The sequence below is a fragment of the Streptantibioticus parmotrematis genome, from assembly GCF_019890615.1.
Classification (GTDB): Bacteria; Actinomycetota; Actinomycetes; order Streptomycetales; family Streptomycetaceae; genus Streptantibioticus_D; species Streptantibioticus_D parmotrematis.
The window spans coordinates 1-85,140 of record NZ_JAINVZ010000026.1; the positions used below are offsets into that span (position 1 = coordinate 1).

74 protein-coding genes and 2 pseudogenes are annotated in these 85,140 nt (G+C 72.2%); 26 read left to right on the forward strand and 50 right to left on the reverse strand.

The annotated features are described in order from the left end of the window. Window positions 1-187: 187 nt before the first annotated feature. Window positions 188-2,167: an APC family permease gene (locus tag K7472_RS27425; protein WP_222981266.1), complete on the forward strand. Its 1,980-nt coding sequence runs from the start codon at window positions 188-190 to the stop codon at window positions 2,165-2,167. Between the two features lie 12 nt (window positions 2,168-2,179). Here K7472_RS27425 and K7472_RS27430 read toward each other — a convergent pair whose 3' ends face one another. Genes K7472_RS27430 through K7472_RS27440 form a run of 3 tightly spaced genes read right to left on the reverse strand, consistent with a single transcriptional unit; the run spans window position 2,180 to window position 5,543 of the window. Next, entirely contained in the window at window positions 2,180-3,145 is a 966-nt protein-coding gene (locus K7472_RS27430) for an ABC transporter permease (RefSeq protein ID WP_222981267.1), read from the reverse strand. Beyond that, window positions 3,132-4,082, reverse strand: a complete 951-nt coding sequence (locus K7472_RS27435; protein WP_222981268.1) for an ABC transporter ATP-binding protein — start codon at window positions 4,080-4,082, stop codon at window positions 3,132-3,134. The genes K7472_RS27430 and K7472_RS27435 overlap by 14 nt, the downstream gene beginning before the upstream one ends. Window positions 4,083-4,139: 57 nt before the next feature. Continuing rightward, the gene (locus tag K7472_RS27440) at window positions 4,140-5,543 is read right to left on the reverse strand and encodes a LolA family protein (RefSeq protein WP_222981269.1); all 1,404 of its coding nucleotides are present in this window, start codon (window positions 5,541-5,543) and stop codon (window positions 4,140-4,142) included. Window positions 5,544-5,830: 287 nt separating this feature from the next. Here K7472_RS27440 and K7472_RS27445 point away from each other — a divergent pair, with 287 nt between their 5' ends. Next, window positions 5,831-6,364: a sigma factor-like helix-turn-helix DNA-binding protein gene (locus K7472_RS27445; RefSeq protein ID WP_308014115.1), complete on the forward strand. Its 534-nt coding sequence runs from the start codon at window positions 5,831-5,833 to the stop codon at window positions 6,362-6,364. A gap of 182 nt (window positions 6,365-6,546) precedes the next feature. Here K7472_RS27445 and K7472_RS27450 read toward each other — a convergent pair whose 3' ends face one another. The 18 genes from K7472_RS27450 to K7472_RS27535 all read right to left on the reverse strand — a co-directional run bounded on the left by K7472_RS27450 (window position 6,547) and on the right by K7472_RS27535 (window position 27,312). Next, entirely contained in the window at window positions 6,547-7,551 is a 1,005-nt protein-coding gene (locus tag K7472_RS27450) for a polyprenyl synthetase family protein (protein WP_222981271.1), read from the reverse strand. 173 nt (window positions 7,552-7,724) lie between these two features. Next, complete coding sequence (locus K7472_RS27455; protein WP_222981272.1) at window positions 7,725-8,960, reverse strand: FAD-dependent oxidoreductase; 1,236 nt, start codon at window positions 8,958-8,960, stop codon at window positions 7,725-7,727. Next, window positions 8,957-10,231: a carboxylate--amine ligase gene (locus K7472_RS27460; RefSeq protein WP_252396345.1), complete on the reverse strand. Its 1,275-nt coding sequence runs from the start codon at window positions 10,229-10,231 to the stop codon at window positions 8,957-8,959. The genes K7472_RS27455 and K7472_RS27460 overlap by 4 nt, the downstream gene beginning before the upstream one ends. A gap of 267 nt (window positions 10,232-10,498) precedes the next feature. Next, window positions 10,499-10,954 (reverse strand): hypothetical protein, encoded by a 456-nt coding sequence (locus K7472_RS27465; RefSeq protein ID WP_222981273.1) that lies wholly within the window; start codon window positions 10,952-10,954, stop codon window positions 10,499-10,501. Window positions 10,955-11,117: 163 nt separating this feature from the next. Next, window positions 11,118-12,782 (reverse strand): NADH-quinone oxidoreductase subunit NuoN, encoded by a 1,665-nt coding sequence (gene nuoN, locus K7472_RS27470; protein ID WP_222981274.1) that lies wholly within the window; start codon window positions 12,780-12,782, stop codon window positions 11,118-11,120. Then, window positions 12,779-14,395, reverse strand: a complete 1,617-nt coding sequence (locus K7472_RS27475) for an NADH-quinone oxidoreductase subunit M (RefSeq protein WP_222981275.1) — start codon at window positions 14,393-14,395, stop codon at window positions 12,779-12,781. The genes nuoN and K7472_RS27475 overlap by 4 nt, the downstream gene beginning before the upstream one ends. A 1-nt stretch (window position 14,396) precedes the next feature. Next, window positions 14,397-16,292 carry an NADH-quinone oxidoreductase subunit L gene (nuoL, locus tag K7472_RS27480; RefSeq protein WP_222981276.1) on the reverse strand — a complete coding sequence of 632 codons (1,896 nt, stop codon included), beginning with the start codon at window positions 16,290-16,292 and terminating at the stop codon, window positions 14,397-14,399. 15 nt (window positions 16,293-16,307) lie between these two features. Beyond that, window positions 16,308-16,607, reverse strand: coding sequence for an NADH-quinone oxidoreductase subunit NuoK (gene nuoK / locus K7472_RS27485; protein WP_222981277.1), 300 nt, complete (start codon window positions 16,605-16,607; stop codon window positions 16,308-16,310). Beyond that, window positions 16,604-17,464: an NADH-quinone oxidoreductase subunit J gene (locus K7472_RS27490; RefSeq protein WP_222981278.1), complete on the reverse strand. Its 861-nt coding sequence runs from the start codon at window positions 17,462-17,464 to the stop codon at window positions 16,604-16,606. Before K7472_RS27490 ends, nuoK begins: the two co-directional genes overlap by 4 nt. Further along, the gene (nuoI, locus tag K7472_RS27495) at window positions 17,461-18,093 is read right to left on the reverse strand and encodes an NADH-quinone oxidoreductase subunit NuoI (protein ID WP_222981279.1); all 633 of its coding nucleotides are present in this window, start codon (window positions 18,091-18,093) and stop codon (window positions 17,461-17,463) included. Before nuoI ends, K7472_RS27490 begins: the two co-directional genes overlap by 4 nt. Next, window positions 18,086-19,435, reverse strand: coding sequence for an NADH-quinone oxidoreductase subunit NuoH (nuoH, locus tag K7472_RS27500; RefSeq protein ID WP_222981280.1), 1,350 nt, complete (start codon window positions 19,433-19,435; stop codon window positions 18,086-18,088). Before nuoH ends, nuoI begins: the two co-directional genes overlap by 8 nt. Next, the gene (locus K7472_RS27505; protein WP_222981281.1) at window positions 19,432-21,921 is read right to left on the reverse strand and encodes an NADH-quinone oxidoreductase subunit G; all 2,490 of its coding nucleotides are present in this window, start codon (window positions 21,919-21,921) and stop codon (window positions 19,432-19,434) included. The genes nuoH and K7472_RS27505 overlap by 4 nt, the downstream gene beginning before the upstream one ends. Further along, window positions 21,918-23,270, reverse strand: coding sequence for an NADH-quinone oxidoreductase subunit NuoF (gene nuoF / locus K7472_RS27510; protein WP_222981282.1), 1,353 nt, complete (start codon window positions 23,268-23,270; stop codon window positions 21,918-21,920). Before nuoF ends, K7472_RS27505 begins: the two co-directional genes overlap by 4 nt. Further along, the gene (nuoE, locus tag K7472_RS27515) at window positions 23,270-24,136 is read right to left on the reverse strand and encodes an NADH-quinone oxidoreductase subunit NuoE (RefSeq protein ID WP_372458099.1); all 867 of its coding nucleotides are present in this window, start codon (window positions 24,134-24,136) and stop codon (window positions 23,270-23,272) included. Before nuoE ends, nuoF begins: the two co-directional genes overlap by 1 nt. An 88-nt stretch (window positions 24,137-24,224) precedes the next feature. Next, entirely contained in the window at window positions 24,225-25,556 is a 1,332-nt protein-coding gene (locus tag K7472_RS27520; RefSeq protein ID WP_222981283.1) for an NADH-quinone oxidoreductase subunit D, read from the reverse strand. Beyond that, the gene (locus K7472_RS27525; RefSeq protein ID WP_222981284.1) at window positions 25,553-26,332 is read right to left on the reverse strand and encodes an NADH-quinone oxidoreductase subunit C; all 780 of its coding nucleotides are present in this window, start codon (window positions 26,330-26,332) and stop codon (window positions 25,553-25,555) included. The genes K7472_RS27520 and K7472_RS27525 overlap by 4 nt, the downstream gene beginning before the upstream one ends. Beyond that, window positions 26,329-26,883, reverse strand: a complete 555-nt coding sequence (locus tag K7472_RS27530; protein WP_109447383.1) for a NuoB/complex I 20 kDa subunit family protein — start codon at window positions 26,881-26,883, stop codon at window positions 26,329-26,331. The genes K7472_RS27525 and K7472_RS27530 overlap by 4 nt, the downstream gene beginning before the upstream one ends. Before the next feature lie 69 nt (window positions 26,884-26,952). Next, the gene (locus tag K7472_RS27535; RefSeq protein ID WP_222981285.1) at window positions 26,953-27,312 is read right to left on the reverse strand and encodes an NADH-quinone oxidoreductase subunit A; all 360 of its coding nucleotides are present in this window, start codon (window positions 27,310-27,312) and stop codon (window positions 26,953-26,955) included. An 814-nt stretch (window positions 27,313-28,126) separates the two neighbouring features. Between K7472_RS27535 and K7472_RS27540 the strand changes: the two genes are divergently transcribed. Then, window positions 28,127-28,957: a C40 family peptidase gene (locus K7472_RS27540; protein ID WP_222981286.1), complete on the forward strand. Its 831-nt coding sequence runs from the start codon at window positions 28,127-28,129 to the stop codon at window positions 28,955-28,957. 135 nt (window positions 28,958-29,092) lie between these two features. On the opposite strand, the gene K7472_RS27545 is transcribed toward K7472_RS27540, so the two are convergent. From K7472_RS27545 to K7472_RS33875, 4 genes and pseudogenes are all read right to left on the reverse strand, one after another. Next, complete coding sequence (locus K7472_RS27545) at window positions 29,093-29,917, reverse strand: heavy metal-binding domain-containing protein (protein WP_222981287.1); 825 nt, start codon at window positions 29,915-29,917, stop codon at window positions 29,093-29,095. Window positions 29,918-30,044: 127 nt separating this feature from the next. After that, window positions 30,045-30,734: a DUF4232 domain-containing protein gene (locus K7472_RS27550; RefSeq protein ID WP_222981288.1), complete on the reverse strand. Its 690-nt coding sequence runs from the start codon at window positions 30,732-30,734 to the stop codon at window positions 30,045-30,047. Window positions 30,735-31,038: 304 nt separating this feature from the next. Continuing rightward, entirely contained in the window at window positions 31,039-32,292 is a 1,254-nt protein-coding gene (locus K7472_RS27555; protein WP_504740139.1) for an NsdA family TPR-like regulatory protein, read from the reverse strand. Beyond that, window positions 32,202-32,387 (reverse strand): annotated as a pseudogene (locus tag K7472_RS33875) (transcriptional regulator); the annotation flags it as partial. The pseudogene K7472_RS33875 and the gene K7472_RS27555, both read right to left, overlap by 91 nt. 154 nt (window positions 32,388-32,541) lie before the next feature. Between K7472_RS33875 and K7472_RS27560 the strand changes: the two are divergent. The 3 genes from K7472_RS27560 (at window position 32,542) to K7472_RS27570 (ending at window position 34,561) form a co-directional block, all read left to right on the forward strand. Continuing rightward, a complete protein-coding gene (locus tag K7472_RS27560) occupies window positions 32,542-32,982 on the forward strand; it encodes an ATP-binding protein (protein WP_222981289.1) in 441 nt (146 codons plus the stop codon). A 107-nt stretch (window positions 32,983-33,089) separates the two neighbouring features. Next, the gene (locus K7472_RS27565; protein WP_222981290.1) at window positions 33,090-34,205 is read left to right on the forward strand and encodes a hypothetical protein; all 1,116 of its coding nucleotides are present in this window, start codon (window positions 33,090-33,092) and stop codon (window positions 34,203-34,205) included. Next, on the forward strand, window positions 34,202-34,561 hold the full coding sequence (locus K7472_RS27570) for an ASCH domain-containing protein (protein ID WP_222981291.1): 360 nt from the start codon (window positions 34,202-34,204) through the stop codon (window positions 34,559-34,561). Before K7472_RS27565 ends, K7472_RS27570 begins: the two co-directional genes overlap by 4 nt. 28 nt (window positions 34,562-34,589) lie before the next feature. Here the strand turns inward: K7472_RS27570 and K7472_RS27575 are convergent, their stop codons facing one another. The 4 genes from K7472_RS27575 to mqnC all read right to left on the reverse strand — a co-directional run bounded on the left by K7472_RS27575 (window position 34,590) and on the right by mqnC (window position 38,473). Continuing rightward, window positions 34,590-35,879 (reverse strand): geranylgeranyl reductase family protein, encoded by a 1,290-nt coding sequence (locus K7472_RS27575; RefSeq protein WP_222981292.1) that lies wholly within the window; start codon window positions 35,877-35,879, stop codon window positions 34,590-34,592. A 158-nt stretch (window positions 35,880-36,037) separates the two neighbouring features. Further along, window positions 36,038-36,730 carry a demethylmenaquinone methyltransferase gene (locus tag K7472_RS27580; RefSeq protein ID WP_222981293.1) on the reverse strand — a complete coding sequence of 231 codons (693 nt, stop codon included), beginning with the start codon at window positions 36,728-36,730 and terminating at the stop codon, window positions 36,038-36,040. A gap of 90 nt (window positions 36,731-36,820) precedes the next feature. Further along, window positions 36,821-37,267: an imidazolonepropionase-like domain-containing protein gene (locus K7472_RS27585; protein ID WP_222981294.1), complete on the reverse strand. Its 447-nt coding sequence runs from the start codon at window positions 37,265-37,267 to the stop codon at window positions 36,821-36,823. Window positions 37,268-37,273: 6 nt separating this feature from the next. Beyond that, window positions 37,274-38,473, reverse strand: a complete 1,200-nt coding sequence (mqnC, locus tag K7472_RS27590; RefSeq protein ID WP_222981327.1) for a cyclic dehypoxanthinyl futalosine synthase — start codon at window positions 38,471-38,473, stop codon at window positions 37,274-37,276. Between the two features lie 223 nt (window positions 38,474-38,696). Between mqnC and K7472_RS27595 the strand changes: the two genes are divergently transcribed. The 5 genes from K7472_RS27595 (at window position 38,697) to K7472_RS27615 (ending at window position 47,382) form a co-directional block, all read left to right on the forward strand. Next, on the forward strand, window positions 38,697-40,961 hold the full coding sequence (locus K7472_RS27595; protein WP_222981295.1) for an NHL repeat-containing protein: 2,265 nt from the start codon (window positions 38,697-38,699) through the stop codon (window positions 40,959-40,961). A gap of 46 nt (window positions 40,962-41,007) precedes the next feature. Then, complete coding sequence (locus K7472_RS27600; RefSeq protein ID WP_222981296.1) at window positions 41,008-42,006, forward strand: AAA family ATPase; 999 nt, start codon at window positions 41,008-41,010, stop codon at window positions 42,004-42,006. After that, window positions 42,006-43,160, forward strand: a complete 1,155-nt coding sequence (locus K7472_RS27605) for a DUF58 domain-containing protein (protein ID WP_222981297.1) — start codon at window positions 42,006-42,008, stop codon at window positions 43,158-43,160. Before K7472_RS27600 ends, K7472_RS27605 begins: the two co-directional genes overlap by 1 nt. Beyond that, on the forward strand, window positions 43,157-45,574 hold the full coding sequence (locus tag K7472_RS27610) for a transglutaminase TgpA family protein (protein WP_222981298.1): 2,418 nt from the start codon (window positions 43,157-43,159) through the stop codon (window positions 45,572-45,574). The genes K7472_RS27605 and K7472_RS27610 overlap by 4 nt, the downstream gene beginning before the upstream one ends. 203 nt (window positions 45,575-45,777) lie before the next feature. Beyond that, on the forward strand, window positions 45,778-47,382 hold the full coding sequence (locus tag K7472_RS27615) for a serine/threonine-protein kinase (RefSeq protein WP_308014117.1): 1,605 nt from the start codon (window positions 45,778-45,780) through the stop codon (window positions 47,380-47,382). A gap of 75 nt (window positions 47,383-47,457) precedes the next feature. On the opposite strand, the gene K7472_RS27620 is transcribed toward K7472_RS27615, so the two are convergent. After that, window positions 47,458-47,757 carry a WXG100 family type VII secretion target gene (locus tag K7472_RS27620; RefSeq protein ID WP_222981300.1) on the reverse strand — a complete coding sequence of 100 codons (300 nt, stop codon included), beginning with the start codon at window positions 47,755-47,757 and terminating at the stop codon, window positions 47,458-47,460. A 296-nt stretch (window positions 47,758-48,053) separates the two neighbouring features. On the opposite strand from K7472_RS27620, the gene K7472_RS27625 reads away from it, so the two are divergent. Then, window positions 48,054-52,454: a type VII secretion EssC family protein gene (locus K7472_RS27625; RefSeq protein ID WP_222981301.1), complete on the forward strand. Its 4,401-nt coding sequence runs from the start codon at window positions 48,054-48,056 to the stop codon at window positions 52,452-52,454. A gap of 52 nt (window positions 52,455-52,506) precedes the next feature. On the opposite strand, the gene K7472_RS27630 is transcribed toward K7472_RS27625, so the two are convergent. Beyond that, on the reverse strand, window positions 52,507-53,412 hold the full coding sequence (locus K7472_RS27630) for a menaquinone biosynthetic enzyme MqnA/MqnD family protein (RefSeq protein ID WP_222981302.1): 906 nt from the start codon (window positions 53,410-53,412) through the stop codon (window positions 52,507-52,509). 313 nt (window positions 53,413-53,725) lie between these two features. Between K7472_RS27630 and K7472_RS27635 the strand changes: the two genes are divergently transcribed. Then, entirely contained in the window at window positions 53,726-53,929 is a 204-nt protein-coding gene (locus K7472_RS27635; protein WP_030067036.1) for a cold-shock protein, read from the forward strand. A gap of 390 nt (window positions 53,930-54,319) precedes the next feature. On the opposite strand, the gene K7472_RS27640 is transcribed toward K7472_RS27635, so the two are convergent. From K7472_RS27640 to K7472_RS27675, 8 genes and pseudogenes are all read right to left on the reverse strand, one after another. Further along, window positions 54,320-56,209, reverse strand: a complete 1,890-nt coding sequence (locus tag K7472_RS27640) for an AMP-dependent synthetase/ligase (RefSeq protein WP_222981303.1) — start codon at window positions 56,207-56,209, stop codon at window positions 54,320-54,322. A gap of 212 nt (window positions 56,210-56,421) precedes the next feature. Next, complete coding sequence (locus K7472_RS27645; protein ID WP_372458102.1) at window positions 56,422-56,736, reverse strand: DUF4229 domain-containing protein; 315 nt, start codon at window positions 56,734-56,736, stop codon at window positions 56,422-56,424. Window positions 56,737-56,811: 75 nt separating this feature from the next. Continuing rightward, window positions 56,812-57,348: pseudogene (locus K7472_RS27650) on the reverse strand (GNAT family N-acetyltransferase); the annotation flags it as partial. Window positions 57,349-57,450: 102 nt separating this feature from the next. After that, window positions 57,451-58,614, reverse strand: a complete 1,164-nt coding sequence (gene mqnE / locus K7472_RS27655; protein ID WP_222981304.1) for an aminofutalosine synthase MqnE — start codon at window positions 58,612-58,614, stop codon at window positions 57,451-57,453. Between the two features lie 56 nt (window positions 58,615-58,670). Continuing rightward, entirely contained in the window at window positions 58,671-59,132 is a 462-nt protein-coding gene (locus tag K7472_RS27660; protein ID WP_222981305.1) for an Lrp/AsnC family transcriptional regulator, read from the reverse strand. A 66-nt stretch (window positions 59,133-59,198) separates the two neighbouring features. Next, window positions 59,199-59,966, reverse strand: a complete 768-nt coding sequence (locus K7472_RS27665) for a UbiX family flavin prenyltransferase (RefSeq protein WP_308014118.1) — start codon at window positions 59,964-59,966, stop codon at window positions 59,199-59,201. Between the two features lie 22 nt (window positions 59,967-59,988). Beyond that, window positions 59,989-60,912, reverse strand: coding sequence for a menaquinone biosynthesis prenyltransferase MqnP (gene mqnP, locus K7472_RS27670; RefSeq protein WP_222981306.1), 924 nt, complete (start codon window positions 60,910-60,912; stop codon window positions 59,989-59,991). A gap of 70 nt (window positions 60,913-60,982) precedes the next feature. Further along, a complete protein-coding gene (locus K7472_RS27675) occupies window positions 60,983-62,434 on the reverse strand; it encodes a menaquinone biosynthesis decarboxylase (protein ID WP_222981307.1) in 1,452 nt (483 codons plus the stop codon). Between the two features lie 160 nt (window positions 62,435-62,594). Between K7472_RS27675 and K7472_RS27680 the strand changes: the two genes are divergently transcribed. Then, on the forward strand, window positions 62,595-62,954 hold the full coding sequence (locus K7472_RS27680; protein ID WP_252396342.1) for a PLDc N-terminal domain-containing protein: 360 nt from the start codon (window positions 62,595-62,597) through the stop codon (window positions 62,952-62,954). A 214-nt stretch (window positions 62,955-63,168) separates the two neighbouring features. Beyond that, complete coding sequence (locus K7472_RS27685) at window positions 63,169-64,599, forward strand: alkaline phosphatase family protein (RefSeq protein WP_222981308.1); 1,431 nt, start codon at window positions 63,169-63,171, stop codon at window positions 64,597-64,599. 77 nt (window positions 64,600-64,676) lie between these two features. Here K7472_RS27685 and ccsB read toward each other — a convergent pair whose 3' ends face one another. The 7 genes from ccsB to hemL form a co-directional block, all read right to left on the reverse strand. Further along, window positions 64,677-65,750, reverse strand: coding sequence for a c-type cytochrome biogenesis protein CcsB (gene ccsB / locus K7472_RS27690; RefSeq protein WP_222981332.1), 1,074 nt, complete (start codon window positions 65,748-65,750; stop codon window positions 64,677-64,679). Beyond that, the gene (gene resB / locus K7472_RS27695) at window positions 65,750-67,483 is read right to left on the reverse strand and encodes a cytochrome c biogenesis protein ResB (RefSeq protein ID WP_222981309.1); all 1,734 of its coding nucleotides are present in this window, start codon (window positions 67,481-67,483) and stop codon (window positions 65,750-65,752) included. Before resB ends, ccsB begins: the two co-directional genes overlap by 1 nt. Before the next feature lie 3 nt (window positions 67,484-67,486). Further along, a complete protein-coding gene (locus tag K7472_RS27700; protein ID WP_308014119.1) occupies window positions 67,487-68,251 on the reverse strand; it encodes a cytochrome c biogenesis CcdA family protein in 765 nt (254 codons plus the stop codon). A 1-nt stretch (window position 68,252) separates the two neighbouring features. Next, the gene (locus tag K7472_RS27705; protein WP_222981310.1) at window positions 68,253-68,873 is read right to left on the reverse strand and encodes a TlpA family protein disulfide reductase; all 621 of its coding nucleotides are present in this window, start codon (window positions 68,871-68,873) and stop codon (window positions 68,253-68,255) included. Window positions 68,874-69,061: 188 nt separating this feature from the next. Then, complete coding sequence (locus tag K7472_RS27710; RefSeq protein ID WP_222981334.1) at window positions 69,062-70,291, reverse strand: polysaccharide deacetylase family protein; 1,230 nt, start codon at window positions 70,289-70,291, stop codon at window positions 69,062-69,064. A 236-nt stretch (window positions 70,292-70,527) separates the two neighbouring features. Continuing rightward, window positions 70,528-71,220 (reverse strand): histidine phosphatase family protein, encoded by a 693-nt coding sequence (locus K7472_RS27715; RefSeq protein ID WP_222981311.1) that lies wholly within the window; start codon window positions 71,218-71,220, stop codon window positions 70,528-70,530. Next, on the reverse strand, window positions 71,217-72,581 hold the full coding sequence (gene hemL / locus K7472_RS27720; protein WP_222981312.1) for a glutamate-1-semialdehyde 2,1-aminomutase: 1,365 nt from the start codon (window positions 72,579-72,581) through the stop codon (window positions 71,217-71,219). The genes K7472_RS27715 and hemL overlap by 4 nt, the downstream gene beginning before the upstream one ends. Before the next feature lie 149 nt (window positions 72,582-72,730). On the opposite strand from hemL, the gene K7472_RS27725 reads away from it, so the two are divergent. After that, window positions 72,731-73,300 (forward strand): hypothetical protein, encoded by a 570-nt coding sequence (locus tag K7472_RS27725; protein ID WP_222981313.1) that lies wholly within the window; start codon window positions 72,731-72,733, stop codon window positions 73,298-73,300. A gap of 177 nt (window positions 73,301-73,477) precedes the next feature. Here K7472_RS27725 and K7472_RS27730 read toward each other — a convergent pair whose 3' ends face one another. Next, the gene (locus tag K7472_RS27730) at window positions 73,478-73,903 is read right to left on the reverse strand and encodes a hypothetical protein (RefSeq protein ID WP_222981314.1); all 426 of its coding nucleotides are present in this window, start codon (window positions 73,901-73,903) and stop codon (window positions 73,478-73,480) included. A 215-nt stretch (window positions 73,904-74,118) separates the two neighbouring features. Beyond that, entirely contained in the window at window positions 74,119-75,816 is a 1,698-nt protein-coding gene (locus K7472_RS27735) for an enoyl-CoA hydratase-related protein (protein WP_222981315.1), read from the reverse strand. A 311-nt stretch (window positions 75,817-76,127) separates the two neighbouring features. Here K7472_RS27735 and K7472_RS27740 point away from each other — a divergent pair, with 311 nt between their 5' ends. From K7472_RS27740 to K7472_RS27750, 3 genes are all read left to right on the forward strand, one after another. Further along, on the forward strand, window positions 76,128-77,261 hold the full coding sequence (locus K7472_RS27740; RefSeq protein WP_222981316.1) for a lipid II:glycine glycyltransferase FemX: 1,134 nt from the start codon (window positions 76,128-76,130) through the stop codon (window positions 77,259-77,261). Window positions 77,262-77,465: 204 nt separating this feature from the next. Next, on the forward strand, window positions 77,466-78,218 hold the full coding sequence (locus K7472_RS27745; protein WP_222981317.1) for an SDR family NAD(P)-dependent oxidoreductase: 753 nt from the start codon (window positions 77,466-77,468) through the stop codon (window positions 78,216-78,218). Next, window positions 78,215-78,598, forward strand: coding sequence for a thiol-disulfide oxidoreductase DCC family protein (locus K7472_RS27750; RefSeq protein ID WP_222981318.1), 384 nt, complete (start codon window positions 78,215-78,217; stop codon window positions 78,596-78,598). Before K7472_RS27745 ends, K7472_RS27750 begins: the two co-directional genes overlap by 4 nt. 7 nt (window positions 78,599-78,605) lie before the next feature. Here the strand turns inward: K7472_RS27750 and K7472_RS27755 are convergent, their stop codons facing one another. After that, window positions 78,606-79,283 (reverse strand): Crp/Fnr family transcriptional regulator, encoded by a 678-nt coding sequence (locus K7472_RS27755; protein WP_222981319.1) that lies wholly within the window; start codon window positions 79,281-79,283, stop codon window positions 78,606-78,608. A 151-nt stretch (window positions 79,284-79,434) separates the two neighbouring features. On the opposite strand from K7472_RS27755, the gene K7472_RS27760 reads away from it, so the two are divergent. The 4 genes from K7472_RS27760 to K7472_RS27775 all read left to right on the forward strand — a co-directional run bounded on the left by K7472_RS27760 (window position 79,435) and on the right by K7472_RS27775 (window position 81,590). Further along, entirely contained in the window at window positions 79,435-80,139 is a 705-nt protein-coding gene (locus K7472_RS27760; protein WP_222981320.1) for a hypothetical protein, read from the forward strand. Further along, complete coding sequence (locus K7472_RS27765) at window positions 80,136-80,915, forward strand: adenylate/guanylate cyclase (RefSeq protein ID WP_308014120.1); 780 nt, start codon at window positions 80,136-80,138, stop codon at window positions 80,913-80,915. The genes K7472_RS27760 and K7472_RS27765 overlap by 4 nt, the downstream gene beginning before the upstream one ends. Further along, window positions 80,912-81,265, forward strand: coding sequence for a molybdenum ABC transporter substrate-binding protein (locus K7472_RS27770; protein ID WP_222981321.1), 354 nt, complete (start codon window positions 80,912-80,914; stop codon window positions 81,263-81,265). Before K7472_RS27765 ends, K7472_RS27770 begins: the two co-directional genes overlap by 4 nt. A 79-nt stretch (window positions 81,266-81,344) precedes the next feature. Then, window positions 81,345-81,590, forward strand: a complete 246-nt coding sequence (locus K7472_RS27775; protein WP_222981322.1) for a hypothetical protein — start codon at window positions 81,345-81,347, stop codon at window positions 81,588-81,590. Window positions 81,591-81,638: 48 nt separating this feature from the next. Here K7472_RS27775 and K7472_RS27780 read toward each other — a convergent pair whose 3' ends face one another. Next, window positions 81,639-82,832 carry an RtcB family protein gene (locus K7472_RS27780; protein WP_222981323.1) on the reverse strand — a complete coding sequence of 398 codons (1,194 nt, stop codon included), beginning with the start codon at window positions 82,830-82,832 and terminating at the stop codon, window positions 81,639-81,641. A 212-nt stretch (window positions 82,833-83,044) separates the two neighbouring features. Between K7472_RS27780 and K7472_RS27785 the strand changes: the two genes are divergently transcribed. The 3 genes from K7472_RS27785 to K7472_RS27795 form a co-directional block, all read left to right on the forward strand. Further along, window positions 83,045-83,974, forward strand: a complete 930-nt coding sequence (locus K7472_RS27785; RefSeq protein ID WP_252396343.1) for a hypothetical protein — start codon at window positions 83,045-83,047, stop codon at window positions 83,972-83,974. Between the two features lie 184 nt (window positions 83,975-84,158). Beyond that, window positions 84,159-84,827: a DUF3558 family protein gene (locus K7472_RS27790; protein ID WP_222981324.1), complete on the forward strand. Its 669-nt coding sequence runs from the start codon at window positions 84,159-84,161 to the stop codon at window positions 84,825-84,827. Window positions 84,828-84,936: 109 nt separating this feature from the next. Continuing rightward, window positions 84,937-85,140: DUF2637 domain-containing protein (locus K7472_RS27795; RefSeq protein ID WP_222981325.1), on the forward strand; the 204-nt coding region annotated here is incomplete at its 3' end.

Sequence of the window (85,140 nt, forward strand, 5' to 3'; positions counted from 1 at the left end):
AATCGAACACCACGGCAAAGGCGACCTGAGCGCACTGCTGGCGGGCAAGGACACCTGGACGGTCGTGGGCTGACCGTCCCGCCGGCCGCCGTGGGATCCGGCCATCGGCGGCGCGGGGACCACCGTCCCGGTGCCCGGCCGTCGCGTCCTCGTGACTCGGCGGCCGGGCGGCCGTATTCCTGGACGCATGGCCGCCACCGAGTCCGTGTCCCCGCCGCACGACCGACCGCTGTACCGCGTCAAACGGCTGCTGCTCGGCCCGCCGCTGATCACGGAGGAGTTGCGCACCGAGAAGCTGTCGAATCCGATGGCGCTCGGGGTGCTCGCCTCCGACTGCATGTCGTCGACCGCGTACGGGCCGGAGGAGATCCTGCGGGCGCTCGTCCCGGTGATCGGGGCGGCCGCGTTCTCGTTGCTGCTGCCGATCACCGGTGTGGTGATCCTGGTGCTGCTCCTGCTGACGCTCTGTTACCGGGACGTGGTCACCGTCTACACCCGGGCGGGCGGCAGTTACGTGGTGGCGCGGGAGAACTTCGGGCCCAACGTGGCGCAGATCGCGGCGGTGGCGCTGCTCATCGACTACATCGTGACGGTCGCGGTGCAGACGGCGGCCGGGACGGACGCGCTGGTCTCGCTGGCGCATCTGGCGGGCGGCGGGTTCACCAGGCTGGACCGTTTCAAGACGCCGTTGAGCGTCCTGGTGGTGCTGGTGCTGATGTACGGCAACCTGCGCGGGCTCCGGGAGGCGGGGCGGACGTTCGCGCTGCCCGCGTACCTGTTCATGGTGGCGGTCGGCGCGATGCTGGTGACCGGCGCGGTGCGGCTCGCCGTCGACGGACGGCTGCCGCACGCCGACCTGCACGCCTCGGGCGCGGTGCCGCTGGGCAGTCCGGGCAGCGGGGTGCTGTACGGGGCGTCGCTGTTCATCGTGCTGCGCGCGTTCGCCAACGGCGGGTCCTCGCTGACGGGCCTGGAGGCGATCTCCAACGGCGTGTCCGCGTTCCGTGAGCCGCAGGGCGTCAACGCGCGGCGCACGCTGGTGGCGATGAGCTGCACGCTGGGCGTGATGGTGCTGGGCGTGTCGCTGCTGGCCCGTGCCACGCACGCGATTCCCTACGCGGACGGCAATCCGACGGTGATCGCACAGGAGGCGCACCTGCTGTTCGGGTCGGGGTGGTTCGGCACCGCGGGGCTGGTCTACGTGCAGCTGGCCACCGCGTTGATCCTCTACACGGGGGCCAACACGCCGTTCACCGGCTTCCCGTTCCTGGCCAGCTTCGTGGCGGAGGACTCCTTCCTGCCCCGGCAGCTGACCCGGCGCGGGCACCGGCTGGCGTTCTCCAACGGGATCGTCGTGCTGACCGCGCTGGCGCTGGCCCTGCTGCTGGTGACCGGCGGCAGCGTGGACCGGCTGGTGGCGCTGTACGCGATCGGGGTGTTCACCGGGTTCACCATGGCGGCGGCCGGGCTGACGGCGTACCACTTCAGGCGGCGCGAGCCGGGGCGCCGGTTCAAGCTGGTGGTCAACGTGGCGGCGGGGATCGCGTCGGCGCTGGTCGTGCTGATCTTCGCGGTCACCAAGTTCGCGGAGGGCGCCTGGCTGGTGGTGATCCTCTTCCCGCTGGGGGTGGGCGCGCTCATCCGGATCAACCGTCAGTACCGCGCGGAGGCCGCCGCGATGGACGAGCTGCCCGCGCCCGGCGCCGACCGCGCGCCCTGGCGGCGGCACGTGGTCCACGTGCTGGTGGACAGCCTGGACCTGGCCACGTTCAAGGCGCTGCGGTACGCGCACGGGCTGGCGCCGGACGACATCCGGGCCGTCCACTTCATGATCGACGAGCGGCACGCGCGGGCGCTGATGGAGCGCTGGACGGACTCGATGGGCACCACGGTGCCGCTGGAGGTCGTCGCCTGCCCGGACCGGCGGCTGCACCGGGCGGTGCGCACCCTGGCCCGCGAGACCACGCGCGGTGGCGGGACCGCGCTGACGCTGCTGGTGCCGCGCCGGACGTACGGCTCGGTGCTCGGCCACATCCTGCACCGCGACACCGGCGACGCGATCGGCAAGGCGGTCGACCTGCCGGACGTGGCGGTGACGATCCTGCCGTTCGACGTGGACGCGGCGGTCCGGCGGCTGGAGGCGAGGCGCCGGGCGCGTTCGGCGTGAGCGGGCGGGGCGTTACGCGGTCACGTCGCGGGTGGTCAGCCGGGCCCAGGCCGCCGAGACGAAGACGGCCGCGTACAGGGCCTGGAGTCCCGCGTTCCTGGCGATCGCACTGCCGATGGCCGGGGCGCGCAGCAGGTCGGCGAAGCTCATCCAGTAGTGCGGGAACAGGTAGGGCTGGACGGCGTGCAGTTGCGGGACCGCGCCGAGGATCTGCACGGTGAGCAGGACGCCGACGGTGGTGGCCATGGCCGCGATGGCGCTGTCGGTGAGCGTGGAGACGAACAGGCCGAGCGCCGCGATGCCGACCAGCGAGACGGCCACCACGCCCGCGATGGCCAGCGCCCGCAGCAGCCCGTCGCCCAGCGACACGGTCTGCCCGGAGATCAGCGTGACGTCGCCGAACGGAAAGAGCGCGGCGCCGGTCGCCAGCGCGGCCAGGGCCACCACCAGCGTCGCGACCCCGCAGAACACCAGCACGGTGGCGTACTTGGTCAGCAGCAGCCGGGTCCGCCCCGCGGGGGCGACCAGCAGGTAGCGCAGCGTCCCGGCGTTGGCCTCGCCGGCGACGGAGTCGCCCGCCACCACGCCGACGGCCATCGGCAGGAAGAACGGCAGGGTGACGGCGAGTGAGGTGAAGACCAGGAACAGGCCGTTGTTGGTGACGTCGGCGATGAAGGCGGGGCCGTCGCCCGCGCCCTGCCGGTCGCCGCGGGTCTGGAACTTCACCGCGATGCCGACCAGCACCGGGATCGCGGCCAGCACGCCCAGCAGCGCGGCGGTGCGCCAACGGCGAAAGACGATGCGCAGCTCGCCGCGGAACAGTCCCAGCGACCACAGCGCCCGCGCCGTCCTGGAAGCGGTCGGCGTCCCTGAGCCCTCCGGCGTGCCCGGCGTCTCGGCCGCGGGTCCGGCCCCCGCTGCCGGCGCGCCGGCCCCCGCGTCGGTCCCGGTCGCCACGTCCGCCTCAGCCCGCGACATCGAAGCCCTCCCCGGTCAGCGCCACGAAGGCGTCCTCCAGCGACGCGCGTTCGGTGCCGAAGGCGCGCACCCGTACCCCGGCGGCGACCAGGGCGGCGTTCAGCTCGGCCACGTCCGCGGCGGGCTGCGGCAGTTCGCCGGTGACCCGGTCGGCGTCGGCGCCGACGTCGGTCAGGCCGTGCTCCTTCAGGACGCGGACCGCGTCGGCCACGTCGGGCGTGGTGACGGCGAGCCGCCCGCGCGCGCCCGCGGACAGCTCGGCGACCTCGCCCTGGACGACCAGCTCGCCCCGGGACATCACCGCGGCGTGCGTGCAGACCTGCTCGATCTCGTCCAGCAGGTGGGAGGAGAGGAAGACGGTGGTGCCCTCGGCGGCGACCTCGCGCACCAGCGTGCGGATCTCCCGCATCCCCTGCGGGTCGAGGCCGTTGGTCGGCTCGTCCAGCACCAGCAGCTCGCGCGGTCGCAGCAACGCGCGGGCCAGGCCCAGGCGCTGCTTCATGCCCAGCGAGTAGACCCGCGCCTTCTTGGCCGACGCCGCGCCGAGCCCGACGCGTTCCAGCGCGGCGCCGACCCGGGCCGTGCGGGTGGCCGGGTCGGCGGTGGGGTCGGCGGCGTCGTAGCGCAGCAGGTTCTCCCGGCCGGTGAGGAACCCGTACAGCGCCGGACCCTCGATGAGCGCGCCGACCCTGGGCAGCACCTGGCGGGCGGCGCGCGGCATGGGTTCGCCCAGGACGCGCGCGCCGCCCGAGGTCGGCTCGATCAGGCCGAGCAGCATGCGGATGGTGGTGGTCTTGCCCGAGCCGTTGGGCCCGAGGAAGCCGAAGACGCTGCCGCGCGGCACGGTCAGGTCGAGCCCGCGTACCGCGAACTGCCCGCCCCGGAAGCGCTTGGTCAGCCCTCGCGTGTCGATCGCGGGGGCGGGCGGCCCGTCCATCCGGTTCCTCCTAGCTGGTCGGCTCCGGCCCGCGGGGGGCCTCAGCCGCGCCGACGGTCACCCTGCGGCCGCGTTCGCCGCCTCGACCAGGGCCTCCTGGGTGACGGCGCCCGCGTAGACGGCGCCCTTGTCGGTCACCAGGACGTTGACCAGGCGGGTGCTGATCACCGTACCGGAGCCGAAGCGGCCGGAGACGTGGTGGCCGAGCGTGCCGAGCAGTCCTTCGACGCCGGCCGGGCCCTGGGCGCTGCCGCCCTGGGAACCCTGTCCGCTCTGCCCGCCCTGGCCGCTCTTGAGGCCCGCGCCCGACGGTGCCTTCAGCTCGGCGATCGTGGTCCAGCCGGTGCCGGTCAGCTCGGGGCCCGAGGCTCCGCCCGGCAGCTTCGCCGCGCCGGAGCCGACCGCGCCGGAGCCCGCCGCGCCGCCCGGCCCGCCGGGGTGCTCACCGTGCTGGTCCTGCTTGCCCTGCGTCACCTTGGCGCCCTTGGGCACGGTGAAGGTGAAGTCGCTCGCCGACGGCTTGCCGAAGTTCACGCGGGTGTAGGCGATGTCCACCGCCGCCTTGCCACCGCCCTTCGGGGTGAGGGTGAAGGCGAGCGGCGTGCCGGTGGCGGAGTCCACCGCGACGCGCACCGAGTCGATGGTGCTGTCGGCCTGCTTGGGCCGCACCAGCAGCTCGTACGCGCTGCGCCCGGCGACCCGCGCGGTGCCGTCCACCGTCATCGAGGTGGTCGGACCGGCGGCCTTCAGCAGCTGGTCCACCGCGGCCTGCGGGGTCGTCGGCACCCCGGCCGGGGGCTTGTCGGCGTGCGCGGTCCCGGCGGGGTGCGCGGGCTCGGTGGCGTGGTAGACGGAGTTGGCGCCGCTGTCGTACGCCCACATCTGGGTGCCGTCGTGGATGACGGTGTACTGCGAGGTGTCGTCGACGATCGACAGCCGCTGGCGGTCCGGGCCGTCGGCGGCCACCTGAAGGGTGTGGGTGCCCGACAGCAGCTCGGTCAGCTTGGCCGCCGGGTCGGCGGCGGAGGACGAACCGGACGAGGCCGAGGGGCTCGACCCGGACGCGCCGGAGCCCGAGGAGCCGCCGAACGGGTCGGAGGAACCGGCCGCCGAGCCGCTCGCGCCGCCCGCGACGCCGCCGAGCAGACCGCCGGACAGGCCCGAGGGCAGGCCGAGGTCCGTGCTGACGCGGACCGAGCCGGACAGGGTGCTGGTGTCGGAGGCCGCCATCTTGTCCAGCAGCTGGCGCGCCGTCAGGTGGGGCAGGGACGGGCCGCTGCCGGTGCTGGCCAGCGCGGTGCCCAGGCCGATGGTGGTCGCGGCCACCGCGGCGACCGCGACCGGCACCGCGTAACGCGTCAGCGCGCGCCGCCGCCGGGCCCTGGCCTCGCCGTCGACGTCGCCGAAGTCCGCGTAGCCCCCGAAGTCCCCCTCGGGTCGCGGCGATTCGTTCCGTGCCATTGCCTACCTCCGTCGTTGGCGGCGGTACCGGACCATTGTCACCCCGGTCCCCCTTCGTCCGCTGTGCTCCATCCCACCAAACGGGTCCGCCGGCCACATCCCCCCACGGGATCAACCCCGGGTACGCCCCGGGGATGACGGGCCGGGGTCGCCTTCCCCTAGGGGCGGCGGCCGCTCCCCCGCCCGCCGGGGAGAGCGGGCCGGGGTGCCGCGGCGCTCCGGCTTGAACTCTCGGATCTCCAACTACCCCTCTCGACCTGGGGGTTCGAGTGCGACAGGATGCGGGCGTGAGCGAGCACCGACCCTCCAGGGGCCAGCACAGACGGTCCACCGGCCCGGAGCCGGACGAGGAGTTGATACGCGCCCTGCACGCCGCGCACGCGGCACCGCTGTACGCGTTCGCGCTGCGGCTGGTGGAGGGCGACCGGGACCGCGCGCAGGACGTGGTGCGCGAGACGCTGCTGACCGCCTGGCGGGAGACCGAACGGCTGGAGCGCGGGGCGGCGGCGCTGCGGCCGTGGCTGGTGAGCGTGGCCCGGCGGATCGCGCTGGGCCCCGCGGGCGGCGGGGCGCCGGCGCCCGTGCCGGAGTCCGGGGAGGTCGACGCCGCGCTGCGGATGATGGCGGTGTGCGACGCGCTGGCGGACCTGACGGAGGGGCACCGCGAGGCGCTGACCGCGACGTACTTCGCGGGGCGGACGGCCGCTCAGGCCGCGCAGGTGCTGGGGGTGCCGGCGCAGGAGGTGCGGACCCGGGCGTTCTACGCGCTGCGCAGGCTGAAGATCGCGCTGGAGGAACGAGGGGGACTTCGTCGGACGTGAACCCCTTGGTGGCGGCGTACGCGAAGCGGCAAGGCGCGGTGGGCGCCGCGCTACGGGGGCCGGGAAGGCAGTGACAGCTTGCGGCGGTGCGTCCGCCGGTCCGGTGGGCTCGGCACCGCCGGACAGCGACGTACCTCTTGCCAGCCGTCGCGGCGGAAAGAACGTGCTCCGGCCCGAAAGACTCAGCCCGCCCGGTGGACCACCGCGTCACACAGGGCCTCCAGCGCGTTCTTCGCGGCGCACTCCGGCAGGGGGGACAGGGCCGCGCGGGCCAGGTCGGCGTAGCGGATCGCGTCGCGGCGGGCCATCTCCAGCGCGGGGTGCGCCCGCAGCAGGGCGAGCGCCTGCGCGTGGCGGGCGTCGTCCGTGAGGTCGCCCTCCAGCAGCGCGATCAGCCGGCGGTCCTCGGGGCTGTCGAAGGCGCCGGAGCGCAGGTGCAGCACGGGCAGCGTGGCGATGCCCTCGCGCAGGTCGGTGCCCGGGGTCTTGCCGGACTCGTGGCCGTCGCTGGCGATGTCCAGCACGTCGTCGACGAGCTGGAAGGCGATGCCGATGCGCTCGCCGTACTGGGTGAGGGTGTCCACCACCGCGTCGTCCGCGCCGGACATCATCGCGCCGAACCGCCCGGAGACCGCCATCAGCGAGCCGGTCTTGCCGGCCAGCACCTCCAGGTAGTGGTCGATGGCGTCGCGACCGTCCTGCGGGCCCGCGGTCTCCAGGATCTGGCCGGTGACCAGCCGCTCGAACGCCTCGGCCTGGATGCGCACCGCCTCCGGGCCCAGGTCGGCCAGTATGTGCGAGGCGCGGGCGAAGACGAAGTCGCCGGTCAGGACGGCGACCGAGTTGTCCCAGCGGGCGTTGGCGGTGGGCACGCCGCGCCGCACGTCGGCCTCGTCCATGACGTCGTCGTGGTAGAGCGTGGCGAGGTGGGTCAGCTCCACGACGACCGCGGAGGGCACCACGCCGGGCGCGTACGGGTCGCCGAAGTGCGCGGCCAGCAGCACGACCAGCGGCCGGAAACGCTTTCCCCCGGCCCGCACCAGGTGCTGCGCGGCGTTCGTGATGAACGGCACGTCGCTCTTGGTGGCCTCCAGCAGGCCCTCTTCGACCTCCGCGAGACCGACACGGATGTCGGTGTCGAGGACCTGGTCGCGCACGCTCAGCCCGAAGGGCCCGACGACGGTCACGAGGGGAGCTCCTGTCGCTGATTCGGTCGTGGCCTGAAGTGCCATTGGTTGCAGCGTATCCGGTCCCCTGTGGATCACTGGTGGCCGGTGCGCCGGACACCGTGGTGAGCTGCCAGGTGAAACGGCCGTTCCGGGTCCCCCCGACGGCGCCCGCCACCCTCGTCCCGGGTCCCTCAGACGGCGCTCGCCGCCCCCGTTCCGCGCACCCTGGCCGTCACCGCCGCCGCGAGCCGGGGCGAGGCGTAGCGGGTCCCGCACACGAAGCGCATCAGCGGGCCGAAGGTCGCGGCGGACGGCAGGCCCGTGAAGTACAGCCCCGGCACCGATCCCCCGTAGCCGCGGTCCAGCAGCGGGGAGCCTCCGGTGCGGGTCAGCCGGGCGCGCAGTCCCGGCCCGAGGAAGTCCAGCGCGTCGACGTCCACCCGGTAGCCGGTGGCGGCGAGCACGTGGTCGGCGGAGAAGTCGCGCAGGCCGCCCTCGGCGCCGCCCCGTGTCGTCAAGATCACGCGGTTGGTGGCGGTGTCGAGGCGGGCGGCGACCGGTTCGCGGCCCTGGACGACGGGCGCGCGGCCCTCGAAGCGGTCGTGCAGCCACCAGGCGCCGCGCGGTCCGAGGACCTTGCGCACCAGCCACAGCCGGGTGGGCTCGGGCAGGTAGCGGAAGGCGGAGGGTCCTGGCACGTTGCTGAACGCGTACAGCGACCAGGCGCGGCCGACCGGCGAGTCGGGCTTCCACTGGATGCCGTCGCGCGGCGGCGCGCCGAAGCCGACGCTGCCGCGCCGCCGGGCCAGCACGGTGACCGAGGCGCCGCCCTCGGCGAGCAGCGCGGCGCTCTCCAGCGCGGACTGCCCGGCGCCGACGACCAGCACGTCGCGTCCGGCGAACCGGCCGAGGTCGGTGTGCTGGGCGCTGTGCGAGACCGGGCCGGTGGCGGACGGGCCGTCGGGGGCGGCGTCGAGCAGCACCTCGGGCACGTGGGCGAAGCCGCTCAGGCCGCTGGCGACGACGACCGCGGGGGCGGTCAGCTCCTCGCCGGACTCCAGCTTGACCCGGAACTCCCGCGCGTCGCGGTCCACCGAGGCGACCCGGACCCGTTCGACCTCGGGGACGAGGCGTTCGGTGAACCACTCGCCGTAGCGGACGAAGAACTCCAGGGTCACCAGGTCCCGCTCGGTGACGAGGCGGGGCTCCCCCACCGCGTCGCAGAAGTCCTGGAGGGTGTGGCCGCGGCCGGGCGCGGAGATGGTGGAGGCGTCCGGGGTGGACTTCAGCACCATCTTCGTGGGCATCGTCTCCGTCCAGCTGGACATCGGCGTGCCGAAGACGCGGACGGGGACGCCGCGTGCCTTCAGGTGCGCCGCGGTGGACAGGCCGTACGGCCCGGCGCCGATCACCACCACTGGGTTCATGCCTGATCCCCTCCCGGAGCGGATGTCGTGTGGGCCGATGTCGTGTGGGCGGCGGGTGGCGGCGCGGGCCGGCTCGCGGGCCGGTTGCGGCGCCGGGTCCGCCACAGCTGGAGCAGGTGCTTGGCGCCCGGTCCGCCGAGGCGGGCGAGCATGGTGAGGAACGGCTTGACGTCGTCGCCGCTGAACCAGGCGAGTTCGGTGCCGGTGGCGCGGCGGGGGGCGTGCGGGGTGGTGTAGCCGCCGCGGCGGTAGGCGATCAGGGCGGGCAGGTCGATGTTCTCCACGACGAAGCGGCGGCCGTCCAGCTGTGCCACCCGCGGAACATGACGGCCCGTCAGGTCGAGGTGGTGGGCGCGGACGACGTCGATGCCCGCGGCGTTCTCGAAGAGCCGGAACTGCGCGCCGACGCGCGGGTTGAAGTCCAGCAGCTTGTAGCGCCCGTCGCGGCGGTCGAAGCGCAGGTCGAGGTCGGCGGTGCCGGAGAAGCCGATCTGCTTGACGAACTGGGCGGCCAGATCCGCGAGTTCGGGGTTGGGCACGACGTAGGCGCAGGCGGTCATGCCCGCGTGCGGTGGCCAGGAGCGGACCTTGACCCCGGTGAACAGGGCCCGGGGCGCGTGGTCGGCGTCGAAGTAGCCGTGCACGATCCAGTCCTCGGCCTGCTCGCGCGGCAGGTACTCCTGGAGCACCACGCCGGGCCGCTCGCCCCAGCCGCCCGCCAGCGCCAGCAGTTCGCGCGGTCCGGCGATGCGGGTGGTGCCGGGCACCACGGGCGCGCGGCGGCGTTCGAACGCGTCGCGGTTCTTGGCGACCACGGGGAAGCGGGCCTCTTCCGCGAACTCCCTTATGTCGTCCTGGGTTTCGGGGAACGCGGCGCGCGGGGTGGGCACGCCGTGCGTCAGGCACAGGTCGTGCAGGCCGCGCTTGCTGGCGAGCCGCCGGGGCAGCGTGGGATCGACCCGGGGCAGCAGGAAGCGGGCGGACAGTTCGGCCGCGTGCTCGGCGACGAGCACCGCGGCCTCCTCGTCGGTGGGGATCAGCACGCTGGGTCTGCCGATCCGGCGGCCGACGTCCAGCAGTCCGGCGACCAGCCGCTCGGGTTCCTCCAGGCCGGTGGTGGGCCACACGTAGCCGTGGGTCAGGTAGCGGGAGGAGCCCGCCGGGGTGAAGCGGTCCTCGGTGACCGCGTACATCGGGACGCCCAGCCTGCCGAGGCTGCGGATGGCGCCGACACCGCCGTGGTGCAGCGGGTAGTTGCCGATCTTCACCATGAGGCCCGGTACGGACCTGTCCACCGCGAACGACGGCGCACTCGCCACATGACCCCCCTCGGTCGCGGGAGGTTCTCCCCCCTCCCCGCGGCGTTCCCAGGACGCTACTGGCGGACCATCGGACCCAGCAACCGGTTCGGCCATATTGCGAACACGATGTCGGGCATTGGCCCGATCGTGTCATCAGGGCCCGTTCGTGCCGTCCGGTGTCCCGCGTGGGGAGCGCCGGACGGCACGCCGAGGAAGGTCAGCGCGAGTGCTGACGCGTCAGCTCCACAGCGGGTACGACACGTGGCGCGGGCTGTGGTCCGGACGGGCGCCCGGGTAGGTCAACTCCAGCGTGGTGAACCGCTGTTGACCGTGGTGCCCGGCCCACGCCCTCGGGTTCGCCAGCTTCACGTCGACGGCGTACGAGTGGAACTTGCCCGCGGCGCAGTACGGCGTGCAGTCGTTGACGACGTTGGTGCCGGTGGCCGTGGCCGACGAGGCGCCCCAGGACTTCCAGTGCAGCTTCACCAGGCCGTTGTTGCCGTCCGCGCAGGCCAGCAGGTAGGTGCCGGGACGGACCTGCGCCTTGAAGGAGCAGTCGACCACGACCGGCCGCGCACCGGACGTGTGCGTATCGGAAGGGGCCCGGGTGGCGGCGGACGCCGGCAAGGAGGCTCCGGCGAGGGCGGCGCCCGCGCAGAGTATGACCGCGATCTTCAGGTGACGACCTCGCATGGGTCCTCCCCGGGTTGGGACGTGAATGCCGGGTACGACCCTACGACCCGATCCGGCGGAATACCAACCAATCGGGTCATAGGTTCGTAACGACATTTTCGGTGACAGAAAGGGACGAGTGACGACCATGTGTGACCGGCGCCACAACGGGCTTCCTGCCCCCTCAGCGCACGAAGACACCCGCCTTTCCGGCCAGGTCCAGGAAGTACTGCGGAGCGACGCCCAGCACCAGCGTCACCGCCACGCCCAGCGCGATCGCGGTGGAGGTCAGCGGGCTGGGGATGGCCACCGTGGGACCCTGCGGCTGCGGCTCCTGGAAGAACATCATCACGATGACCCTGATGTAGAAGAACGCGGCGATGGCCGAGGAGATCACACCGACGACGACCAGCGGGACCGCGCCCCCCTGCGCCGCCGCCTTGAAGACCGCGAACTTCCCCGAGAACCCGGCGGTCAGCGGAATGCCCGCGAACGACAGCAGGAAGACCGCGAACACGGCGGCCAGCAGCGGCGAACGCCGGCCCAGGCCCGCCCACTTGGACAGGTGCGTCGCCTCGCCTCCGGCGTCGCGCACCAGCGTGACCACCGCGAAGCCGCCCAGCGTCACGAAGGAGTAGGCGACGAGGTAGAACAGCACCGACGACACACCGCTGGGCGAGACCGCGATGACGCCGGTGAGCAGGAAGCCCGCGTGGGCGATCGAGGAGTACGCCAGCAGCCGCTTCACGTCGGTCTGGGTGACCGCGATGATCGCGCCGACCACCATGGTGACGATGGCGACGCCCCACATCACCGGCCGCCAGTCCCACCGCATCCCGGGCAGCACCACGTACAGCAGCCGCAGCAGCGCGCCGAACGCGGCCACCTTCACCGCCGCCGCCATGAAGCCGGTGACCGGGGTCGGCGCGCCCTGGTAGACGTCGGGCGTCCACATGTGGAACGGCACCGCCGCGACCTTGAACAGCAGCCCCATCACCACCATCGCGCCGCCGATCAGCAGCAGCGCGTCGTTGCCCGTGGTGTTGGCCAGCGCCGGGGTGAGCTTGGCGGTGCCGTCCACCACGTCCGCGATGCCGCCGTACGAGACCGTGCCCGCGTAGCCGTACAGCAGCGCGATGCCGAACAGCAGGATGGCGGAGGAGAACGCGCCCAGCAGGAAGTACTTGACCGACGCCTCCTGCGACATCAGCCTGCGGCGCCGGGCCAGCGCGCACAGCAGGTACAGCGGGAGGGAGAAGACCTCCAGCGAGACGAAGAGGGTCAGCAGGTCGTCGGCGGCGGGGAAGATCATCATGCCGGCGACCGCGAACAGCAGCAGCGGGAAGACCTCGGTGGTGGTGAACCCGGCCCGCACCGCCTTCTGTTCCTGCTCGCCGCCCGGCACCGCGGACCCTTGCGCGGCGAAGGAGTCCACCCGGTTGCCGTGCGCCACCGGGTCGAGGCGGCGCTCGGCGAAGGTGAACGTGGCGACCAGCGCGATCAGCACGATCGTGCCCTGGAGGAAGAGCGCGGGCCCGTCGACCGCCACCGCGCCCATCGCGGCGACGTGCGACCGCCCCTGCGCGTAACCGTCGGCGGCCAGCGCCACCAGCGCGGCGAACGCGGCCGCCAACCCCACGACGGACACCGCGAGTTGACCGGCGTAGCGGGCGGCACGCGGGGCGAACGCCTCGATCAGCACGCCGAGCACGGCGGCGCCGAAGACGATCAGCACCGGGGAGAGCTGGGCGTACTCGATGTGCGGGGTGGGGATCGCGGGGGTCGCGGCGGTGTCCGCGAGGGCCCGCGTTGTCCACAGGCTGTGGACGGCTGCTGCCGTGGCGCTCACTTGGCGTTCTCCTTCGCTGCGGCGACCGCGGGCACGGTGACCTTCGGCGGGGGGTCGGTGCGGTGGACGTCGGAGAGGGTGTCCTTGACCGCCGGGTTGATCACGTCGGTCACCGGCTTGGGATAGACCCCGAGGAAGAGCAGCAGCGCGATCAGCGGCGCCACCACCACCAGTTCCCGCACCTTGAGGTCCTTCATGCCCTCGATGCCCGCCTTGACCGGGCCCGTCATGGTGCGCTGGTAGAGCACCAGCACGTACAGCGCGGCCAGCACGATGCCGAGGGTGGCGATCACACCGAGCGCCGGATAGCGGGTGAAGGTGCCGACCAGCACCAGGAACTCACTGACGAACGGCCCGAGTCCGGGCAGCGACAGCGTCGCCAGGCCGCCGACCAGGAAGGTCCCGGCGAGCAGCGGCGCGACCTTCTGCACCCCGCCGAAGTCCGCGATCCTGCGCGAGCCGCGCCTGCTGATCAAGAAGCCCGCGACCAGCAGCAACGCGGCGGTCGAGACGCCGTGGTTGACCATGTAGAGGGTCGCGCCGGACTGGCCCTGGGAGGTCATCGCGAAGATGCCCAGGATGATGAAGCCGAAGTGCGAGATCGACGCGTACGCGATCAGCCGCTTGATGTCGCGCTGGCCGACCGCGAGCAGCGCGCCGTAGATGATGCCGATGACGGCCAGCACCAGGATCACCGGCGTCGCCCACTTCGAGGCGGCCGGGAAGAGCTGGAGGCAGTAGCGCAGCATCGCGAAGGTGCCGACCTTGTCCACGACCGCGGTGATCAGGACGGCGACCGGTGCGGTGGACTCGCCCATGGCGTTGGGCAGCCAGGTGTGCAGCGGCCACAGCGGCGCCTTGACCGCGAAGGCGAAGAAGAAGCCCAGGAAGATCCAGCGTTCGGCGGTCGTGGACAGCGTCAGCGTGCCGTTGGCCCGGTCGTGCAGGATCTGCGGCAACGAGAAGGTGCCCGCGCCGAGTTGGTGGGCGGTGACCGCGTAAAGACCGATCACCGCGGCCAGCATGACCAGGCCGCCGACCAGGTTGTAGAGCAGGAACTTCACGGCCGCGTAGGAGCGTTGGCGGGCCTGCTCGTCCTCGCCGTGCGCGCCCGCCTGGTCGCCGAAGCCGCCGATGAGGAAGTACATCGGGATCAGCATGGCTTCGAAGAAGACGTAGAAGAGGAAGACGTCGGTGGACTCGAAGGCGATCACCACCATCGCCTCGACCAGCAGGATCAGCGCGAAGAAGCCCTGCGTGGGCCGCCAGCGGCGGTCACTGGTCTCCAGCGGGTCGGCGTCGTGCCACCCGGCGAGCATCACGAACGGCACCAGCACCGCGGTCAGCAGCACCAGCACCACCGCGATGCCGTCCACCCCGAGCTCGTAACGCACCCCGAACGCGGTGATCCAGGCGTGCGACTCGGTGAGTTGGTACCGCGCGCCGCCCGGCGAGAAGCGGGCGGTCACCACGGCCGCCAGCACCAGCGTGGCCAGCGCGAAGGCCAGCGCCGTCCACTTGGCCGCGGTGCGCCGGGCGGCCGGCACCGCGGCGGTCACCACCGCGCCGGCCGCGGGCACCACGGCGGTGACGGTGAGGAGCGGGAAGGACATGTCAGACACCCCTCATCAGCAGGGTCGCGGCGACCAGCACGGCCGTGCCGCCGAGCATCGAGACCGCGTACGACCTCACGAAGCCGTTCTGGAGCCTGCGCAGCCGCCCCGACAGGCCGCCGACACCGGCCGCCGTGCCGTTGACCGCGCCGTCGACGACCGTGTGGTCCAGGTAGACCAGGCTGCGGGTCAGGTGTTCGCCGCCGCGCACCAGCACCACGTGGTTGAAGTCGTCCTGGAGCAGGTCGCGGCGGGCGGCCCGGGTGAGCAGCGAACCGCGCGGCGCGACGGCCGGGACGGCCTGCCGTCCGTAGCTCTGCCAGGCGAGGCCGACGCCGAGGATCAGCACGACGAGCGTGGCCACCGTGATCTCCCAGGTGGCGACCGGCGAGTGGCCGTCGCTGTGGCCGGTGACCGGCTGGAGCCACTTGAGGAAGGCGGAGTTGATGGAGAACAGCCCGCCCGCGAAGACCGAGCCGAAGGCCAGGATCGACATCGGGATCGTCATGATCTTCGGCGACTCGTGCGGGTGCGGCTCGTGGCCCTCGGCGTCCGGCTGCCAGCGCTTGTCGCCGAAGAACGTCATCAGCATGACGCGGGTCATGTAGAACGCGGTGATGCCCGCGCCGACCAGGGCGACCGCGCCGAGGGTCCAGCCCTCGGTGCCGCCCTTGGCGAACGCCGCCTCGATGATCTTGTCCTTGGACCAGTAGCCGGACAGCCCCGGGAAGCCGATGATCGCCAGGTAGCCCAGGCCGAAGGTGACGAAGGTGACCGGCATGTACGTGCGCAGCGCGCCGAACCTGCGCATGTCCACCTCGTCGTTCATCCCGTGCATCACGGAACCGGCGCCGAGGAACAGGCCCGCCTTGAAGAAGCCGTGGGTGACCAGGTGCATGATCGCGAAGACGTAGCCGATCGGGCCCAGGCCCGCGGCCAGCATCATGTAGCCGATCTGCGACATCGTGGAGCCCGCCAGCGCCTTCTTGATGTCGTCCTTGGCGCAACCGACGATCGCACCGAAGACCAGCGTGACCGCGCCGACCACGCACACCGCCAGCTGCGCGGTGGGCGCCGCGTTGAAGATCGCGCCGGAGCGCACCACCAGGTAGACGCCCGCGGTCACCATGGTCGCCGCGTGGATGAGCGCCGAGACCGGGGTCGGGCCCTCCATCGCGTCGCCCAGCCAGGACTGGAGCGGCACCTGGGCCGACTTGCCGCAGGCGGCCAGCAGGAGCAGCAGCCCGATCGTGGTCAGCCGGCCCTGCGAGACGTCGCCGACGTGCGCGAAGACCGGGCGGAAGGCGAAGGAGCCGAACGTGGTGAACATGACCATGATGGCGATCGACAGGCCCATGTCGCCGACCCGGTTGACCAGGAACGCCTTCTTCGCCGCCGTCGCCGCGCTGGGCTTGTGCTGCCAGAAGCCGATCAGCAGGTACGAGGCGAGGCCCACGCCCTCCCAGCCGACGTACAGCAGCAGGTAGTTGTCGGCCAGCACCAGCAGCAGCATCGCCGCGAGGAAGAGGTTGAGGTAGCCGAAGAACTTGCGGCGGTTCTCGTCGTGCTCCATGTAGCCGACCGAGTAGATGTGGATCAGCGTGCCCACACCGGTGATCAACAGCACGAAGGTCATCGACAGCTGGTCGAGCTGGAAGCCGACGTCCGCCTGGAAGCCCGCCACCGGCACCCAGGTGAACAGGTGGGAGGTCAGCGTCCGCTGGGCCGGGCTCCTGGAGAGCAGGTCGGCGAAGAGGACGACGCCGATGACGAAGGAGACGGCCGCCCACAGGCAGCCGATCCAGTGTCCGGTGCGGTCGAGCCGCCTGCCGCCCACGAGCAGGATGCCCGCCCCGAGCAGCGGTGCCCCGACCAGGGCTCCGATGAGAGGATCCACGTCGAGTGCTCCTGTCTACAGCTTCATCAGGTCGGCGTCATCGACCGAGGCCGAGTGGCGTGAGCGGAAGAAGGTCACGATGATCGCGAGGCCCACCACGACCTCGGCCGCCGCGACGACCATCGTGAAGAAGGCGATGATCTGGCCGTCGAGGTTGCCGTGCAGCCGGGAGAAGGTGACGAACGCCAGGTTGCAGGCGTTCAGCATCAGCTCGACGCACATGAAGACGATGATCGCGTTGCGCCTGATGAGGACACCTGCGGCGCCGATGGTGAACAACAGGGCCGACAGATAGAGGTAGTTGGCGGGATTCACTTGGCGGCTCCCTCGGCGTGGTTCGCCCCGTCGTTGTCGCCCGAGCGGTCCCGGCCGCCCTCCGGCGCGCCCTCGCCCTCGGTCACGCCCTCGACGTACTCGTCCGAGCGCTGCTCCAACTTCCGTACCCGGCGCTCCTGTTCGCCGCCCACGTCACGGACCTGGCCGCGGGCGCGCAGTGTCTGGTTGACCGTCAGCTCCGACGGGGTGCCGTCGGGCAGCAGGCCGGGGACGTCGACCGCGTTGTGCCGGGCGAAGACACCGGGGGCCGGGAGCGGGGTGACGTTGCGGCCCTCGCGCACGCGGGCCTCGGACTGCTCGCGCTGGGTGGCGGGGCGTTCGGTGCGCTCGCGGTGGGTGAGGACCATCGCGCCGACCGCCGCGGTGATCAGCAGGGCGCCGGTGATCTCGAAGGCCCACACGTAGGTGGTGAACACCAGCCGGGCCAGGCCCTCGACGTTGCCGCCCGCGTTGGCCTGGGCGAGGCCGGTGAACCGGTGCAGCGAGGCGTTGGCGATGCCCGCGATCAGCAGGATGCCGAAGCCGATCCCGCACAGCACGGCCGCCGCGCGCTGGCCGCGGATGGTCTCCTTCAGCGAGTCGGCGGCGGTGATGCCGACCAGCATGACGACGAAGAGGAACAGCATCATGACCGCGCCGGTGTAGACGACGATCTGCACGATGCCCAGGAAGTAGGCGCCCTGCGCGAGGTAGAAGACGGCCAGCACGATCATCGTGCCGGCCAGGCAGAGGGCGCTGTGCACCGCCTTTCTCATGCCGACGGTGCCGAGCGCACCGAGCACCGCGACGATTCCGAGCACCCAGAACTGGATCGCCTCGCCGGTGGATGTGGTCATCGGGTCGCTCCTCCCGGGTGCGCGGTGGCCTCGGGCCCGGCGACGTCCGCCTCGTCCGCGGCCACCTCGTCGGCCCGCTTCTCGCCCTTGCTGAGGGCGGGCTGGCGGACGGTGCCGGGGGCGGCCTCGGTGACCTTGCCGAGGTAGTAGTCCTGCTCGTCGGTGCCGGGGTAGATGGCGTGCGGGGTGTCGACCATGCCGTCGGTGAGCCCTGCGAGCAGTTCGTCCTTGGTGTAGATCAGGGAGGCACGGGTGCGGTCGGCGAGCTCGTACTCGTTGGTCATCGTCAGCGCCCGGGTCGGGCACGCCTCGATGCACAGCCCGCACAGGATGCAGCGGGCGTAGTTGATCTGGTAGACGCGGCCGTAGCGCTCGCCGGGCGAGTAGCGCTCCTCGTCGGTGTTGTCCGCGCCCTCGACGTAGATGGCGTCGGCCGGGCAGGCCCAGGCGCACAGTTCGCAGCCCACGCACTTCTCCAGGCCGTCCGGGTGCCGGTTGAGCTGGTGGCGGCCGTGGAAGCGGGGTGCGGTCGGCTTCTTCTGCTCCGGGTACTGCTCGGTCAGCCGCTTCTTGAACATGGCCTTGAAGGTCACGCCGAAGCCGGCCACCGGGTTTTCGAAGTCAGGCATCGTCGCCGTCCTTGCCTACGAGTTGGTGTTCGGCGGCCTCGGGGGCACGCGAGCGCCTGCGGGGCACCGGTGGCAGCGTCTGTCCCGGTTTCGGCGGTACGGGGAAGCCGCCCGCCATCGGGTCGAACCGGTCGCCGGGACCCTCCTGCCCGGCCTGCCCGGCTCCCTCGGCCTTCTTGGCCGCGCGGTCGCGGAAGACGTCGGCGGCCAGCGAGATCAGCAGCACCGCGAGCACGCCGCCGCCCACGTAGAGCAGGACCCGCTGGAAGTCGTAGTTCTCGTTGCGCAGCGCCCGTACCGAGGCGACCAGCATCAGCCAGACCATGGACACCGGGATGAGGACCTTCCAGCCCAGCTTCATGAACTGGTCGTAGCGCATGCGCGGGAGCGTGCCGCGCAGCCAGATGAAGACGAAGAGCAGCAGCTGGATCTTGACGGTGAACCACAGCAGCGGCCACCAGCCGTGGTTGGCGCCGGCCCAGAAGGTGCTGATCGGCCAGGGGGCGCGCCAGCCGCCCAGGAAGAGGGTGGTGGCGACCGCGGAGACGGTGACCATGTTGACGTACTCGGCGAGCATGAACATCGCGAACTTGATCGACGAGTACTCGGTGTTGAAGCCGCCGACCAGCTCGCCCTCGGCCTCCGGCAGGTCGAAGGGCGCGCGGTTGGTCTCACCGACCATCGCCACCATGTAGACGAGGAAGGAGACCGGCAGCAGCAGCACGTACCAGGTGTGCTGCTGGGTGGCGACGATCTGCGAGGTCGACATCGAGTGGGAGTAGAGGAAGACCGCGGCGAACGAGATGCCCATCGCGATCTCGTACGAGATCATCTGCGCCGTCGAACGCAGGCCGCCCAGCAGCGGATACGTCGAGCCGGACGACCAGCCGGCCAGCACGATGCCGTAGATGCCGACCGAGGCGGTGGCCAGGATGTACAGCACGCCCACCGGCAGGTCGGTCAACTGCATCGGGGTGCGGTGGCCGAAGACCGAGATCTCGTTGTCGGCCGGGCCGAAGGGCACCACCGCGAACGACATGAACGCCGGGATCGCGGCGACGACCGGCGCCAGGACGTAGACGAACTTGTCCGCGCCCTTGACGACCACGTCCTCCTTCAGCATCAGCTTGATGCCGTCGGCGAGCGACTGGAGCATGCCCCAGGGGCCGTGCCGGTTGGGGCCGATGCGCAGCTGCATCCAGGCGACGACCTTGCGCTCCCACACGATGGAGAACAGCACGGTCAGCATCGCGAACGCGAAGCAGAAGACCGCCTTGACGACGACCAGCCACCACGGGTCACGGCCGAAGTAGGACAGGTCGTCCACTGCCAGGCTGATCACTTGGTCACCTCCGCGGCGGCGGCGCCGATCGTGACGACATGGCCGGGTACCGCGCCGAGGTCCGCGGGGACGCCGCCGCCCACCGAGTCCAGCGGCAGCCAGACCACCCGGTCCGGCATGGCGGTGACGGCCAGCGGCAGGGTGACCGCCCCGGCCGGTCCGGTGACGGTGAGCGGATCGCCGTCCTTCACGCCGATCTCCTCGGCGGTGGCGGGAGAGAGCCGGGCGAGCGCCGCGTGCCGAGTACCGGCCAGCGCCTCGTCGCCCTCCTGGAGGCGGCCCCGGTCCAGCAGCAGCCGGTGTCCCGCGAGCACGGCCTGACCGGCCTCGGGACGCGGCAGCACCCCGGAGGAACGGTCGGGTCCGGCCGGGCGGGCGCCGGTCCACACGCCCAGGCGCCGCAGTTCGTCGCGGGCGGTGCGCGGGTCGGGCAGCCCGAGGTGGACGTCCATCGCGTCGGCGACCATGTTGAGCACCCGGGTGTCCGACTGGAGGTGCCGCTGCGTCAACTGGTCGGGTTTCAGGGCGGCTTCGAACGGCCGGGCCCGGCCCTCCCAGTCCAGGAACGTGCCCGCCTTCTCGGCGACCGCGGCCACCGGCAGCACCACGTCGGCGTGGGCGGTGACCTCGCCGGGCCGCAGCTCCAGGCTGACCAGGAAGCCGACCTCGGCCAGCGCCTCGCGGGCCCGCGCCGGGTCCGGCAGGTCCGCCGGGTCGACGCCCGCGACCACCAGCGCCGCCAGCGAGCCGTCCGCGGCCGCCTCCACGATGCCGCCCGCGTCGCGCCCGAAGCGGGACGGCAACGACGCCACCCGCCACACGTCGGCCACCTCGTCGCGGGCCGCCGGATCGGTCAACGGCCGCCCACCGGGCAGCAGTCCGGGCAGCGCGCCCGCCTCCAGCGCGCCGCGTTCGCCCGCCCGGCGCGGGATCCACGCCAGGCGCGCTCCGGTCGCGGCGGCGAAACGCACGGCCGCGGTCAGCGCGCCGGGCACCGCCGCGAGGCGTTCGCCGACGAGCACGACCGCGCCGCCCTGCCGCAGGTCGGCGGCGGCGCGCTCGCCGGCCTCGTCCAGGCCGCTGCCGGAGGCCAGCGCGTCCAGCCACTCCGGCTCGGTGCCGGGGGCGGCCGGCAGCAGCGTGCCGCCCGCCTTGGTCAGGCCCCGGGTGGCGTGGGTGGCCAGCGCGTAGGTGCGCTGCCCGTGCTTGCGCCAGGCCTTGCGCAGCCGCAGGAAGACGCCGGGCGCCTCCTCCTCGGCCTCAAGTCCCGCGAGCAGGACGGCCGGTGCGCCTTCGACGGCGGTGTAGGTCAGGCCCGTGCCGTCCAGGTCCCTGCCGTGGCCCGCGACGTGCGCGGCGAGGAAGTCGGTCTCCTCGGCGCTGTGCACGCGGGCGCGGAAGTCGATGTCGTCGGTGTCCAGCACGACCCGGGCGAACTTGGCGTAGGCGTAGGCGTCCTCGACGGTGAGGCGGCCACCGGTCAGCACGCCGGTGCGTCCCCGGGCCGCCGCGAGTCCCCGGGCGGCGACGTCCAGCGCCTCCGGCCAGGCGGCGGCGCGCAGTTCACCCGTCTCGGCGTCGCGGACCAGGGGGTGGCTGAGGCGGTCGGGCAGCTGCGCGTAGCGGAACGCGAAGCGTCCCTTGTCGCACAGCCACTCCTCGTTGACCTCCGGGTCGTTGCCCGCCAGGCGCCGCATGACCTTGCCGCGCCGGTGGTCGGTGCGGGTCGCGCAGCCGCCCGCGCAGTGCTCGCACACCGACGGCGAGGAGATCAGGTCGAACGGGCGGGAGCGGAAGCGGTAGGCGGCCGAGGTGAGCGCGCCGACCGGGCAGATCTGGATGGTGTTGCCGGAGAAGTACGACTCGAACGGGTCGCCCTCGCCGGTGCCGACCTGCTCCAGCGCGCCGCGTTCCAGCAGTTCGATCATCGGATCCCCGGCGATCTGCTGGGAGAAGCGGGTGCAGCGCGCGCACAGCACGCACCGCTCGCGGTCCAGCAGGATCTGGCGGGAGATCGGGATCGGCTTGGCGTAGGTGCGCTTGACGCCCTCGAAGCGGGTGTCGGCCTGCCCGGCGCTCATCGCCTGGTTCTGCAACGGGCACTCGCCGCCCTTGTCGCACACCGGGCAGTCCAGCGGGTGGTTGATCAGCAGCAGCTCCATCACGCCGCGCTGCGCCTTCTCGGCGACCGGCGAGGTCAGCTGCGTCCTGACCACCATGCCGTCGGTGCAGGTGATGGTGCACGACGCCATCGGCTTGCGCTGGCCCTCGACCTCCACGATGCACTGGCGGCAGGCCCCGACCGGGTCCAGCAGCGGGTGGTCGCAGAACCGGGGGATCTCCACGCCGACCATCTCGGCGGCCCGGATCACCAGCGTGCCCTTCGGCACCGACAGCTGGATGCCGTCGATGGTGACGGAGACCAGGTCCTCCGGCGGGACCGGCGCGTGGTCGCCCCCGGAGGGAGCGCTCGTCGTGACGGTCATGCGTTCACCTCCAGGTGGGACGCGCCGCCCCACGCGGTGGACAGCGCGGGGTCGAAGGGGCAGCCGCCCCCGGTGACGTGCTCCTCGTACTCGTCGCGGAAGTACTTCAGCGACGAGAAGATGGGGCTGGCGGCGCCGTCACCGAGGGCGCAGAACGACTTGCCGTTGATGTTGTCGGCGATGTCGGCGAGCTTGTCGAGGTCGGCCATGCGGCCCTTGCCCGCCTCGATGTCGCGCAGCAACTGCACCAGCCAGTACGTGCCTTCACGGCACGGCGTGCACTTGCCGCAGGACTCGTGGGCGTAGAACTCGGTCCACCGGGTGACCGCCCGCACCACGCAGGTGGTCTCGTCGAAGCACTGGAGCGCCTTGGTGCCGAGCATCGAGCCCGCGGCGCCGACGCCCTCGTAGTCCAGCGGCACGTCGAGGTGCTCGTCGGTGAACATCGGCGTCGAGGAGCCGCCCGGCGTCCAGAACTTCAGCCGGTGCCCGGGGCGCATCCCGCCGGAGACGTCCAGCAGTTGGCGCAGGGTGATGCCGAGCGGCGCCTCGTACTGGCCGGGGCTGGTGACGTGGCCGGAGAGCGAGTACAGCGTGAAGCCCGGGGACTTGTCGCTGCCCATCGAGCGGAACCACTCCTTGCCGCGGTTCAGGATCGCGGGAACCGAGGCGATGGACTCGACGTTGTTCACCACAGTGGGGCACGCGTACAGACCGGCGACCGCGGGGAAGGGGGGTCGCAGCCGGGGCTGGCCGCGGCGCCCTTCGAGGGAGTCGAGCAGCGCGGTCTCCTCGCCGCAGATGTACGCACCGGCGCCCGCGTGGACGGTGATGTCCAGGTCGAACCCGGACCCGGCGATGTCCTTGCCGAGGTACCCGGCCCGGTACGCCTCGGCCACCGCGTGGTGCAGCCGACGCAGCACGGGGACGACCTCGCCGCGCAGGTAGATGAAGGCGTGGTGGGAGCGGATCGCGTGACAGGCGATCACCATGCCCTCGATGAGCGAGTGCGGATTGGCGAACAGGAGGGGGATGTCCTTGCAGGTGCCCGGTTCCGACTCGTCGGCGTTGACCACGAGGTAGTGCGGCTTGCCGTCGCCCTGCGGGATGAACTGCCACTTCATCCCGGTCGGGAAGCCCGCTCCGCCGCGGCCGCGCAGACCCGAGTCCTTCACGTACGCGATGACGTCGTCCGGCGGCATCTCCAGCGCCTTGCGCATGCCCTGGTAGCCGTCGTGCCGCAGGTAGGTCTCCAGCGTCCAGCTGTCCGGCTCGTCCCAGAAGGCGGACAGGACGGGGGAGAGCAGCTTCTCCGGTGACTCCTCGTTGAGCTGGGTCGCCACGCTCATCACTCCCCCTCCTCGGTGCCGTCGGTCACGGGCCCCGCCGGGTGGTCGGGATCGGAGGCCGACGTGGCATGCGGTGCGTCGTGCGAGCTGGGGTGGCCGGGCGGCGGCTCGTCGGACGGGTAGCCGGAGCTGCGCGGAGAGACGATCCTGCCGGGCGATCCCGGCACGGTCTCGCCCTTGGCCAGTCGCAGCCCGGCGAGCGAGGCGTGCCCCGCGCCGCCCCCGGCCTCGACGGCTCCGGCGCGCGGGTCGGGGAATCCGGCGAGCACCCGGGCGGTCTCGCGGTAGGTGCACAGCGGGGCGCCGCGGCTGGGCTTGACGGTGAGGCCGGCGCGCAGGTCGTCGACGAGGCGCTTGGCGGTCTCGGGGGTCTGGTTGTCGAAGAACTCCCAGTTGACCATGACCACCGGCGCGAAGTCGCAGGCCGCGTTGCACTCGATGTGCTCCAGCGTGACCTTGCCGTCCTCGGTGGTCTCGTCGTTGCCGATGCCCAGGTGCTGCTGGAGCGCCTCGAAGATGGCGTCGCCGCCCATCACCGCGCACAGGGTGTTGGTGCAGACGCCGACCTGGTAGTCGCCGGACGGCTTGCGGCGGTACATCGTGTAGAAGGTGGCGACGGCGATGACCTCGGCGGTGGTCAGCCCCAGCAGGTCGGCGCAGAACCGCATGCCGGTCCTGGTGACGTGCCCCTCCTCGGCCTGCACCAGGTGGAGCAGCGGCAGCAGGGCGGAACGCGAGTCGGGGTAGCGGCCGATCACCTCCGCGGCGTCGGCCTCCAGCCGGGCCCGTACGTCGGCCGGGTACTCGGGTGCGGGCATCTCGGGCATCCCGAGCCCCACCGCGCCCTGTTCTGGGGTGTTGGTCACCGCGCCTCCTTGTTCGCTTCTCCGCCCTCGCGGCGCAGAGGTGCGGGCTTCGTGTACGGGTGCGGCCCGGCGGCCGCGAGTGCGACGCTCACCGGTCGACGCCTCCCATCACGGGGTCGATGGACGCCACCGCGACGATCACGTCGGCGACCTGGCCGCCCTCGCACATCGCCGCCATGGTCTGCAGGTTGGTGAACGACGGGTCGCGGAAGTGCACCCGCTGCGGCCGGGTGCCGCCGTCGGAGACGACGTGCACGCCCAGCTCGCCCTTGGCGGACTCCACCGCCTCGTAGGCCTGGCCGGGCGGGACCCGGAAGCCCTCGGTGACCAGCTTGAAGTGGTGGATCAGGGCTTCCATCGAGGTGCCCATGATCTTGCGGATGTGGTCGAGGGAGTTGCCGAGGCCGTCCGGCCCCAGCGCGAGCTGCGCGGGCCAGGCGATCTTCTTGTCGGCGACCATCACCGGTCCCGGCTCCAGCCGGTCGAGGCACTGCTCGACGATGCGCAGCGACTGCCGCATCTCCTCCAGGCGGACCAGGAAGCGCCCGTAGGAGTCGCAGGTGTCGGTGGTCGGCACCTCGAAGTCGTAGGTCTCGTAGCCGCAGTACGGCTGGGCCTTGCGCAGGTCGTGCGGCAGGCCCGCGGAGCGCAGGATCGGCCCGGTGGCACCGAGTGCCATGCAGCCGGCCAGGTCGAGGTAGCCGACGTCCTGCATGCGGCCCTTGAAGACCGGGTTGCCGGTGGCGAGTTTGTCGTACTCCGGGAGGTTCTTGCGGAAGGTCTTCACCAGTTCCCGGATGTTGTCGACCGCGCCGGGCGGCAGGTCCTGGGCGAGGCCGCCGGGGCGGACGTAGGCGTGGTTCATCCGCAGCCCGGTGATCAGCTCGAAGGCGTCCAGGATGAGTTCACGGTCACGGAACCCGTAGATCATGATCGTGGTGGCGCCCAGCTCCATGCCGCCGGTGGCGATGGCGACCAGGTGCGAGGAGATCCGGTTGAGTTCCATCATCATCACGCGGATGACGGTGGCCCGGTCCGGGATCTGGTCGGTGATGCCGAGCAGCCTCTCGACCGCGAGGCAGTACGCCGTCTCGTTGAACAGCGGCGTCAGGTAGTCCATGCGCGTCACGAACGTGGTGCCTTGCGTCCACGTCCGGTACTCCATGTTCTTCTCGATGCCGGTGTGCAGGTAGCCGATGCCGCAGCGGGCCTCGGTGACCGTCTCGCCGTCGATCTCCAGGATCAGCCGCAGCACGCCGTGGGTGGACGGGTGCTGGGGGCCCATGTTGACGACGATCCGCTCGTCGTCGGCCTTGCCCACGGTCTCGGCGAGTTCGTCCCAGTCACCGCCGGTGACGGTGAAGACCCGGCCCTCGGTGGTGGCGCGCTCTTCGGCTTGCTGAGGCGATGCGTAGCTCACGAGTACGACCTCCGCTGGTCGGGAGCCGGGATCTGGGCGCCCTTGTACTCGACGGGGATGCCGCCGAGCGGGTAGTCCTTGCGCTGCGGATGGCCCTGCCAGTCGTCCGGCATCATGATCCGGGTCAGCGCGGGATGGCCGTCGAAGACGATGCCGAAGAAGTCGTAGGTCTCGCGCTCGTGCCAGTCGTTGGCCGGGTAGACCGGGACGATCGACGGGATGTGCGGGTCGGCGTCGGGGGCCGAGACCTCCAGCCGGATCATCCGGTTGTGGGTGATCGAGCGCAGGTGGTAGACGGCGTGCAGCTCGCGGCCCTTGTCGCCGGGGTAGTGGACGCCGGAGACCCCGGTGCACAGCTCGAAGCGCAGCGCCGGGTCGTCGCGCAGGGTCCTGGCCACCCGGGGCAGGTGCTCGCGGGCGATGTGGAAGGTGATCTCGCCGCGGTCGACCACCGTCTTCTCGATGGCGGTGGCCGGGAGCAGGTCCTGCTCCTCCAGCGCGCCCTCCAGCTCGTCGGCGACCTCGTCGAAGTCTCCGTACGCGGCTCCGCCGCGTGGTCCGCCGTACGGCCGGGAGGACTCCCCCGGCATCCGCACCGGGCGGACCAACCCACCGTAACCGGACGTGTCCCCACCGTTGTTGGCGCCGAACATGCCGTGCCGCACGCCGATGACCTCGCCGTGGTCGCCGCGCTGGCCGGGGAGGTTGGTGGCGCTGACGTCCTTGTCGGGGTTGACGCCGTTGCCCCCGGCGCCGTCGGTCTCGGAGTCGCTCACCGCAGCAGCCCCTTCATCTCGATCGTGGGCAGGGCCTTCAGTGCCGCTTCCTCCGCCTCGCGGGCCGCGCGCTCCTTGTTCACGCCGAGCTTCTCGCCCTGGATCTTGGCGTGGAGCTTGAGGATCGCGTCGAGCAGCATCTCGGGGCGGGGCGGGCAGCCGGGCAGGTAGATGTCGACCGGGACGATGTGGTCGACGCCCTGCACGATGGCGTAGTTGTTGAACATGCCGCCGGAGGAGGCGCACACGCCCATGGAGATGACCCACTTCGGGTTCGGCATCTGGTCGTAGACCTGCCGCAGCACCGGGGCCATCTTCTGGCTCACCCGGCCGGCGACGATCATCAGGTCGGCCTGCCGGGGCGAGCCGCGGAAGACCTCCATGCCGAAGCGGGCCATGTCGTAGCGCCCGGCGCCGGTGGTCATCATCTCGATCGCGCAGCAGGCCAGGCCGAAGGTGGCCGGGAACACCGACGCCTTGCGCACCCAGCCGGCCGCCTGCTCGACCGTGGTGAGCAGGAAGCCGCTCGGCAGCTTCTCCTCGATACCCATCGCGTTCGCCCCTGTCCTAAAGGCTGGTGTCCCAAATGTCTGGTTTCGCGTCCATTGCCACTCGGTGACTCAGTCCCATTCCAGGCCCCCGCGCCGCCAGACATAGGCGTAGGCGACGAAGACGGTGAGGACGAAGAGCAGCATTTCCACGAGGCCGAACAGACCGAGCGCGTCGAAGGTCACGGCCCACGGATAGAGAAAGACGATCTCGATGTCGAAGACGATGAAGAGCATCGCCGTCAGGTAGTACTTGATCGGGAAGCGGCCTCCGCCGGCCGGCTGGGGCGTCGGCTCGATGCCGCACTCGTAGGCATCCAACTTGGCCCGGTTGTACCTCTTTGGCCCGGTGAGCGAGGCCATGACCACGGAGAAGATCGCGAACCCCGCTCCGAGGCCTCCGAGCACGAGGATGGGCGCGTAGGCGTTCACCGTCCCGCACTCCTTCCAGTCGGCGTTGACTGACATGCCGGTCGGCGTTGGCCGGCACGACGGACCGGGCCCGGACCGGCGGGCCGCCCCACCGCGGGTCCCGGCCGCGCGACGACCGGGGCCGCAGTCGCGATCCGTGGCCGCGCGGACCTAGATCACGGCTATGTGAGGCAGTTCACAAGCCCGAACCGCCTGCATCCTATGCCCGTCCGTGTGTGATCTGCGACACGGGGTGCGCCAACGACTTTGTGATCTCCACCACCTGACGAAGGATCATGAAGCCGGACGACCACTGATCGTCGTACACAAAGCACTCATCTGATCACCATAGGTCACATGAAGTCCGGTAACCGCAGGTCACCGCAGGCGTCGCACTATCAAGTCCTGCCGTCCGACGCAAAGTTGGTCATGGCTGGTGCGTCGTGATATGGCGCGATCACGTCGGTCATGGACGCCGCGCGGGAGAAGGGCGGAGGGCCGTACGGGAGGTGGCCGACGGGTGCGCGACCGCCGCTCGCGGGTCGCCGGACCGGGGGACGCGGGACACGCCGTGCTGACCCCGGGGAACTACTGTCCGTCCACTGTGTGAACGCGTGCACGAGCGGCGGGAGGCGCGCATTGCGTGACGCGCGCGGAAGTGGGGAGAAGACGCGGGGAGGCCGCGTTCTCAATGACCCGTCAGAAGTCGGGAACGCGGGCCGGAATCGGCGGTTGTGAAGATCGAATTCCCGGGTTGTCCAGCCTGCGCACGACAACTGTGGCGCATCTTACGTTTTTTGTATGGACCCAAGAATTCCTGATAGCCATATCTGCCATGTCCCCAACGCAGACCCGGGCCCCGCAGTCCGATCCCCGCACACACCGCCGGCGGCATGCCCGACATACCCAGCCCAACTGGGTGAAGCGCGCCGGAGTCACCGGTGGCGTGATCGGTGCGGCGGTCCTCACCGCGGCGGCATCCCCCGCCTCTGCAGCCCCCGCCACCGGCGACGCGCCGGTCAACGAGGTGACCCAGACCCTCGACCTCTCGCAGCTGCGCGCGGCCGACGCCACCGCCCAGGCGGCCGTCAACTACCAGCTGCAGGCGGCGGAGCAGCAGGCCTCCACGGCGGCTGTGAAGACCGCGCAGCAGCACAAGCAGGCCGACGACGCCAAGGCCGCCGCGGCGGCCAAGGCGGCCAAGGAGCGCGCCGAGCAGGCCGCTTCACGCTCGCAGGAGCGTCCGGCGCTGTCCCTGGCGTCGGACAGCTCGTCCGCTTCGTCCTCTTCCTCCTCCTCTTCTTCGGCCTCCGGCTCCGTCGCCTCCGTGGTGAGCTTCGTCGAGTCGCAGGTCGGCAAGGCGTACGTGATGGGCGCGACCGGGCCCGACGCGTACGACTGCTCCGGTCTGGTGCAGGCCGCGTACCGCACGATCGGCGTGGACCTGCCGCGCGTCTCCGAGGACCAGTCGACGGCCGGCACGCAGGTGTCGCTAAGCGACCTGCAGCCCGGCGACATCCTCTACTGGGGCTCCGCGGGCAGCGCTTACCACGTGGCGATCTACGTGGGCGGCGGCAACTTCGTCGGCGCCCAGAACCCGAGCAGCGGCGTCGTCGAGCACCCGCTCAGCTACGACGAGCCGACCGGCGCGGTGCGCGTGGCGTAATTCGCCGCTTTCGCGCCGCACTTGCTCCGCTTTTTACGGTGATTGTCCCCTTTTACACCTGAACGGCCGCCAACCCTTCCCGGGTCGGCGGCCGTTCGGCGTTCTCTGCGGCTTCGGTCTTCTCCGTCGCCGGGGTCAGCCGGTCAGCGGCATGGTCAGGCTGGGCTGAACCGGGTTGGCGTCGGGGCGCACCCGGTTGACGGCGGTGCCGAGGGCGAAGAACTCGACCGCGTGCTCGCCCCAGTAGCGGTGGTCGTTGACCGTGGTGCCCACGACGCCGTCGGCGCCGATCTGCTGGCCCTCGTACTGCATGCGCGCCATCGCCAGTTCCCGCGCGTCGTACAGGGCCTGCGTGAACTGCGGGAGTTCGGCGTTCTGGCCCGCCTGGGAGATGGTCTGCCGTAGGGTCTGGTGGGCGACGTGGTAGACGCACGAGCCGAGCACCAGGCGGCGCGGCAGCCAGCCGTGCTGCCACAGCGTCCAGAAGTCCTGGCCGGACAGCGTCGTGGTGAACGGCCTGCCGTCCGGCGTGCGGTACGACTGCGCGCTGTCGGTGGCGCGCACCGCGGTGCCGAACGCGATGTACTCGATGACGTCGGAGAAGAAGCCGTAGTTCATCGGCCGCAGCACGACGCCCAGCACGCCGTCCGCGCCGAGCTGCGCGGCCTCCGCCTCCATGCGGCCCATCGCCAGCTCGCGGACGTTGTACATGGCCTGGCTGAGGTAGCCAAGTTCCTGGCTGGTGCGCCAGTTCCCCTGCTGCGTGCCGACGTGGTAGACGCTGGTGCCCATCACCATGCCCAGCGGCTCGAACCCGGCCTGCGTGACGAGTACGAACTCGTTCACCGACAGGTCGGAGGTGAAGCAGGGCCGCCCGGCCCGCGAGTTCTCCAGCCGGGTCCGCGCCACGTCCGGCAGCGGAGGCAGCGCCGGCCCGGCGCCGGCAGCGGTCGTCGTCATGTTCAGGCTCCTGTTCCCCGTGGGTCCCCGGATGCTAGTGCGGGACCCTGGAGCCCGAGCACGCGGGGCGTTTCACCCCAGTTGGACTTGCTTGGGGTGAACGCCCCTTACGTCCCGCCGTGTTGGCTCAACCCGCCTGGACCGGGCCGATGGTCAGGCTGTGGATGGTGGGACCGGCGCAGTGCTGAGTGTTCCACGGGATGAACAGGGCCGCCTTCTGGTTCGGCGGGTAGACGCGCAGGCCCTGCGCCTGCGACAGCTGGCACTGGGACGGGTCGTAGCCACCGATGCCGTTCGCGTCGTGCAGGACGGCGCTCGCGGTGCCGTGCGGCTTCAGGGTGACCACGTGGCCCGGGCCGCCGCTGCGCTGGGCGGCGTTGCCGGACTGCACGCCCGCCTGCTTGACGTACGAGACGCCGGGGAAGCCGTCGAGTGTGCAGGTGGTGCCGGAGACGTTGGTGAAGACGACCTTCGAGTAGTACTGGCCGGCGCCCACGCTCGCGTCCTGCTGGGTGGCCTTGAGCTGGCTGGTGGCGCAGGGCACGATGCCGGAGGTGCCGCCGGCTTGCGTCCGCAGCGAGGACGTGCCGGACGAGGTCGCGCCCCCGTTGACGCCGCCGGAGGTCGTACCGGTCGACGTGGACGGCTGCGAGGAGGTCCCCGTCGTGCCCGAGCCGGAGCTTGACGCGCTCTGGGAGGCCGTCGTGCTGCCGGACGCGGCCGTGGACGAGCCGCCCGAGGAGCACGCGGTCAGGGACAGGGCCGCCGTGGCGAGCGCGGCGGCCGATATCGCCAGTCGTGCGGGCCTGGTTCGCATCGTCGAATCTCCTAACGGAAAGCCGTGGGGGAAAAGCCTTCACTCCCTCGTCTTTCCGACCTTGCGCCGGAGATTCGCCGATGTCACGTCCTGTTACGCAGCTATGACACGGCCCTGCCTGGCCTGCGACAATCAGGAACGGGGTGCGACCTTCGACGCCGTTGATCGTGGGCAGCGCGGTCCTGAACGTGATGAGGGCAGGGATACACAGATCGTCCGACTCCGCCACTGCGGTTGCGCCGACCGGGTGCCACGAGAAGCTTGCACCAAGTCACCGTCGCGAGCGCGCCGGACCTCGTTGCGGCTACGCGGCGACCAGTTCGCGGGCCTGGGCGTCGAAGTCGGCGACGAGTCGGTTTCGTCCGAAGGGCCGCATGCGCTGCCGCAGGTCCTGCACCGCCTCGACGGCACGGGACGACTTGACCTGCCGCGTCAGCCTCAGCGTGCGGACTCCGGCGGCGTACGCCGAATCGAGGTCACGCCGTTGCAGGTGGGAGACCGCGAGGGCAGCCTGTGACATCGCCCCTCGACGAGCCCGCTTCTGGGCCTTGGCATGGGCGATGGAACGGCGCGCGTGCTCCTCGGCCGCCTCCGCGTCACCCAGGTCGCGGAAGGTATTCGCGTGCTCGCCGTGCAGGTACGCGGGGTCGATGAATGCCGCCCACTCGGATTCCTTGTCGAGGTCGACCCGCTCGTACGCCTGCTCGGAGCGCGCCACCGCCTGTGCGGCCGCCGACTTGTCACCGAGCAGCGCGAGTGCCCGCGCTTCCAGGCACCACAGGTCGGCCAGGCAGGCCGGCGAGGCGGTCCTCGACAGCCCCTGCCGTCCCGCCTGGGCGAGACGGCGGCCCTCGGCGGGGTCGCCGAGCAGCGTCGCCTGGTCGGCCATCCCCGCGAGCACGTGAGCACCCAGCGCCGGGTTCCTCGACTCCTCGGCGAGCCTGAGCGACTGGATCAAGTACCGCTGTGCGACGCCTTGTTCGCCGTTGTCATAGGCCATCCAGCCCAGGAGGTAGGTCTGTTCGGCCGCTGCCTCGCACAACGCCTGGCGAACGCCCTCGTTGTGGGCACGCCGGAGCAGCGGATACACGTGCCGCGTCATGTACTCGGTCAGGGCGAGCCGGCCCGACCCCCCGCCCTGGAAGATGTCCATGCGCTGGAAAGTCGTGAACATGTTCTTGACGGCGGACACGTCCTCGAGACGCACCCGGGGCCCCGGTACCGGTTGCTGGTCGAGCGTGTTCAACAACCAGTCCCGCGAGGGCCCTACACCAGCCACGGCCGCAAACGGCGCGGCTGCAAGGAACTTTCGTCGGTCCACGTCAGCTCTCCCCAAGTCTGCGACCACCTCCACCGTAGCCGCGTACGAAGGGTGTACACGAGCGCGGCATCGGCCGAGCCACCGTCGCCAAGCCCGAGATCGTACGTTGTGATCCGAAATCCGAAGTGGTCGGAGAAGACGTCGGCGAGGATGTCGGGAACGGGGGCTCGCGGCGTATCGCCTTCGAGCCAGCACCGCACGCGGGTCGCATCCGGTGAGATGTGCGGCTGGTTCCACCGAAGCGCCTTGGATTTCACGCGTCGACCCAGCTCTCCCCGGCTCATCCTGGACCGTTCGAGCATCTGCGCGAGCTTGTCGCTCGGCGTCTTCATACTCCAGCCCTCCCGCGACGTGGGGTAGCGAAAGCGACACCCTCCGACACCCCTCACGACGGTACCCCGACCCTCGTCACGCGTGTTGCCTGGTCGTAGGAACCAATCCGGTCAAGACCCGGACCGGAGCCCGTCCGCGCACAAGGGGAGACGCATGATCGAACGACGACGGGGCGCGATTCTCGCCCGCCGCACGCCTGCTGAGGCTCCACCGTCCGTGGTGGTCTTAGCGGGCGAGCCGAAGTCGGCAAGCTTGACACGCGAGTTCGTGCGCGCGTTCGTCCGGCACCACGCGCCGGACGCTTCCGAGGACCATGTCGAGACAGTCGTCCTGGTGGCATGCGAGATGGTCACCAACTCGATCCGTTACGGAACAGGCCCCGGCGACTCATTACAGCTCTCGCTCGACACCGACGACGCCCGCACCCGCGTGGAGGTACGAGACCCGGTGCGACGTCGTCCTCGACCACGCCCCGAGTCGCAGCAGCGCGACCGAGGACGCGGCCTGATCATTCTCGACGCCCTGTGCCGCGAATGGGGCGTCGTCGAGGCCCAGTTCGGCAAAGCGGTGTGGGCGGAGGTGGGGGCATCGTGACGTTCGCCCGACGACGCCTCTGATCAACCCGCGGACGGGCCCGACCACCCGCAGCACACCCCGCACCAGCCGCGGACTCCCACGTATCCACCGAGGGGGAAGACAAGATGACCGCATACCCCGTATCGCCGAACACGGTCCTCGCGAACGCGCTCAGCCACGCCGAGGACGTGCTCACGCCCCGAGTCCTCGCCGCCGCGCCGGAACGCATCGTGTTCGTCGTCGGGACGCAGATCAACGGGGCCCCGCACATCGGGACCTCCCTGGTGCAGTCCCTCACGTTCGCCACGGCGGCCCGGCTGAGGGACACATTCGGTGTCCCGGCCGAGGTCCGGTTCGGCGCCCTCGACAACGCGCCCCACGCTGTCGTCGACGATCGGCGAACCGGGCACCGGTACCAGCGCACCTATGCGCACGCGCTCGGCCAGGAGGTCATCGCCGACCAGATCGACACGCTGTACCGCCCACTCTTCGACGCCCTGTCCGAACGGTTACGTGTCCCGTACGCCGTCGAGACCTACAGCCAGCAGCAAGCCGGTGAGCGTTTCCGCCGGACGTGGCTGCGTGTCCTGCCGCGGATGGACGCCGCTCGGTGGTGGCTCGCGCCCTCCACGGGCGTGGCGCACCTCCGCGTACCGTGCCCACAGCCCGGCTGCGGGTGGGCGGAGAAGTACGCCGAGCGCACTCACGTACAGGCCGCCGACGCGGACCGTGCCACGATCACGGCCGTCTGCCTGTGCCACGGCGAGTACGAGATCATCATCGACCGGAACGGCGAGGCGTACCTCGACCTCGCGACGCTGTACCGGAACCTGGTCAAGGAACTCGCCGTCGCCGACGAGCACGACACCCTGCACGTGATGGTGAAGGGGAGCGACTGGGTCTTCGGCTCGCACCTGGTCGACGGTGCCCTTCAGGCAGTCGGCCTGGCACCCGGGCAGCTCCCCGCCCGCCTGTTCTGCCCGCAGATCGTCAGCGACACCGGTGCCAAGTTGTCCAAGTCGATGATCCGCGAAGGGCGGGGGTCCTTGCCCGACGGCGCGGCCTCCTGGATGCTCGACACACGGGAGTGGCCCGGGCCGCAGTCCGAGTACGTCGAGCGCCTCCTCGGCATGACCGAGGTCGTGCTCTCCGACCCCCGGCACTTCTTCCGCTCGTACTCCGCCCGCGAACTGCGCCGGATGATGACCAGTCCGGCAGCCAGGAGCATCCCCTCCCCATGACGCAATCTGCTGCCGCTCACGTACGCGAACTCAACCTCTACCGGCGGTACTTCGACCTGGTCGCCGCCGGGCGGAAGACGACCGAGGTGCGGGTGAAGTACCCGCACCTCGCCGACCTCGCCGCAGGCGACGTCATCCGCTTCCGGGTCAAGGGCACCGACGAGACGTGCGACGTGCTCGTGAAGCGGGTCAACGGGTATCCCGACTTCGAGGCCCTGCTCGACGGCGAGGGGGCGGCGAACGTCAACCCGACGGCCACGCGCGAGGAACAGCTCGCGAGCATCCGCGCCATCTACCCGCCCGAGAAGGAAGCGCTCGGCGCCCTCGCGATCAGGATCGAACTGCTCGCTCCCTGACCGGCAGCCCCTCGACCAGCCCGAGCCATCACGAACGCGGGGCGACCTTGGACAAGCCGTTGATCACGCGGTCCATCGCGTCGCCGCCCGTCGGGTCGGTCAGGTTCGCCAGGAGCTTCAGGGTGAAACGCATCAGCATCGGGTGGGTCAGGCCGCGCTGGGCGGCCAGCTTCATGATCTTCGGGTTGCCGATCAGCTTCACGAACGCCCGGCCCAGCGTGTAGTAGCCGCCGTACGTGTCCTTCAGGACCTTCGGGTAGCGCTGGAGGGCCAGCTCGCGCTGGGCCGCGCCCGCGCGGGCCGCCGCCTGGGTGATGACGTCCGCGGCGATCTGGCCGGATTCCATCGCGTAGGCGATGCCCTCGCCGTTGAACGGGTTGACCAGGCCGCCCGCGTCGCCGACCAGCAGCAGGCCGCGGGTGTAGTGCGGCTGGCGGTTGAAGGCCATCGGCAGGGCCGCGCCGCGGATCGGGCCGGTCATGTTCTCCGGGGTGTAGCCCCAGTCCTCCGGCATGGACGCGCACCACGCCTTGAGGATCTCCCGCCAGTCCAGCTCCTTGAAGTCGGCGGAGGTGTTGAGCACGCCGAGCCCCACGTTGGACGTGCCGTCGCCCATGCCGAAGATCCAGCCGTAGCCGGGCAGCAGCCGGTCCTGGGCGCCGCGCCGGTCCCACAGCTCCAGCCAGGACTCCAGGTAGTCGTCGTCGTGGCGCGGGCTGGTGAAGTACGTGCGCACCGCGACGCCCATCGGGCGGTCCTCACGCCGGTGCAGGCCCATGCCGAGCGACAGCCGGGTGGAGTTGCCGTCGGCGGCGACCACCAGCGGGGCGTGGAAGGTGACCGGGGTCTTCTCCTCGCCGAGCTTCGCCTCGACGCCGGTGATCCGGCCGGTGCGCGCGTCGGTGATCGGCGCGCCGACGTTGCAGCGCTCGTACAGCCGCGCGCCCGCCTTCTGCGCCTGCTGGGCCAGCTGCTGGTCGAAGTCGTCCCGCTTGCGGACCAGGCCGTAGTCCGGGTACGTGGCCAGCTCCGGCCAGTCGAGTTCGAGCCGCGCCCCGCCGCCGATGATGCGCAGGCCCTTGTTGCGCAGCCAGCCCGCCTCCTCGGAGATGTCGATCCCCATGCCGACCAGCTGCTTGACCGCGCGCGGGGTCAGCCCGTCGCCGCACACCTTCTCGCGGGGGAACGCGGTCTTCTCCAGCAGCAGCACGTCCAGGCCGGACTTGGCCAGGTGGTAGGCGGTGGCCGAACCGGCGGGACCGGCTCCGACCACGATCACGTCGGCGGTGCGCTCGGTGTCGACGGTCGGCTCTGTCACGGTCCAGTCTCCAGTCCGCTGGGCGAATCTACGGGGGATGTGCACGGGTGGGGACGGCGGCGCTCGGGCCGGGCTTCCGTCCGCGACGAGTCTAGGCAGGCGGGGCGGCGAGGGGGACGGCCGGGCGCGGCGTCACGGCCACGCGGGGCGGACCGCCCTCAGGCCTTCGTGGCGCGGTGCAGCGCGACGATGCCGCCGGTGAGGTTGCGCCAGGCCGGCCGCGACCAGCCCGACTCGGCCAGCAGCGCGGCCAGGCCCGGCTGGTCGGGCCAGGCGCGGATGGAGTCGGCGAGGTAGACGTACGCGTCCGGGTTGCTGCTGACGGCGGTCGCGACCGGGGGTAGCGCGCGCATCAGGTACTCGGTGTAGACGGTGCGGAACGGCGCCCAGGTCGGGTGGCTGAACTCGCAGACCACGATCCGCCCGCCGGGCCGCGTCACCCGCAGCATCTCGCGCAGCGCGCCCTCGGTGTCCTGCACGTTGCGCAGGCCGAAGGAGATGGTGACCGTGTCGAAGACGTCGTCCGCGAACGGCAGCCGGGTCGCGTCGCCCGCGGTGAACGGCAGTCGGGGGTGGCGCCGCTTGCCCTCGCCCAGCATGCCGAGGGAGAAGTCGCACGGCACCACGCGGGCCCCGGCGCGTTCGAAGGGCAGCGAGGAGGTGCCGGTGCCGGCCGCCAGGTCCAGCACGCGGTCGCCCGGGCGGGCGTCCACGGCGCGGGCGACCGCCTTGCGCCACAGCCTGCTCTGGCCCAGGGACAGCACGTCGTTGGTGAGGTCGTACTTGGCGGCGACGTCGTCGAACATCGAGGCGACGTCGGACGGCTGTTTGTCCAGGAAGGCGCGGGTCACGCCCCCAGCATAGGCAGCGCGCGACGGCCCTCCGCGAACCGCCCCGGGCGCCCGGCCCCGCACCGCGTACACCGGCCCGGGCCCGCGCCCTCAGCGTCTGCGGTGCAGCACCCGCCCCGCCAGCACGGTCGCCAGGCACTCCCCCGTGTCCCCGAGGACCGTCAGGTCCGCACGGGCGCCGGGGGCCAGCGCGGGCGTCCCGGCGGCGTCGAGCACCCTGAGCCCGCTGCGCCGCGCGGCGTCCCGCAGCGCGGGCTCGCTGACGTGGCGGGCGACGACGGCCGCCGCGCCCGTCCGCATCACCGCGTACACCCGCTCCCGCGGACTGGGCGCGTCCGGCAACGGTCCGTCGTGCACCAGGGCGGGCCCGAGCGTGCCGGGCCAGCGCCGCACGCGGGCGGCCGGGAAGCGCCCGACGGCCTCGTCCAGGGTGCCGACCGCCTCGATCCGGTCGCCGGACACCACCACGGCGCCCTCCGGCACGGGCGCGCCGTCCCAACGCGTCCGCAGCAGCGGCGCGGTGTGAATCGTCAGCACCGGGGACTACGACGCGTCGATGAGCTTCAGCTCGGGATGCGCCGTGCCCCCCTCGATCGCCGTGGACGAAAGGTGCGACACCACATGGTCGTTGACCGGGTCGTTCGCCGGGTCGTCGTGGACGACGAGGTGTTCGTACGTGGTCGCGCGCTGCGCGGGGACGCGGCCCGCCGAGCGGATCAGGTGGATCAGCTCCATGCGGTTGGAGCGGTGCTTGGCCCCGGCCGAGGAGACCACGTTCTCCTCCAGCATCACCGAGCCCAGGTCGTCGGCGCCGTAGTGCAGCGACAGCTGGCCGACCTCCTTGCCGGTGGTCAGCCACGAACCCTGGATGTGCGCCACGTTGTCCAGGAAGATCCGGGCGATGGCGATCATGCGCAGGTACTCGAAGAGCGTGGCCTGCGTCATGCCCTTCAGGTGGTTGTTCTCCGGCTGGTAGGTGTACGGGATGAACGCGCGGAAGCCGCCCGTGCGGTCCTGGACGTCGCGGATCATGCGCAGGTGCTCGATGCGCTCGGCGTTGGTCTCGCCGGTGCCCATCAGCATCGTGGAGGTGGACTCCACGCCCAGGTTGTGCGCGGTCTCCATGATCTCCAGCCAGCGCTCCCCGGACTCCTTGAGCGGGGCGATCGCCTTGCGCGGGCGCTCCGGCAGCAGTTCGGCGCCGGCACCGGCGAAGGAGTCGAGGCCCGCGGCGTGGATGCGGCGGATGGCGTCCTCGACGGAGACGCCGGAGATGCGGGCCATGTGCTCGACCTCGGAGGCGCCGAGGGAGTGGATGACCAGCTGCGGGAACGCCTTCTTGATGGCGGAGAAGTGCTCCTCGTAGTACTCGACGCCGTAGTCCGGGTGGTGGCCGCCCTGGAACATGATCTGGGTGCCGCCCAGCTCCACGGTCTCCGCGCAGCGGCGCAGGATGTCGTCGAGGTCGCGGGTCCAGCCCTTGGCGGTGTCCTTCGGCGCCGCGTAGAACGCGCAGAACTTGCACGCCGTCACGCAGACGTTGGTGTAGTTGATGTTCCGCTCGATGATGTACGTGGCAATGTGCTCGGTGCCCGCGTAGCGGCGGCGGCGGATCGCGTCGGCCGCGGCGCCCAGCGCGTGCAGCGGCGCACCGCGGTACAGGTCGAGGGCTTCTTCCGGGGTGACCCGGCCCCCGGCGGCGGCACGGTCGAGCACGGACTTGAGGTCGGCCTCCGAGGTCACCACGTCGTCGTCCCTCCGGGGTTGCGTTGACGGACCGTCTCAGCCTACCGGGTCGCATCCGGCGCCGTTCTGGCCCGTTTTGTCCGCGCGGCGGGCTGGCGCGGACCCCTCGCGGGGCGCTCCCGGTCCCCTCGCTGCGGCGCGGGTACGCCCGTGACACCCCCAAATCGTCCGGCTACCCTCTTGACCGGCAAGCGCGCGCGAAGCTACTGGGGGAGCCGGGATGTCGGAGACTGGCGGCGGGCCGCGGCCCGGACTGCGGCTGCGCGACCTGCGGGAGCGCCCGGAGGCGGCGGCCGGCGCCCGTACCGGGCCGGCCGGGAGAGCCGAGGCGCTGCGCCGGGCCGCCCGCGCGGTCTGGGCCGCCGTCCGCCCGACCCGCAACCGCACGACCGGCTACGTGGCCGTCGGCGCGGTCGGCGCGCTGGTGGGCACCTCCGTCGCGGTCGGAGTGGGCGCCGCGGGAGCGCTGCCGAGGCTGGCCGACGTGGGCGCGTGGCTGGGCAGTTCGCACAAGGGCGAGGCCGCCCACGCCAACGGCCTGACCGGCCAGGTGGACGGCAAGGTCACGCTGCCCGGGATGGCGGGCGACCCGGTGCAGATCTCGCAGGACGGCAAGACGGTCCTGGTCCTCGACACCCGCACCGGCAAGGTGGTGCGGCTCGACCCGGCGCAGCTGACCGCCGAGCAGTCCACCGAGTACGGCGCGGCCGGACTGCAACTGGTCTCCGGCGGCGCGGTCTCCTACCTGGCCGACCCCGCGCACGGCACCGTCCAGCGCATCGATCCGGTGCTCACCACGCCGCTCGGGCCCAAGCTGGACCTGGGCGCGCCGCTGGGCACCGCCGAGGTGGACCCGCGCGGCACGCTGTGGATACCGGTGCCCTCGCGCGGCCAGGTCGTCCCGGTGACCGGCGACACCCGCAGCCCGGCCGTCACCGTCGGCAAGCCCGGCGACAACCTCGTCCTCACCCTCGCGGGCGGGCAGCCCGTGGTGACCGACACCACCGCCGGTGTCCTGAAGACGCTGTCGGCGACCGGCACGCAGGAGTCGTTCAACCTCCCCGGCATCGCCGCCTCCGGCACCTCCGGCGTCCTCGTTCCCGACCAGACCGACGACGCCGTCGTCCCGGTCCTGAACACCGACGACAGCACGATGGCGCTGGTCCGCACCGACACCGGCGGGCAGACCGACGTCAAGGTGCCGACCGGCGGCGACCGACTGGGCGCGCCGCAGGCACTGGGCGGCAAGGTCTACATCCCCGACGACTCCACCGGCAGGCTGGTGGTCTACGACACGGCCACCGCCGCGTTCGACCCCACGTACACCGTCACCGGCACGCCCGGCACCCTCAACGTCTTCGTGCGCGACGGCCTGTTGTGGGCCAACGACGAGAACAACGCCACCGCCGCGGTGATCAACGCGGACGGGCAGGCGCACCGCATCGGCAAGTACGCGGACGACGTGCCGACGCACCGGCAGCCGCGCGAGCACGACCCGGTCGTCGACACCGTGCCGACCGCGCCGGTCCACACCTCCGTGCCCGCCGGGCCCACCCGACACCGCGCGCCGTCAGGCCCGCCGCCGGGGCCGGTCCACACCGTGCCGTCGACGCCCACGCCCACCCCGAAGCCCAAGCCGAGTCCGTCGCGCAATTGCGGCACGGACTGGCAGGCGGGCTGCCCGGAGCCGATGGCCCCGGGCACGCCGCAGGTCCAGTCCGGCGCGGGCACGATCACCGTGACGTTCGCGGCGGCCTCGGGCACGACGCCGAAGGACTACACGCTCGGCGGCGCCCCCGCGGGCGCCACCGTCACGCCCGACACGGTGGGCCCTGGCGGCCCGTTCACGTTCGAGGTGCGCGGCGGGAAGTGCGGGAGCCAGTACACGTTCACGGTGGTCGCCCACTACGCGGGCGGCGCCCCGGACAAGGCGTCGCAGCCGTCGGCGCCCGCGCAGCCGTGCACGGTCCCGACCGCGCCGACGGTCAGCGTGTCGGTGCCGCAGGGCGGCCACGGCGCGGACCTGAGCTGGACGTCGTCCGGAAGCGGGATGACGTACACGGTCTCCGGCGCGGGCGCGACGGCCACGACGAGCGGTCTCACGCACAATGTGCGGGGGCTGACCAACGGCCGGACGTATTCCGTGACAGTGACGGCCCGCAACGGCGCGGGGTCGCAGGCGGGCAGCGCGACGATCAACCTGACGCCGCCGACGCAGTCGATCGCGATCATCCACAACAGCTCGAACACCCAACCTGTGGTGATCCGCCCGGGCCCGACCACCGCGGGCAACCAGCACGTCTACGACATCCCCGGTGAGACGCAGCCGCACGTCACCGTGGAGTGCCTGGTCCAGGGCCAGTCCGTCAGCCAGGACGGCGTGACCTCGGCCGAGTGGTCCAAGGTCACGTACAAGAGCTACTCCGGCTACATCTCCGACATCTACCTCGACGCCCGCGACAAGGGCGTGTGGCAATGCACCTGACCGTCCACCGCGTCCCTGTCCTCAACTCCCCCCGAGCGAGCGCCCGATGACCGTCCCCGCGCAGCACCCCGCCTCCGGGCCGAACGACGCCGTCTCGCTGTTCGCCCAGTGCTTCCACGCCCTCGCCGACAACGTCGAGCGCGTCGTGAAGGGCAAACGGCCCACCGTCGAGCTGGCGTTGACCTGCCTGTTCGCCGAAGGCCACCTGCTGGTCGAGGACGTGCCGGGGACCGGCAAGACGACGCTCGCCCGGTGTCTGGCCGCCTCCCTGGAGGCGGAGTTCGCCCGCGTGCAGTTCACGCCCGACCTGCTGCCCTCGGACATCACGGGAGTGACGGTCTACCGTCAGAACACCGGCACGTTCGACTTCCTGCCCGGCCCGGTCTTCGCCAACGTCGTGCTGGGCGACGAGATCAACCGCGCCTCGCCCAAGACCCAGTCCGCGATGCTGGAGGTCATGGAGGAGCGGCGGGTCACCGCCGACGGCAGGACGCACCCGGTGCCGCGTCCGTTCATGGTGCTGGCCACGCAGAACTCCGTGGACATGGGCGGCACGTACCCGTTGCCCGAGGCGCAGCTCGACCGCTTCCTGATGCGCGTCACCGTGGGGTACCCGGACCACGCCTCGGAGGTCGCCGTACTCAACGGCTCGGCGGCGGGCGCGACTCCCGAGTCGCTGTCCACGATCGCCTCCGCGCACCACATCGCGGAGTTCATCCAGGTCGCGCAGCAGATCCAGGTCGCCGAGCAGCTCTACGACTACATCGTGCGGATCACCGCCGCGACGCGCGAGCTGCCCGACGTGCGGCTGGGCGCCTCGCCGCGCGGCAGCGTCGCGCTGGCCCGCGCGGTCCGCGTGCGGGCCGCCTCGCAGGGGCGGCCGTACGCGCTGCCGGAGGACGTCAAGGCGCTGGCCGAACCGGTGCTGGCGCACCGCCTGATCCTCACTCCGGAGGCCGAGTTGAGCGGCCGCACCGGCGCGGACGTGGTGGCGCAGGTGCTGGCCACCGTGCCGGTGCCGCACGCGGGCGGGGCCCGGGTGTGATGCTCACGCCGACCGGGTGGGGCGTGGCGGTCGCCGGTGCGGTGCTGACCGCGCTGGGTTACGTGCTCGGTTACCGCGAGGCGGCGGCGCTGGGGATCGCGGGGCTGCTCGCGGTGGCGGTGGCCGTGGTGTGGACGCTGCCGCGGCCGCGTCTGGAGGCGACGCGCCGGATCGCGCCGCGCAAGGTGGCGCGGGGCGAGTACGCGGAGGGCGTGGTGACGCTGGCCAACGCGGGGACGCGCACCCGGCGCGGTCTGCGGGCCACCGACGTGTGCGGCGGCGAGGCGCTGAGCCTTGCGGTGCCGGTGCTGCGGCCGGGCGGGGCGTACGACGCGCGCTACCCGCTGCCGACCGCGCGGCGCGGCCGGATCGCCGTGGGGCCGCTGGGACTCGAGCGCACCGACCCGCTGGGCCTGTCGCGGCGGACGGTGGCGTACGGGGAGGCGGACGCGTTCGTGGTGCGGCCGAAGGTGTGCGTGCTGCCGGTGCTGCCGTCCGGCACCGCGCACCACATGGAGGGCCCGACCTCGGACACCGCCGACGACGGTTCGCTGACCTTCCACGTGCTGCGCGAGTACGTGCTCGGCGACGACCTGCGCCGGGTGCACTGGCGGTCCTCCGCGCGCACCGGGACGCTGATGGTGCGTCAGATGGTGGACGTCTCGCTGCCGCACACCACGCTGGTGCTCGACACCCGGCCGGTCGCGTACGGGCGGGACGACGACTTCGAACTCGCGGTGGACTGCGCCGCGTCCATCGGCCACGCGGCGGCCCGCTCCAACTTCCCCGTCGAACTGCGCGGCGCGGGCGGCCTGTTGCTGCGCGCGGACGGCTCGGGGCAGGACGCGGAGGCGCTGCTCGACCGGCTGGCGCTGGTGACCGGCTCGGCGGAGCGCTCGGCCGCGGCGGCCTTCGACGGCCTGGAGAACCATCGCGGCGGCGGCTCGCTGATCGTGGTGACCGGCACCGGCGACACCGAGGGCCTGGCGGCGCTGGGCCGGGTGCGGCGGCGGTTCGACCGGGTGACGCTGCTGCGGGTGGGCGGCGACGCGCAGGCGCCCGGCGTACGCGAAGTGGCGTCCGACGTACCGCAGTTGCCCATCGACTCGCTCAACGCGCTCGTGGCGAACTGGCGTTGGGAGGCCGTGCGATGAGCGGCGTCGGCCCGGGAGCGGGCACCGGAACGGCCACCGGGACCCGTCCGGCGCGGGTGCGGCCCGCGCCCGCCGCCGGGAACGACTGGGAGTGGGCGGCGCCCGCCCCGGCCACCGCCCCGGACCCGCACGCCCCCGGTCCCACCGGGCCGCACGGCACCACCTCGCCGGGGACCGGCACCCCGCACGCCCGGGTCCCGCGCCGCCGCCGACTGCTGGTCTCGTTGCTGCCGCTGGTGCTGCTCCTGGGCGTCTCCGCGTGCGGCTTCCTGCGGGTCTACCCGGCCGCTCAACTGGCGCCGGTGGCCGCGGTCGCGGTGCTCGCGCCGATGGCGCTGTCGGTGCTGCTGTCCGGGGCGCTCTCGCGCCGCCGCGCGACGCTGAACGCGCTGTGGCCTTCGGTGCTGCTGACCGTCGTCGGCTGGCTGGTGGCCGTCTGCGCCACGCTGTTCCGGCACGGCGGCGGCGGCCTGCCGACCCCCGCGGCGATGAGCGACGCGTGGTCGGCGCTGCTGGACGCGCCGCACGCCGTCCTCACCACGATCCTCCCCGTCCCCGGCACGCCCGCGCTGCTGGTGCTGCCGCACGCGGTGCTGTGGCTGGCGTCGTTCGCCACCGCAGAGCTGGCGTTGCGCACGAAGGGGCCGCTGCTGCCCGCGCTGCCGGGGGTGGTCGCGTTCGGCGTGCCCGTGATGTTCGGCGTGGACGGCCCGGGCCCCGGGCTCGTACTGGCGGGAGCGCTCGCCGCCTGCGCCGGGCTGGTCGCGCTGACCCGGGGCCGGGTGGCGCCGTCGTGGCGTTCGCTGGCGGTCGGGCTGCCGACCGTCGCGGCGCTCGCCGTCGTCGCGGGCGCGGTCGGCCCGTACCTGCCGGGCATCGGCGCGCCCCACGATCCCCGGCACACGGTGACCCCGCCGATGCGGCAGCCGATGTCGGTCAGCCCGCTGGACGAGGTGGCGGCCTGGATGCGCGCCGGGACGCAGCCGGTGTTCACGGTGCGTACGAGCGGCGGCGACGGCGGGCAGAACTACCGCCTCGCGGTGCTCGACTCGTACGACGGCGTCACCTGGTCCAGCGACGCCCGGCTGGAGCGCACCGGCGGCCGGGTGCCGTCGCAGCCCGGCGTCGACCCGGGCGGCACCCAGAAGGTGGTGCAGCAGTTCACCGTGCAGTCGCTGCCCGGGATCTGGCTGCCCGCCGCCGACCGGCCCATCCGGGTGAGCGCGCCCGCCTCCGCCGACCTCGCGGTGGACCCGGCCTCCGGGACGCTCGCGGTGGGCGGCAGCGCGCTGGGCCCGGACGACGCGTCGGTGCGCGCGGGCTACCGCTACACCGCGACCAGCGAGGTCCCGGTCTACGACGCGAGCCGCCTGCAGTACGCGCCCGCCGCCGCCGACCCGGCGATGACCGAACTGCCGCGCACCGACGCCGCCGGGCAGCCGATCGAGGCGGTGTCCACGTTCACCAGGACCGCCGCGCAGGCCACCGCGGGCGCCACCTTCCCGTACGAGCAGGCCGTCAAGCTGGCCGACTGGCTGCGCGACACCTACCACTTCGACCCGACCGCGCTGCCCGGGCACAGCTACCGCCAGCTGGAGTTCTTCCTCACCAGCGGCAAGCGCGGCACCAGCGAGCAGTTCGCCGCCGCGTTCGCGGTGATGGCGCGCACCCTCGACCTGCCCTCCCGGGTGGTCGTCGGCTTCCGGCAGGGCGTGCCGGTCGGCGGCGGCACGTACCAGGTGCGCGGGCAGGACGTGCTGGCCTGGCCGGAGGTGGAGTTCCAGGGCATCGGCTGGGTGCCGTTCTACCCGACGCCCGACGCGGCCTCCGCGCACGGCGCGTCGGTGGCGCCCGCCGGGCAGCCGAAGCAGCGTCAGCAGGTCGACCAGAAGATCACCCAGCAGCCGCGCTCGGCGACCCCGCCGCGCAAGGACGGCGTCGGCGGACAGGCCGCCGCGTCCGGCCGCGCGGGCGGTCCGCCGCCGTGGCTCTACGCGCCGCTCGCGGTGTTCGCGCTGGCCGTCTGCTACCTGCTGCGTGCCGCGTGGGTGCCGTGGCGCAGGCGGGCGCGGCGGCGCGGCGAACCCGATCCGGGGCGGCGGGTGCTGGGCGCCTGGCAGCAGATCGTGGACCGGCTCACCGAGATCGGGCTGCCCGCGACCGGCGCCCACACCGCCGCCGAGGTCGCCGCGTTCGGCGCGGAACGCGTCGGCGGTGCCGCGGGCGAGCACCTTCCGGCGCTGGCGGAGCTGGTCAACCAGGTCGGCTACGCGGGCCGGGCGCCGGACGCCGCCGCCGCGGACGCCGCCTGGCGGCACTGCGACGCGGTCGAGCGCGTGGTGGTCCGCAGCCGTCCGCGCCGGGAGCGGCTGCGGCGCGCGCTGCGCCCGTCGGCCCTGCTCGGGTGCCGCTAGCGGGCCGCCGCCGGCACGTCCCCGGTTCGCCCGCGACGGCCGCCGGATTCCGGTCCCGTACCGGAGCCGGATTCCGATCCCGTACCGAAGGGGGACGAGCGGGATGCGCGGGCGGTGCGGGGTCCGGCGGGCGCGATACGTTGGGCTGCGCCGCGGGTGCGACACGCCGCGGAAACGGGAGAACGCAGGGCACGGGAGGGTCAGTGGACCGGACGCCGGGATGGGGCCACAAGGACGCGGGCGGCGCCGGCAGCCTCGACAGTTACGGCGCGGGCGGCGCGTGGGCGGAGCAGGCGCAGCCGGGGACCGGTTCCTCGGGCGGCGGCTCGTACAGCGGGATCGCCGCGGAGGCCGACGCGATGGGCGGACGGCTGCCGCAGGGCTACCGGTTGCTGCGCCGGATCGGCACCGGCCGCCACAGCACGGTGCTGCTGTGCCGCGAGGAGGAGACCGGGCAGGAGGTCGCCGTCAAGCTGCTGCACCTGACCGTGGACGACGAGGGCGCCCGCCTCGCGGCGCACTCGGAACTGCTGTCGGCGGGCGCGGCGGCCAAGCACTCCTGCTCGGTGCTGGTGGACGACGCGGGCTTCACCCAGGACAACCACCCGTATCTGGTCGAGCGGTTCTGCCGGGGCGGCAACGCGCAGGCCAAGCTGGCCAACTCCGGCACCTTCCCGGTCGACGAGGTCGTCGTCATCGGCATCCGCGCCGCGCTGTCGCTGGCCTGCGCGCACCGGCGCGGCGTACTGCACCTGGACGTGCGCCCGGCCAACGTGCTGTTCGACGACGCGGGCGACGCGCTGCTCGCCGACCACGGGGTGGGCCGGGTGCTCCAGCGCTCGGCGCCCGAACTCGGCGCGGTCTTCGACCCGATGTACGCCTCGCGCGAGCTGTTCGGCTGGGAGAAGCCCGGCCCGTCGGCGGACGTCTACAGCCTGGGGGCGACGCTGTACGCGTTGCTCAACGGCCTGCCCGCGTACGCGGAAGCGGGCAGCACCAGCTGGTCGGCGCTCTACAACGAGGTGCTGCGCGGGGAGTTGCCGCACCCCCACCGGATGGACGTGCCCCCGCAGCTGTTCGACCTGGTGCGCCGGATGATGTCGGTCAACCCCGAGGGGCGGCCGCCGCTCACCGAGGTGCACCGGGTGCTGCGGCTGCTGCTGCCGCCCGCCTACGCGAGCCGGGTGCCCGACCAGGACCCGGAGCCCGCGCCGGAGGCGATGCTGCCCGGCTGGGACCCGGCCGACGACGTCACGCCGGAGGAGCAGGCGGAGGCCGAACGCATCGGCGCCGAGGCGGAGGCGGAGCTCAAGCGGCGCTCCCGGCGCCGGATCATGGCGTCGGCGGCGGCCCTGGTGGTCTTCGCGGGCGCGGCGACGGCGATGACGCTGGTGCTGCACCACGGCGGGAAGAAGACGCAGGCGCACGGCGGCCCGTCCGGCTCGGCCTCCGCGCCGGCCGCGGGCACCCAGGGCAACCCGCAGGCCCAGCAGGTCCCGCAGGACAAGGTGGCGGCGCTGATGCCGCGCGGCGTCTCGGTGGCGGCGGCCGACGGCAGCGTGCAGGTCTCCTGGAAGCAGCCGCAGCAGCCCGCCACGGTGGCCGGTTACTACGTGCAGGCCTCGGCGGACGGCAAGCAGGTCGCGCTCAAACCGGCCGGGTCGAAGACCGACTCCGAGGTGGTCTTCACCGACCCCGCCTCGCTCAAGCAGGGTGTGTGCTACACGGTGGTGTCCATCGTGGAACTCACCAACGGGCAGGTGCAGTACGCCCCGGCGGCGCAGGTGTGCCGCACGACGACGGGCTGACACCCCCGTAAACGGCGACGCGCCGCCGCGATCCCCCGAGGGACCGGCGGCGGCGCGTCGGCGCGTACGACCGGGTCAGTGGCCGATGCCCTTGGCGAGCTGCTCGTCCGCCTGCTGGAAGGTCTGCGCGGCCTGCTCCAGGAACTTGGCCATGCCGTCGATGCCCTCGATGGTCTTGGTCGCACCGTTGTTGAACTCGGTGTACGACTGCTCGAACTGCTTCGACGAGCGGTCGGTGACGTAACCGGCGTTGACCAGCTGGTTGACGTACTTCTGCAGGTCGTGCAGCTTCTGGGTGATGTCGTGCTGACCCGTGCGCAGCTTGGTCGCCGCGTCCTTCATGTCCTGGTACGTGACGTTAACGTTCGCAGCCATATCGGCTTACCTTTCGAGCACGCCTCAGGGCCGACCCCCGTGGCTCCCTGGTACAACGGTCGTTCAGCTTACGGGTGGGGACGCGGGCGTCGCATCCCCCGTTCCCGCAAGTGGGAGACCCGGCGCGAGGTTTCACCGCGTTCCGCACCGCCTTCACCGTTCCCACACCCGGCCCGGTACCCGGCGCCTGGGAGGCCGTCGCGGGCCTGAGGCATCATGGTGGCCGTCCGACGAGAACCACCCCGCGACGGCGACAGCCCGGCGCGGGTCATGATCCAACGCCCGGGGGGACGGCCGTGGAACTCCAGCTCAGCGTCATCGACCCGGTCCAAGACGGCCGCGCCGACGTGCTGGTCGACGCGGACCCGGCGGCACCGGTGGGCGCGCTCGCCGTCGAGATCGCCCGGCAGCTCGGCCGGCCCGACGACGGCCAGGGCCCGCCCGGACTGCACGTGGGCGGCTTCCGCCTGGACCCCGAAGTGAGCCTGGACGCCTCCCCGCTGCGCGACGGCGCCCTGGTCTCGCTGGCCGCGCCGGTCGCCTGCCCGACGCCGGACGCGCAGGGCACCGTCGAGGTGCGCGTGGTGGGCGGGCCCGACGCGGGCGGCGTGCACCGGCTGGGCCCCGGCGTCGCCGTGGTGGGCAGCGGCGCGGACGCCTGGATACGGCTGGCCGACCCCACGCTGCCGCACGCCGCCATCGAGGTGGACGTCGCCATCGACGGCACGGTGACCGTCCACCCCTCCTACGGCAGCACCGCCACGCTGGACGGCGAGGCGCTGACCGGGCCGAAGCCGTGGCGCAGGCGCAGCGTGGTGGCCGTCGGCCAGAGCCTGCTGGAGCTGGCGCACCCCACGTTCCCCGACGCCGCGCTCAAGCCCTCCGAGGACGGCACCGGCCTCGACTACAACCGGCCGCCGCGCATCACCCCGCCGCCGCGCCCCACCAAGTTCAACCTGCCCTCGCGGCCCAAGCAGAGCGAGGCACGGCCGCTGCCGTGGGTGATGGCGGGCATCCCGCTGGTCGGCTCGGTCGCCATGGCGACGATGATGCACCAGCCCTCGTACCTGTTCATGGCGGTGCTCAGCCCGCTGACGATGGTCGGCAACTACGTCAACGACCGCAAGCAGGGCAAGAAGTCGTTCCGCCAGACGCTCGCGGACTACGAGAAGCAGAAGGACTCCATCGAGCGGCAGGCCCGCAAGGCCGCCGCCGCCGAGACCGGCGCCCGCCGCGACGGCGCGCCCGACCCGGCCGAGGTGCAGGTCACCGCGACCGGCCCGGGCCAGCGGCTGTGGGAGCGGCGCCGCGCCGACTTCGACTACGGCCATCTGCGGGTCGGCACCGGCACGTTGCCCTCCGAGGTCGAGGTCTCCGACCCGATGCAGGAGGAGCACAAGCGCACCGCGCCGCGCAAGCTGCTGGACGTGCCGGTGACCGTGCCGCTCCAGGAGCACGGGGTGCTGGGCATCGCCGGGCGCGGGGAGATGCCGCGTGCCATCGGCCGCTGGCTGGTCGCGCAGGCCGCCGTGCTGCACTCCCCCGCCGACCTCCAGGTCTGCGTGCTGACCGACCCCAGCGGCCGGGCGAGCTGGGAGTGGGTGCGCTGGCTGCCGCACGCCCGCGCCCGCGACGGGCAGTCGGCGATCTCGCTGATCGGCACCGACTCCGACTCGGTGGCCCGCCGCATCTCCGAACTGCTGACCCAGGTCACCGCCCGCCAGGAGGCCGCGCGCGACGCGGGCCTGGCCGCCAACCAGATGTGGAGCGGGCCGACCACCCTGGTGGTCCTCGACGGCTCGCGGCGGCTGCGCGCCCTGCCGGGCCTCACCCAGATCCTGCGCGACGGCCCGAAGGTCGGCATCCACCTGGTCTGCCTCGACGCCGACCGGCGGCTGCTGCCGGAGGAGTGCCGGGCGCTGGTCGAGGAGGACTACTACGGGATGCTCCAGGTCTCGATGGCCGGTCAGGAGCCGGTCACCGGGGTCCGTCCCGACTGCGTGAGCCCGCAGTGGTGCGAGCAGACCGCCCGCGCGCTCGCCCCGATCCGTGACATCAGCGGCGACGACGGCGCGGCGCTGCCGGACGCCTGCCGCCTGCTGGACGTCATCGACCTGGAACCGCCCACCGCGCAGGGCATCGTGGCGCGCTGGGCGACCGGCGGCCGGTCCACCAGCGCGGTGGTCGGCGCGTCCTTCGACGGCGCGTTCGCCATCGACCTGGTGCGCGACGGTCCGCACGGCCTGGTCGCGGGCACCACCGGTTCCGGCAAGTCGGAGCTGCTCCAGACCATCGTCGCCTCGCTCGCGGTGGCCAACCGGCCGGACGCCATGACGTTCGTGCTGGTCGACTACAAGGGCGGCTCGGCGTTCAAGGACTGCGTGAAGCTGCCGCACACCGTGGGCATGGTCACCGACCTCGACACCCACCTGGTGGAACGGGCCCTGGAGTCGCTCGGCGCCGAACTGCGGCGCCGCGAGCACATCCTGGCCGCCGCGGGCACCAAGGACCTGGAGGACTACGTCATCGCGATGCGGTCCAACCCGTCGCTGGCGCCGATGCCCCGGCTGCTGATCGTCATCGACGAGTTCGCCTCGATGGCCCGCGAACTCCCCGACTTCGTCACCGGTCTGGTCAACGTGGCGCAGCGCGGCCGTTCGCTCGGCATCCACCTGATCCTGGCCACCCAGCGGCCCTCCGGCGTGGTCTCGCCGGAGATCCGCGCCAACACCAACCTGCGCATCGCGCTGCGGGTCACCGACGCCTCGGAGTCCTCCGACGTCATCGACGCCCCCGACGCCGGGCACATCGCCAAGTCCACGCCGGGCCGCGCCTACGTGCGCCTGGGCGCCTCGTCGCTGCTGCCGTTCCAGTCCGGCCGGGTGGGCGGCCGCCGCCCCGGCCAGGTCGCCACGAAGGCACCGGCGCCGTTCACCGCGTCCGTCGGCTGGGAGGCGCTGGGGCGGCCCGCGCCGGAACGCCCCGCGGGCGCCAGGTCCGGCGACGACGACCTGCTGACCGACCTCGCGGTGCTCGTCGACGCGGTCATCGAGGCCAACGGGCAGCTGGGCCTCCCCGCCCAGCACAGCCCGTGGCTGCCCGCGCTGCCTGAGGCCATGACGCTGGACGACCTGGAGCCGCCGCGCCGACTGTCGCACGACGGGCTGCTGCCCGCGCCGTACGCGATCGACGACCTGCCCGGCCAGCAGGCCCGCCGCACCTGCGTCATCGACCTGCCGACCTTCGGCCACCTGATGATCGCGGGCGCGCCGCGCTCCGGGCGCTCGCAGGCGCTGCGCACCATCGCCGGTTCGCTGGCCCGCGCCAACTCCCCCGCCGACGTGCACCTCTACGCGCTCGACTGCGGCAACGGCTCGCTGCTGGCGCTCAACTCGCTGCCGCACTGCGGCGCGGTGGTGCGCGCCAACGAGGCGGACCGCGCGGTGCGGCTGATCGGCAACCTCTCCGCCGAGGTGCAACGGCGCATGGCGCTGCTGGGCGAACGCGGCTTCACCGACGTCAACGAGCAGCGGCTCGGCGTCCCCGAGCCGGACCGGCTGCCGCACATCGTGCTGTTCCTGGACCGCTGGGAGGGCTTCACGCCTTCGCTGGGCGAGCTGAACGCGGGCGAACTGACGGACGCGGTCTACCAGTTGATGCGCGAGGGTGCGTCCGTCGGTGTCCACGTGGTGATCTCCGGCGACCGCACGCTGCTGCTGGGCCGGATCTCGACGCTGACCGAGAACAAGATGGCGTTCCAGCTCAGCGACCCCTCCGACCTGACCCTGATCGGCCTCAACCCCCGCAAGGTGCCGCAGTCCCTGCCGCCGGGCCGGGGCTTCCGCCAGCAGGGCGCGGTCGAGACGCACGTGGCGATGCTGACGCAGGACCCCTCGGGCCAGGCGCAGGCCGCCGCGCTCGCCACCATCGGGCAGTGGGCCAAGGGCCGTTGGGCCGACGTGCCGCGCTCCCGGATGCCGTTCCGGGTGGACGTGCTGCCGAACCGGATCTCCTTCGAGGAGGCGTGGGAGCTGCGCGACCCGGGCGACCGTGCCGTGGCGAGCCCGATGTGGGCGCTCACCGCGGTCGGCGGCGACCAGCTGCTGGCGCTCGGGCCCGATCTGGCCACCGGCAGCCCGGCGTTCGTCGTCGCGGGCCCGCCGCGCTCCGGCCGCAGCACCGTGCTGCTGACGATGACGCGGTCGCTGCTGTCGGTCGGCACCCAGGTCATCCTGGCCGCCCCGCGCCGCCAGTCCCCGCTGCGGCGGCTGAAGAACGCGCCGGGCGTCGTCGGCTACTTCACCGGTGAGGACATCTCCTCCGAGGAGCTGCGCGAGGCGCTGGAGCGGGTGCACGGGCCGGCCGTGCTGCTGGTGGACGACGCGGAACTGCTGCGCAACTGCGAGGCGAACGAGGTGCTGACCTCGCTGGTGCGGCGCTCGGCCGGCAAGGACGTCGGCGTGGTCATCGCGGGCGACGCGGACGACGTGTGCGGCGGCTTCTCCGGCTGGCAGGTGGAGATGAAGAAGGCCCGGCGCGGTCTGCTGCTGTCCCCGCAGAACCTCTCGGACGCCGACCTGGTCGGCGTGCGGCTGCAACGCGGCTCGGTCGGCCAGCCGGTGGTCCCGGGCCGCGGCCTGCTCCACCTCGGCGACGGCGAGGTGCGCACCGTGCAGGTCCCGCTGACGGCGCTGTAGCGGACGCGGGGGCGGGCCTGCCGCGGCCCGGCCCGGCCCCGCCCTCCACGCGTCACGCCGTGCGCGGGCCCGTGTAGTCCTGCGGGCGGTACAGCTCCACGCGGACGTCCGGGTCGAAGCCGGTCGTCGCGCCGACCCGGCGGGTGAACTCGGCGATCCCGGCGAGCTGTTCGGCGCCGAGCGAGAAGTCCAGCGTGGTGAAGTAGCGGCGCAGCACGTCCTGGTCGAACATCTCCCAGCGGGAGGCCTGCTCCGCGACCTTCTCCACCTCCTCCAGCGACAGGTCGCGGGAGGCGAGGAACGCCTTGTGCACCTCGTGGACCGCGCGGGGGCGCGTCGCCAGGAAGTCGCGGCGGGCGGCCCACACCGCGAAGACGAACGGCAGCCCGGTCCACTCCTTCCACATGGTGCCGAGGTCGTGGACGTGCAGGCCGAGCCGGGGCGCGTCGTGCAGGGAGGCGCGCAGCGCGGCGTCGCCGATCAGCACGGCGGCCTGCGCCTCCTGCATCATCAGCCCGAGGTCGGGCGGGCAGGTGTAGTAGTCGGGGCTGATCCCGTACCGCTCGGCCAGCATCAGCTGCGCGAGGCGGACCGAGGTGCGCGAGGTGGAACCGAGGGCGACCCGGGCCCCGTCCAGCTGGTCCAGCGGGACCTGGCTGACGATCACGCAGGACATCACCGGGCCGTCGCAGCCCACCGCGATGTCCGGCAGCGCGACGAGCTGGTCGGCGTTGCGGAGGAATTCCACGAGGGTGATCGGCGAGATGTCCAGGTCACCGTGGACCAGCCGTTCGCTGAGCTTCTCCGGCGTGTCCTTGGTCAACTCCAGGTCGAGGAGCGTCCCCGTCCGAGCGAGCCCCCAGTACAACGGCAGGCAGTTGAGGAACTGGATGTGGCCCACCCGGGGGCGGACGGGGCGGGGGTCGTCCAGCGATGCCTTGGCTGCAGAATTGTCCACATCAGGAGGCTAGACCCGGCCCCCTTCCGGAACGCGCAGGGGGCCGCCGAAAGCCCGGCGGTGCGCCGCCGGACAGACCGCCGCAGCTCGCCCCTTACCGGTGGTCATGCCTCTGAGCAGGGACGACGTGGAGTCGACACAAAGATCTTTGGGGCCTTCCGCAGGCCCGGCGCCCGTGCTACGCTCAGCGCAAGTTGCAGTTTGGTTTCCCTTGCAGTACAGAGCCTGCGGAGCTAACGCCGCAGGCTTTTGTAGTTTTCAGACTTCTTTGCAGGTTCTGGAGCAGGGCAACCCGTGGCCCAAGGAGGGCTTTATGGCTACCGGAACCGTGAAGTGGTTCAACGCTGAAAAGGGCTTTGGCTTCATCGCCCAGGACGGCGGGGGCCCCGACGTCTTCGTCCACTACTCCGCGATCAACGCCGCCGGCTTCCGTTCGCTCGAAGAGAACCAGCAGGTCACCTTCGACGTCACCCAGGGCCCGAAGGGCCCGCAGGCGGAGAACGTCACCCCGGCCTGAGCATTCCGGCCCGCCATGAGGCGGGCAGGGTTGTTGTCGCACGGATAGCAGTACCCAAGGAGCCCCGCGCCGAGCGCGGGGCTCCTGCCTTTCCGCCGGGGCCTGGCGGCCCCGGGGGCTTGAGGCGAGGCGGGCGCCGCCCGCCGCCCCGGCCCCCGACTCCCGCCGAGTGCTTCGTGTTCGGCTGCCGCGGAGCCGTCCCCCGCACCCCGGCAGGAGCCACCAGGACCAGCGAGCCCAGCGAAGCGTGAGCCACCAGGCTCGCCGATCGCCTCCCGGGCTCGGGCCGCCGGGCGGCCCTTCCGGTTCAGGGGCTGCCGAGCCCGGCGGGCCCTTCCGGCGGGTGCGGGCCGCCGGCCCGCCGAGCCTCGCCCGGGTCCCGGCGGCCCGCTAGGGCCGGTACAGCCCCTCCACCCGGTCCGCGTACGTGCGCAGCACCGCTGCTCGCTTCAGTTTCAGGGACGGGGTCAGGTGGCCGCTCATCTCCGTGAAGTCGACCGGGAGCACCGCGAAGCGGCGGATCGACTCGGCCCGGGAGACCGTGGAGTTGGCGTCGTCGACCGCCTGCTGGAGGTCGGCGCGCAGTTCCTCGTCCTCGATCAGCCGCGACAGCGGCAGGTCCTGCTTGCGCCGCATCCGCCGCCAGTGCGCGAGCCCGTCCGGGTCCAGGGTGATGAGCGCGGCGACGTACGGGCGGCCCTCGCCGACCACCATGCACTGGCTGACCAGCGGATGGGCGCGCAGGCGGTTCTCCAGGGGCGCCGGTGCGACGTTCTTGCCGCCCGCCGTGATGATGATCTCCTTCTTGCGGCCGGTGATGACCAGATAGCCCTCGTCGTCCAGCCGCCCGATGTCGCCGGTGGCGAACCAGCCGTCCGCCGAGGCGGGCCGCACGCCGCCGTCGGCCGACCAGTACCCGCCGAAGACCTGGGCGCCCGCCAGCAGCACCTCCCCGTCCGCCGCGATCCGCACCGCCGTGCCCGGCAGCGGGCGGCCCACGGTGCCCAGCCGGGGCGCCTGCGGCGGGGTGACGGTAGCCGCCGCCGTGGTCTCGGTGAGCCCGTAGCCCTCGAACACCTCGACGCCCGCGCCCCCGTAGAACGCGGCCAGCTCCCGGCCGAGCGGGGAGCCGCCGCAGATGACGTGGCGCACGTGCCCGCCGAGCGCCGCCCGCACCCGCCGGTAGACCAGCGGCTCGTACAGCGCGTGCGCGGCCCGCAGCGCGACCGAGCCGGTGCCGCCCGCGGCCAGCGCCTCCCCGTGCCGCCGGGCGACCCGCGCCGCGCGGTCGAAGGAGGAGGCCCGGCCCATCGACTCGGCGGTGGCCCGGGCGGTGTTGAAGACCTTCTCCAGCACGTAGGGGATCGCCAGCAGGAACGTCGGGCGGAAGCCGGCGAGGTCGGCGAGCAGGTCGTCGGTGGCGATGCTGGGCGCGTGCCCGAGCCGGACCCGGGCGCGCAGGCACCCGATCGCCACCATCCGCCCGAAGACGTGGCTGAGCGGCAGGAACAGCAGCGTGGACGCGGGCTCCTCGCTGCGCGCCTTGAAGACCGGGTGCAGCAGCTCGGTCGCGTTGTCGACCTCGGCGAAGAAGTTGCCGTGGGTCAGCACGCAGCCCTTGGGGCGGCCGGTGGTGCCGGAGGTGTAGATCAGGGTGGCGATGGTGTCCGGTGTCAGAGCGGCACGGCGCAGCCGCACGACCTCGTCGGGAATCCGCCGCCCGGCCGCGGTCAGTTGCGCCAGCGCCGCGGTGTCCAGCTGCCACAGCTCGCGCAACGCGGGCAGCTCGCCGCGGACCGAGGTGACCAGGCGAGCCTGCTCGACGTTCTCGACCGCGCAGGCCACCGCACCGGAGTCGGCGAGGATCCAGGCGGTCTGGGAGGCGGAGGAGGTCGGGTAGACGGGGACGGTGACGACGCCGGCCGCCCAGGCGGCGAAGTCCAGCAGCGTCCACTCGTACGTCGTCCTGGCCATGATCGCGATGCGGTCGCCGGGGCGCAGGCCGGTGGCGATCAGGCCCTTGGCGACGCCGAGGACCTCGTCGCGGAAGGTGGCGGCGGTGACGTCGTTCCAGCGGCCGGAGGTGTCCTTGCGGCTGAGCACCGCGTCTCCGGGTGCCTCGCGGGCGTTGTCGAACGGGATGTCGGCGAGGCTGCCGCGGGTGACGGCGGGCGCGACCGGCGCGGTGGCGGCCTGTACGACGCGGCCCGCGTGGCGGACCAACTCCGGTTCCGGGAGCGCGGGTTCGGCGCTCGCGGTCGCTGGCGGTACGCGGGACATCGGCGGCTCCCGTGGGGCTCGGCGACGCGGGAGGGACCGCCCGGTGCGGCCCGTCGCCCGGCGTCCCGTTTACCGCCGGTAACTTACTGCGGAGTAGGTCGCTCGCCAAGAGGCGCGGCGCGAACTTTCACCCGGCCCCCACGAACCCCGCCCCGCACCGACCCGGCGTGGCGGCGGCCCGCCCCACGAACCCCGCCGGGGTCCGCGCCGGCTCAGGCGCTCTGCGCGCGGGCCGCGTCGTCCGCCTCGTCCTCGTCGGCCGCCTTCGCCTGGTACGCGGCACGGGACCGCTCGACGCGGTCCGAGATCTGCACCGACGCCCGGTCGCGGGCGCCGCGCAGCAGCACGTAGCTCAGCGGCGCGGAGACCACCAGGGCCAGCAGCAGCACCCACAGCAGATTGGACTTGCCCAGACCGGCCGGGAGGATGTGCAGGTAGACCAGGCCCCAGATCACGCCGAAGCTGACCACGAACAGGCCGGCCCGCAGCGCGGTGTAGCGGAGCATGGCACTCGGCTTCCAGCTCACAGCGATTCCACTCTTTCGTTCCGGTATTGGGGGTACGTCACGTAGCCCGTCCAGTGAAGCACGCACCCTTACCGATCACGTCAGGGGGAGCCACATCATGACGTCGTCGCGCTCGTCGCCCGGGGCGACGCGGATCGCGGACGGCACCCGGCCGACCTCCTTGTACCCGGCGGCCTCGTAGAACCGCTCCAGGCCGAGCCCGCCCCGGCAGGTCAGCCGCAGCGCCTGAAGCCCCTGGTCGCGGGCGAACTCCCCGGCGGCGCGCAGCAGGCCGAGACCGAGGCCGCGGCCCTGGAGATCCGGGTCCACCATGACGGTGTAGAGCCAGCCCCAGTGGCCCATCAGACGGTGGGTGTTGAGGCTCAGGAACGCGGTGGCCACCGGCCGGTCCCCGTCGAAGCCGACGAGCGGCCGGACCCGGCCCTGCGCGATCTGCGGCAGGTACGCCTCCAGCGACGGGCGCACGTCCTCCGCGGTCACCGGCGGCACGAACCCGACCGCGCCGCCCGCGTTGCTGACCCGCGCCCACAACGCGACGAGCGCGTCGCACAGCGCGGGGGTGGGCTCGGGGTCACGACGAAAGGTAAGGGCCATACGGCCCAGGGAAGCATTACGCCTCCGGCGCGGGCAAACCCGTTCCGCACCGTGGACACGACCGCCCGCCGCGCGGGGCGCGCGGCGGGCGGTCGAAGAGGGAGGCGGGTGCGGGCCGGGTCAGAGGCGCATCGCCTGCGGGGTCTCGCGGCGGGCCGGGTCCGGGCCCTCGTACTCGCGGATGATCTCGTAGCGGGTGTTGCGCTCCATCGGGCGGAAGCCCGCGTCCCGGATCAGGTCCAGGATGTCGTCGCGGGTCAGCTTGTTCGGCGTGCCGAAGTCGTCCGCGTCGTGGGTGATCTTGTACTCGACCACCGAGCCGTCCATGTCGTCGGCGCCGTGGTTGAGCGCGAGCTGCGCGGTCGACAGCCCGTGCATCACCCAGAACACCTTCACGTGCGGCACGTTGTCGAACAGCAGCCGCGAGACCGCGAAGGTCTTCAGCGCCTCCGCGCCGGTCGCCATCGTGGTGCGCGCCTGGAGGGTGTTGCGGACCTTGCCGTCGGCCATGTCCACGAAGTCGTGCTGGTAGCGCAGCGGGATGAAGACCTGGAAGCCGCCGGTCTCGTCCTGGAGCTCCCGCAGCCGCAGCACGTGGTCCACGCGGTGCCGGGGCTCCTCGATGTGCCCGTACAGCATCGTGCACGGGGTCTTGAGACCCTTCTCGTGCGCGAGGCGGTGGATGCGGGACCAGTCCTCCCAGTGGGTGCGGTGGTCCACGATGTGCTGCCGGACCTCCCAGTCGAAGATCTCCGCGCCGCCGCCGGTCAGCGACTCCAGCCCCGCGTCGATCAGCTCGTCCAGGATCTCCGAGGCGGTCAGGCCCGAGATGGTCTCGAAGTGGTGGATCTCGGTCGCGGTGAACGCCTTCAGCGCCACCTGCGGCAGCGCCTCCTTCAGCGCCCGCAGCGACCGCGGGTAGTACCGCCACGGCAGCGTCGGGTGGAGGCCGTTGACGATGTGCAGCTCGGTCAGGCTCTCGTTCTCCATCGCCTTCGCCAGCCGCACCGCCTCCTCGATGCGCATGGTGTACGCGTCCTTCTCGCCCGGCTTGCGCTGGAACGAGCAGTACGCGCACGACGCGGTGCACACGTTGGTCATGTTGAGGTGGCGGTTGACGTTGAAGTGGACGACGTCGCCGTTCTTCTTCGTGCGCACGTGGTGGGCGAGGCCGCCCAGCCAGGCCAGGTCGTCGGACTCGTAGAGGGCGATCCCGTCCTCGCGGGTCAGCCGCTCCCCTGCGTAGACCTTCTCCTCCAGCTCGCGCTTGAGCCCCGCGTCCATCCGCCCTCCTTCGTCAACCGGGCCCGCACGGCTTTCGGCGCGGACCCCGACCGAGCCTACGCCTGCGGTTCGTCCGGAAGCTCCCCGACCCGGTTCTCCCACTTGGTGGACAGCACCACGGTGGTCCGGGTGCGTGCCACCCCGCGCAGACCGGACAGTCTGCGGATGGTGTGCTCCAGGCCGTCCACGTCGGCGACCCGGACCTTGAGCATGTAGGAGTCGTCACCGGCGATGAACCAGCAGTCCTCGATCTCCTCCAGGTCGTGCATCCGCCGTGCCACGTCCTCGTGGTCGGCGGCGTCGCTGAGCTGGATGCCGATCAGCGCGGTCGCCCCCAGGCCCAGGGCGGCCGGGGCCACGGTGGCGCGGTAGCCGGTGATCACCCCGGCCTGCTCCAGGCGGTTGATGCGATCGGTGACGCTCGGGCCGGACAGGCCCACGAGCCTGCCCAGCTCGGCGTAGGAGGCCCTGCCGTTCTCGCGCAGCGCCTGGATGAGCTGCCTGTCCACCGCGTCCATGTACTCGGGGCCTTCCAATCCTGCTGAAGTCGGGCGGGTTACGGATTGAATCTAAGGCACACGCCGTCAGGTGCTGACATCCGTGCCGCCGCCCAGCGTCCCGGTCCACCGGCGGTACAGCTCGTGCGGCACCCCGGCGGCGTCCAGCGCGCGGCCCGCCACGAAGTCCACCAGCTGCTGCGCGGTGACGGCGCCGGAGTAGAAGGCGGGGGACGCGGGCAGCACGACCGCGCCCGCCTCGTCGAGGGCGACCAGCTGGCGCAGCACCGGGCCGCCGAGCGGGGTCTCGCGCACCACGACGACCAGCGGGCGGCGCTCCTTCAGGGTGACGCTCGCGGTGCGCTGGAGCAGGTCCTTCGACAGCCCGAGCGCGACCCCGGCCACGCACGCCGTGCTCGCCGGGACGATCAGCATGCCCTTGGCCGGGTACGAGCCCGAGGAGGGACCGGCGGCCAGGTCGCCCGCGGGCCAGTACCGCACCCCGCCGCTTCCGCTCCCGCTCTCGCTTACGCCTTCGCCGAAGCTCCCGTCCGCGTCCTCGTACGCCTTCAGCTCGGCGGCGAACGCCTCCGGGTCGCCGTCCGCGCCGCGGGCCAGCCAGCGCCGCAGGTCCTCGCGCCAGTGCGCGTCACGGAACGGGCCGCCGGTCTCGTCCAGCAGCGTGAGCCGGGCCGCGCGGCTGACGACCAGGTCGACCGCCTCGCCCGCGCGCAGCAGGGCGCGCAGCACCGAGGCCGCGTACGGCGTGCCCGACGCGCCGGAGACGCCGACCACCCAGGGACGCCGCTCGCTCGGGCGGCCGTCGCGGGGGGCGCGGGGCGGGATCGCGTTCACGCGTCGAGCCTATCCGGGCGCCTCACGCGCCCAGGCCGCGCACCAGCAGGTCCAGCAGCGCGCAGACGAACAGCGCGATGCCGATGAAGCCGTTGACCGTGAAGAACGCCCGGTTCAGGCGGCTCAGGTCGTGCGGCTTGACGATGGAGTGCTCGTAGAGGAACGCCACCGCCACGATCGCCAGCCCGATCCACCAGAACACCCCGGCGCCGGTGAGCAGTCCGTACCAGACCAGCAGCCCGGTGGTGACCACGTGGGCTGCGCGGGCGCCGTACAGGGCGGCGGGGATGCCGAAGCGGGCCGGGACCGACTTCACGCCGTGCGCCCGGTCGGCGGCGACGTCCTGGCAGCCGAAGATCAGGTCGAAGCCGCCGATCCACACGCCGACCGCGAGACCCAGCACGACCGCGTCCCACGACCACTTGCCCGTCACCGCGAGCCACGCGCCGATCGGGCCCATGGCCTGCGCGACACCGAGGATGGCGTGCGGGAAGTTGGTGAACCGCTTGCCGTACGGATAGACCACCATCGGGATCACGGCGATCGGCGCCAGCGCCAGGCACAGCGGGTTGAGCAGGGCCGCGGCGCCCAGGAAGACCACGACGGCCACCAGCGCGCCGGTCCACGCCGAGCGCACCGACACCGCGCCGGTGACCAGCTCGCGCCCGGCGGTGCGGGGGTTGCGGGCGTCGATCTCGCGGTCGATGATCCGGTTCGCGGCCATGGCGAAGGTACGCAGGCCCACCATCGCGACGGTGACCAGCAGCAGTTGCCACCAGTGCACCGACGCGCTCTGGCGCTGCATGGCGGTGAGCGCGGCGATGTAGGCGAAGGGCAGCGCGAAGACCGAGTGCTCGATCATCACCAGGCGCAGGAAGGCCCGGATCCGGCCGGGCGGCGCGGGCTCCGGCGAGAACAGGTCGGAGGAGGCGGATTCGGCGCTCACAGGCCCGGACCATCCCCGCAGGCGCGGGGAGCAGCCCCGTGCCGCCCCGGCTCCATGAAGGACTGAGCGCTCACAGTCCGTACTCCTTCCAGCGTCGGGTCACCCGTTCGGCGACCTCCGGGTCGGACACCACCATCTCCGGCCAGCCGCCGTCGCGCGTGTACCCCTCCTCGGGCAGCTTGCGCGTGGCGTCGATGCCCGCCTTGCCGCCCCAGAACTGCTGGTACGACGCGTGGTCGAGATGGTCGACGGGACCTTCGACCACGGTGAGGTCGCGGGCGTAGTCGGTGTTGCCGAAGGCCCGCCAGGCGACCTCGTGGTAGTCGTGCACGTCGCAGTCGGCGTCCACCACGACGATCAGCTTGGTCAGCGACATCATGTGGGCGCCCCAGATGGCGTGCATCACCTTCTGGGCGTGCTTGGGGTACTTCTTGTCGATGGAGACGATCGCGCAGTTGTGGAAGCCGCCCGCCTCCGGCAGGTCGTAGTCCACGATGTCGGGGATGATCACCTTCAGCAGCGGCAGGAAGAACCGCTCGGTGGCCTTGCCCAGCGGCCCGTCCTCGGTCGGCGGGCGGCCCACCACGATGGACTGGAGCAGCGGGCGCCGCCGCGTCGTCACGCAGTCGATGGTGAGCGCGGGGAACGGCTCCTGCGGCGTGTAGAAGCCGGTGTGGTCGCCGAACGGCCCCTCCGGCAGTGTCTTCCCGGGCTCCAGCCAGCCCTCCAGCACCACCTCGGCGGCGGCCGGCACCTGGAGCGGCACGGTCACGCAGTCCACCATCTCGACCCGCTTGCCCTGCACGAACCCGGCGAACAGGTACTCGTCGATGTCGCCGGGCAGCGGCGCGGTGGCCGCGTAGGTGACGGCGGGCGGGCAGCCGAAGGCGATGGCGACCGGCAGGCGCTCCCCGCGCCGCAGGGCGGTCTGGTAGTGGTTGCGGCTGTCCTTGTGGATCTGCCAGTGCATGCCGATGGTGCGGCGGTCGTGGCGCTGGAGCCGGTACAGGCCCAGGTTGCGCACGCCGGACTCGGGGTCCTTGGTGTGGGTCAGGCCCAGGTTGAAGAACGAGCCGCCGTCTTCCGGCCAGGTGAACAGCGCGGGCAGCGCGTCCAGGTCGACGTCGTCGCCCTGGAGGACGACCTCCTGCACGGGTGCGTCCTTGACCTTCTTCGGCGGCACGTGCGTCATCCCGGCGAGCTTGCCGAACGCCTCGCGCACCCCGGTGAAGCCGTGCGGCAGTTCGGGTTTGAGCAGCCCGGCGATCTTGCCGCTGATGTCGTCGTACGAGGTCAGGCCCAGCGCCTTGAGCATCCGGCGGTCGGTGCCGAAGACGTTCATGGCCAGCGGCATGGAGGCGCCGCGCACGTTCTCGAACAGCAGCGCCGGGCCGCCGGCCTTGTTGACGCGGTCGACGATCTCGCCGACCTCCAGGTGGGGGTCGACCTCGGCCTTGACGCGCCGGAGGTCGCCGTCGCGCTCCAGCGCCCTCAGGAACGAGCGAAGATCGTCGTAAGCCATGCCCTCCAGTATCCGGTACGCACTACGCTGGATCCGTCATGGGTCCGGGTGCCGCGGGTAGGTGACCCGAACCCGTGGCGTACGCGGGGCGGAGCGGGACTGGGCTGAGCGGGACCGGGGGGACGGCGTCGGTATGGCAGGCGGCTCTTCTACCTTCCTGATGGCGGTGACCGTGTGGTCGGTCATGCTGCTGCTGGTGCTGGCCCTGTGGGTCTACACGTTCGTCGACTGCGTCAACACCCCCGAGGACCGGGTGCGCACCCTGCCCAAGGTGGTGTGGCTGGTGGTGATCGTGCTGTTCGGGATGGTGCCGTTGGCGTCGGCCGCGTGGTTCGCGGTGGGCCGCCCCGCGCGCCGGTCGCTGGAGGCCGACGCGTTCGCGGGCTGGCCGCCGCCCGAGGAGCGGTGGATCCCGCCGGACGACAACCCCGCGTTCCTGCGCTCCCTCGACGCGGCGAACCGCGCCCGCCGGGGCGACGACGGCGCCGACAGCGGCGAGGCACCGCAGGGCCAGGACTGAGCCTCCGGCACCCCAGACGTCAACCTCCGTCAACTCCCTTGCCACGTACGGGTGATGGCGTCGCAAGCGTTCCCCAGCAGTTGCGGAAGCGTTCACGCACTGCCTCCTCTCCTTGACGAGTACGCGCCAGCAGAGTCGTGAGCGGCCCGTACGGGTTCGCGACGACTCTCGATGACCGTCGATGACCGTCGATGACAGGGAGAGGGGATCACCCATGCCCGACATCACCCGGCGCAGACTTCTCGGTTCGGCGGCGGGCGCCGTCGGCGGCGCCGCGGCGCTGTCGCTGCTGCCGCCCAGCGTCCAGCAGGCGATCGCCGCCGGACCGCCCCGGCACGGCTCGCTGGACGACGTCGAACACGTCGTCCTGCTGATGCAGGAGAACCGCTCCTTCGACCATTACTTCGGCACCCTCAAGGGCGTGCGGGGCTTCGCCGACCCGGACGCCCTGACGCTGAGCACCGGCAGGTCCGTCTTCCACCAGCCGGACGCGGTCAACCCGGACGGCTACCTGCTGCCGTTCCACCTCGACACGAAGAAGACCTCCGCGCAGGCCATCCCGTCGACCTCGCACGCCTGGTCGGTGCAGCACCAGGCGTGGAACGGCGGCAAGATGGACAACTGGCTGCCCGCGCACCGCGCCGCCGACGGCGTCAACGGCCCGTACGTGATGGGCTACTACACGCGCGAGGACATCCCGTTCCAGTTCGCGCTGGCCGAGTCGTTCACCGTCTGCGACAACTACTTCTGCTCGATCATGGGCCCGACCTGGCCCAACCGGATGTACTGGATGACCGGCACGATCGACCCGAACGGGCAGCACGGCGGCCCGATCCTCAGCAACGTCGCCCCGACCGGCGGCTACACCTGGACCACGTACGCCGAGCGCCTCCAGGCGGCGGGCGTGAGCTGGAAGGTCTACCAGCAGACCGACAACTACGGCTGCAACATGCTGGCGAACTTCGCCCAGTTCCAGAACGCGAAGCCCGGCGACCCGCTCTACGACAACGGCATGACGTTCCAGCCGGAGGGCACCTTCGAGGACGACGCGCGCAACGACCGCCTGCCGACGGTGTCCTGGCTGATCTGCACCAGCACGCAGTCCGAGCACCCCGACTACCTGCCCGCGGCCGGGGCGGACTTCGTGGCCTCCAAGATCGAGGCGATCGCGTCCAACCCGGAGGTGTGGGCGAAGACCGCGTTCATCCTCAACTACGACGAGAACGACGGCCTGTTCGACCACGTGCCGCCGCCCACCCCGAAGCCCGGCACCGCCGACGAGTGGGTGCAGGGGCTGCCCATCGGCGGCGGCTTCCGGGTGCCGTGCGTCGTCATCTCACCGTGGACGGTGGGCGGCTGGGCCGCCGGTGAGGCCTTCGACCACACCTCCGTGCTGCGATTCCTGGAACGCGTCACGGGCGTGACGGAGCCCAACATCAGCCAGTGGCGCCGCCGCACCTTCGGCGACCTGACCTCCGCCTTCGGCTTCCGCCAGCCGGCGAGGCGCCCCCCGCACCTGCCGACGAACACCGCGGCCCAGCTGGCCGAGGCCGAGCAGGAGGTCGCGACCCTCCCCAAGCCCACCCTCCCCGGCGCCCAGCAGACCCCGCCCCACCAGGAACCGGGCAGGCGCAAGCGCCGCTGACGGCCGTCCGTCACGTACGGCGAAGGGGTCCGGGAGCCTGGCTCCCGGACCCCTTCGTCAGGCCGATGCCGCCGGGCTCACACGCCCGCGTAGGAGTGCTTGCCGACGATGAAGACGTTGACGCCGTAGTAGTTGAACAGGAAGCACGCGAAGCCGATCAGGGCCAGGTAGGCGGCCTTGCGGCCCTTCCATCCGGCGGTGGCGCGGGCGTGCAGGTAGCAGGCGTAGGCGACCCAGGTGATGAACGACCAGGTCTCGGTCGGGTCCCAGCCCCAGTAGCGGCCCCACGCGGACTCCGCCCAGATCGAGCCCGCCATGATCGTGAACGTCCACAGCGGGAAGACCGCCGCGTTGATCCGGTAGGCGAACTTGTCCAGCGTCGCCGCCGCGGGCAGCCGGGCCCACACCGACGCGAAGCGCCCGTTGGCGCGGCCCGCCGCGAGCGCCACCTCGTAGCGGTCGCGGAACAGGTAGAGGATCGTGGCGACCGCGCCCAGGTGGAAGATCGCGCCGCAGATGATGGCGCAGGAGACGTGGATCCACAGCCAGTACGAGTGCAGCGCGGGCACCAGCTGGTCGGAGGAGGTGTAGAGCACCGAGACCGCGAGGCCCAGGTCGAGCAGGACCGCGGTGACCAGGAACAGGCCGATCCACCGCACGCTGCGGCCCAGCGCCAGCAGCACCAGGTACGCGGCGACCGCGACCAGGCCCAGCGTGACCGAGAACTCGTACATGTTGCCCCACGGCGCCCGGTCCACCGACAGGCCGCGGAAGACCACGGCGCCGAAGTGGAGCGCGAACGCGAGCACGGTCAGCGAGATGGCGATCCGCCCGTACAGCTCGCCCTGCTCGTCGCCGCCGGCCGCGCCCTTGCCGTCCTCGATGCCGCGGTCGTCGCCACCGCGCGTGACGACCTTGGGGCGCTCCAGCACCGCCGTGCCGCCGCCGCGCTTGGTGACCTTGACGGCCGGGGCGCTCGTGCCGGACCCGGCGGGCAGCGCGGCGGAGGAACGGGCGACCTTGCTGCGGCTGCCGAACGTCCACTCCGCGATGTGGGCGAGGAAGGCCAGCGTGTAGACGGCCATGGCCGAATAGACCAGGTAATTGCTGAGGTTGGCGAACTGCTCGTTCACCCCGGCGGCGATGTCGATCACGCGTGCTCCTTGTCCGAGCTGTCCTCAGGGGCGGTGGTGGACGGCGATGCGGGTTCTTCGGGTACGGACGGCGCCTGGGCGTGCACCACGTCCACGAGGCGGGCGAGTTCCTCGGCGGCCTTGGGCGACTCGGTGCGGCCGAGCCCGGCCAGCTCCACCACCGTGCGCCCGTCCGCACCGGGCAGCGCCCGCACCCAGATGCGGCGGCGCTGGATGAACAGCGAGGCGGCCAGGCCCACGAGCATGGCGAGCGCGCTGCCGAGGGCCAGGTCGATGCCGGGCTGGTGGACGATCTCGAAGTCGGCCCACTGGCTGACGCCGTCGAGCGTGATCGAGCCGGCGCCGTTCGGCAGCTTGAGGGTGTCGCCGACGACCATCGGCATCTTCAGCGGCTGCCCGCCCACCGTGAACTGGTGCAGGTTCTTGCTGGCGGTGTCCAGCACGTAGACGTTCTGCGGCAGACCCGCGTCCATGCCGAGGTCGCCGTAGTACGCGGTCAGGAACAGCGTCGGGTTCTTCAGCGCGGGGAAGGTCGACTGCGGGCCCATGACCGGGTCGATGGTCGTGGTCGGGGTGAACAGGCCCGCGAAGCCCAGCTGCTCGGGCTTGCCCTTGCTGTCGACCGCGTCGGGGACCTTGATGACGCCCTGCGAGGTGAGGTTGCCGTCCTCCGGCAGGAACGGCACCGGGCCGCTGTAGGCGACGTTGCCCTTGCCGTCCTTGACGGTCACGTTCATCGCGTAGCCGTGGGACGTCAGGTAGATCTTGTTGCCCTCGATGTTCAGCGGGTCGTTGACGCGGATCCGGGTCTTGTGGTCCTTGTTGTCGGCGCCGAAGTAGGTGACGTCCGCGTAGAACGTGGTCGGGGTGCCCTTGGTCGGGCCCGAGGTCTGGTACGCGGCGTGGAAGTCGTCGAGCGTGAGGCCGAAGTGCGCCATGTCGTCGGGGTTGAACAGGGCGCCGTGGCTGAGGTCGTCGTACTGCGTCTGGTTGTTGGTGAAGCCGCCCGCGGGGCCGGGGACGACCAGCTTGGTGCCGTCGGACTTCCACAGCGTGCCCCAGGCGAACGCGATGAGCAGGCCGAACAGGGCGATGTGGAAGACGAGGTTGCCCGCCTCGCGCAGGTAGCCCTTCTCGGCGGCGAGCGATCCCTCGCCCGGCGCGACCCGGTAGCGGCGGCGGCGCAGCGTGCCGCGGGCGGCGGTCAGCACGTCGTCGGGGGCGGCGTCGGTGACCCAGGTCGCGTAGGCGGGCATCCGGTCGAGCTTGCGCGGCGCGCGCGGCGGGTTGCCGCGCAACTGGCCGATGAACTGCCAGCTGCGGGGCAGGATGCACCCGGCCAGCGAGACGAACAGCAGGATGTAGATCGCGGAGAACCACACCGAGCTGTAGACGTGGAAGAGGCCGAGCTTGGTGTAGACCGGCCCCAGGACGCTGTGGCTCTTGAGGAAGTCGGAGACCTTCACCGGGTTGGTGGAGGTCTGCGGGATGATCGAGCCGGGGATGGCGGCCAGCGACAGCAGGAACAGCAGGATCAGCGCGACCCGCATCGAGGTCAGCTGCCGCCAGAACCAGCGGGCCCAGCCGAGCACGCCGAGCCGCGGCCCGCCGGCCGGCCCGTCGCCGGAACCGCTCTCCGGCTCCGCCTCCTCGACCGGTGCGGTGCTCAGCGCCCGCGCGGCGGCGTCGGACGCGCCGCTGTCCGGCGCGTCGGTGTCAGTCGTGCTCATTGATCAGATCCCCACATTGAAGCCGTTGGACCAGATCTGCATCTGGTAGACGATCCGGTCCCAGCCCCCCGTCACCAGCAGGACGCCGACCGCGACGAGCATGCCGCCGCCGATCCGCATCACCCACGCATAGTGCCGTTTGACGAAGGCGAACGCGCCGAGCGCGCGCCGGAACGCTATCGCGGCGACGATGAACGGCACCCCGAGCCCGAAGCAGTACATCGCGGTGAGCAGCGCGCCGCGCCCGGCGCTGGCCTGGTTGGCGGACAGCGCCAGCGAGGCGGACAGCGTCGGGCCGAGGCACGGCGTCCAGCCCAGGCCGAACAGCACCCCGAGCACCGGGGCCCCGGCCAGGCCGACGGAGGGCCGCTTGTGCAGCCGGAACTCGCGCTGGAAGAGCCCCGGCACGACGCCCATGAAGGCGATGCCGAGCAGGATGGTGACGACGCCCAGGACGCGGGTGATCGGCTCCCGGTACTCCTGGAGGGTGTAGCCGAACGTGCCGAACAGCGCGCCGCCGGAGACGAAGACCGCGGTGAAGCCGAGCACGAACAGCGACGCGCCGGCCGCCATCCGCCCGCGCCGCGCGTCGCCGAGGTCGGCGCCGGACACCCCGGTGACGTACGACAGGTAGCCCGGCACCAGCGGCAGCACGCACGGGGAGAAGAACGACACCAGGCCGCCCAGCAGCGCCACCGGGATCGCCAGCAGCAGCGCCCCGGACAGCACCGTCTGGTTGGGGCCGGCGGCCCCGGCCAGCAGTGTCACGTCACTTCTCCGCGATGATCGGGTCGAGCGCCTTGTTCAGCTGGTCGGTGCTGAGCGCCTCCAGGGCGCGCACCGCGATCTTCCCGTGCCGGTCGATGATCAGCGTGGTCGGGATGGACTGCGGGGGGAGGCTGCCGTTGGGGAACTTCACCAGCAGCTTGCCCTCGGGGTCGTAGAAGCTCGGGTAGGTGATCCCGAAGCTGCGCTCGAAGCTCTTGGACTGCGCGGTGGAGTAGTCGCGGATGTTGATGCCGACGAACTGCACGCCCTTGGCCGCGTCCTGCTGCGAGACCTGGGCGAGGTTGGGCGCCTCGGCGCGGCACGGGTCGCACCACGATCCCCAGACGTTCAGGACGACGACCTTGCCCTTGAACCGGTCGAGGGACAGCTGCGTGCCGTCGACCGTGGTGCCGGAGATGTCCGGGGCGGTGGGGCGCTTGCCCTGCGGCACGGTGGTGATGACCTTGCTGCTCTGGACGAAGCTGGTGCCCGACGCGTTCGACGCGGACCCGCCCGAGGCGGCGCTGCACCCGGCCAGGGCGAGCACGAGGGCGGTGCCCGTGGCCAGCGCGGCGGCGGCGCGGTGTCGGGGGCGCGGATGCGGGACGCGCGGCAGACTCATGTGAAAAGTTTCGCATGGGGCTTCTGGCGCGTTTTAGCACCCCCCGGCAACGTCCGCCGCGCGCCGCTCACCAGCGCGAACGGCCCGCCGCGCGCCGCGATCGCGGCGGGCGGCGGGCCGTTCGGGGTGGCGGCGGTCACACGGCGCCCGGACCGCGCGTTCCGCACGTCACACGTTCCGGGCGGACGTCACACGTTCTTGGTGAACTCGCTCCAGCCCTCCGTGGGCTGCTGGCCGACCTCCAGGGTGCGCAGCTTGGCCAGCAGCCTCGGGTCCTGGGCGTCGAGCCAGTTGACGTACTGGTGGAACGAGACCATCCGGACGTCCTTGTCGCCCTGGGCGGAGATGTGCTTGAGGGCGTTCTCCACGGCGTCCATGTAGATGCCGCCGTTCCACTGCTCGAAGTGGTTGCCGATGTAGAAGGGCGCGCGGTTGGTCCGGTAGGCGCGTTCGAAGCCGGCGATGTAGGCGGCGGTGGCCTGGTCGCGCCAGCCGGGGTAGTTGGACGGGTCGGACTTGGTGGCCGCGTGGGACTGGTTGGCCAGCATGTTGTAGTCCATGGACAGGACCTCGAAGTCGTGCCCGGGGAACGGGATGGCCTGGAGCGGCAGGTCCCAGATGTCCTGCTTCTTCGAGGGCCAGATCTGCAGGCCGCCGGGCGAGCTGGCGTCGTAGCGGAAGCCCATCTTCTTGGCGGTCGGCAGCCACTGGTTCTGGCCGAGCAGGCACGGGGTGCGGCCGCCGATCAGTTCCTTGCGGTAGTCGAACGGCAGGGTCTCGACGTCGCTGAACCCGGTGTTGGTCTTCCACTGGGTGACGAAGTCGACCGCCTGCTGGATCTCGCTCTCCCACTGGGCGGAGGTCCAGTCGCCGACGGTGCCGGTGCCGTCGCAGAAGTGGCCGTTGAAGTGGGTGCCGATCTCGTGGCCCTCCAGCCAGGCGAGGCGCACCTGCTCCAGGGTCATCTTGATGTGCTCGTCCTTGAAGTACCCGATCGCCGAGGCGCCGACCGGGTTGTTCGGCGGGCGGTACAGGTGCTTCTTGGACTCGGGCAGGCAGTACAGGCCGGACAGGAAGAAGCTCATCTTCGCGTCGTGGTCCTGGGCGAGCTTGCGGAAGCGGGCGAAGAGCCCGTTGTCCAGCTCACCGGCGCCGTCCCAGGAGAAGATCACGAACTGCGGCGGGGTCTGGCCGGGCTCGAGACGCTCGGCCACCGGCTGGAACGGCTGGGCTCCGGTGTACGAGGTGGAGCCGTCGCCGATCGGGGTGCCGGCGGGCTGCGCCGGTCCGTTCGGGCGGCCGGCGGGTGGGCCGCCGGCCTTCGACTTCGACCCCCCGCCGGCCGAGCAGCCGGCCGCGGCACCCACGGCGGCGCCGGCTGTGAGTGCGAGCAAACCCCTTCGCGTCATCGAGCGCATGCTGTTCTCCGCCATCCGCGGTCGTTTCTTCCGGTCCACTGACGCCGTGTCACAGACCCGGGAATCCCATGTCCCACGGGACCCGGCTGACACAGCGGCGACTGTGGGCACCCTGTGAGGCGCACAACCCATTAGACGCGATGTTCGGTTTGGCGGTTCCTGGCAAACGGCTGAATTTATATGCTGATTGACTCCGACATACGCCATAAAGGGGACATTTTGTAACTAACCGTCAGCTAAGCCCCGAAGCTCTTCGATCCGCTGGGGGCGCTCTTCGCCTTGGCGCCCGCCAGCAGATGCGCCGGGACGAGATCGCGGGCGGGCTCGCTGTAGCCCACCGAGACGATCCGGTCGCCGCGGTAGGTGAAGCTGGTCAGGCTCGCCAGCGTGCACTGCCGCTTGCGCGGGTCGTGCCAGAGCCTGCGGCGCTCGACGAAGCTGCGCACCACCCAGATCGGCAGCTGGTGGCTGACGCAGACCGCCTCGTGGCCGCGCGCGGCGTCCTTGGCGGCGTCCAGCGCGGCGCTCATCCGCACCACCTGGTCCACGTACGGCTCGCCCCAGCTCGGGCGGAACGGGTTGGTCAGGTACTTCCAGTTCGCCGGCCTGCGCAGCGCGCCGTCGCCGACGCCGAAGGTCTTGCCCTGGAAGACGTTCTCCGCCTCGATCAACCGGCCGTCGGTGGCGACGTCCAGGCCGTGCGACGCGGCGATCGGCGCGGCGGTCTCCTGCGCCCGTTCCAGCGGGGAGGCGACGACGTACGTGATGTCACGGTCCGTCAGGTGCTCCGCGACGCGGTCGGCCATCTTCCGGCCCAGCTCGGAGAGGTGGTAGCCGTCGAGGCGGCCGTAGAGCACGCCGTCGGGGTTGTGGACCTCGCCGTGCCGCATCAGATGGACGACGGTGATCTCCTGGTCGCGGTCGGTCATCGCCGCTCCCCCTCCTGGTCGACGTCGGCGGCCTGTCCGGCCTGCGCGGCTTGTCCGGCCTGCGCGGCGGCGCGGGCGGCGGCCGGCAGCGCGGCGGCGATCCGCTCGACGGCGGCGGTGTCGTGGGCGGCCGAGACGAACCACGACTCGAACGCGGACGGCGGCAGGTAGACGCCCTGCGACAGCATCGAGTGGAAGAACGCGGTGTAGCGGTGCGCCTCCTGCGTCTTCGCCTCGGCGTAGTCGGTGACCGGCGCGTCGGTGAAGAAGACGGAGAACATGGTCCCCGCGCGCTGCACGCGGTGCGCCACGCCCTCCTTGGCCAGCGCCTCGGTGATCGCGCCGGTGACGTCGTCGGCCACCCGGTCCAGGTGCGCGTAGACCGCGTCGTCCAGCAGCCGCAGTTGCGCCACGCCCGCCGCGGTGGCCACCGGGTTACCGGAGAGCGTGCCCGCCTGGTAGACCGGCCCGGCCGGGGCCAGCTTCTCCATCACGTCGGCCCGGCCGCCGAAGGCCGCCGCCGGGAAGCCGCCGCCCATCACCTTGCCGAAGGTCATCAGGTCAGGCGTGACGCCGTCGATCCCGTACCAGCCGGACTTGGAGACCCGGAAGCCGGTCATCACCTCGTCGGAGACGTACAACGCGCCGTTGGTACGGCACAAATCAGCCAATCCCTGGTTGAATCCGGGGAGCGGCGGGACGACGCCCATGTTGCCCGGCGAGGCCTCGGTGATGACGCAGGCGATCTGGCCCGGGTTGGCCTCGAACGCGGCCCGCACGGCGTCCAGGTCGTTGTACGGCAGCACGATCGTGTCGCCCGCCTGGGCACCGGTGACGCCGGGGGTGTCGGGCAGCGCGAAGGTGGCGACACCGGAACCGGCGGCGGCCAGCAGCGCGTCTACGTGACCGTGGTAACAACCGGCGAACTTGATCACCTTGGCCCGCCCGGTGAACCCGCGCGCCAGCCGGATCGCGGACATCGTCGCCTCGGTCCCCGAGGACACCAGCCGCACCCGCTCCACGGGCGCCACCCTGGCCACGATCTCCTCCGCCAGCTCGACCTCGCCCTGTCCGGGCGTGCCGAACGACGTGCCGCGCGCCACGGCGGCGAGCACCGCCTCGGTCACCCGGGGGTGGGCGTGGCCGAGGATCATCGGGCCCCACGAGCACACCAGGTCGACGTACTCCCGGCCGTCCGCGTCGGTCAGGTACGGACCGGTACCGGACACCATGAACCGGGGCGTTCCGCCCACGGCGCCGAAGGCACGGACCGGAGAGTTCACGCCACCCGGCGTCACCGCGGCGGCCCGGTCGAAGAGGGTCTGAGAAACTGGGGCTTCGTACTCGTACGGATTGGTCACGTACCCATCGTCTCAGAGCGCCGCGGCGTTCCCCCGGGGCGGGCGGTACGGGACGGAATTCACGTGATCAGGTCTCGACCCTGTATCGCCGGACATCTGAGACGATGATCGGGTTGCGCGGTTGGGCTTGCGAATGGTCGGGTAGTGAAATGCAGCCAGGTGGCGAACTGGGCGAAGGGGCGGGTGACCGCGGCCCCGAGCGCGCCCGCCCCACCGGCAGGAGGCGCCGGCCGTCCGGCAGTGAGCGTCCGCGAGCCGCGGAGGGTGGAAGCAGGGGTGGCCGAGTGGGGGTGACCTACAAGTACTTCGGCGCGCCCGACGGCGCCACCGCGGCCCGGGTGCCGATCTCCATGCGCCCCGAGGAACTCGGCGGCGACGAACTCGGCAACGGCATGTTCACGAAGGTCAAGCCGGAAACGATGTCGGCGATGGTCCTCACCGGCATCGAGGGCATCCCGCTGGCCAAGGTCCCCCCGCTCGAACTCGTCGTCCTCCACCCCGACTACGCGGTCGTCAAGCTCCCGGTCAACGTGGTGGAACCACTGCGCAAGGCGGGCGAGGAGGAGTTGGGCGCCGCCGCGTTCATCTGGTCCACGGTCCCCGACCGCCGCGGCCCGCGCGACGCGTTCGTCATCTACCAGATGCTCCACGAATGGCAGGACTTCGCCCACCGCCTCCACGAGGCGGGCCACCAGCTGTACTGCCTGGTCTGGCCGTAGCCCCACCAACTCGCGCCATGTCCGTTGCGGGGGCGCGGGGTTGATCGCGCCCTCCCCCGTCCGATCGTGAACGCCGCGACCGTCCGATCGTGAACGCCGCGACCGCGGGCGGTCGTTGTGCTGGGGACTGCCCGCGGTCGTGGTGGTGCTGGGGTCGCTGCGATCGTGGTTCCGGTGTCAGCGGATGGTGACCGTCGCCGTCGCCGAGGTGCGCTCGACGACGGGGTGGCGGTCGGTCCTGCTCTTCTGGCCGTAGAGCACCGCGTGGTACTCCTGGGCGCCCTTGTGCGCCGCCTTGACGTGCGCGGTGACCGACGCGTCGGAGCCCGTGGCGACCAGCGGACTGCAGGACACCTGGTGCCACGCGTGGTTGCCGGTGCGGCTCTGCAGGCAGGCGCGCAGGTAGCTCGCGCTGTCGTCGTCGCCGTGCGCGCTGACCGTGTAGGTCTGGCCGACCTTCGCGGTGTGCGGCGCGGTGAACGCGAGGTCACCCTTGGCGAACGCCGGTACGGCGGCCGCGGTCACCGCGGCCAGGCCCAGCGCGCCGACGACGGCCAGCCGGCCGCCCCGGACCCTCATCCCGGTCTTCTTCGTCCTGGTCATGGACGTTCCCTCCCGTGGGCCCCTTCCCGTTCGGTGTGAGGCCCACTTGTTCGTGCGGGCGCCCCGTGCGCCCCACCGACCCACCAGACCGGTTTGCCGTGCGCCTGGTTGCGCGCCCCCCGCGCGCTGTTACGAATTCACAACAAAGCAGCCGACCCCGCGCGAATCCACCATTGTGGATACGGGAGTCGACTTCCGGAGTATTCCGTCGGCCGTCAACCCAGCTGGTTGCGGCGGGCGTTGAGATGGTTGGGCGTCGCGGCCGGGCGCTCCTTGTGCACGAACGCGCGGCGCAGCGCGTGGTACGGCGCGTCCGGGTCGGTGAACGTCGCGCGCATCCGCCGCAGTTCCTCGGCGCGGTACGCGCTGAGCGGCCGCCGCGCCTCGTCGCGTTCGCGCAGCGCCTTCTTCTCGCCGACCCGCCGCTGGGTGTGCGGGGCGGTCGCCAGGCGGGACGCGAGGTGGGCCACCGTGCCGGGGAAGGACTCGGGGGTGGTGTGCAGGACGCGGTCGACCAGGCCGATGTCGTGCGCCCGCGCGCAGGAGACCGGCAGCGCGTCGTCCATCAGCCGCTGGGCCCGTTCCGCGCCGACCCTGCGCGGCAGGGTGTACGTCCACAACTCCGAGCCGTACAGCCCCATCAGCCGGTAGTGCGGGTTGAGGACCGCGCCCGCCCTGCACCACACCTCGTCGGCGGCGAGCGCCAGCATCGCGCCGCCCGCCGCCGCGTTGCCGCCGAGCGCGGCGACGGTGAGCCGGTCGGTGGTGGTCAGCACCGCCTCGGCCAGGTCGTCGATGGCGTTGATGTTGCGCCAGGACTCCTCGGCCGGGTCGTCGGCGGCCTCGATGACGTTCAGGTGGATGCCGTTGGAGAAGAAGTCCCGGGCGCCGCCGAGCACCAGCACCGCGGTGGGCCGCGTCAGCGCGTGGCGGTAGGCGGCCAGCAGGCGGCGGCACTGGCCGGTGCTCATCGCGCCGCCGGGGAACGAGAACGTGAGCACGCCCGCCGCGCCGTACTCGCGGTAGCGGATCTCCGACCAGGTGCGGCGGTGCGCGGGCAGTGCGAGCGGCACGTGCGAGTCCGGCACGCCGCGCGGCAGCCGGTCGCCGAGCGCCAGGACGGCGGGGAGCTTGAAGGTGGCGGGCCCGCCGGGCGCGCGGCGCGGGCGCAGCTGCGGGATCCACACCGCGCCGTCCACCGTGGCCCGGCACAGCGCCCCGGCCCGCACCGCCAGCATGTCGCCGGGGACGCCGGACAGGCCGTCCTCGACGTGGCCGCCGTGCAGGTACCACTCGCCGCCGAGGAAGTCGTCGAGCACGCCGGGGTGCGAGTCCGCGGCGCGCAGCTTGCGCAGCACGGTCGCGGTGTCGTCGCGCGACCAGTCGATCCGGCGGTCGTCCTGCCCGCAGTACGGGCGGGCGCGCACGGCGTCCGGCGGCTGCGGGACGGGGGTGTACGTGCCCGACGCGAAGCGGTCGACGGCCAGCGTGACGGCCTCCAGGGCGGCGTCGGCCACCTCGTTGCGGTACGTGTCGCTCTTGCCGGCGTCCGGCGGCAGCGGGCACGGCACGCTCGCCCACACCTCGCCCGCGTCCATCTCGCCGACCGCCCGCAGCACGGTGACGCCCCACGCGGCGGCGCCCTCGGTGATCGCCCAGTCCAGCGAGGACGGCCCCCGGTCGCCCACCGGGCCGGGGTGGACGATCATGCAGGGGCGCCGCGACCACACCTCGGACGGGATCGCGGTCTTCAGCATCGGCGCGACGATCAGGTCGGGGTCGTGCGCGCGGACCGCCTCGGCCAGCGGCCCGACCGCCAGTTCCACGCGGACGCGGTGACCGCGGTCGCCGAGCTCGGCGAAGACGCGTTGGGTCAGGCTGTTGAAGGCGCTGGCGACCAGCAGGATGTCCACGGCACGCACTCCCGTCCGTACGGCGACGCGCCGGACGCGGGCGCCGACCACCCGAGCGAGGATGGGCCATCGGACGGCACCCGGTGCCGCCGCCCCGCCCGGCGGGCGCCGCGGATCACCTGACCGGCGGGGCGCGCGGCGGGGCGCGGCGGGCGTCGCGAGGGGAGCGCGGCGGGGGTTTCTCCACGGCGCGACCGGAGGCGTGGCGACGCGGCCGTGCCGTCACGCGGACGGCGGCGGGCGACGGGCGGGGGCCCGGGACGCTCACTAGGCTCCCCCGCGGGGACCCCCGCCGTAAGGAGCAGGCCGTCATGACTCTCCGCCTGAGGACCATCTCCCGCGACGAGCACCTCGCGTTCGTCGACAGCCTGCCGTCGGCCAGCCACCTCCAGGTGCCGTCCTGGGGCGAGGTGAAGGCCGGGTGGGAGCCGGAGAGCCTGGGGTGGGTGGACGACCGGGGGCGGATCGTGGGGACCGCGCTGGTGCTGTACCGCGCGCTGCCCAGGGTGCGCCGCTCCCTCGCGTACCTGCCGCAGGGCCCGGTGATCGACTGGACGGACGCCGACCTCGGCCGGTGGCTGGAGCCGCTGGTGGAGCACGTGCGCGCCCGGCGGGCGTTCGCCGTGAAGATGGGGCCGCCGGTGATCGTGCGGCGCTGGGACGCGGCGGCGGTGAAGGACGCGATCGCCGACCCGGGCGTGCGGACGCTGGCCGACGTCGCGCCGACCGCCACCGATCCGGTGGGCCTGGCGGTGCCGGAGCGGCTGCGCGCGCTGGGCTGGCGGCGGTCGGACGACGCGAGCGGTGGCGGCGAGCACGGCTTCGCGGCGGGCCAGCCGCGCCATGTCTTCCAACTCCCGCTGTTCGGGCGCACGTTGGAGGAGATCCAGCAGGGCTTCAACCAGCAGTGGCGGCGCAACGTGAAGAAGGCGGAGAAGGCGGGCGTGAAGGTGGTCCGCGGCGACCTCGACGACCTGACCGCGTTCCACGAGCTGTACGCGGAGACCGCCGCGCGCGACCGCTTCGTGCCGCGCCCGCCAGAGTATTTCCGCCGCATGTGGCGCGCGCTGGCCGCCGAGCACCCCGACCGCATCCGCCTCTACCTGGCCTCGCACGACGGCGACACCCTCGCGGCGGCCATCATGATCACCGTCGGCCGGCACGTCTGGTACTCCTACGGCGCCTCCACGTCCCGCAAGCGCGAGGTCCAGCCGAGCAACGCCGTCCAGTGGCAGATGATCCGCGACGCCCACGCACTCGGCGCCGACGTCTACGACCTGCGCGGCATCACCGACACCCTGGACGAGTCCGACCCGCTGGTGGGCCTGCTGCGCTTCAAGGCCGGCACGGGCGGCGAGGCGGCCGAATACGCGGGCGAGTGGGATCTGCCGCTCAACTCCGCGCTGTACAGGGCGTTCCGCTTGTACCTGGGCCGCAGGGGCTGAACAAGTTCTGTGTGAGCCGCAGGGGCTGAGCGGGTTGTCTGTGAGCCGCAGGGGCTGAACGGGCGGGCCGCTCCCGGCCTGATCACGCCACCCCCCTCAGGGGATCACGGGCGCCCCGGGGCGTCGGGGTCGTAGGGTGGATCTTGACGCCTCGGCGGCGCACCCCTCGGACCTCGGCCGCCGGTGGGAAGGAGACGCGCAGCAATGACCCGTACCGCAGTGGTCACCGGAGCCAGCAGTGGGATCGGGGCCGCGACCGCGCGCCGACTCGCGGCGGCCGGATACCTCGTCGTCCTCGCCGCGCGCCGTGAGGACCGCGTCAAGGAGCTGGCCGCCGAGCTGCGCGACGCCGGGCACGAGGCCCGCGCACACGCCCTCGACGTGACCGACCGCGCCGCCGTGGACGCCTTCGCGGCCTCGCTGGAGCGGTGCGACGTGCTGGTGAACAACGCGGGCGGCGCGCTCGGCGCCGACCCGGTCGAGAGCGCCGACCCGGCCGACTGGCGGGCGATGTTCGAGGTCAACGTGATGGGCGTGCTCCACCTCACGCAGGCCCTGCTGCCCGCGCTGCGCGCCTGCGGCGACGGCACGGTCGTCGTGCTCTCCTCCACCGCGGGCTTCACCGCGTACGAGGGCGGTGGCGGCTACGTCGCCGCCAAGCACGGCGCGCACGCCATCGCCGCCACCCTGCGCCTGGAGCTGTGCGGCGAGCCGATCCGGGTCGTCGAGATCGCGCCGGGCATGGTGCGCAGCGAGGGCTTCGCGCTGACCCGCTTCGGCGGCGACGAGGAGAAGGCCGCCGCGGTCTACGCGGGCGTGCCGGGCCCGCTGACCTCCGACGACGTCGCCGACACCATCGCGTGGGCGGTGACCCGCCCGCCACACGTCAACGTGGACCTCCTCGTGGTGCGGCCACGGGCGCAGGCCGCGCAGCACAAGGTGCACCGGGAGGCGTGAGCCCCGTGCGGCGGACGCGGCCGGTCCTCGTCTACGACGGCGACTGCGGGTTCTGCGCGGCCTGCGTGCGGTTCACCGAGCGCCGCCTGCGGCCCGACGCCGACATCGTGGCGTGGCAGTCCGCCGACCTCGACGCGCTCGGTGTGAGCCGGGAGCGCGCCGAGCACGAGGCGTTGTGGGTCGCCCCGCCGGGCACGGTGTACGGCGGGGCCCAGGCGGTGGCGCGGTTGCTGCTGCGCGCGGGCGGCGGCTGGGCCCCGCTCGGCGCGGCGCTGACCCTGCCGCCGCTGCGCTGGGTCGCCCACGGCGTGTACCGGGTCGTCGCCCGCAACCGGGGACGGCTTCCGGGAGCCGACGGGGCGTGCTCGGTGCGTGGTTGACGCCGCGTCAGGACGACTCCTGGCGCGCGCTGCCGCGCAGCGCGTCCAGGTCCGTGATGACCAGCCGCCCCCTGCTGCGGTTCGGCAGCAGCACGCCTTCCTCCTGGAGGCGGCGGGCGTGCCGTTCCACCGACTTGCGGCTGATGCCGCACCACCCGGCCAGTTCCAGCTGGGTGAACCCGGCCAGTTCCACCCCCCGCCCGGTCCGCACGCCCTCGGCCAGTGCGAGCCGCAGCAGCACCCGGCTGAATCTCAACTCCGTTGACGCGACCGCCAGATCGGCCTGGCACCGGTCCGACTCGCGCAGCCGCTCGATCATCACCGCGAGCAGGTGGGCGGTGAGCGCGGGGTGGGCGCCCAGCAGCTTCTGGAACGTGGTCCTCGCCAGCACCTGCGCGACGACCAGCGTCACCGCCGTGACCGTCGCGCTGCGCCGCCCGCCGCGTATCGCCGCCATCTCCCCGATGATGTCGCCCGTCTGACGTAACGCCAGGTAGGTGCCGGTGCCGTCCTCGCCGTACGCGACGACGCGGCACCTGCCCGAGGTGATGATCGCGGTGCAGCCGTCGTCCTCGGTCTCGGAGAAGACGCGCTGGCCCGGCGGGTACTGGCGGCTGCGGCTGGACCTGGTCAGCTCGGCCCGTTCGGGGTCGCTCAGCAGGTCCCAGAACCTCACTGGGGACATGGCGGCAAGTGTCACCCAATAGTGACCCCTTGTGCGTCAGTTGACGCTTTTCGGTCAGTCACGAGCTGTTGTGATGCTCCGACCTCCGGTCCGCGGCACATCGGAAGCGCATCGGAAGCACTCGGCGGTATCGGCAGTACAGGAGAGGCACGTGACCGATCAGTTGAGACCCCAGGTCCCGGACGGCCACCGGACCACCAACGTGAACCACGGCAACAGCGGCATCACCTTCAACGGCGGCCGTGACGTGAGGGTCGGCGACCACAGCAACATCGTCAACGGCGACCAGAACGACAACAGCACTCACCACGACAACAGCACGCACCTCACCTTCAAGCAGCGCCATCCGGCCGCCTTCGCGCTGCTCGTGCTGGCCGGTCTCGGTCTGGTCGGCGGTGGCGTGGCGGCGGTCAGCACCGGGGGCGGCGGTGGGGGCTCCGGGGTGGACACCTCCGTGGTGAACGAGCCCGGCGCACGCGGCGCTTCGGACACCGTCGGGCAGATCCGGGTGGCGGAGAAGGACGCGGACGCCGCCGCGTGGTGTGCCATGGTCGCGCCCACCGACGGCGGTTGCGCGAAGGAGATGAGCGGGCAGTTCCAGCGCACCTCCTCCACGTTCCGCGGCCAGACCGACAAGGTCGGCGTCGGCACCCCGCAGTTGGGCAAGAACAGCGCGCAGGTGCCGTTGAGCTGGAACGGCAAGGAGCAGGGCACCGTGCCGCTGGTCTGGTCGGGCGGCCGGTGGCAGATGAGCGGCGGCGACGCGAGCATGGTGCAGCTCGCGGGCGGCGTCTTCCTGTCGCTGGTCGAGGAGGAGAACGGGCAGCTCTCGCTCGGCGGGATCCCGCTGCCGTGATCACGCCGCGAACCGCCACCGAGGCGCCCCGGCACGCGCTGGTGCTGGTCACCGACGTCGAGGCGTTCAGTCCGCGCAGTGACGTCGAGCAGATGCGCGTACGGGAGGACCTGTACCGGGAGTTGAGGGCCGCGTTCGGGCCGCAGGCGTGGCGGGCCTGCCGGTGCGAGGACCGGGGGGACGGCGTGCTGGTCGTCGTGCCGCCCGGCGTCCCGAAGGCGGCCGTCTTCGGCGAGGCGCTGCCCGCGCTGGACGCGGCGCTGGCCTGCCGCCGCAGGGGCGATCCCACGCTGCGGCTGCGGGTGGCCGCGCACGCCGGGGACGTGCGCTTCGACGGGCACGGCATGGGCGGGCACGCCGTCAACCACGCGTTCCGGCTGGCGCAGAGCGAGCCGCTGCGGGCGGCGCTGGCACGGGCGAGGGGCGACAGCGCGCTGCTGGTCTCCGACGCCCTGCACGAGACGCTGGCGCACGACGGGCATCCCGGGGTGGACCCGGCCGCGTTCCACCCGGTGGACGTCGAGGTCAAGGAGACCCGGGCGCGGGGCTGGCTGCACGTACCGGACGACGACGCGACGGCCCGTCAGATCTCGGCGGCCCACCACACCGGACGGGAGCGGCGGCCCGGGCGGACGGAAGGCGGTGTGTCGCTGAACGCGGGACGCGACCTGTCCCTGACCGACGCCACGGTGGCGAACGGGGACGTCAACGTCACCGCGTCACAACGGGGTTGGTGGCGCGGCGCGGCGCAACGACGACGGGGAGGCACCCGATGACACGACACCGCGCACTCGTCCTGACGGCCGTCGCGCCCGCGCTCGCGCTCGTCGTGGCATGCGGTGCGCCGGCGGGCCGCCCGGCGAGCAGGGCCGAGGTCTGCCAGGGCTTCGACGCGCTGGGCGACCAGCTCCTGCAAGGGAACGGCGTCTTCGGCAACCCGCTGTTCCACAAGGCGGGCGACCTGGCCTGGCTGGCCTCCCGCTACCAGGGGCAGCCCGACCTCTCCCGCGACGCGGCGGCGCTGCACCGCATCGCGGGGGCCGACTCCACCACCGGCGCCGACCTGATGGACGCGACGGTGAACATCGCCACCCTGTGCGGCCACCCACTGACCCTCGGCACCTGACATCCCACGCGCACTCGCACGGTCAAGCACACGAATCCCACGGGGGCTTCCCATGATGGAACGCGTCAAAGGCGTCCGTATGGCGGTGTTCGGCGCCGTCCTCATCCTCGTCGCACTCGTCGGCATCCCGCGCCTGCGGGTGTACGGCGCGGAGTGCGACTCCCTGATCGGCCAACTCGCCCAGTACGGAAGCCAGTCGACGAGCATGAAGTGCACGACGGTCGACTACCTCCTCCAGGCCAAGGACTGGATCCTGGCCTGGGGAGTCTTCTCCCTCCTGGGCGGCGCTTTCCTGATGGCGGTCTCCCGCGCACACGAGGAGTGACCCGCCCGGCCGCGCCCGGAGCCACCGCCTCGCCGATCGTGGCGGGGGTCAGCCCTTGACGCAGACGACCTGCTTGAGTTGGGCGACTACCTCGACCAGGTCGCGCTGCTGGTCGATGACCTGCTCGATGGGCTTGTACGCGCCGGGGATCTCGTCCACCACGCCCGCGTCCTTGCGGCACTCGACGCCCTTCGTCTGGTCCTCCAGGTCGCGGGTCGTGAAGCGCTTCTTCGCCGCGTTGCGGCTCATCCGCCGGCCCGCGCCGTGCGACGCGGAGTTGAAGGCGGCCGTGTTGCCGAGGCCGCGCACGATGTACGAACCCGTCCCCATCGAGCCGGGGATGATCCCGTACTCGCCGGAGCCCGCCCGGATCGCGCCCTTGCGGGTGACCAGCAGGTCCGCGCCGTCGTAGCGCTCCTCGCTCACGTAGTTGTGGTGGCAGGAGATCACCTCGTCGAAGCCGACCTTCGCCTTCCTGAACTCCTTGCGCAGCACGTCCTGGAGCAGCGCCATCATGATCGCGCGGTTGCGCCGGGCGTAGTCCTGCGCCCAGAACAGGTCGCGCCGGTAGGCGGCCATCTGCGGGGTGTCGGCGACGAAGACGGCGAGGTCGCGGTCGATCAGGTCCTGGTTGTGCGGGAGCTTGCGCGCCTCCCCGATGTGGTGGTCGGCCAGCTCCTTGCCGATGTTGCGCGAACCGGAGTGCAGCATCAGCCACACCGCGCCGGTCGTGTCCAGGCACACCTCGATGAAGTGGTTGCCGAAGCCGAGCGTTCCCATCTGCTTCGTGGCGCGTTCGCGGCGGAATCCCACGGCTTCCGCCAGCCCGCCGAAGCGCGCCCAGAAGTCGTCCCAGTCGGCGGTGGCGATGCCGTGCAGCCCGCGCGGGTCGACCGGCTCGTCGTGCAGGCCGCGGCCGACCGGGATCGCCCGCTCGATCCTGGAGCGCAGCCGGGACAGGTCGCCGGGCAGGTCGTTCGCGGTGAGCGAGGTCTTCACCGCGCTCATCCCGCACCCGATGTCCACGCCGACCGCCGCCGGGCAGACCGCGCCGCGCATCGCGATCACGGATCCCACCGTGGCGCCCTTGCCGTAGTGCACGTCCGGCATCACGGCCAGGCCCTCGATCCACGGCAGCGACGAGACGTTGCGCAGCTGCCGCATCGCCACGTCCTCGACGCCCGACGGATCGGTCCACATCCGGATCGGCACCCGGACGCCCGGGACCTCGGTGTACGTCATCTTTCCCCCTTGGATGCTCACCCTCGGCGTCCTTACCGGGGCGAAGCGGTCATACCGCCGTACAACTCAGTCAAAGCGTGTCACAAAAGTAATCAAGGACGAAGCCACTCAATCAGCACGCGAACCCGGCGGCGGCACAGAACTCTGCGGTAGACATTGTGTCGGGCGGGTGCGAGGCGGCGGCAACACGTTTTCCGGAAGGGGCCAGGTCAGTGGCGGCAAGGGGAGAGCCCACGGCGAAGCCGGCACGCGACCGAGAGCCCACGGCGAAGCCGGCACGCGACCGCGCCCTCACCGGCGGGGTACTCGTGGGCGCGTTCGCGCTCACCGCGGTCGCCGCGCTCAGCGGGTGCAGCTCCTCCGGCGGCGCCGACGGCAGCAACGGCGGCTCGGGCACCGGCGTGCGCACCGGTTCGGTGAGCGCCGCCCCGCCCGGCAAGTACCAGACGCTCCCCGAGCCCTGCGGCAGCGTGAGCCAGGACACCCTGCACGACCTGCTTCCCGGCGCGTCCGACTACTCCGGCGACTCCGCGCTCACCTACGACACCGACCGCATCGTCGGCTGCAAGTGGTCCGGCGTCCTGTCCGGCCAGGAACGCCACCTGCGCGTCACGCTGGAGCGGGTGGTCTCCTACGACCCCACGGTCAGCGACGAGGACAAGGCCGAGCAGGACTACGAGCAGAAGGCGTCCGCCGCGCACATCCCCGACGCGATCCCGTCGGACTCGGCGTCCACGCCGGCGTCCACCTCGGCGTCCACGTCGGCGTCCACCTCGGCGTCCACCTCCGCCTCGGCCCCGGCGCCGTCCGACTCGCCTTCCACACGGCCGGGTTCGAGCCCCTCGGGCGCGGCGGGCCCGTCCGCGTCCAGCAGCGCCCCGGGCGCCGACGACCCGGACACCGCGCCGCGCCGGGTGGGCGGGATCGGCGACGAGGCGTATCTCGACGACATCGTCACGACCGAGGACTCCGACGTCCGCCGCGAGGTCACGATCGTCTTCCGCGAGTCCAACGTCCTGGTCACCGTGGTCTTCTCGCAAGGCTCCACCGACAAGACGCAGACACCGGCCTCCGGCCCGCTGCAACTGGGCGCGGACGACGTGGCACACGAGCTGGCGAAGAAGATCGAGGAAGCGGAGTAGCCCCGCCGCGGACGGACCCGGCCACCCCTGCCACCCGTTCACCGACCACCCGCCATTCCCTCACCAATCAGGACAGATGCCCCATCCTCCAACCCTCCGGAACGAAAAGGGCGTTCGACTGGACGAACAGGGCGAAGCACGTATCGTGGCCGTCCGTACGACGACCGACCGAAGGACCCGACCCATGCACGCAACCGCCCCGCGCCTCGCCCGCCTGATCGCCTGCGCGGCAGTGCCGGCGATGCTCATCGCCGGCTGCTCGTCGGGCTCCAAGGCCTCCTCCGACGATGCGAGCGGCTCCTCGGCGCCGTCCTCCACCACCGCCGCGCCCACCCTGGCCGCCGCCCGCTACACCAAGCTGCCCGACCCGTGCGGGGCGATAGCGGCGGCCACCGTGAAGACGATGGTGCCCAGCGCCCAGGACGCGGGCGGCAAGGCGGTCAGCTCCGGCGACGACAGCCACGCGGGCTGCTCGTGGACCGGCCTCGACGGCTACCAGTACCGCTTCCTCGACGACACCTTCCAGCGCTTCGACACCATCGCGAACAGCACGTCCGCCGAGGACCAGGCGAAGTCCGCGTACCAGCTCGCCGTGCAGACCGCGGCGAAGGCGTCCGGCGCGAAGGCCGTGGCCGCGCCGGGTCTGGGCGACCAGGCGACGCTGATCACGTGGGACGCCAAGAAGGACGGCGCGCAGTACCACTACGCGACCGTGATCGCGCGTTCCGCCAACGCGATCGTCACCGTCGACTTCAGCGGCGCGGGCCTCCAGGGCGACGAGCAGCCCAAGACCGACCGCATGGACAAGGACGCCGAGCAGGCCACGAAGGAAGCGCTGGCGGCCCTCAAGTAGCCGCCGCGCCTGCCGCGTTCACGCCTCCGCCGCGTACCGGCCCCACACTCTCCCGCACACATGTGCCAGGCTGTCGCCCGCAACAGCCCGAACAGGGAGGGGTTCCCAAGTGACCGCGCCACTGAAGGTCACACGCGCGCATCGCATACTCATCGGGGTGGTCGTCGCCGGTGCGCTGGTCATCGCCGGTATCGGCTTCGCCGGCTCCTACGCGGCCGTGCGTGCGCTGGCCATCAGGAAGGGATTCGGCGAGTTCGCCTACTTCTTTCCGATCGGCATCGACGCGGGCATCTGCGTCCTGCTCGCCCTGGAT

Bases quoted from the DNA above. Each gene is read 5' to 3' on its own strand.
- K7472_RS27425 (WP_222981266.1), top strand. From the start codon at position 188: ATGGCCGCCACCGAGTCCGTGTCCCCGCCGCACGACCGACCGCTGTAC.
- K7472_RS27430 (WP_222981267.1), bottom strand. From the start codon at position 3,145: ATGTCGCGGGCTGAGGCGGACGTGGCGACCGGGACCGACGCGGGGGCC.
- K7472_RS27435 (WP_222981268.1), bottom strand. From the start codon at position 4,082: ATGGACGGGCCGCCCGCCCCCGCGATCGACACGCGAGGGCTGACCAAG.
- K7472_RS27440 (WP_222981269.1), bottom strand. From the start codon at position 5,543: ATGGCACGGAACGAATCGCCGCGACCCGAGGGGGACTTCGGGGGCTAC.
- K7472_RS27455 (WP_222981272.1), bottom strand. From the start codon at position 8,960: ATGAACCCAGTGGTGGTGATCGGCGCCGGGCCGTACGGCCTGTCCACC.
- K7472_RS27460 (WP_252396345.1), bottom strand. From the start codon at position 10,231: ATGGTGAAGATCGGCAACTACCCGCTGCACCACGGCGGTGTCGGCGCC.
- K7472_RS27465 (WP_222981273.1), bottom strand. From the start codon at position 10,954: ATGCGAGGTCGTCACCTGAAGATCGCGGTCATACTCTGCGCGGGCGCC.
- K7472_RS27475 (WP_222981275.1), bottom strand. From the start codon at position 14,395: ATGTCCTTCCCGCTCCTCACCGTCACCGCCGTGGTGCCCGCGGCCGGC.
- K7472_RS27490 (WP_222981278.1), bottom strand. From the start codon at position 17,464: ATGACCACATCCACCGGCGAGGCGATCCAGTTCTGGGTGCTCGGAATC.
- nuoI (WP_222981279.1), bottom strand. From the start codon at position 18,093: ATGCCTGACTTCGAAAACCCGGTGGCCGGCTTCGGCGTGACCTTCAAG.
- K7472_RS27505 (WP_222981281.1), bottom strand. From the start codon at position 21,921: ATGACCGTCACGACGAGCGCTCCCTCCGGGGGCGACCACGCGCCGGTC.
- nuoF (WP_222981282.1), bottom strand. From the start codon at position 23,270: ATGAGCGTGGCGACCCAGCTCAACGAGGAGTCACCGGAGAAGCTGCTC.
- K7472_RS27530 (WP_109447383.1), bottom strand. From the start codon at position 26,883: ATGGGTATCGAGGAGAAGCTGCCGAGCGGCTTCCTGCTCACCACGGTC.
- K7472_RS27540 (WP_222981286.1), top strand. From the start codon at position 28,127: ATGTCCCCAACGCAGACCCGGGCCCCGCAGTCCGATCCCCGCACACAC.
- K7472_RS27545 (WP_222981287.1), bottom strand. From the start codon at position 29,917: ATGACGACGACCGCTGCCGGCGCCGGGCCGGCGCTGCCTCCGCTGCCG.
- K7472_RS27550 (WP_222981288.1), bottom strand. From the start codon at position 30,734: ATGCGAACCAGGCCCGCACGACTGGCGATATCGGCCGCCGCGCTCGCC.
- K7472_RS27560 (WP_222981289.1), top strand. From the start codon at position 32,542: ATGATCGAACGACGACGGGGCGCGATTCTCGCCCGCCGCACGCCTGCT.
- K7472_RS27565 (WP_222981290.1), top strand. From the start codon at position 33,090: ATGACCGCATACCCCGTATCGCCGAACACGGTCCTCGCGAACGCGCTC.
- K7472_RS27570 (WP_222981291.1), top strand. From the start codon at position 34,202: ATGACGCAATCTGCTGCCGCTCACGTACGCGAACTCAACCTCTACCGG.
- K7472_RS27595 (WP_222981295.1), top strand. From the start codon at position 38,697: ATGTCGGAGACTGGCGGCGGGCCGCGGCCCGGACTGCGGCTGCGCGAC.
- K7472_RS27600 (WP_222981296.1), top strand. From the start codon at position 41,008: ATGACCGTCCCCGCGCAGCACCCCGCCTCCGGGCCGAACGACGCCGTC.
- K7472_RS27605 (WP_222981297.1), top strand. From the start codon at position 42,006: ATGCTCACGCCGACCGGGTGGGGCGTGGCGGTCGCCGGTGCGGTGCTG.
- K7472_RS27610 (WP_222981298.1), top strand. From the start codon at position 43,157: ATGAGCGGCGTCGGCCCGGGAGCGGGCACCGGAACGGCCACCGGGACC.
- K7472_RS27620 (WP_222981300.1), bottom strand. From the start codon at position 47,757: ATGGCTGCGAACGTTAACGTCACGTACCAGGACATGAAGGACGCGGCG.
- K7472_RS27635 (WP_030067036.1), top strand. From the start codon at position 53,726: ATGGCTACCGGAACCGTGAAGTGGTTCAACGCTGAAAAGGGCTTTGGC.
- K7472_RS27640 (WP_222981303.1), bottom strand. From the start codon at position 56,209: ATGTCCCGCGTACCGCCAGCGACCGCGAGCGCCGAACCCGCGCTCCCG.
- mqnE (WP_222981304.1), bottom strand. From the start codon at position 58,614: ATGGACGCGGGGCTCAAGCGCGAGCTGGAGGAGAAGGTCTACGCAGGG.
- K7472_RS27660 (WP_222981305.1), bottom strand. From the start codon at position 59,132: ATGGACGCGGTGGACAGGCAGCTCATCCAGGCGCTGCGCGAGAACGGC.
- K7472_RS27675 (WP_222981307.1), bottom strand. From the start codon at position 62,434: ATGGCTTACGACGATCTTCGCTCGTTCCTGAGGGCGCTGGAGCGCGAC.
- K7472_RS27680 (WP_252396342.1), top strand. From the start codon at position 62,595: ATGGCGGTGACCGTGTGGTCGGTCATGCTGCTGCTGGTGCTGGCCCTG.
- K7472_RS27685 (WP_222981308.1), top strand. From the start codon at position 63,169: ATGCCCGACATCACCCGGCGCAGACTTCTCGGTTCGGCGGCGGGCGCC.
- resB (WP_222981309.1), bottom strand. From the start codon at position 67,483: ATGAGCACGACTGACACCGACGCGCCGGACAGCGGCGCGTCCGACGCC.
- K7472_RS27705 (WP_222981310.1), bottom strand. From the start codon at position 68,873: ATGAGTCTGCCGCGCGTCCCGCATCCGCGCCCCCGACACCGCGCCGCC.
- K7472_RS27710 (WP_222981334.1), bottom strand. From the start codon at position 70,291: ATGCGCTCGATGACGCGAAGGGGTTTGCTCGCACTCACAGCCGGCGCC.
- K7472_RS27715 (WP_222981311.1), bottom strand. From the start codon at position 71,220: ATGACCGACCGCGACCAGGAGATCACCGTCGTCCATCTGATGCGGCAC.
- K7472_RS27725 (WP_222981313.1), top strand. From the start codon at position 72,731: ATGCAGCCAGGTGGCGAACTGGGCGAAGGGGCGGGTGACCGCGGCCCC.
- K7472_RS27730 (WP_222981314.1), bottom strand. From the start codon at position 73,903: ATGACCAGGACGAAGAAGACCGGGATGAGGGTCCGGGGCGGCCGGCTG.
- K7472_RS27740 (WP_222981316.1), top strand. From the start codon at position 76,128: ATGACTCTCCGCCTGAGGACCATCTCCCGCGACGAGCACCTCGCGTTC.
- K7472_RS27745 (WP_222981317.1), top strand. From the start codon at position 77,466: ATGACCCGTACCGCAGTGGTCACCGGAGCCAGCAGTGGGATCGGGGCC.
- K7472_RS27755 (WP_222981319.1), bottom strand. From the start codon at position 79,283: ATGTCCCCAGTGAGGTTCTGGGACCTGCTGAGCGACCCCGAACGGGCC.
- K7472_RS27770 (WP_222981321.1), top strand. From the start codon at position 80,912: ATGACACGACACCGCGCACTCGTCCTGACGGCCGTCGCGCCCGCGCTC.
- K7472_RS27775 (WP_222981322.1), top strand. From the start codon at position 81,345: ATGGCGGTGTTCGGCGCCGTCCTCATCCTCGTCGCACTCGTCGGCATC.
- K7472_RS27780 (WP_222981323.1), bottom strand. From the start codon at position 82,832: ATGACGTACACCGAGGTCCCGGGCGTCCGGGTGCCGATCCGGATGTGG.
- K7472_RS27790 (WP_222981324.1), top strand. From the start codon at position 84,159: ATGCACGCAACCGCCCCGCGCCTCGCCCGCCTGATCGCCTGCGCGGCA.